The sequence below is a fragment of the Streptomyces sp. TRD_SC_5 genome (genome assembly GCF_056836825.1).
In genome coordinates, this window is sequence record NZ_JBWZZS010000001.1 from 6597116 (window position 1) to 6712458 (window position 115343).

Genomic DNA, 115343 nt, shown 5'->3' on the forward strand with positions numbered 1-115343 from the left:
CGGTCCCTCGGCGCCACCCGGGGCCAGATCCACACCCAGTTCCTCGCCGAGTCGCTGCTGCCATCCGGCTTGGCCGGCCTCTACCCGGCCGTCCGCGCCTCGCGCCTCTCCCCGACGGAGGCGCTCGCGACACCGTAGGCGGGTGTGGGCGGCGGGGGAGGAGGGCCGCCCCGCTCAGGCGGTGCGGTGGCGGCGGCCCGGGTCCTGGTCGTCGTCACGGTCCCGGTCCGGGTCGTGACCGGGCCGCGGGCGCGGTACGAGCGCCGGGGCGACGTTGCCGAGGACCGTGTCCCGGTCGACCACGACGCGGGCCACGTCGTCCCGGCTGGGCACCTCGTACATCACATTGAGCAGCAGCTCTTCGAGGATCGTGCGCGCCGCCCGGGCGCCGGTACGCCGCAGCAGCGCCTGGTCGGCGATCGCGCCGAGCGCGTCCTCGGTGAACTCCAGCTCCACGCCGTCGAGTTCGAACAGCCGCTGGTACTGCTGGACCAGCGCGTTGCGCGGCTCGGTCAGGATCCGTACCAACGCCGCCCGGTCGAGCGGCCGTACTGCCGACATCATCGGGAGCCGGCCGACGATCTCCGGGATCAGCCCGAACTTCAGCAGGTCCTGAGGCATGACACGGGCGAAGGAGCCCTGTTCGTCCCGGTCCTCCTGGCTCATCGGGGCCGTCGCACCGAACCCGATCCCCCGGTGGCCGACCCGTTGCTCGATGATCTGCTCCAGACCGGCGAAGGCTCCGCCGACGATGAAGAGCACGTTGCTCGTGTCGAAGGGGATGGACGCCTGCTGCGGATGCTTGCGGCCGCCCTGCGGAGGCACACTCGCGGTCGTGCCCTCCAGGATCTTCAGGAGCGCCTGCTGTACGCCTTCGCCGCTCACGTCCCGCGTGATCGACGGGTTCTCGCTCTTCCGGGCGATCTTGTCGATCTCATCGATGTAGATGATCCCGGTCTCGGCCTTCTTTACGTCGAAGTCTGCGGCCTGGAGCAGCTTTTGGAGGATGTTCTCGACGTCCTCGCCGACGTATCCGGCCTCCGTCAGAGCTGTCGCGTCCGCGATCGCGAACGGTACGTCGAGCATCCGGGCGAGGGTCTGGACGAGGTACGTCTTGCCGCAGCCGGTGGGGCCGAGCAACAGCACGTTGGACTTGCCGAGTTCGACCTCCTCCTCCTCCTGCCGGCCGGCCGCCGGGCCGATCCGCTTGTAGTGGTTGTAGACCGCCACCGCGAGCGCCTTCTTCGCGCCGTCCTGCCCGATGACGTACTCGTCGAGAAAGGCGTGGATCTCCCGGGGCGTCGGCAGCTTCTGCGGCCCGTCCCCACCCGGCCCGTCCGGTTCCTCCGCGATGAGTTCGTTGCACAGGCCGACGCATTCGTCGCAGATGCAGATGCCGCCGGGGCCCGCGATGAGCTTCTTGACCTGCTTCTGGCTCTTCCCGCAGAACGTGCACTTCAGCAGGTCGCCGCTGTCACCGATACGTCCCACTCGGAAAGGTCCTCACTACGCTTTGAATGTTCAAACCATATGACGTCACCATCTGGATGCCGAGGGTATCTTGAACCGACACGGACAGCAACGCGCAGGCAAGTGAGGACCATGGGCCGGCTCAGCAGGGCGGAGCTGCAGGAGCACAACCGCGCCAGGGTGCTCGCCGCGGCCAGGAACGAGTTCACCGAGCGCGGTTTTCCCGGCGCGAAAGTGGACGCCATCGCCGAGCGCGCCGGGCTGACGCGCGGCGCCGTGTACTCCAACTTCCCCGGCAAGCGGGCTCTGTACTTCGCCGTACTGGCCGACCTCGCGGAGCGCCGGCCCGAGCCGTCGCACTGTGAACCGGGCAGCACCGCCCCCGAGGCACTCGGCGCGCTCGCCCGTGCCTGGGTCGGCGAACTGCCGCTCGTCGGCGCCGACACCGGTGACCTGCACGGATCACCGCGCCTGGGCCGGCACCTGATGTCGGAGGTCCTCACCGAGGAGCGGATCCGGCGCCCGTTCGCGCAGCTGATGAAACTGGACGCGATCCTGCTCGGCCTAGCCTTGGAGGAGCTGCGGCCGCCCGGCGCGCCGCCCGCCCGCCTGGTGCGCATGGCGGAGGCCGTCCTCACGACACTGCACGGCGCGAGTCAGATGGCCGACGCGGCGCCCGGCTTCATCGAGCCCTTCAACGTGGTCAGCGCCTGCGAGCGGCTGGCAGGCCTCGACCTCCAGGACGCCTGGCCCCCGCCGCACCTGCCCTACATCCCGCGGGCACGCCCGGTCGACGAGCCGTGGTCCCCGCCGCCCGCGACGGACGCCGTACGCGGCGAGCCGGCCCGGCTGACGGCTGACGGCGTGGTGGCGGTCCTCGGACTCCACCGGCTGGAAGCCGCCGAGGAAGCGGTACGGGCCGCGCCCCCCGGCGCCACGGTCACCGCCGTCCTGGTCACCGGCGAACCTGCCGAGCTGCTCCCGCTGGCACGACTGGCCGTCGCCGGCCTCTGCGGCTGCCTGCGTCAGGCGTTCCCGCCGCCGGCGTGGCCGCGACTCCAGGTGGTGTACGACGCGTCGGGCGCCCTCGCGCGGGCGGCCGGCGTACCGGCCGTGAGCGACGGCACCGAGGCGGCGGTCCGCATCGAAGGAGGCCGCGTAGTCGCCCGAGCCGACGGCCGCGGCGCGTGCCACGCGGCGGCTGCGGCCGGCCGCACCGCGTCGGCACGTACCGCTCGCCCGGACGGGGGCCGCCACTCATGAGACAGCCCTCTTGACCCCAAGCGCGGTTGATGTTCAACAGTGATCCCTGAACCCGGCGAGCCAGCGCCGGTGGACCAGTTCAGGAGCGTATGACATGCACGCGATACGACTGCACGCTTTCGGCCCCGCCGGGAACCTCACCTACGAAGAGGTCCCCGGGCCCGTCCCGGCCGAGGGGGAGGTACGGATCGATGTGCGGGCGAGCGGAGTTCACCTGATCGAGACCACCCTCCGCCGCGGCATCGCCGTCGGCCCCCATGAGCCGCCGGACCTCCCTCTCACTCCCGGCGCGGAGGTGGCGGGCGTCGTGGGGGCGGTCGGCCCCGGCGTGAGCGTGGACTGGCTCGGCCGCCGGGTCGTGGCCCAACTGGAGCTGGGCGGAGGGTACGCCGAGCAGGCGATCGCCGCCGTCGACTCGCTGCACCGGATCCCGGACCAGCTGGACGCCGAGACCGCCGTAGCGATGATCACGACCGGTTCCACGGCCCAGGGTGTGCTCGCGGTCGCGCAACTGACGGCTCACGACGTGGTGTTGGTGATGTCGGCGGCCGGCGGGCTCGGCAGCCTGTTCGTGCAGGCGGCGCGTCACGCCGGCGCCCTTGTCGTGGGAGCGGCCGGAGGCCCGGCGAAGGTGGAGCATGTTCGTACGCTCGGCGCCGGCATCGCCGTCGATTACCGCGAAGCCGACTGGCCCGCCCACGTCCGAGAGGCGTTGGACGGCCGTGAGGTGAGCGTGGTTTTGGACGGCGTGGGAGGGCGGCTCGGACGCGAGGCCCTGGAACTGCTGGGTCCCGGCGGGCGGTTCCTGCTGCACGGCTGGGCCGCGGGGGAGCCGACCGAGATCACGACACGCGATCTGGTCGAGCGGCAGCTGACCGCGACCTGGGCGATCGGGCCGAACATGATCCCCGCCGGCGGCCCGCGCGAGCTGGCGGCGCGTGCGCTGGACGAGGCTGCGGCAGGCCGTCTTGTCCCCTCGATCACCCGCTTCCCGCTCGAGCGGGCCGCTGACGCGCACGCCGCCCTGGAGGCACGCGAGACCGAGGGGAAAGTGGTGCTGACGGCATGAGGCACGGCTACTCGGCCGCACGCGCTCCCGTCGCCAGATGCGTGGTGAACCACTCCTGCGCGAGGTCGGCCACCTTCTCCAGCGCCCCCGGTTCCTCGAAGAGGTGCGTGGCGCCCGGGACGACGTCCAGGCGGTTCTCGCAGCGGAGTTCCGCCTGGGCCTGCCGGTTGAGATCGAGCACCAGTGTGTCGCGGCCGCCCACGACGAGGAGGGTCGGTGCGCGTACGTCGCCGAGTCGCGGCCGGGCGAGGTCCGGCCGGCCGCCCCGTGAGACGACGGCGCCGACGTCCGCCTCCGCCGACGTACCGGCGGACGCGGCGGCCCGCAGCGCTGCCGCGGCTCCGGTGCTCGCCCCGAAGTAGCCGATCGGGACGGACTCGCGGCGGCGCAGCCAGCGGGTGGCGTCCCCGAGCCTCCCGGCCAGGGTCTCGATGTCGAAGACGTTCGCCCGGTGGGCTTCCTCCGCGGGCGTGAGCAGATCGAAGAGCAGCGTGCCCAGGCCCGCACGGTTCAACGCGGCCGCCACCGACCGGTTGCGCGGGCTGCGACGGCTGCTGCCGGAGCCGTGCGCGAACATCACGACGGCGGCGGCACCCCCGGGCACGGTGAGGTCCCCGGCGAGCCGGACACCACCGGCGTCCACCTCGACCTCCTGCTCGGCCGCCGGCCCCGCCCGTGCGGCGGCCTGCTCCAGCAGTGCGACCACTTCCTCGTCGGAGGTCTGCGTGAAGTTCTCGTACCACTCGCCGACCGCACGGAACATGTGCGGCACGGAGAGACACACGATGTCGTCCACCTGGCTGCTCAGCCGGGCGACGGCATCGGGCGCCGCCACCGGGGCGGCCAGCACCACACGAGCCGCGCCCTGCGCCCGTACGACCTGACACGCGGCCTCCGCCGTGGCTCCGGTCGCCATCCCGTCGTCGACCACGACGACGGTCCGCCCTTCGAGCGCCAGTCGCGGCCGGTCACCGCGGAACCGCAGCGCCCGCCGTTCGAGCTCCGCCTCCTCGGCGCGTTCGACCGCCGCGACATCGTCCGGCCCGACCCCGCTGCGGCGGACGATCTCATCGCTGATGACCCGCGCCCCGCCCTCGCCGATGGCCCCGAACCCCAGCTCCCGGTGGTACGGGACACCGAGTTTGCGTACGACGACCACATCGAGGGGGGCGCCGAGCGCCCGCGCCACCGCGAAGGCCACCGGGACCCCGCCCCGCGGCAGGCCGAGCACGACGGGCTTTTCCCTCTCGAGGTGCCGCAGGGCCACGGCGAGCCGCTGTCCCGCGTCGGCGCGATCGGTGAACAGCACAGTGGTTCACCCCCAACCCGGGGAGACAGAAACCACGTCCACACCTTCTTCGAAACAACCCCATTCGGGGTTGTCGCGCAACTCGGCGGCTTCCGGCAGTCGGAGTAGCCGGTGTACGGCAGACGGGTTCGGCCACGCCACCTGCGCCTTGGACCGCACCGGTTGCGGTTCGCGCTTCCCGGAGCCAGGATGTCCCTGACCCAATGGTGACTATCGCTCACTCTTCGTGTTCGGGGGTCGTTGCTGCAACGAGGTGAAGCATGTGAGCCTCGCGGTAAGGAGCCACGGCCATGACACTTCCCAGCGGCCGGTATTACGCGGTCGAACTGCACGTATCGGCGGAGCGCGTCTCGCAGATCCGGCGCATTCTTGCCGCACATCTGCGGCACTGGAATCTCGAGCTGCACATCCAGCCGGTGTGCAGGGGTGTCGAGGAACTTCTGACCAATGTCCACCGGCACGTCGGCAACGACAACTGGTGCGTGGTCGAACTGCGCTGGACCGGCAGGCATCTCACGGCTTCGGTGGCCGACAACGGCCCCCCGATGCCACGCCTCGCCTCCGCCGGCGGAGGCGGCCTCGCCGTTGTCGCCCGGCTGTGCGACAGCTGGGGGACCTGCGGCACTGCCGACGGCAAGGTCGTGTGGTTCACGCGGCGCGTGGAGGACGCGCGCAACAGCCCGCTGGTGCCGCACCCGCCCGTTCCGGGCGTGGGCGACGCCAAGGGGCAGCCGGAGCCCGCTCCGGCGCCCGCCGCGGCTCCGTCCCCCGCACCCGCACCCGTTCCCGTCGCGGTCCCCGCGCTCGTTTAGCCGGGCTCGGGGAAGTCGCCGGAGAGCGCGGCGGCCAGCCGTAGATGCGGTGCCGCCTCGCTGCCGCGGCCCTGCCGCTCCAGCGTGCGGCCCAGCATCAGCTGCCCGTAGTACTCGACCGGGCTGCGCTCCACGACGGAGCGCAGCTCGGTCTCCGCTTTGCCCAGCTGGGCGGAGTGGTAGTACGAGCGGGCGAGCAGCAGGCGCGGAGCGAGCTGCTCGGGGACCTCGTCCACCAGGCTGACGAGTACGCGGGCGGCTTTGTCGTACTCCTTCGCGTCGAAGAAGAGGTGCGCCCGCGCCCAGCGGTCGGCGGCCGTGCCGTGGCTGTAGTAGGCGTCGTTCGGATTCGTCCGCCCGGTCATCGTGACCCTCCCGTCGGCGGCCCCCGACACGGGGCCGTGCGGCAGCCTCAACAGGCGAGGGTGATTGAACATTCCACCACTGTTAATCGCTCGTGCGCTTGCTGCGACCGAGGCCGGGATGCAGGGGGCGGGGTGCTTCCCCCGGCGCGAGACGCTCCACCACTTCGGCCAGCTCGTGGCAGGCCATCTCGATCTTCAGGCGGATGTTCTGCTGCTCGGTGATGATCGCCGCCAGCAGCAGTGCTGTCAGCGCCGCCGAACCGTTGAGCGCCTGGAGGGTGAGCATGACCTCGAAGAGGCTGTGGTCCGCGAACGGCCCGATGCGCTCGGTCGCGGCCGAGATCGCCATGACGGACACGAACACCGCGCACGGCGTGCTCCCCGCCAGCCGGAAGCGCAGGGCAGCCCAGATGAGCAGCGGAAAGGCGAGGAAGAGCAAGGACATCGCACTTCTGGTGGCCAGCGGCACGACCACCGCGGCGGTGACCGTCAGTGCCGCCGCCTCCGCCCACCGGAAGGTGTCCCGCGGCAGCCGGGCCCGCCGAAGTACCACCAGCAACGGCGTCACCACGAGCACGCCCATGGCGTCCCCGGCCCACCACGCCGCCCACACGGGCCAGAACCCGCCGAGGGCCAGATTGCCGGTGAGGACCAGCACGCCGACGCCGACCGTGGCACTGATCAGCATCCCGCCCAGTGCCCCCAGGAACACGAGTGCCACCCCGTCCCGCAGCCGGTCCAGCTCTGCGTGATAGCCCACGCGGCGCAGCATCAGATACGCGCACACCGGGGCCAGCGTGTTGCCCGCCATGATCCCGAGCTCGGGAAGCCGGAACGAAGTGAGCGACAGCATGACGAGAAGGGTGCCGAGCGCGATCCCCGGCCAGATCCGCAGGCCCATGTGCAGCAGACAGCTGAGGGCGATACCGGTGGGCGGCCACAGGGGCGTGACCACCGAGCCCTCGACGGTCACCTGCTCCAGCAGACCGATCTGTCCGGCCGCGAAATAGGCGCCGGCCACGCCGAGAATCCGAAGAACGACTCCGGACACGCGTCGGATCTCCTCGGTGCGCATCACACCAGCCATCAGACTACGGCTCCCGCCGGACACCGGCCGTGACACGCCCCGCCGGGGCGCTCGGCTCACCCGGGCCGCTCCGCGGGCCTCGGCCCGTCGTACGTCAGGACGAGCACCGCGGCGTCGTCCGCGTGGCCGGTGGAGTCCGCCACCTTCATCACCTCGGCGGCCAGAGCGTCGGGATCGCCGCAGCAGCCCGCGGCGACCAGGTCGGCCACCTGCTCCAGCCCGGCCTCTATGGGGAACGACGGGCCCTCGACCACACCGTCGGTGACCAGGACGAAAGACCCCGGCTGCGTCAGCCGGCACCGGGAGACCGGGTACTCCTCGCCCAGCATCATGCCGAGCGGCAGTCCGCCCTCGTCCTCGGCGACGCCGCACCGGCCGTCGGCCAAGGCCCAGACAGCCGGTACATGGCCGGCGCGGGCACTCTCGAACTGCTGGGTGGCCGGATCGAAGCGTACGAAAGTGCAGGTCGCGAAGAGGCTGCTGTCCACCGAGAGCAGCAGCTCGTTGGCCCGGCGCAGTACCTCGCCGGGATCGGCGGCGGACACGGCGACCGCTCGCAGGCCGATCCTGACCTGCCCCATGAAAGCGGCCGCCTCGACGTCGTGCCCCTGCACGTCGCCGACGGAGAACGCGAGTGAACCGTCGGGGAGCGCGAACCCGTCGTACCAGTCACCGCCGATGTCCAGGCCGTGCCGGGCGGGGGAGTACCGGGCCGCGGTCCGCAGGCCGGGTACGGAGGGCAGCTCGGCCGGCAGCATCTCGCGCTGGAGCGCCTCGGCCAGCTCCACCCGGGCCTGCTGCAGCTCTGTGCCGGTACGGACTTGCGCCGTGAGCCGCCCGAGCCGGGTCAGCAGGTCATCGGCGCTCGTGGGACGACGCCGGGTCATGGACCGCTCCGAGATTCATGGGCTCATAAGCTCGCGAACCACTGCCGTAAGCCGCGCGCAGCGGCATGCCCCATCGTATTTCCGGGACGTGACTTCCGCTCAGCGAGGGCCGTAGCCGGAAGCCGGAAGCGACGCATCGCCCGGGTGGCCCAGTGAACGGTTCCCGCGGGCCCTGCGACGTGAACGAGTACTTTGACCGCATGAGCAATCTCGAGCGCCAGGCGGTGCCCTCCATCTGCGGCGGCCGCGGCTTCGTCGTGGCGGAGCCTGTACGTGAACTCCTCACCGCCCGCAAGGTCCAGCTCGGTGAGTCCACCCAGGTACGCCGACTGCTGCCGAACCTCGGCCGCCGCATGATCGGCGCGTGGTGCTTCGTCGACCACTACGGCCCCGACGACATCGCCGACGAGCCCGGCATGCAGGTGGCGCCGCACCCCCACTTCGGGCTGCAGACGGTCAGCTGGCTCCATGAGGGCGAGGTTCTGCACCGCGACAGCCTGGGCAGCCTCCGGACGATCCGGCCGCGTGAGCTGGGCCTGATGACCTCCGGCCGGGCGATCAGCCACTCCGAGGAAAGCCCGAAGCCGCACGCGCGCTTTCTGCACGGCGCCCAGCTGTGGGTCGCCCTGCCCGAGGGCCACCGCGACACCGAGCCGCACTTTCAGCACCACGCGGACCTCCCGGCCGTCACGGCGCCCGGTCTCACCGCCACGGTCGTCCTCGGCTCGCTCGACGGCGCCGCGTCGCCCGGTACGACGTACACGCCGATCGTCGGCGCCGACCTCGCTCTGACACGCGGCACCGAGACCCGCCTGCCGCTCGACCCGGACTTCGAGTACGCCGTCCTCTCCATGTCCGGCGAGGCGTATGTGGACGGCGTTCCCGTATTCCCCGGCTCGATGCTCTACCTCGGCTGCGGCCGCAGCGAACTGCCCCTGCGCGCCGAGTCCGACGCGGGCCTGATGCTCCTCGGCGGCGAGCCGTTCGAGGAGGAGCTGGTCATGTGGTGGAACTTCGTGGGCCGCTCCCACGAGGAGATCGAGCAGGCCCGCAGGGACTGGATGGAAGGCACCCGCTTCGGCGAGGTCCACGGCTACGCCGGCACCCGCCTGCCCGCTCCCGAACTCCCGCCGGTGGTCCTGAAACCGCGGGGACGAGTACGTTGACCTGGGGTTATGGGAATTGGTCTCTTGGTCGCGAGGCGGACGTTTCGTGCCTCTTGGCCTGTCATGCCGGGGGGACACTCGGGGTCTCGGAGTGATCGCCTGAGACGCAGGGCGGGAGGTGCAGGTGTTGGCACCTGTGACCAGGTCTCATCAGACTCTTGCTGACCTTACTGACGAGTAATCAGGTTGTGGGTTCGTCGGGGGGTGGGTGTGGGCTCGAGTACTTGAGGGGGCGGCGCGCCGCCTGCAACTCAAGCACAACGGCCGCGACGCGGAGTTCTTCGGCGGGCCGGGCCCGACAGCCCGTCAGGGTAACCCCGGTCCGTCAGGCGGCGGGACGAGATCACCGCGCAGCCGCCGGGCGCGCAGCACCAGCTCCATTTCGAAGCGGCGGTCCGGGTCGTCCATGTCCTCGCCCCACAACTCACGGAGCTGTCTCAGCCGGTAGCGCACGGTCTGCGGGTGGACTCCGAGCCGGGCGGCCACCTCCGGCGCGCCACCCCGCGTTTCCAGCCAGGCCAGCAGGGTCTCGGCGAGACGGTGGGCGTGCGCGGGGCCGCCGCTCTCGCCCAAATGGGCCAGCCGCCGCCGCGCCAGATCGTCGATCAACTCACCTGAGGGCAGCAGCACCAGGGCTTCGACGTGCTCGCCGCAGTGCAGGAGCCGCCCTTGCGGCAGCAGGCCCTGCTCGATCATCCCGACGGCGGCCTCGGCCCAGCGCAGCGACGTGGCGGCCTCCGCCAGGGGGACCGACGGGCCGATCGCGCCGGACCAATTGGCTGTCGCCCGGTGCAGCAACTCCGCGCGCCCGGGGGCGTCCGGGTCCGGCAACACCATGCGCGGCTGCTCGCCCTCCATGTCGAGCAGCACCTCGTCGCCCACGGCGGGGGCGACAGCCTCCTGGGCGGGGCGGAGCAGCACGGCCACCGCCACCCTTTCGGGCAGTTTCCAGCCGACGCCGGCCGCGCGGTCGGCGAGGAGGGCGGACGGATCCGTGCGGTGCTCGGCGAGCAGGAGCTCGACGAGTTGTCGTTGCAGGCGCAGCCGCTCCCCGGCCTGGCGGGCGACGGCCTCGGCGTAGCCGCGTACCGACTGCGCCACCATGACGTCGAGGTACTCGAACGCGGACTCGGCGAGTTCGTACATTGCTGCGGGCGGGATGTCGACCTGCTGGCCGATCTCCGCCATACGCCGCCAGGAAAGGCGCACGCCCAGCCGGTAGATCCCCTGCAAGGAGTCCAGGCTGCGCCCCTGCGTGACTTCGCCGCGCCCGAAGTCCTGGAACATCTCGGGAAGGACGCGCGGCCGGTCCGACCCCGTGGTCATCTGCTCCACGAAGAGCTCCAGCGCGTTCCGGATCGCAACCAGGGCCTTCGGTTCTCCGGACTCGTCGGCGATGAACGCCAGACCCGGATATTCCCGTCGGATCGCGGCGAGGATGTCCTGTGCAAGCTCGGGGACCTGTTCCAGGGCGCGGTCGGCGAAACGCCGAATCCGTTCTCGTGGCACGTCGTGCCACGCTGACGACGCTTCCACAGCACCGCTCCTGGATGTCCGTCCGCATGCCGCTCGATCGGTCGGCCTGGTCTTTACAACCTAGCCCGCGCTGGGGCTCGGCGTGCTGGACGTCCCGTTGGCGGGAGGGTCGGGGAACGTGACGAGCGGCACATTCTGCTGCTCGGGTGTGGCGTTGAGAGCGGCGACGATTCCGAAGGCGGCGCCTGTGGCCAGGACGGCGGAGGCAACGCAGGTCAGGAAGGCGGCGAGCAGTCTGGGCATGAGGGTGGTCGGCCTCTCTGTCGATGAGGTTGCTCACCCAGCGCGCCGGCCCGGTCCGGCGGGGTCAGTATGCGAGGCGCATTGACAGGTGGTCAAGCGCCGCCTAATTTCGCCGGTCATAGCGCTGTTACTCCCGGGTACGCCACTCCTCGGCCCGGACAGGCTGAAATCCGTGCGTGTGAACCCCTTCCCGCACAGTCCACGAATGCCCCGCACATTCCGCCCGCATTGGAGTACCCGCATGCGCCGTTCAACGTCGCCTTTGTCCCTGATACTGCTGGGGTTTGGTGTTTTTCTGCTCGTATTCACGCAGCTGCTCGTCTGGTACGTGGAGCCGCGCGCCAAGCGCACACCGACCGACGTGAACTCCACGACGGTCTTCAGTGGTGAGGGCAGTTATTTCGACACCGGGTCCGTCTCCACGGTGGACGGCCAGACGATAACGATCACCCGCCGGGTGCTGGGCGACGTCGTCGGCAGCGAGCGCAGTGGAAAAGCGATCTGGGACGTGTCGACACAGATCGACACCCCGAAGACGCTGCCGCTGGCCGACCCGCGGAGATCCCTGCAGTGGGCCACGGAACGCTGGGTCACCGACCGCCGGACGAACCTGCCGGTGCGCTGCTGCGAGGAGAAGCCCAGGTTCGAGGGCGCGGCCTACCTGAAGTTCCCGTTCGACGTCGAGAAGCGCGTTTACACCTGGTGGGACAGCACCCTGGGCGCCGCCGTGCCGCTGGAGTTCAAGGGCACCGCCAAGATCCACGGTCACCAGGGCTACGTCTTCCGAGGCACCGTCGCGGCCACTGCCACCGGCACCCGTCAGGTGCCCGGCGCGCTGGTGGGCCGCCCGCAGGGCCAGGTGCTCGCCGAGGAGTGGTACTCCAACGCGGGGATCGAGCTGACGGTGGACCAGCGCACGGGCCGGATCATGAACGCGGTGATCGCGCCGACAAAGACGCTGCGGGCCCCGGGTTCGAAGAAGGACGCGGTCACCCTGCTGTCCAGTAAGCGGCTGGAGTTCACCGAGGCGACCCGGCGCGAGCAAGTGACGCTGGCCTCCGACGACGGCAGTCGGCTGAAGCTGCTCGGCGAGACTGTGCCCGTTGTGGGCGGGATCGCGGGCGGTCTGCTTGCCGCCGCCGGCGTGGTGATGCTGATCCGTGGCCGTCGGCAGACGCACTCACAAGAGTGATAAAAACTGGCCGCCGATCAGCCCGAACTTATCACCCGCGTGCGTAGTCGAACGGATCACTCGAACGAACACTTGGGTTACCCCGCAGTAGGAAACGGGAGTCCGGTTTGAGCCAGGCTCCCACCAGAAGTCCGCCACTGACCCGGTGCTCATACGACCGCACCCGGTTGGCACCGTCACCGCAGTACCGGCAGTACTCGCACTCCGAGCCAGCCCAGCGCTTCATCCCCGGAAGCCCGGCAATCCCTCACCCGACTGCCCCCCGCAGCCGCCGAGTCGGAGCACCTCTATGCCCCAGCACGCGTCCGCTCTGGCCTCCGGCCAGGAGGACTCCCCAACTCAAGCCCGCACTGGCAGCCGAGCCACCGACTCGCTCGCCCTTGACCCGCACATCGCACCCGTCGCGGAACCTCTCCCGCGCCGGATCACCTTCCTCGCCCGACGTGACCTCGGCAACCAGGCCGCCGGCGGCTCCGAACTGCTCATCGACCGGATAGCCGGCGGTCTGACCGCCGACGGCCATGAGGTCACGCTCGTGTGTGGCGGCCCGGCCGCAGAACGCGACTACCGAGTGGTCTCCGCAGGCGGTGACGCAGGACACTTCCTGCGCGCCAGGAAGACCTTCGCCCGCGAGGTCGGCGACTGCGACCTGCTGGTCGAGGTGTGCAACGGCATGCCGTACCTGGCGCCTCTGTGGCACCGCGGACCGACGTTGTGCCTGGTCAACCACGTGCACACCGACCTTTGGCAGATGCGTTACCCGGGCCCTGCGGCCCGGCTCGGCCGCAGGCTGGAGCACTGGGCGCTGACAGGCACTCACCGCGACAACCTGATGGTGGCCGTCTCCGAGTCGACCGCCTCCGAGCTGCGTGGCATCGGCGTGGCCGCAGACCGCATCCGGATCGTCAACAACGGCGTCGAAGACCCCGGCGCGCTGCTGCCCGAAGCGAAGGAACCGCTGTTCCTGGCCGTCGGCCGGCTGGTGGAGTACAAGCGCATCGATCTGCTCCTGCGGCTGTGGGAGCGGGTACGTCCGGTCACCGGCGGTCGGCTCGTCATCGTCGGTGACGGTCCCGAACGGGAGCGGCTGGAAGCCATGGCCGGCCCCGGTGTGACGTTCGCCGGCCGGGTGTCGGAGGCCGAGAAGCACCGGCTGATGTGCGAGGCGTGGCTGCTGTTGCACCCCTCCCTCGTCGAGGGCTGGGGGCTGGTCGTCACCGAGGCCGCCGCCCGGGCCACTCCCGCAGTCGGTTTCGACATACCGGGCCTGTGCGACTCCATCGTGGACGGGGAGACCGGGGTGCTGGCCCGGGGCGAGAGTTCGTTCGCCGCAGCGTGGTGCACGCTGTCCCTCAGTGCCCACCGGCGCGAAGCCATGGGGCGTGCCGCCGCGCGTCGCGCCAAGCGCTTCCGCTGGAGATCGACGGTCCGTCAGTTCCAGGCTGTCGCCGCCGAGGCCGCGGCGCTCGCCTCCGCCCCGGGACGCGGGAGGTGAGCGGCCATTTTTGAGGTCACGACAAGCGCGTTCAAGGATCCGTCGCTGCGGCGATCGGCCACCCTCTTCCGGGCGTTCATGCGCGAACAGAGCGACCCCGAGCGGTGCTACACCCTGCTGGCCCGTGACTCGGTCGCGCAGGTGGCACGTCACATCGACCTGCCCGGCAAGATCGTCGTCGACATCGGCGGCGGCAGCGGCCACTTCACCGAGGAGTTCCGCCGCCGCGGCGCGCGGAGCTACCTCTTCGAGCCCGACCTGCGGGAGCTGAGCGCCCGAGGCCCGGTGACCGAGGACGCGGTGCTCGCCGACGGATACCTGCTGCCGCTCGCCGACGGCGCGGCGGACGTGTGCTTCTCGTCCAATGTGCTGGAGCACGTGGCGGACCCGCAGACCTTCATCAGCGAGATGGTGCGGGTCACCCGCCCCGGCGGACTGATCTACCTGTCGTTCACCAACTGGCTCTCCCCCTGGGGAGGTCACGAGACAGCACCGTGGCACTACCTCGGGGCCGACCGGGCCCGCGATCGCTACGAACGGCGCACCGGCCGCGAGGCCAAGCACACGCTCGGCGAGAACCTGTTCCCCGTCCATATCGGTCCCACCCTGCGGCACGTCCGCGGCCGTGACGACGTGCAGGTCGTCACGGCGCGGTCCCGTTACTGGCCATTCTTCGCGAGCACGATCACCCGGGTGCCGGGACTCCGCGAGATCGCCACCTGGAATCTGTTGCTGATTCTCAGGCGAAGCCCATGAGCAAGCGAAGCGAGGAACGGTCATGACCACTACGGTCCAGGCGCCCACTCGGGCGCCACAGCCCGGCCCGACGCCGTCCGAGGTGTCCGGGGCGCCGCGCGGACGACGCCTGCTGTTCGGCTTCTGGGCCGTCGTGCTGGTGTGCTTCCTCGCGGTGTCACCGGGGAAGATGACGTTCGAGACCAAGCTCGGTGTCGCCCTCGACCCCTGGCGCTTCCTCGGCGACCTCGGTTCGCTGTGGAACGGCAACATGGGCCTCGGCGGCATAGCCAACCAGTACATCGGCTACGCCTTCCCGGCGCTCCCTTACTACGCGTTCATGGACCTGCTGCACGTGCCGGTGTGGCTGGCCGAGCGGCTCTGGCTGTCGATCATCGTGACAGCCGCCTTCTGGGGTGCGCTCAGGCTCGCCGAACGGCTGCGCGTGGGCACGCCCGCGACCCGGCTGCTCGGTGCGGCGGTATACGCGCTGTGGCCCACCTTCACGATCGTCATCGGCTCGACCTCCGCCGCCGCGCTGCCCGGTGCCCTGCTGCCCTGGGTGCTGCTGCCGCTGACCTCCGCGGCGCTGAGCCCCCGTACGGCCGCCGCACGTTCGGCCATGCTCATCCCCTTCATGGGGGGCGTGAACGCCGCCTCGACGCTGGCCTCGCTGCTGCCCGTGGGTCTGTACCTGCTCAGCCGCCCCGCCGGCCGGCGTCGGCGCGCCCTGCTGGGCTGGTGGATACCGGGCGTCGTGCTGGCCACCGTGTGGTGGGTGGTGCCGCTGCTCCTGTTCGCCATCCACGGCGAGAACTTCATGCCGTACGTCGAGCAGGCCGACATCACCACCGCAACCATGTCCGCGACCGAGCTGCTGCGCGGCGCCGGCAACTGGGTGGCGTATCTCCACTTCGGTGAGGCGTGGCTGCCGGCCGGCTGGACCGTCGCGGCCTCCGTCATCGCCGTCCTCGGTTCGGCGTTCGCCGCGGCCCTGGGGCTGGCGGGCCTGGCCCGCCGGGACCTGCCGGAGCGCCGCTGGCTGCTGCTGACCGTCCTGGCCGTCGTCCTGATCACGCTGGCGGGGTACGGCGGCGCCTTCGGCGGTCCGTTCCACGGTGTCGTGCAGGACTGGTTGAACGGGTCGCTGAAGCCCTTCCGCAACATCTACAAGTTCCAGCCGGGACTGGCCCTCGCGCTCGCCCTCGGACTGGCCCACCTGACGGCTGTGCTCTCCGTGAGCAGAAGTCCTCGCGCACTTCCCGGTCGCCGCTGGGCGCCCGCGGTGGCGGCGGTGCTGGTACTGCCGGGCCTGGCCCTGCCGTACCTCAATGGCTCGATCCTGCAGCCCGGCGCCTTCACCAAGCTGCCCACCCACTGGGAGAAGGCAGCCGGCTGGCTCAAGGACAACGCCCCGGACAGCCGGGCCATGGTCGTACCGGCGACGGCGCACGGCATCTACACCTGGGGTTCCCCCATCGACCAGCCGTTTGACGTGCTGGCCGAAACACCCTGGGCACAGCGTGACTTCGTCCCCTTCGGTACACCCGGCTCACGCCGTGCGACGGACGCCGTCGAGCAGGCGCTGCTGTCCGGCACCGAGGTTCCGGGCCTTCAGGCGTACCTGGCAAGGGCCGGCATGCACGAAGTGGTCGTGCGTAACGACCTCGACCCCGACCAGATCGGCTATGTCCCGCCGCAGACGGTGAAACGGACCTTGGAATCGTCCGGCTACAGCAAGGTCGCCGGGTTCGGCCCGCTCGTGACCGGCGGGCGCATCGCCGCCGACACCCCGCTGCAGGTGCAGGGGCTGTATCCGCGGCTCCAGTCCGTGGAGATCTATCAGCCGCAGGACCGCGACAGGCGTCCCGACAGGGTCGGTGTGTCGGCCGCGGCCGACACGGCCGTGGTCAGTGGCGGACCCGAGGCGCTGCTCCAGCTTTCGGCCGATCCCTCGATGGCCGGCCGGCCGGCCGTACTGGCCGGGGACAGCCTTCCCAAGGGCGTCACCGCACCGGTGAAGGCCGTCGCGGACGGGCTGCGCCGAGCCGACACCCGGTTCGGCCTGGTCAACAACAACACCTCGTACACGTACACCCCGGACGAGCGCAATCACTCAGGCAGCCTGCAGAACCCGGGCGAGAAGCCCAGGCAGATCCTGCCGTCGGAGGGCACCGGTCACCAGACGACGGCCGACCTGCGCGGCGCGACGTCCGTGACGGCCTCCAGCAGCGGCAACTGGCTGTTCCACCTGCCGCAGTACGACCCGGTGAACGCCTTCGACGGCAACCCGGACACCGCGTGGGCCGAGGGCAGCCCGGGCAAGCCGGCCGGTCAGTGGCTCAAGGTGGACTTCTCCGGGCCGACCGACATCCCGGCCTCCATCCAGCTGACGCCCCTCCCGGGCGACAGCATGCGCGCCGCGCCCACGCGGGTGCGGATCGAGACCGACCGCGGTTCGGCCGAAAGCCCGCTGCAGACGAACGGGCAGCCGCAGACCGTCGAGGCGCCCGCCGGCGAGGCCTCCTGGATGAAGATCACCGTCCTTGCCGCGCAGCAGGCGCGGCCGGGCCTGTCCGGGGCCGGCTTCTCCGAGGTGTCGATCCCGGATGTGCAGGTGACGCGCATGCTGGCGCTGCCCGCCGACGCGAAGCGCACCGACGCGGCGGCGACCGTGTACTCCCTGCACCGCGGCACCGACGCGGGCGGCTTGTCGCCCGTATCGGCCGAGGTGGGACTGCACCGGCAGTTCAGCACCCAGGAAGCGGGCGAGTACAAGGTGTCGGCCCGAGCCGTCGCCGTGCCCGGCGGCCCGTTGGACGAACTGCTGGACCGTTCGGCTCCGGGATCGAAGAACCGGCTGACGGCCTCCGCGGACTCCACCAGCCGCAACGGCATGTCGCTCAGCGCCCGCAACCTGGTCGACGGTGATCTGACGACCGCCTGGATCGCGGGCGACCGGCCGGTCGTCCACCTGAGCTGGCCCAAGAAGGAGAAGGTCGACGAGATCGTCCTGGCGCCGGCGGGCGGGGTGTCCACCCGGCCCGAGCAGGTGCTGATCAGCTCGCCGCACGGCGCCGCGACGGCTGATGTGGACGAGAACGGGCGGGTGCGCTTCCCGGAGATCGAGACGAACCGGCTCGACATCACCGTCAGCAGGGTCGCCCCGCTCACCGTCCACAATCCGGTGGCGGACGCGCAGTTGCAGCTGCCGGTCGGGCTCAGTGAGGTCCATGTTCCCGCGCTGGCCGACCTGCGGGTACCGCGCCCGAAGCCGTCCGCGCGCTTCTCGCTGCGGTGCGGTGAGGGCCCGGACCTTGCCGTCGGCGGTGTCCTGCACAAGACGAAGGCTTCCGGAGCGGTACGGGACCTCACCGAGCGGCGTCCCGTCACCGTCGCACTCTGCGCAGGAGAGGAAAAGGACGGCACCCTGGACCTTCCGGCCGGAAAGCACGAGGTGGAGGCGGGTGACGCGGGTCCGCTGGCGATCACCGACGTCACGCTGGCCCAGGGCACCCCGCAGGAGATCGCGGGAGCGGCGGGCCGCGAGGCCACCGTCACCAGGTGGACCGACGACAGCCGGACCGTGTCGGTGTCGGCCGGCTCCGGCGAGGCCACGTACCTGCAGACCTACGAGAACGCCAACGACGGCTGGAAGGCCACCCTGGACGGCACGGAGCTGGAGTCGGTGCGGCTCGACGGCTGGCAGCAGGCCTGGGTGGTCCCGGCCGGGGCGTCCGGCACGGTGAACCTGGAGTTCGAGCCCTCCAAGCCGTACCGGGCCGCCCTGATCGGCGGTGTGATAGCGCTCGCCGCGCTGGCCGCACTGGCCTTCGTGGGCCGCAGGCGCAACGCCGGCGGAACCACCGGCCTGGACGAGGAGCTGCCCGAACCGGCGGCCCCCGGGATGCTGCTCGGGACGCTGGCGCTGACCGCCGTCGTCGCGGTGGCGGCGGGTCCGCTGGCCCTGGTGGTGCCCGTACTCGCCGTGGCGGCCCGGTTCCGGCCGGCCGTCCTGGTGCCGACCGCCGCGGTGGCGATGGCCGGAGCGGGCATCGCCGCGGCCGTCGGCGCCGGGGAGCCGGCCGCCGCCGGACAAGGCGCGTTCAGCGCCGTCGCCCAGGTACTGGCACTGGTGGCCCTGTCCGCCGCCTTGGTGACGGCGGTAAGCCCGGCGTCCGCAGCCGCCGGTCGGAAAAGCGACGACGGTGGCGAAGCGCCGGAAAGCGACGGCGGTGCCGATGCACCCGTCACCGGACCGGTGGTCACGGCCCGGCAGGGAAGCACGAGCGCCGGGGACCGGACTGAGCCGCTCCCTCGGCATCCAGGACTCGGTGGCCCGTCATGACCTCGTCGCGGACCGCCGCCGGGAGGGGGACCTCAACCCCTCCCGGCGGAGTCCGGATTCCCTTTCCGACCACCGACGAGGTGTCGCGGCACTGCCTCAGTGACGACGAGCCGGAGACCGTACACATCGAGGTCCATCTGCCCGGACGGCTGGACCCGGCACGGTTGCGGACCGCGTTCCGGCGGGCGCTGCTGATGCACCCCCGGGTGCTGATGCGTGAAGTGCCCGGCCGCCGGCACCGGCAGTCCTTCGCGTGGGAGCTGACCGGCGAACCGGACAGCGACCCGGTGAGCTTTGCGCGGCCGGGACCCGACGCGTTGGGCCGCGCCCGCGCGCGGGCCCTGACGGGATGCCCGTCACTGGCCCTGTCGCCGCCGATGCGCCTGGAAGTCATCGAGGTGGACGGGGGAACGGCCGCCGGTGAGCCGCCGGAGGCGGGCTTGCCGGGGGCGACCCGGACCGTGCTGCTGCTGACGATGCATCACACGGCCCTCGACGCGGGGTCCGGGCTGCGGGTGCTCGCCACGACCGCCGAACAGTACAGCGGCTCGGCCGCTCTCCCCGTCCCCGCGCCGGTTCGGCCGGCCCCCTCGGGGCCGGCCGCGACCGGCGGCACGGGCCGCGCGGTGTGCGCGCGGCCCGTGCGAGTCGCGCCCGACTCCCGCCCCGAGCCGGTGCGCGCCCGCGCCGCGGGCAACGGCATGCTGCAGGCGGAACTGCCCGTTCCGCTGCGTGTGGGTCGGTCCGGCGGGCTCGCGCCGTGGACCGTCAACGACCAACTGCTGGTCGCCGCGTCACTGATGGTGGGCCGCTGGAACGTCTCGCAGGGCCGGTCGGCCGGTCCAGTGCGGATCACCATGCCCGTCGACGACCGTCCGCGCGGCAGAGAGATGCCGATGGGGAACGGAACCCGGCTCCTCGAGGTGGCCATGACCTCCGAGGACCCGCGCGACCCGGACCTGCTGCTCGGTGAGCGGCCGGATCCGGCGGCCGTGGCCCGGTTGCTACGCACCACCGCTCGGCGTACTCGCGCGCTCAAGTCCGTCCACGGTGCGCCGCTGGGGCCAGGGACGAGCCTGTTGACCGCGCCGTTTCTGCCGGTCGGGATCCGGGGCACGCTCACCCGTGGCGCGCGGCGAGCGGCGGCGCCCTGGACATCGACGGTGCTGGTCACCAATATCGGGCGCATTCCGTACGCGCTGGACTTCGGTGACGCCGGCCGGGCGAACGCCGTGTGGTTCTCCGCACCGGCGCGGATGCCGCGCGGGCTGAGCGTGGCGGCGGCTTCCACCGGCGGGCGACTGCATGTGACGCTGCGCTGGTCGCGGGCGCTGCTCGGCGACGCGTCGGGCGCGTACCTGACCGGCTTGTTCGAGCAGGCGCTTTCGGCAACGTCACAGGTCACCCGGCCTGGATCGAACGCTGGGGGTTCTGGTCCGGAAGCCGACGTACCGGAGGCGGATGCCACCACTCCGGACGCCACGACTCCGCACGCAGAGGCGCCCGGGGCTCCGGGGAAGGCCCGCCGACCCGGCGGGCCGCACGACCGCGACGCGCGGTGTCCGGACCCGACACCGGGTGGAGCCCGCTCCGCCCGGCAGAACCATGCGAGGCCGTCATGACCCGCTCACTCCACTGCTCCGCCGCGATGAAATCGCCGGAGGCGGCGATACCTTCGCCGGCCAGGCCCGTTCCCGGGCTGCAGGATTTCTACGAGGACCCCACCGTCCCCGTCGCCTCTGGCGAGGCCCGTAGTCTGCGCCAGGCCCGGATGCTGGCCGATGTGCTCGGGCCCGCCGGGCCCGGCCGCCCGGCTGCGACCGTGCTCGACGTGGGCTGCGGCGACGGCTCGGCGGCCGCGACCGCCGCCCGCGAACTGAACGGGCACCGCATCGTGGGAGTCGACTGGTCGCAGGGCGCGCTGCGCCGGGCGGCGCCGCGCCTGAGCCATGTCGTCCGCGGCGAGTTGACCGGCGGTGGGCTGCCGTTCGCCTCCGGCAGCGCCGACGCCGTGCTCTTCAGCGAGGTCGTCGAGCACCTCGTCGACCCCGACAGCGCCCTCGACGAACTGCACCGAGTGCTGAGACCCGGGGGACATCTGATGCTCTCCACGCCCAACCTCGCCGCCTGGTACAACCGCGGGCTGCTGCTCGCCGGAGTCCAGCCGGTGTTCTCCGAGGTGAGTCTGCGCCACATCCACGGCAGGCCGGGCAGCCAGGTGGTCGGCCATCTGCGCCTGTACACGGCACGCGCGCTGCGCGAGTTCGTGGCGGCGTGCGGGTTCGAGGTGGTGAAGGTCGCCGGTGCGCCGTTCCACGGGGTGCCGCGCCCGCTCCGCCCGCTGGACCGCTTGGCCTGCCGGCTGCCGTCCCTCGCCTCCATCCTCCTGGTGCACGCGAGGAAGGTGTAGTCCGTGGTGTGGGGAGTGGCCGCCGCACTGGTGGCGAACGTTCTGTACAGCACCGGCTTCGTCCTGGAGAAGCGGGCTCTGGCCGGCATGCCGCCGCTGAGTGCCGCACAGCCGGGTCGGGCCCTGCTCCTGCTGGCCGGCAGGCCCTTGTGGATCTGCGGGGCCATGGCGCTCGCCCTGGGGTTCGCCGCCCAACTGGCCGTCTACCGCACACTGCCGATCGCCGCCGCCCAGGGTCTGTTCCTGTCCGGGCTGGTCCTCCTGCTGGTGCTCTCGTCGGTGGTGCTCGGTGAGCGCCCCTCCGGCCGTGAGCGGCGCGCGGTGGCCGTCATCGGGCTGGCCCTGGTCATGGTGGTGTCCTCGCTGTACGGGAGCAGCGAGGAGATCAGCCACAGCGCGCCCGCGGGCATCCTGCTGGCACTGTGCCTGCCGACACTCGCGGCCGGACTGCTCCTGTACGCGGCCGCGGAACGGCGAGCCCGCCGACGTCACCGGCAACCGACCACCGGAGTGGCCTACGCGGTGGCGGTCGGTCTCCTGTACGGGGTCAGCTCGCTCGCCATCAAGGGCATCTCCGGGCACCTGGGCACCTGGGACCTCCAAGGCTCCATACCGGCCCTGCTCGCCTCCCCCTACCCGTACCTTCTGCTGTTCACAGGGGTCAGCGGACTGGTGCTCTCGCAGACCGCCCTACAGCGCTGCCGGGCGTCACTGATCGTCCCGGTGTGCTCGACGGTGACCTGCGTGTTCACCATCGTCAGCGGCACGATCGCGTTCAGCGAGCCGCTGCCCGCGGACCCGCTGCGGCTGTTATTGCGCATCGGCGGCACCGCGTTGGCCCTTACGGTCCTGCTCACCCTGCCGCGACACGACGCGGCCACCCCACATCCGAAGGAACCCTGCCATGAAGCCTGACAACCCGCTGCTGAAGATCCTCGCCTGCCCGCTCGACAAGGGTCCGCTGATCCTCGACGAGACCGGGGGCGCTCTCTACAACCCGCGCCTGCACCGCCGCTACCCGATCATCGACGGCATCCCGCAACTGCTCCCTTCCTCCGGCGAGCCCGTCGTCGAGCCCGCCGTCGAGCAGGAACACAACGCACTGCCGGCCGGACTGCCCGACTCCGCCTGAACGCAGAAGTGAGCGTTCTGTGCCCACCCGCACGATTGACCGTTCATGCCCGAGGCCGGCAACAAGCGGCGCAAGGCCATCGACGCGTTGCCCAACCGGGCCTCAGCAGAGACCCCGGTCGCGTAGGGATACGCCGACGAACCCCTGACACGGGCGGGTGCAGGCCGAACTGTCGCAGCAGGATTGGGAGTGAGCAGCGCCCGCGAGGTCGGAAGGCAACCCAGAGCCGATCGGGGGTGTGGATCGTTCTGAGTCGATTTGATTGAGGAAGCTGCTTTCGATGGCAACGCCCGTGCAGAAAACGGACTTCATGCGCTTCTCGCGCCTACACTCGTACCACAGCGGTCTCGCCAATTAGCTCCGCCTCAATGGTGAATGGAGCCACTGGAGTGCCCAGGCGGCGACCGATGCTGACTCTTTGCTGCCCCCTGGGGGCGGTGTAGGGCTCTGACCTGTATAAACGCCCGGTGCGCAATATGTGGTTGAACTTTGTGGGCCGTTCCCAGCAGGAAATCGAAGTGGCCCGCAAGGACTGGATGGAGGGCACCCGCTTCGGCGAGGTGAAGGGCTACGACGGTGACCGCCTCCCCGCCCCCGAACTCCCGCCGGTCACCCTGAAACCTCGGGGCCGGGTGCGCTGACCTGCGGTTACGGGAATCGGTCTCGGCCTCGGAGTAATCGCGTCGCCGGAGTTCATCGCACCCGGACACAGCGACGACGACCGCCGCCGTGCCGCTCGGGTCTGCCCCGGGGCAGGTGGGTGATCGCCCGTCAAACTCCGTTGTCAGTGCCTCCCCATAGTGTGGAGACATCACTTGGGGAGCCTCGGAGAAGGAGCAGAAACATGTCCGCCAACAAGATCCAGCACAAGGTGAATCACGTCGCGCTGGTAGTGGACTGTTCGGGTTCCATGCATCAGCACCAGAGTCAACTCATCCGCGTCGTGGACGAGTTCGTGGCCGGCTTGAAGGCCGAATCGGACAGCCTCGGTCATGAGACCCGGATCAGCCTCTACTCCTTCGACCACACGGTGGAGAACCTGGTCTGGGACATGGACGTGAAGCATCTGCCGTCCATGCGAGGTCTGTACAAGGTCAACAATGGTGCTACGGCCCTCATCGAAGCGTCTCTGAAGTCCCTGGACGACCTGGGCCACATCTGGGAGGCGTACGGCGAACACAGCTTCCTCCAGATCGTGGTGACGGACGGCGAGGAGAACGCCTCCGGCGGCGACAGACGGCACGACGGCGACATGGCCATCCTCGGACCCTGGCTCGACAAGATCGCGGCGAAGATGGGTGCGCTTCCGGGCCACTGGACTTCCGCGATCCTCGTTCCGAACTCCCTGGCGAAGCGAACCGCCCAGAACTACGGTTTCCCGGCCGGAAACATCGCCATCTGGGATGCGGATTCCCAGGAGGGTGTGGAGGAGGCGATCGGTACCGTGCGCGCTGCCGCCACCAGCTTCCTCCGTGGCCGCGAGCAGGGCGTGCGCGGCACGAAGAACCTGTTCGCGGTCGGCCAGGACATATCGGTCGACGACGTGCGGGCGAACCTCGAACCGGTCCCGGCCGACAAGTACCGACTCCTGAAGGTCGACACGGAGGTCGAGATTCGACCCTTCGTCGATTCGCATCCGGGCGTGACGTACGAACGCGGGTCGTGTTACTACCAGCTGGGCACCCGGGTTCAGGTTCAGCCCGACAAGGAAGTGATCGTGGTCGAGAAGGACACTGACCGCGCATACACGGGCGACGCGGCACGCAGCCTTCTGTTCGGCACGGGTATCCGGGGGACCGTCTCCGTGAAGGCGGGGCGTAATCCCAAGTTGGAGGTATACGTGCAGAGTCGTTCGGTGAACAGAAAGCTCAAGCCGAAGACGCGTCTGCTCATCATGCTCTGAAATTCACGAGAAGGGCGTAGAGCGGGTGGTCCAGGACCAGTCGCGAAGGGCCGGCCAGTCGTGGACCTCACCCGATGCCGCTTCCGCGAGCACGGTCGCGCACGGCCTGGCCGCCGCCCCTGGCAGAGATCAAGGCAATCGCCGCGCTCGCAGCGGTAGGCAGTGGCGGGGACCACCAAGGGCGTGCAGATCATTAACTCGTCGATTTGGCCTTGGTTTGGGTGGGGTCGAAAGCGAGGAACGTAGCGATGTCGGCTGGTGTGCAAAAGCGGGCGGTGGAGGCGTTGATGTGGTGGCCGTGCGCTTCCAGGAGTGGGCGGACTTCCTGTTTCGCGCGGCTGATGGTCATAGCCGTGACGCCGAAGAGTTGGCCGAGGAGGTCCATGGTGGCGAGTTTACGCAGGTGGAGCACGGTGGCCAGGATTCGCTCGGCTGGCGTGAGCCTGGCTTTGGCGCCTGTACCGGGAGCGACCAGGCGCTCGTGACCGCGACGCGTGCGGAGCACTTGCTCGCGTTGAACCTCCAGCGCAGGCGCCAGCATGGCGATGAGTTTGCTGAGCTGTTGGCGGGTCATCCCGGTCAGTTCAGGGTCCTGCAGAGCACGCTGCGTGAGGCGAGGCGGTCTGCTCGCCGGGGCCTGGTCTGACGTGCTGTTGATCGCTGTCTCGTCCAGCGGGTGCTGGGGGTGGAGGGTGTAGTTCCAGTCACCGTGGAAGCGGTGCCGGGTGATCGGCAGGGCGGCGATCTCGTCGTCGCTGACCTGGATGCCGGTGGGGTAGGGGCTGGTGTCGAGCTCGGCGTGCACCCTCAGGCCGGTCTTGGTGGTGGTCGCCGCGATGCTCTGGACAATGACTTCGTGGCTGGTCAGGGGCCTGCCGCGCCAGTTCATGGTGATGTGGGAGAAAAGCCGGTGCTCGATCCGGTTCCACTTCGATGTGCCAGGAGGCAGGTGGCAGACGGTGATCGCCAGACCGGCCTCAGCAGCGAACCGGGCGAGTTCGGTCTTCCAGGTGCGGGTGCGATACCCGTTGGAGCCGCCGGCGTCGGCGGTGATCAGCAGTCGGTCGGCGGTTGGGTAGGTGGCCTGTCCGGCTCCGTTCCACCAGCGGCGGATGGATTCGACGGCGAACGCGGCGGTGTCGTGGTCGGTGCCCACGTTGACCCAGCCGGTGTTCGCGGCGACGTCGTAGATGCCGTAGGGCACCGCTCTGCCCAGCTCGCGGTCGGGGAAGTCGTGGGAGTCGACTCGCACCGGCTCGCCTCTGGGCTCCCATTCCCGACCGTTGTTCTTGAAGGGGCCGACCAGTTCCTTCTTCTTCGTGTCCACGCTGATCACCGGAGCCCCGCCGTCTTGGTGGTCGCGGGCCTGTTCGTTGAGGTAGTGGAACTGTGCGTCCCGGTCAGGGTGCTGCTTGCCTTCCAGTGTCTTGGCGTTGCTCTGCAGGCTGAAGCCCTCTTCGCGCAGGAGATCGCCCACCGTGTCCGCGCAGATCCTGTGTCCTTGGCGGGTCAACTCCCCAGCCAGCTTGCGGGTGGATTTGGTGGTCCAGCGCAGCGGGGACATGGGATCGCCGCGGACATCGGGCTCGACCAGCGTGAGGAGTGCCTCCCGAACCACGGGGTTTTGGTCGACGACGCGTTTGCGACCAGCGCCGGGCCGGCGGATGCGTCCCAACAGTTCCTGGCCCGAGTCGAGTTCCCGCACTCCGACAGAGACGGTGGCTTCGCGGACACCGGCGGCACGGGCGACGGCTCTGATCCCGCCGTGGCCAAGGGACTGGGCCTCCGCCCCTATCAACAGGCGGCGCTGCCGTTCATCGAGGTGCGGCAGAATCGCCTCGAACTTGGCGGCCAGCACCGCCCGTTGCTCTTCCAACCCGCTCACGCCAGACCAACGAACCACCGAGCGGAAAGCCACGGGTTAATGATCTGCACGCCCCAACTGATCGTTTCAGAATGAGTGCTCGACGACCCATTGGGTCCTGGGCTGTGCCCTTGCGGGCGATCTTCGGTGTGATGCCGCGGGCCCGGAGAAGGCGGCGCTGCTTGTCGTAGTCGTAGCCGCGGTCGGCGAACAGCCGGCCCGGCCGATGCCTCGGCCGCCCGCGCGTCCCGCGGCCGGCAGCCGGGGCCCTCTGCAGGACAAGCCGTCGAAGGATGAGAGCGCGGCCCGCGAAAAACAGTGAGCAGACCGGCAGTTGCCTGCCGCATCTTCGCTCTCAGCCGGGCTCCGGCTCATGTTCGGCCCCCTTGCGCGTGTGGGTGGCCGCCTTGGTGTGGATGTACAGGTCCTGCCGGCCCGGAGAGGCTTCACGGCGTGGCGGCAGGGGCAATTCTTGATGAGCCAGCCTTGCGACGCCACGTCGAAACTCCCGTCACATGGCTCCGGTCCGACCGCACGCGGCTGCAAGAGTCCAGCAAGAACCGTCTCCTGCGGCGTTTTGCCGGTCTGGAGGCTGAGTGCCCAGCCGTTCCGATTGATGCTCTGCGCTAGCCTCATGTGATGGCCCAGGAAGAAGATGCTCCGCTGGTCGTAGTGATGGGTGTGTCTGGCTCTGGCAAGACGACGGTAGGTCAGTCCCTGGCGCAGTCCTTGGACGTCCCGTTCGCAGAAGCTGACGATTTTCACCCGCCCGAGAACGTAGCCAAGATGCGGGCCGGGATCGCTCTGGACGACGAAGACCGGCGCCCATGGCTCGACGTCATCGCCGCGTGGCTGCTCGAGCACGGCCCAGGAGGCGGGGTGATCACCTGCTCGGCACTGAAACGGCGCTACCGCGACCGTCTGGTGTCGGCAGCGCCGCGTGTGCGCTTCATCCACCTGCACGGCTCGGCGGAGCTCATCGCCGAACGCGTGGCTGCGCGTCGAGGGCACTTCATGCCGGTCTCCCTGCTCCAATCGCAGCTGAACACCCTGGAGCCGCTGGCCGCCGATGAACGAGGGGCGCTCGTGCCCATCAGCGGTACGGTCGAAGAGACGACTCGACTCGTACTCGCTGCTGTGCGAGAGCGGTAGACGTTATGGCGACTCGCACGTCGACCAGCACTGCCCCTGTCGGCGGCATCAGCGCGGCGCCCGCCATGCGGCTGCGCCCGTCTGCGACTCAGGTGGCAGGGCCAAACGTCCGCCGATAGGCGTCGGCGCTTTCGTTTCGCTCAATTGTCGCGAGGTTGCCGGAGGATCAGCCAGGCGAGGAGGGGGACCAGTCCGATGTATTCCAGCCAGGCGAAGAAGACGGACAGTCCTTCCGTCGTCATGACAGGCCTTCCGTCGGTGAAGGACGGACGGTGAGCCGTCGGCGGTCGAAGGAGAGGACGTGCTTCCACGGGACTTGTTGGGTGCTGCGAGCAGGTACGGTCCCTTGACGTCTCCCTGTGCGTAGCCCAGGCGGTAGGCGAAGGCGGATGGTCCGACGACAAGGGTCTCGATGTGCAGTGCTATGCAGCTTCACGTCAGCACGGACGCAATTCTGCCGGGGGCCCGTCACTGCGGGATCCCTCGGCGGGCGGCTCAGTCATCGTCGAGCACAACGTTCCTCCGACGAGGTTTCAGCTTCAGTACTGGGCATCCGGCACCGAGTGAACAAGGATGGCTGCGGAGACCGATGACAACTTTCCCGTCCGGGCCTGAGCCTCAGTTTTGGGCCGGAGCCGGGACGATTCCCACGGGACACTGCGCCGTGTACAGCACGTCCCGCGCTGCTGCGGTCAGTCGCCACTTCATCGCGTCGTCAGATCCTGTCCCGGCCGGGGGAGCGGCTGCGCCTGCGGTCCAACCGGTCGATGACCGGCGTGGCCATCGTTCCGTGCAGCATCACCGAGGTCAGTACGGTGAACGCCACCACCGCCCAGACCTCCCGTGCCATGCCGCTGAAGGTGCCCTGGCCGAAGGCGTAGGCCACGTAGAACAACGAGCCGATCCCACGGATACCGAACAGTGAGGTGACGGCCCTCTCAAGAGGACCGGCCGCCCCCTTGAGCTGGCCGAGCCATCCGGTAACCGGCCGGATCACCAGCAGGAGCAGAAGGCCGACGGTCGCGCCTTGCCAGGTCAGATCGGACAGAGCCCCGGCGGCGATGTAGCCGCCGAGCAGAAACAGCACGACCGCGGTGAGTAGTCGCTCGATCTGCTCCGTGAACTCGTGCAGCACCTTGTGATAGCCGTGGCTCCGTTCAGCGGCGCGGATCGTGCACGCGGTGACGAAGACCGCCAGGAAGCCGTACCCGTGGGCAAGTTCCGCCATGCCGTACGCCAGGAATGTGGCACCGAGTGCCACGAAGCCCTCCATATGCTCAGAGAGTCGCAGTGTCGATGTCCTCGCGCGGAAGAACATCCATCCCAGCAGTCGGCCGACGATGACGCCGATGAGGAGCCCAACGGCGCACTTGCCCACCACATCCGTCAGCAGCCAGGGGCCGATCCAGTCCGCCGACCAGCCGGCTCCGGCCGCGGCGGCCAGTGCCACGGCCGCGTAGACGACCGGGAAGGCGAGACCGTCGTTGAGCCCTGCCTCGCTCGTCAGCGAGAACCGCACCTCGTCCTCGTCGTGCTCGGAATCGGTCGGCTCACCAACCCTGACCTCCGCGGCCAGTACCGGATCGGTCGGTGCGAGTACGGCGCCCAGCAGCATGGCCACCGCCGGGGGCCAGTCGAGCAACAGCCATCCGAGCAGGGTGACGGCGACGACGGTCAGCGGCATGGTGATGCCCAGCAGCCGCCAGGTGCCGGACCACGTCCGGCGCCCGAATGGCCGGTTGATGGCGAGCCCGGCGCCCATCAGGGAGACGATCACGCATGCCTCGGTGATGTGCTCCGCCCACAGCCGGTCCGTCACGGGATCCACTGCAGGCAGGGGTACCGGCAGGAGGTGGACCACCACACCCGCCGCGAGAAAGGCCATCGGCATGGAGAACGGTCGCTTGGAGACCAACCTGGGCAGAACGGCTGCCCCCAAGGCCCCGAGCCCCAGACACATGTACACCAGGTCCGAAAGCGTCACTCATATCACCCATGCCTCAGCGGTTGCTTCCGGCACCTACCTACCCACGCACCGCACACCATGCCTGCGCATGTGGAACGGGAGCCGCACGCCACACCGACCGAGCCGCAGGCGTCAGGCCGGTGATGCGAGGATTGGTTCCGTTACCGACGCGCGGCTCGAAGGCGGCGCGGGCTCTGGCTCCGGCGTCCCACCTGGGGCTACGGATCAGGCAGACCGCGAGGCCGTCGGCAAGATCGAGGGCCGGACCGCTACGTCTGCACGACAGGAGACCGCTTTTTATCCGAAAAGGGTAAAATAGTCCTAAAAGTCGGTGGTCGCCTGGGGGCCTAGTCCAGAACAGCCGACTCGTTACGCAGCCGCTCTTCTCACAGGCGCGTGCTGTCAGGCTTGGGCGGCCCGGAACAACCGTCCAGCCATTCCGCAGCGGCACCGGTCGGGAGGCGCACGCAATGGATCCATGGCTGATCTGGTTGATCGTCGCAGCGGTATTGGCCGTGGCGGAGATTTTCACTCTCACTGCTGCCCTCGGAATGCTCGGCGTTGCCGCCTTGGTGACGTCGGGTTCCGCCGCGCTCGGACTCGCGTTGCCTTTGCAGTTCTTGGTGTTCACCGTCGTCGCCACCGTCAGCGTGCTCTTCGTACGTCCCATTGCGCTGCGCCGCATGCTTCAGCCCCAGGTGGAGCGATTCGGAATAGACGCTCTGGTCGGCAGGGCAGCCTATGTGGTCTCCGAGGTGACGGGCCTGGAGGGAAGGGTTCGCATCGGCGGCGAGGAATGGACGGCCCGCGCCTATGACGAGACGTTGGTGATTCCTCCCGGAACGACCGTCGATGTCATGGAGATCAGCGGCACCACCGCACTCGTCTACCCCCGGGAGTGAGCCATGGAAGCCTCGGCGTTCCTTGTCGCCGGACTGCTCGTCGCGCTCTTCGCAGTCTTCACCGTGGTGCGGGCGGTACGCATCGTGCCCCAAGCGCGGGCTCGCAATGTCGAAAGACTCGGGCGCTACCACCGCACATTGAAGCCCGGCCTCAACGTCGTGATCCCGTACATCGACCGTGTCCATCCGGTGATCGACCTGCGGGAACAGGTGGTCTCCTTCAGACCGCAACCGGTCATCACCGAGGACAACCTCGTCGTCGAGATCGACACCGTCCTGTACTTCCAGGTCACCGATCCACGAGCCGCCTTCTACGAGATCGCGAATTTCCTCCAGGCAGTCGAGCAGCTCACCGTCACCACCTTGCGCAACGTTGTGGGATCCATGGACCTGGAAAAAACCCTCACCTCGCGCGACACCATCAACAACCAGCTCCGTGGCGTGCTGGACGAGGCCACGGGCAAGTGGGGGCTGAGAGTCAACCGAGTAGAGATCAAGGCCATCGACCCCCCGCAGTCCATCAAAGACGCGATGCAGAAGCAGATGCGGGCCGAGCGGGACAAGCGGGCCGCGATTCTCGGGGCCGAGGGACAGCGCCAATCACAAATACTCACCGCTGAAGGCGACAAGCAGTCTGCTGTCCTTCGCGCGGAGGGCAACCGCACCGCGGAGATCCTCAAGGCCGAGGGCCAGTCCCGTGCCATCGACGAGGTGTTCCAGGCGGTTCACCGCAACGACCCCGACCCCAAGCTGCTCGCCTACCAGTATCTGCAGATGCTGCCCCAACTCGCCCAGGGCTCGGGCAGCACATTCTGGGTGATCCCCAGCGAGGTCACCTCCGCCCTTCAGGGCGTGTCCCGCGCCTTCAGCGAGGTCCTGCCCCAGTCGTCGGCCACCCGCGAGAGCCCCTCGGACGACAGGGCCGCCCAGGCAGCCAGCGACGCGGCGCAGGCGGCAGAAGCCGCTGCCGAGGCCCTCGCCGACGCAGCCAAAGCCGATGGCGTCACCCCCAGCAGGCCTCCCGCCCCGCCCGTCGCCGGCGCTGGATGAGGACGACCTGACGACCCGCTCGAACCTCGCCCTTTCACTTGGCGTTCCCTTGTACGTCTTCAGTGCCGGCGGTCGGTCGGGCCGGCCGGTCGTTGTCGTCGTCGGCAGAAGGGATACCGGCGAGATCGTCGACGTCGAAGATGCGGGCAATGGGTACGTCGGTGCTGCTGTGGGCAATGATCGAGAAGGCGATGCAGACGGCGATAAGGGTGAAGGCTTCTTCGCCGTGAGGGATGCCGGCCTGTAGTACCAGCAGTCCTTACACCACCGAGGCAAAGCCCTTGGGCCCGAACCACGCGGCGACCAGCCTCTCGCGGCGATCGAAGCGTGTGCCGATCAGCGAGAGCAGCAAGGATCCAGGCCGGATCAGCACGATGGCGAGGATGACCACGATGTAGCCGCCGATCGGCAGGTCACCGAAGAGCTGCGGTGTCAGGAGTGCTCCGAAGACCAGTAGCGCGGCGAACTTGGCCAGCTCCGAGAGGGCTTCGCCGAGCGGTTCGAAGGCGGTCTTGGCCTCCGACGACACCGCGGTGAGGACGGCACCGGCGGAAGGTTCCGTCGACCTCCAGCAGTACTGTTTTCCCGCCGATGCCGGAACCGATCGGTGTGGCGGCGTCCACGAGCTCATGCGGTCTGCGATCACTGCATAGCGTCGGCGATGTGGAAACGGCACCGTGGGCGGTCGGACGAGACTGCCGCCTACCACCCGTGTGAGCACCCCGAGAAGCGGTCACACCAGACATTTGATCTGCGGTTTCAGGTTGGCGGAGGCTCACTGCGGTGCTCCGTGCGAGCGGGAGACCGGCGGCTGGCCCGGCCTCTCCTTCGGCGCGAATATGCGGCGTCTGCGGTGCAGCGCAAGGCGTCCTGCGATCACTATGCCCAGCGCGGTCAGGAACAGTACCGCGGCGATCGCCACTGACACGGTGAAGGTTTCGCCTGCCCGGTGCTTCTCGTAGGCGGCGAAGCTCGCAGTGCCCGCTACCGCGGTGAGCAAGCCGGCCAGGCTCCACATGGCTTCAGGGTTCACGGTCCGGCGTATGTCGCTTGCGATGGCCGCCAACTCTGCCGGGTGCGGGTGGGCGTACCCAGTCCAGTGGGGCGGCGGGCCGTGGGGCAGCCGACGCATCACCAGCACGCGGGCGCTGCCGCCAGAACCTTTGAGGCAGTAGAGGTCGTATCCGTGTTGGCGCCCATGCCAGACGACCTGCTCGATGGTCATGCCCGTTCCGTCCCAGCGGACCTGTACCTCGGATTTGCCGTCAAAGGCATGCATCACATCGGCCTGGCGCCGCTGACGCAGCGCCCTGCCGGTCTGGTCCCGGATGGCGGAGACGATCAGATAGCCAACGAACATGAAGACGGCCAATGCGGCCAGCATCTGCAAAATCGTGCTCAAGAAGTTGTCCACCTTCGCTTTCCCGCGCGTTCTTCGGCAGCTGCGGCGTCCCTCTCCGAGCCGCTGTGCTCTCTTGGACGTAGTCCTGCCAGCATGCGGTTGCCGTCGCGGACGCCCCTGGGGCGCGTGAGCAGCCTGGGGAATTACACAATCTTCCACAGCTGTCTGCCGTTTTGCTTGTCTTCCGTGCGACAAAGCGGTGTCGTGCGCCACCTGCCGTGCGGAGGCGGGGTGAGAGACAAGGACGGCGCTGGTAACGGTCGTTACTACGGCAGCGACTCCGCAACTCGTGGTCGGGGCAGGTCCGCAGTGTGGAGGCTCGCTCGTCCAGTCGGCCTCCGACCTCGGTGGCTTCGGTGACTGCGGCGATCGTCTCCTTTTCTGCGGTGAGCTGCTCGACCTGCGCGTGGTAGCCGGTGAAGGCGTCGTCGCGGTGGAGGAAAGCGACGGTCCGCTGTGCGGCGGAGGTGACGTCGTGCCGGAGAAGTTGTGCACTCGTACGGGGAGCGCTGAACGCCCTCGACCTGGCCGCTTGTACGAACCTGGACGGCCCCGTACTGCATGCCGCCGATCTCCTGGTCCCCGGCCCTCGCTCGCGACCGGCAAGCCATGGCCGACCTCGTACAGAGCACGCTTGGGCCGCTCCAGCGGACACACGGGGGAGCACAGCCGCTGAGGCTGCCCGGTGTCTGTCGCTCAGCGCACGGGTGATGACCTCCCGCCTCGACCCGATTCACGAGCTGACGGGCGCTGACCCCGGTGGCCCGTCCACCGCTGCACACTCCAGATCGGGGCTTCGTCCTCGCACGAGTGATCTGTCTTGCGCATGTGTTCGCTACTGCGAGTAGGATCACTTCGTTCGTTCACAGGCAGGCGCTGTTCCGCGCCAGCGTCCGCTTCTGGGGGCGGCGTGCAGACGGCCGGCTTCGGCGAGATACGCGTAGACGACCCCGCCTCCCTCAATCGTGCAGGCAACGGCGCCCTGGAACTGGGCTCCGTACTGCACTCCAGGGCTCGTATCGGCGACGACGACGTCATGATCGCCGCATCCGTCGCTGTGGGCAGCGAATTCTGGTCGGGCCAGCTGGGCGACGCCATCAAGCAGACGATGGAGTTGTGGGACGCACAGGTCGCTGCCCTCAGCCAGACCTGCCGCGACATCCACGCCAAGTGCACCACCACAGCAAACAACTACACGAGAACAGAGTCGGCGAACGCTGCCTCGATGGGTTCTGCTCAGCGCTCGCTTTCCGACTTCAACTGACGGAGCTCTTCTCATGGTCACCTTCACTGAGCTCTATCACCTTGACGCCGGCAGCCTGAAGAACACCTCACTGTCACATGGCGCCGCGGACTGCCGAAAACCGTCTCGTCGACCTGGTCCTTCAAAGAGCAGACCTCTGGGCTCATCGAAACGTGGGCTGTTGCAAGGGGCATGGGCCGTGACGAAGACGTGGTGGACACCCTGCAGGAAGACGCGCTGAACGATGCCTCCACGAGCGCCGACGAGACGCAAGAGGCGATGGGGTGCACGCGAGCACCCAACGAGCGGGGCTGTTCGTGAACGTGCGTCCCGGCGCCGACCGCGCTCCCGCTCTTCGTCGCCGTGATGGGCAGGCCGGTTGATCTGCTGCCGCCTGCCCGCGTGAGATGTGAACAACGGCCTTCTCCGAACGGGCGACAACCCCGGCGAACAGGCGGGAGGGAAGATCGTGATTCGCTCGGCTCGCCTCAGCGCCAGGAACTACTGTCGCGGGCATGGTCGAACACGATGCCCTCAGTGCCACCCGCGAGGCTTACGACGCTGCTGCCCCCACCTATGCGCAGCTGTTCCGCGACACGCTGCGTGACCTTCCCCTGGACCGCGCGATCTTGGGTGCGTTCGCCGAGATCGTACGTGCGAGTGGGGACGGTCAGGTCGCGGACCTGGGGTGTGGGCCTGGTCATATCACCGCTTATCTGGACGAGTTGGGGCTGGCGGCGTTTGGTGTTGATGCCTCTCCTGCGATGATCAAGCTGGCTCGACAGGCCTGTCCGGGCCTGCGGTTCGACGTGGGCTCGATGGCCGCGTTGAACATCGCTGACGGCGTGCTGGGCGGCGTACTCTCACGTTGGTCCATCATCCACACTCCGCCGCGGGAACTCCCCGTCATCCTGGCGGAGTTCCATCGTGTGCTGGCACCCGGCGGCCACCTTCTGATCGGCTTTTCGGCAAGCGATGATCCGTCTCACCCGACGCAGGTCTTCGATCACACAGTCGCGCCGGCCTATCGGTGGTGGCCTGATCACCTCGCCGCGATGCTGCGCAAGTCCGGGTTGGCCGAGGTGGCCCGGATGGTTCGCGAGCCTCGGCCCACCGACCGGCGGCAGTTCCAGGAGGTTCAACTGCTCGCCCGGAAAGCCTAGGCAAGGGCTGCGGGAATTCACCCGCTACGACGTACACGCTGTCCGAGAGCGCCGCGCGCTCCCGTCACGCGGGGCGTGGTCGACTCAGTGGTGGTCCGGGGCCGGAATCACGGCAACGGGGCAATAAGCCGTGTGCAGGGCTTCGGCGCTCACCGATCCGAGGAGCAGCCTGCGCAAGCCGGTGCGGCCGCGGGAGCCGACGACCAGCAGGGAGGCGTTGCGCGAGGCTTCGGCCAGAAGTGTCGCGGGGCGGGTGTGCTCGATGCGCAGATCGGCCTGTACCGCGGGGTACAGGGCACGCCGCCGGGAGATCTCCTTTTCGAGAAATTCCCGGGCACCGCGGTCCATGGCCGCGAAGTCCGGCGGCACCATACCGATCGGGCCGGTGGGGACCATCCCGGGGTTGTAGGCACCATGGACCAACTCCAGACCAGCCCCGCGCAGGTCAGCCTCCATGTACGCGAAGTCCAACGCATCAAGAGAGACCTCGTCCGTGTCCACGCCGACCACGACGCGATTCTCCTGGGGCTCCTCTCCGGTCACCCCGGGACGGACCACGACCACGGGGCACTCGGCGTGTGTGGCGACCTGCCAGCTGACCGAGCCGAGGGGCAGCCGTGCGAAGCCGCCGCTGCCGCGATGGCCGATCACGATCATCTCGGCATCCTTGGAGCGTTCGATCAGTGCCTGCGGGGCATGCCCAAAGGCAAGCTCGCCCGCGCAAGTGACCTCGGGGAAATCGGCCCCTACGAGCTCCTCGTACCGCCGCACGAGGTTCGCCGCAGCCTTCGCGGCGGAGCCGCTTTCCTCATCGTCCGCGTGCGAGCCGCCGGGAAGGGGCAGCTGAACAGCGTGAACAACGCGCAGGGGGCGTCGGCGGCGGGCAGCCTGGCCGGCTGCGAAATGCACCATGTAATCCTGGCCGGGCCCGTCATCGACTCCCACGATGATCGGCCTGCCCTGGGTCGGTACGGCGTCACTCATGTTTGCTCCTGCCGGTGTCGCTCCGATGACGTGCCTCTGCGTCGGGGCGGGTACCCGGACCCGGCGAGCCGAGACATGAACTGCTACGACCGCCACGCAGCGACAGTTGCCGTGGCCCTCTGCGACCAGGCGTCGTTCTGCAGCACGACGTCCCGGTTGACGGGCGGCGAACAGGGTGCGACGACGCGAGACAGTACCCCCGGACGGCGGAACGTTGCATAGCGCAAATGTGTGTCGCGCCCAGGACGCCGTCGGCTTGAGGCAGCTGTGGATGGCAAAGCCCACCACTCGCTCCAATGCCTGGAGGCCCCTCATGAAGCGCCGCAGCAGCCTGAAAGGACGTAGGGCATGGGTGGGCGGTGTAGCAGGGCTGGGCTTGCCGCGCTCAACGCGCCCGCCGTGGTGGGCTTCGCGCAGCAGCGGTATCACGCGTACGAGATCAATACGCCGGAGTACAAGGCGAAGCGCGGGCACTGGGAAGTGGCCCCATGCCGTCCGTGCTGCTGCCGCCCGCGCAGGACCAGAAGGTCATGGTCCTCGGCGGCGGAGGTGTCGGCGAGTCGCCGAAGGCCACGTCCCGTACATCCCTCATCGATCTGGATGACGCGCTGCCCGCGTTCGAGCCCGGCCCTCGTCTGCCCCGGCCGACGCGGTACCTGAACAGTGTGATCATGCAGGACGACACGGCCTTCACCACCGGAGGCAGCCGCGACTACCGCGGTCGTGGTCAGAGCGACATCCTGGCGGCCCAGTTCTACGATTCCAGAAAGGACAAGTTCATCCCGGCGGCGGCTCCCACGGTGGGGCGCAATTACCACACCGAGGCGCTGCTTCTGCCGGACGGCCGCGTGGCAGTTTTCGGTTCCGACCCTCTTTTCGCCGACAAGGCCCGGCGCTGGTACCCGCCGGATGGCACATGCTCTTCGTCACCGACGAACACGGCACCCCGTCCCAGGCCACCTGGGTCCACGTCACCTGACCGACATGCCGGGGACCTCCGCCTCCCGCCAGGGCATTTGCCGATACGAACGACCCACTACCGCGGAGCCGTATGCGACCAGCCCACCGGATACAGGTGTCCGTCCCCGGCCGCCACGGCCGGTTCTCCCCCCGCCTCGGTGAACGCGGTCAGCGCGCCGATGAGGGAGGAGCGCTGTTCGGGGGCGAGCCGCTCGACGATCGACGCGATCTCCTGTCGGCGCCTGGCGGTGACCTCATCGACGAGCCTGCGCCCCTCACGGGTCAACTGCAGGACGGTCTCACGCCGGTTGTCGGGGTTGGTCTGACGGTCGGCAAGGCCGGCCGCGATCAGTCGGTCGATCATGCGCATGGCGGTCGAAGGATTGACACCGAGGCGGTTGGCCAGCACCACCAGCTTGGCCGAGCCGTGGGTGGACAGCACCACCAGCAGGCGGAACTGAGGCAGCGTTACGCGGTCCTCGATGGCAGCCAGCGAGCGTGCGGATACGGCGACGAGCAGCCGGGACGCCGTCAGTACCGCATGGGTAACCGCGTCGACGTCGTCCAAGCTTTGCGGGCGCTGCGCATTCTCGGCCATTTCTCATTCTTATCGTGCTCAGGCCGTTCTCGGGCCCCTACCCCTTGCTCCGTGACGACCGAGTCCGGGTCACAGCGCGTGGTGGCGGAGGAGGAGCATGGCCGCGTCGTCGTGGAGCGGCCCTTCGACGTGCTTGACCAAGTCGCTGCGCATCGCTTCTAGAGCCTTGTCGGGGCCGGGATCTTTGAGCAGGGAGGTTCGTTCGTCGAGGGGGTAGAACTGGTTGGCGTGGTTTCGCGCCTCTGTGACGCCGTCGGTGTACAGCAGCAGTTGGTCTCCGGGTGTGAAGTCGGCTTCGTAGGGTTGTGGTCCTTCGCTGCTGTGGATGCCGAGGCCGAGGGGGAGTGCGTAGGCGGGTGGTTCGACGAAGCGCGGTGCTGTGCCGTCGGTGCGTACGAACAGGGGTGCGGGGTGGTTGAAGTTGAGCAGTGTCACGCTGCGGTCGTCGCTGATCTCGGCCAGCACGGCGGTGACGAACTTCTCGCCCTGCAGTTCCCGCTCGGTGACCCGCTGGACCCGTGCGCCGACACTTCGCAGGTCCGCCTCGTCGTGCGCGGCTTCGCGGAAGGTGCCCAGCACGAGGGCCGCTGTCTCTACCGCCTCCAGTCCTTTGCCCTGCACATCGCCCACGATCACCCGGACGCGGCCCGGTGTGGCGACGACTGCGTAGAGGTCTCCGCCGATGCGGCCTCGGTGACCGCTGAGGTGTACGAGACGGCCACGCGCAGATGGCCGGCGCTGCGTGGCACCGGCCGCAGCAGGACGCGTTGCGCGACTTCCGCGATCGAGCGGACGCTTGTCAGTTCTGCTTCCCGTCGCTGTCGCATGGCAGCGGCCAGTAGTCCGGCGGCTGTTACCCCGGCCACCGACGCGAGTGCGGTGTAGCCGCGCCGCCCGTCGAACAGCCCGTCGTACATCCCGAGCGCCGCACACACGACCAGTGCGAGTCCACCGATCAGCGCCGTACGCCGCCAGCCGCCGACCAGTCCGGCGAAAGCGGGGCCCGAGAGACACCAGAGGAAGGAAACCCACCGAGGGGCCCGCGACGACGTCGATCACGGTGACGACCGCCATGACGGCGTACGGCAGAACGGACAGCACGGCAACGCGCTCCGGCATCTTCTCGGCCAAGACGGTCTCCTGGGGTATGACGAGCGGTGGCGCGGCTTCGGTTCGGCAGCCCGGGACCGCACCGCAGAGGAGAACAGCCGGTGAATCGGCTGAACACCGTACGCCGTTCTGTCGATCGGGCCCTTCCACGCTCTCCTCCGTGTTCATCCCGTCCGCCAACGCGCCTGCTCGCCGTGCGCGTGATGAGGCGTCAGCCGGTAGGAGCGCACGACCGCGACCCCCAGGGGCGGCCCGAAGACGCACGACGGACTTCGTCACCGGGCGGGCACCCAAGCAGCCTGCTCGTCTCTTCGCGCCCTTCCTCAGGTTGGGTGAATGCCCCGCTCAGCCCTGGCTGACCGGGCGGATCTCCACCGCCAGATCACTCAGCCGGAGACTGTGCGCGCCCTGGACGCTGATCTCGGTCAACAGGGTCGCGTGAGGGGCCAGGGGGCCGCCGCTGTCGACGACACCCTGATAGAGGCTCACTTGCTGCCCGTACGGGCTTGCATGGACCTGAATGGGCGCCTGAACGACGCGGGGCGTATCGGACGGGTTGGTGAGGATGACGGGAAGAGTGACCATGTCCCCTTCCCGCAGCGGCGCATACACCGTCGCACTTCCGTCCGTCGAGGCCGCGACCTGTGTGCCGAGCCGCTTCCTCTCCTCCGTAGTGACGGTGCCCGTGATGAGCCCCACGGTGGGGTCGGATGCGGACGGTTGCGGCGGGAAACCACGCGCAAGATCCTCGTTGGCGCTTGTCGCCAGCGACACTCCGCCGAACACGGCAGTACCGACGACCACCACCCCTACTGCCACGGCGCCCAGGATGCGCCCCGCGCTCGGCATCACCCGGCCATTTGCGCGTTGGCCGCAGTCACCGCGCTGCTGTTACGCGTACGGGTGCCGTTCAGCTTGACCTGGTGCTCGGCGATCTGCGCCTTCTGGATCTTCGACTCCTCGGCGAACCAGACCGCGACCAGATCTGTCTTCTCCTTGCAGTCGATCTCCGCCAGCGCGACGGCGATCTCCTCCTGCGATGCCGCCCCGCCTTCCGCGTGCGGCGCGATCTCCGTCGCCTCGAACGGGGTGGCAGCTGTGTAGCCTTCGGTCTTCATGCACCGCGACCAGTCGGCCAGGGCCTGCTTCACGGCCGGGTTTTGCAGGGACTCGGTAAAGCTGTTTCCGTTCAGTTCGGAGACGAACACCAGGTCCTCGGACGTGGGCTGCTTCAGCTTGTCCTTCGCCCACCCGGAGCAGCCTCCCTTGTGGATCTCCTTGCCCTTGTAGGACTCGGGGGCGGGTTCGGCGGCCAGAGCCGCACCGGGCGCGGTCGGTGCGCTGGGCCTGGAGTGCCCGGTCAGCACCTGAACCTGTACGTCGGTCAGCTCGGGCATCTTCTGCCGCGCCTGGTCGGTCAGCGCCTCGGGCAGGCCGTAGCCGTACTGGGCAGCGGCCTGTCGGTCGGTGAGCCCGTATCGGCGCTCCATGTTCGCATCGTTGTCGTTCGGCGGCGGAGTCGTACCGGCGAGCGGCAGTTCTATGGAGAAGCCGTAATCGGCCATGCACTTCTCTTGGAGCTTCCGCGACGCCTGGTCCAGGGTCACGGTGTCCTGGTAGGTCTGCATGTAGGCCTCCAGCGGCAGAGTCAGGCCCTTGGCCAGGCCCCGCTCGGGAGTCGCCTCGGGCCAGTTCTCCTTGTCCACCATCGGCTTGTTCTCCGCCACCGGCGTGGTACCGGCAGTGTCGGTCGCGGTGCCTGCGCCGCATCCGGTGATCAAGGCGGTTGCCGCTGCCACGGCCGCAGCAGCGGCAGTGCGCTTGTTCCAGTTCATGGTGATGTTTCCTGTCTGCGATAGCGATAGCGATAGCGGTGGCGGTGGCGACAGCGGTGGCTCAGGCGAAGTGCTGCGATGCGTTCTCGTTCTTGAGTGCCGAGATCAGGTTGGTGAGATTGCAGTCGCCGTAGGGCTCGCGGTGGGCGAAATACTGTGAGGTGCCGCTGTAGCCCGAGTTGTAGTACACGCGGTAGTTGTCGGTTCCGGAGCAGTTCTCCACCGAGGCCGCGTTGTTCTTCATGTACTGCCACGCGCCGTTGCCGTTGCCGTTGAAGACGTAGCGGTACGTCGTCAGGGTCGAACCCTGGTATTGGCTGGTCCCGTAGTAGTCGTGCACGTTCCCGTAGAACGAGGACCAACTGGTGACGTACCTGCCGTCCTTGATGGCGTACTCCTTGGAGTTGTACAGCAGCCAGAGGTCGCCTGAGGAGCAGTTGATCCAGGGAACGGAGCAGTTGCTCGTGACCTTGTACTCGGCGGCGTGAGCCGGCGTGGCGGTGGCCAGCAGCCCGGCGCCTGCGGCGATCGCGATGACGGCGGCGCTCATCTTGGCGCGCGCCGACGTGTTCTTCATACTGCGCATATCCTTCTCCAATGGTGCGATCACGTTCTGATCGGGATTCGTGTGCGCCACAAGGGCTGTTGCAGCCCCTCAGTCACGTGCCGTTTGCCGCCGGCGCCGAGGCGAGCGTGCGGATGGCCGGCAGGTCGGCGTACAGGTTGTTGCCGGGGCATTCGGTCGGGTAGCCGTCGCGGTGGCCGGAGATCCGGTTCAGGGTGACCTTCTGGCCCTTGGTGTACTTGCCGTTGTCGGCGGCCGCGGTGAGGACGACAGTGCCGGCGGCGTCGTATCCGTACAGTCCGAGCTTCCAGGCGGCGACGGAGCCGACTGCCTCCTGCACGGCGGGCGTGGAGATGGCGTCGTTGTAGTTGCCGAGGACGGCGACGCCGGAGGTGTCGGTGTTGAAGCCGTAGGTCTGCGCCCCGAGGACGGGCTTGTCGATGCCGCCGGCGCGGCCCTCGAAGACTGTGCCGCACTTGTCGACGAGGAAGTGGTAGCCGATGTCGTTCCAGCCCTGGCCCTGGACGTGGTACAGGAAGATCGCGCGGATGATGTCCGGGGACTGGTCGCAGGTGTAGTCGTTGGTGCCGGCCGTGTGGTGGGCGAACACCACCTTGGTGTCGGTCGTGTACGTCGGCGGGTCCTTCACCAGCGACTCGTCGGCATTCCAGCCGGAGCGAGGGGTGACAGCGGGCTGCGGGGCCGTGCTCACCGCGGCAGAGGCCGCGGTCGCCCCGGCCCTGTCCGGTTCCACCAGCTCCACGCGCAGCCCGTCCGGCAGCCGCGACCTGTCGCCGTGCTGCCCGGTCACCCGGACCTGTACGCCGTCGGACGGCCCGGTCCACAGCGGCTGGGTACCGGCGCGCACTCCCGCGTCATCGCTGTCGGGCCCCACCTCGGGTGTCCGTACGTCGAGGTCGAGTTCACGCCAGTGGGACCAGGCGCCGGTGACGCTGTCCCGGGTGCGGACCTGGGCGGTGCCGCCGAGCTGGGCGTGGGGGTCGGTCCAGGTGACGCCGAGCATGCTGAACGGCGTGGTGCGGCGGGCGGACAGCGCCCGCTGTGCGGGGTCGGTGCCGCGCAGGGCGATGCTGTGCACTCCGTCCGCGGCTGAGTTCTCCGGGATCGAGCGTTCAGCTGCCGGTGCTGGGGCGGTGAGGCCGACGGTCGCGATAACGACCATGGTTGCCACGGCAGTTCTCACCGCACGACGGAAAAGGCGCGGTATCACTGGGCTCCTTCAAGAGCTTCGGGGGTGGGTGGTTCAGCACTGCATGTGGCGCGGCCGAACTGGCCGGAAGCGGTGGAGCGTTGGACGTGATTGCCGCGGACGGCGAGGGTGCAGCTGGCTTGGCCGCCCTTCTCGCCGAGGGTGACACTGACGATCGGAGGCTTGCCCGGGGGCACGTGCACCGTCTTCTTCCAGGGCAGTCGGGCGTTCTTGGTGACGTCCGCCTTGTCGCTTTCGCCGGTCCCGAGGTAGGAGATGTCGGCGGTGCCCTCGCCGAGTACTTCGTACGTCACCTCGGCGGTGGGTGCGGAGCGGGGCTCAATCTTCTCCTCGGAGTTGAGGACGCCGTAGCCGACGAGAGAACCGCAGGCGAGCAGCAGTGCGAGGCCAATCGCGATGCCTCGCCGGTCATGTCTCTCGGAGTCCGCCTTGGGCGCCGAAGGCTCGGGTTCTGGACTTTCGTCGGGGCTTTCGGCGTTCTCGGGCATGCCCGTGGCGGTCATGGAGGTCCTCCGGTGAATGCGCTGAATTCGAAACCGGGCGGTTTTATACACCATGACGTCGTCGCCGGGCGAGTGAGTGGACGAATGGGGGCGTAACCTCTCCGGCTTTCACGTGCGACCAGCCCGAAATGTCTGCACAGTTGACAGGCCGTTATCTCTACGGCCAATAATCCCGCCCGCCAGGCCGAGTCGAGTTGGAACGGAAGCGTTTCTGGCCGGCCGCATCAGCGTGCCCGCTTTCCCGTGCGCGGGATGGGGGGACAACGAAAGGGATGGGCTTGAAAGTGAGATACGGGAGATTCGTCTCCTGCCTCGCGGTGTCCGCGTTGGCGAGCACCATGTTGCCACAAGTTGCTTATGCCGCAGAGGTTTCGGAAGGCGGCGACAAGGGGATTGTTGATAGCTTCAAGGGCTGGTTCTCGGACGACGGGGAAGAGGCCGAGACCCAGACCGAGGGACCGACTACCGGCGGAACTCCGGCGCTGCCGAGCCGGGAAAAGCTGCCGAAGGGCAAGGCGGCCGGGAAGGCGAAGCGTGTCGCGGAGCTGAAGGGCAGTCGTACGGCGAACGCCCGTTACTGGAAGCTGTCCGACGGCCGGGTGCAGGCCGAGGTGTCGGCGACACCGACGGCGTACCGGTCGGGTAAGTCGTGGAAGGACATCGACCCGACGGTCACCCCGACCGGTGGCGGTGACTTCGAGTTCACCAACTCATCCAACACCACACGCAGTTGGTTCGGCGCCGACGCGGACCGGCTGTTGCGCTTCGAGGCGGGCGACGATCACGTCGTGACCCTGGGCCTGAAGGGTGCGGGGAAGCTCGCCCCGGTGGCCAGGGGCAACACGGTGACCTACAAGGACGCAGTACCGGGCGCGGACCTGTCGTACGAGGTCGGTCCGGGCCGGGTGAAGGAGAACATCGTCCTGGACAGCCGGCCTTCCGGGCCGGTGTCGTTCACGTTCACGCTCGACGCCGGTGGGCTGACGCCGAAGGCAGGCAAGGGCGGGTCGGTCTCGTTCTTCGGCGAGGGCGCGGATCCCGTCCTGGTGATCCCAGCGGCATTCATGACGGACGCGAAGAAGGACGCCGCCTCCGCGTACGGGACGGGCTACAGCTCGGCGGTCGAGCAGAAGCTCACCAAGGCGGGCAAGGGCTGGAAGCTGACCGTCACTCCGGACGCGAAGTGGCTGGAGGCGCCGGAGCGGCAGTACCCGGTCACGATCGATCCGACCATCGCCATCGCTCCGACGCCGGCCACAGCGCAGGACGTGATGATCTCATCGGACGGTCCGGGTTCGAATTACAACGACAACTGGCGTCTGTCGGTGGGCAACACCTCCACGGGTGCGTCCCGTGCGCTGCTGAAGTTCCCGCTGACCGGCGTCCCTGCCGGAACCAAGCTGGACTCGGCCGATCTGAAGCTGTACTTCGACCAGACGCACACCGCGGGTGACACCGAGGTACAGCTGGAGGCGCACCGGGCCACGCAGGCGTGGTCCGAGGAACAGGCGACGTGGAACAGCGCCAACACGTTCACCGGTGAGCTGTCGGGTACGGCGGTCGTGGTGGACGACGGCGACGCCGGACGGACGGCCGCGGTCGGCGCCTGGCCGGCGTCCGGGAACACGGCGTACACGCAGCACGCGGTGAACCAGGACTACCTGTACAACAAGGACTCGGCCGCGGGTGACACGTACACCTGGCAGCCGAACCTTCCCGAGGACGGCACGTACCAGGTCGACGCACACTACGTCCCGGCCTCGGACCGTGCGACGAGCGCCCCGTACACCGTCACCTACGACGGCGGGTCGAAGGCGTACACGGTCAACCAGCAGGCCGGTTCGGCCGGGGTGTGGAAGACGCTGGGCTCCCACCCGTTCAAGGCGGGCACGCTGGGCAAGACCGTCCTCGGTGACGGTCCGGCGTCGACGACCACGTCGGTGATCGCCGACGCGGTCCGGTTCACCAAGGGCGGAGTGGTCACCAAGAAGCCGGGCGAGCTGAACACCTGGCATTCGTTCCCGGTGACCAAGACCGTCCAGTCCTGGATCGACGGCGCCCACTCCAACAACGGATTCGTGATCAAGGCCGGCGACGAGAGCGCGACCGGTCCCAAGGGCGGCCCGCGTTACGAGGGCAGCGAGTTCGGGTACGGCGGCGAGGCGGCCAACTACCCCCGCCTGGTGCTGACCTTCGGCCGCCAGGGCGTGGACCTCGCGGCGCCGACCACGATCCACGACACGGGCGCGGAGCTGGACTGGGCCGCGTACGACGATCCATCGACCGCAACGGGTGACGACCTGGTCGAGTACCAGGTGCACCGCTCCATCAACCAGACCTTCACCCCCTCCGCCGCCACCCTCGTCTCCCCGGTCGCGCCGGGCACGACGGCGTTCACCGACACCACGGCGGTGCCGACGAAGGCGGACGACCCCGATCCGTTCGGGCGCGCGTACTACTACATGGTCTCGGTGAAGACGAAGGACGGGCAGGTCGTCGGGGCGCCGACGCAGCTGGTGCGGCTGCCGAAGGCGGGCCGGACCACGAAGGTGCTCACCGCCACGCAGGACACCACCCTGTCCTCGGCGCGGACCACGCTCACGCACGACACGATCGACGACGGCGGTCCGAAGAACTGGCTGAGCGTCGGCAACAACTCCGCCACCTACGGCGACACCCGCGGACTGCTGAAATTTCCGGCCCTCGGCATCCCCGCCACGGCCCGGGTCCTGGACGCGAAGGTCCGGCTGTGGAGCACGCAGACCGCACAGGACACCGTCGGCGCGATCTACGAGCTGCGCCCGCTGACGCGTGACTTCGACGAGGCCACCGCGACCTGGGTCAAGGCGAACGCGACCACGAACTGGACGGCGGCGGGCGGCGACTTCGGTCCCGTGGCGGCCGACACCGGGGCCAAGACCAACGACCCGGCCCGCCACGACTGGAGCATCACCTCGCTCGCGCAGTCCTGGGTGACCACCCCGTCCTCCCAGAAGGGCGTGGTCGTCAAGATGGCCGACGAGGCCGCCCAGCAGGAACGGACCCTGTTCCTCTCCTCCGAGGGCGCCGAGTCCCGTCTCCACCCGAAGATCGTGGTCACCTACATCGACTCCACGACCGAGTCGACGTACTACGCCCCGCAGACACCGGCGCGGATGACTCCGAACACCACCTACACCCGCGACTTCACCCTCACCAACACCACCACGTCGACGTGGACCGCTGCCGACCAGGTTCTCAGCTACAAGTGGGCCCTGCCGGACGGCACCGACGTCACCAACGGCGGCAACCAGATCCAGACGGCGCTGCCGGGCAACGTGGCGCCCGGTGACTCCGTCACCCTCCAGGCGCAGGTGAAGACCCCGATCAACGCCGCCTCGGGCAACAAGCGCACCGACTATGTCCTGACCTGGGACGTGTACAACAAGACGGCGGGTACGTGGGCCTCGGGCACCACGGGCACACCCGGCCTGAAGCAGAACGTCGCCGTCGAGGACCCGACCTCCAACCAGCTCGGCATGGAGAAGTTCTACTCCTACACGGGCAAGAACACCGGCGCCGGCTCGACCGTCATGAACAACACGGCGGCGGGCAACAGTGTCTGGTCGTACAACGCGTTCAGCAACCCGGGACGCGGACTGAACACGTTCGCCCGGTTCTCGTACAACACCCTCGACACCTCCGACACGGTCCTCGGCCACGGGTGGTCCGCGCAGGTCTCCGGACCGACGCGGCTCGGCGCGCCCCTGGACTTCCACCCGAACCCGAACCCGACCGAGATCAAGCTCCCGGACGGCGACGGCACGACCCACGTCTTCAGGAAGCAGCCGGACGGCACCTGGAAGGCCCCGGCGGGTGTGCACTACAAGCTGGCCGTGAAGCCGGGGCTGGACTGCACCCCGCTGAAGGACCCGATCCCGGACGCGTGGACGATGACCCGTCCCGACGGCACCCGGTTCCTGTTCGGCTGCGACGGCTACATGACCTCGGTCGTCGACAAGAACGGCAACGCCCAGACGTACACGTACGAGGAGCGCAAGTCCAACAACAAGCCGACCAAGTTCCTCAAGTACACCACCGACCCGGCCGGCCGTCAGTCGCTCACGATCGAGTACTACACCAAGGCCGACACCAGCAGCCCGAAGATCATTGACCACGTCAAGTCGATGACCGACATCGCGGGCCGCAAGCTGACCTTCGAGTACTCCGACAAGGGACTGCTCACCAAGCTGACGGACGGCGCCGGCTCGACCCAGCCCAAGGTGTTCGCCTTCGAGTACGACGCCACCCAGGGCAACAAGAACGTCAAGCTCGTCAAGGCCACCGACCCGCGCGGCAACGCCACGAGCCTGGCCTACTACTACCCGAAGGAGGGCGACGACCCGAAGTACCACTGGTGGACACAGACGATCACCGACCGTCTGCAGGGTGCCACCGGCTTCGCGTACAAGCCGGACACCGGCAACCCGAAATTCACGGCCACCAAGGTCACCGACGCGGAGAACCACGCCACCGACCATGTGACGGACGACTTCGGACGTCCGGTCCAGAGCACCAACGCCAAGTCCGAGACCACCAAGTTGGCCTGGGACGCGGACAACAACGTCACCTACCTCGAAGAGGCCAACGGGGCCAGGACCGCGTACTGCTACGACCCGAAGACCGGTTACCCGCTCTGGCAGCGTGACGCCGAACACAACAAGGCCGGTGTTCCCGCCGCCGGTGACTGCGCCCCCGGCGCCGCCCCGGCCGACGCCGCCGTCTACACGTACAAGCAGCGCCTCGACGGCTTCTCCGCGGACATCGAGACGAAGACCTCGCCCGAGGGCCGCCGCTGGCGGTTCGGATACGACGACTTCGGCAACCTGACCACGGTGACCGACCCGAAGGGCGTCGCGACCACCAGCGTGCCGGACGACTACACGTCGCGGTACGAGTACGACGGCCACGGTCAGCTGACCAGGGCCGTCGACGCCAACGGCAACCCGACGAAGAACGACGGCTTCGGCCCGACCGGCTTCCCCGCAACGATCACGGACGCGCTGGACAAGCCGACCTCGTTCGTCTACGACGAACGCGGCAAGGTCCTCCAGGTGACGGACGCGCTGGGCAAGAAGACCACCCAGGCGTATGACGTCTACGGCCGTACGTTGGCGCGGACCGTCCCCAAGAAGCAGGACCAGGGCGAACTCATCACCACGCCCGCCCCGGTCTACGACGCCAACGACAACATCGTCACGTCGACGGCGCCGAACGGAGCCGTGTCCACCGCCGTCTACGACGCGGTCGACCAGGTCATGTCGGCCACGGCGCCGAAGGACACCACCACCTCGGACGAGCGCCGGACCCGCTACACGTACGACAAGGCCGGCAACCTCACCGGAACCACCGAACCCAAGGGAACGCTCACCACGGGCGACCCGTCCGACTACCGCACCACCCGCACGTACGACGCCGTCAACCAGCTGACGTCCGTCGTCAACGCGGCCGGGCACAAGCTGTCCTACGCCTACGACAACGTCGGCAACCTCGTCACGGTCGTCGACCCGAAGAAGAACGCGACCGCCGACACCACCGACTTCACCACCAAGACCGCCTACGACCTGAACCACCGGGTCACGACGGTCACCGACGCGGCCGGCAAGACCACCGAGCGGTCCTACGACAAGGACTCCCTGGTCGTCTCCACGACGGACGCCGAGAACAACACCACGACCGTCGCCCACGACGAACGCGGGAAGAAGAAGGAGGTCAAGGTCCCTTACGAGGGGACCACGTTCCGCACCACACGGTACGAGTACGACCAGGCCGGCAACACCACCAAGTTGATCAGCCCGCGTGGTACGGACACCGCCGCCGCTGACGACTTCACCGCGGAGACCACTTACGACGCGCTGAACCGGGCGAAGCGGCAGATCCAGCCGTACGACCCGGCGGACGCCCGGTACAACAAGAAGGTCTGGACCGAGACGACGTACGACGAGGTCGGCCGGGTGAAGACCGTGTCGGCGCCGCCGTCCGAGGGACAGACGGTCCGCAACGACACCACGTACGCGTACTTCGACAACGGCTGGGTCGAGTCGTCCACCGACCCGTGGGCCATCGTCACCGGCTACGACTACAACGAGCTGGGCAAGCAGACCACGCGCACCCTCACCTCGGCGGGCGGCTCCTCGAACCGCACCATGACGTGGTCGTACTTCCCCGACGGCAAGCTCAAGTCCCGGTCGGACGACGGCGTGCCCGTCGGCAGCGCGGTGGTGCTCGTCGACAACTCCGACACGCAGAACACCGACGCGACCGGCACTTGGACGAAGGACAGCGCCACCGGCCAGCACGGCTACGACCACCAGGCGCACGCCGCCGGCTCCGGCACGGACGCCTTCACCTGGTCGCTGAACATCCCGAAGGACGGCACGTACACCGCGTACGTGAAGTACCCGAAGGTCACCGGCGCGGCCACGACCGCGAAGTACACGCTCACGCACGCCGACGGCACCACGGACAAGGCGATCGACCAGAACACCGGGGACGGCACCTGGGTCCCGCTCGGCTCGTACGCCTTCACCCAGAGCGGCACCGCGAAGCTCCAGCTGTTCCAGAACAGCGGCGGCGCGGTCGTCGCAGACGGCGTCAAGCTCGTCCGGAACACCTCCGGCGACACCGACACCGAGAAGAACGACTTCACGTACGGCTACGACGCCAACGCCAACCTGACGTCGATCGACGACACCTCACCCGGTGCCCGGGTCGACACCTACGCGGTCGCCTACTCGGGTCTCAACCAGGTCCAGAAGGTCAGCGAGTCGGTGGCCGGGCAGGAGAAGAAGGCCACCTCCTTCACCTACGACCGCAACGGCCTGCCGGAGACGGTCACGCACCCCGACCAGTTCTCCCGGTACACCTACGACCTGCGCGATCTCGTCGCGTCGGTGTCGGTCGGCACGTCCGCGACCGACAGTTCCCCGAAGGTCAGCTCGTACACGTACACCGCCCGTACCCAGAAGCTGAAGGAGACCAAGGCCAACGGAAACACCGTCGGCCACACCTACTTCCTCGACGGATCCGAAAAGGCGCGGACCGAGAAGAAGGCGAACGGCACGCTCGTCTCCGAGCACACCCTGAGCTACGACGCCAACGGCAACCCGGCACAGGACACCGGCCGGAAGATGAGCGCGGACGCGGCGTCGACGTACATCGACGTCACCGCCGCCTACACCTACGACCCCGCGGACCGCATCGCGAAGGTCACCAAGACCGGCGCGTACGCGTCCACCGAGGCGTATGTCCACGACGACAACGCCAACGTCGTCGCGCAGACGGTCAAGGGGGTGTCGTCCACCTTCAACTACGACCGCAACCGGCTCCTGTCGGCGACGGTCTCCGGCGCGGTGGCGAGCTACAACTACGACGCCTTCGGCCGGCTGGAGACGGTCACCGGCGGCGGCAAGGTCGTGGAGCGCAACACCTACGACGGCTTCGACCACGTGGTCGAGACGTCCAGGCTCACCAGCGGCGGCGGCCAGTCGGTCACGCAGTACGCCTTCGACCCGTTCGACCGGACGACCACCAAGACCGGCGGCGGCAAGACCACCACGTTCAACTACCTCGGCCTGTCGGCCGAAGTGCTGAGCGAGGAGGTCGCGGGCGCGGTCACGGCCTCGTACCAGTACTCGCCGTGGGGCGAGCGGCTCTCCCAGCTCAAGAACCCCGGAGCCACCGAGGAACTGGGCGTGTACGGCTACAACCCGCGCGGCGATGTGGAGACCGTCACCACGACGGCCGGTGACGCCTCGGCAACCTACGGGTACACGGGCTACGGCAAGGACGAGGCGGGCGAGTTCACCGGTCGCGACAAGCCCGACCCGGACGACCCGGCCAAGGACGCTTTCAACCCGTACCGTTACAACGCCAAGCGGTGGGACGTCTCCTCGGGCACGTACGACATGGGCTTCCGCGACTACAGTCCGGAGCTCAACCGCTTCACCACCCGGGACACGTACAACGGCGCCCTCGCCGACATGCGGCTCGGCGCCGACCCGGTGACCGGCAACCGCTACGCCTTCACCGGCGGCAACCCGGTCAGCCGGGTGGAGCTCGACGGCCACGAGCCGGACTGCTTCGGCTACAACAGCTTCACCTGCCCCCGGATGGACCACGGGAGCGAGACGCCGTCCGGTCCGGGCGAATGGGGCAACTCCTGGCAGCTGGGTACCGACGACACACCGTCCACGGACACGGAGGAGGTGGCGGAGGAGGCCCCGGCGCCGGCGCCCAAGCCCATCCCGGTGTGGGAGAACTTCGTCGGCGGCGTGACCCACACGCTGCTGACCGGCTTCACCCAGGGCGGCAGCGACGGTGGCAGCACCGGTATCTGCGCGGGAATCGGCGGAGCGATGTACGTCGGCTACGCGGAACAAGGCTGCTTCATGGTCGTCCAGACCAGCAACGGCGACTACGACATGGGCTTCACCGAGAGCCATGGTCCGGCCGTCGGCACCGGCGCGTCCGCCAGCCTCGACGTCGTGTGGAGCAACGCCGACAGCTTCAACCAGCTCGCCGGCGCGGGCGTGGGAGGCGACGTGGCGGTCGGCCCGCTGCTGGGTGTGCACGGCCTGTACGGCCGGGCGGTGAACGCACAGGACGAGTTCTCGTTGCCGAGCGACTGGAGCAATCCGTGGGTGGTCAACAGCGACGGTGATCCCGTATACACCGTCGGCGGTGGCGTCACCCTGGTGACCGGCTTCGACGGGGGCGCGGGCACCAGCTTCACGACGACCTACGGAGAGAGCGGATGGTGACATGATTCCAGCCGTCCGGGGTGCGGGTGCGGGTGCGGGTCAGCCCGGCACCCGCCCCCGGGCGGCCCCCTTCCGCAAGGTACCGAACGACGAATGGAGCTGCATGTCCGACAACGGGGCGTTCCTGTGGGGCCCGGCGAACTTCTCCGGACAGCCGCCGGCCCGGCTGGTGGTGGAGGGCGTCGTCGTGGGCCTCGTGACCGCTGGTCTGGTCGCGGGCGCCGCGGTGACGGGTGCGCTGACCGGCTTCGACACGGTGGGCACTGTGGTCGGTGTCGTCGTGGGCCTGGCCACCGCCTGCTATCTCTTCTCGACGAACGCGGGGCGTGCCCTCGTCGCCGCGGTCGCCCTGCTCGGCGGGGCCCTCGCCTGGTGGATACCGGGCCCGACCGCGCAAGCCGTCCTCGCGGCGCGCGGCGAGAGCCGTACGGTGGTGGTGACCGAGGTCCACGTCCACCGCTACGAGGGACGGGACTACGTCAAGAACTCCTGCTCGGTAAGCCTCCCTGACGGCACCCCGGTCCAGACCGAGGCCTGGCGCACCTGCGTCGCCACCGCGCGCCCGGGGCAGCACCTCACGATGGTCTTCGACCCGGAGGACGCCGTACCGCCGACCGACCGTATCCTTCCTGCCACCGCCACCGAGGCCCTCGCGGGGCCGGCGGCGGCGACGCTGGCCCTCGCGGCGCTGTGCTGCGTCGCGGTGATCCGATCCCAGCCGTGACCACTGGGGCTTGCGTACGACTTTGACCTGACAGCCGCTTGGCTCCCACGGGAGAAGGGAACGAAGCATGCAGAGGAAACCCCCCGGCCATCGGGGACGGACGGCGGGACTCTGCCTGACGCCGCTGCTGCTGGCGGGCTGCGTCGGAGGGACGGGGCACACGGACACATCCCCGCAGAGCAGCACGAGCGCGGAGCGGCCGGCCGGGGAACAACCGGCCGGGGAACGGACGGTGGAGAAGGCGTTCGACCTGCTGCGTGACACGGACTCGATGCGGCTGTCGTTCACGATCCGGGCGCCCCGGGGCAGTGCCATGATCTCCGTGCACGCTGATCGGGACGGCAACTGCACGGGCACTTTCGACCTGGGCCGCACCCAGCGCGGGGACATCATCAGGGTCGCCGGCGAAGGCGTGTCCTATGTCCGCTACACCGACGTCGCACTCGCGGAGATACGCGCGGAGGCCGCCCGTCGCGGTCCCGAAGCCGCGGCACAGGCCGACGAGCGCACGGCGCAGGCCCGGGGCAAATACCTCAAGCTCTCCTCGGTCAGCCCCGTCGTGAAGGACCAATGCGACCTGGACAAGGCCCTGTCGAAGGCACCCCGGGACGGTGTCGGTGTCCAGCAGCAGCCCGTTGTCGAGCGCGACGGCGAGCGGGTCGTCCCGCTGCGCGGCCCCGAGGGGGACGAGGGCCTGACCATGTACGTGGCCGCCGAGGGCGAGCCGTACATCCGGTTCATGGAGGGCTTGGTGCGAGGCGCGGAGATGAGGCTCGCGTTCTCCCGGTTCGACGAGCCGTCGAGCGCGTCGGCGCCCCCGGCGGACCAGGTCCTCGACACGGGTACGGGCGGCGAGGGACCGCTCGGCATCTGAGCAGGCCCAGGCCGCCACGAATCATCCGGGCGTGGCGCACGGGAGTCCGGGACGTCTGATCAGAGACGACATCCCGCCTGCACACGGCTCGCTCATCCGGCCAAGGCGAGCGGGGAGGACAGGGAGCCCCAGAACGAGCACTGGTGGTCTGTGGCGAACGCGGTGGACGCCGCGTCGCCTTTGGGATTGAGCGTGAGTACCGTGTGGTCCTTGCCGGTGGGCGGCCACGGGATCTGGTCGCTTACCGACGGGGACCCGTAGCGCGCGAATGCGGCCCAGTAGCGCTTCATACGGTTCGCCAGCGTGATCTGCACCGGAGTCAGCGGTCTGTCGCCCATGGTGAAGTCGTGCAGATAGGCCAGTTCGGCACTGTGGGCGTTCGACTCGTCGAGTCCGGGCACCTGAGCCCCGTACAGCGTGGGGGAGTCGGGATCGTCGAACTCGTAGGCATAGGTGGGTACCTGGCCGGCGAAGATCTGGGTGGACCGGTAAGTGTGGCAGGCGAACGTCGAATCGGTGAGCACGGCCGAGTACGCCAGGTACGGCGAGGCGTGGTCCGAGAGCGGGTAGCGTTCCAGGACCTGGCCGGCCGCTGCTCCGTAGCTCGACTTGATCTGGGCGGTGTACTCCTGCGCAGTCAGATACGGCTGGGTCAGCGCGACGAACATCCTCGCCTCGGCCCTGGTGCTGCCGATCAGGATCGGTACTTTGTTCCAGTTCCCGGTTGCGATCGCCTGGGAGGGCTGGACAGGCAGCAGACGGTCGCCGACGGCGGGCCCGGACGTGGGGAGAGCGCGTGCGGCCCCCACGAGATCGGATCCGCGCGCGGCACGCAGGCATGCGGCAATTGCCTCTGCATCGTGGCATCCTGCCTGTGCCGCGAAGGCGTGGCCCTCTTTCTCCGCCCGCGCTCGATCGGGGGCTTGCAGCAGCGTGCACGGTCCGCTCTGCAAGATGGCCCGGGCGAACAAGCCGGTCGTACGTGGCGAGGCGAGCATGGCGCACACCGACCCGCTGCCCGCGGATTGCCCGGAGATGGTGATGTTGGCGGGATTCCCACCGAACGCCGTGATGTTCTTCCGGGTCCATTTGAGTGCCGCGATCTGGTCCATCAGCCCCCAGGACCCCGAGCGCAGCGCGTTGTCGTTGGTCAGCTCGGGCAGACTCAGGTAACCGAGCTGTCCCAAGCGGTAGTTGATCGTGACGACAATGCTGTTCGTCGACTCGGCCATGGTGCGACCGCCGAACTGAGTTCCGGTGCCTTGGCTGTACGCTCCGCCGTGCATCCAGAAGACAACCGGAAGCCTCGCCCCAGCACGGGCGTTCCGTGGGCGGTACACATCGAGGTAGAGGCAGTCCTCGTCGGCCGCCTGAGGATCGCGCAGCCCGAAAGGCGAGAACTGCAGACATGCAGGTGCCTGGCGAGTGGCGCTGCGGACCTCGTCCCATCGCTGAGGAGCCACAGGCGGGCGGAACCGCAAGTTCCCCACAGGGGGAGCCGCATAGGGCACGCCCAGGAACTCCTGTGCCTGGCCCCGCATTTGACCCCGTAGAGCACCCTGACTGATCACGACCAGCGGAGTGGTCTGCGAAGTGTCGGACGGGGCCGCGGAAGCCGGCGTCACCGGCATGAACAGCGCCACGAGAGCAAGTAACCAGGCGACGCCCGTGTATGGCCGCGTGAGGGAAAGCCTTCTCATTCTTCCTCCTGGAACGGGTTCGATCGCCGGCGCATCCGCCGGCTGGTGAGCGGGCTGTCGACGCGCACCGCCGAAGAACCCAGGGGCGGAGCACCTGAGTACTCCGCCCGCATTCACTGGGTGTGCGCCTCGGCTCGTGTGCCCGCGATACGCAGAGAAGCCGGGCCGGCGCTACGGGCGGAGCCCGAGAAGGAGAGTGCTGGTCAGGGCGAAGTCCGCGGGCCCGGTGTTCCAGTTGGCGGACATCGGGCTGACGGCGATCTTGTCGGCGCTCACGGCCTCGACGTCACCGCCCTTGGCGGCCGGCTGCGGGGCGAACTTCACATCCACCTTCCACGTGCCGTCGCCGGAGTCGGTGAAGTCCGGCTTCAGGGGCGCCTGCGGGTCCTGGAACGTTGTGGCGACCCCGGCCGCGGTCCCGGTGCCGTCCGCGCCGACGACCGGATGGTTGATGTTCAGGCCGACGCCCTTGGGCAGCAGCCGCCCGGACTTGGCCCGGGCCTGCAGCCGGTCGATGAGCTTGACCGTGAAGTCGACCGTCGGGCGCATGGCGTTCACGGTGGCGACCGCGTCGGGAACGCCGAAGCCGCCGGTACTCAGCGCGATGGCGGGTACGCCGGCCTCGAGGGCGGCGACAGCGCCGCCGACCGTACCGGAGTGATTCGCGAGGCCGGCGACGTTCGGGCCGAAGTTGGTCCCGGAGACCACCAAGTCGGGGGCCTGGTCTTCGAACACCTCGGAGATGCCGAAGAGCACCGAGTCGCCGGGTGTGCCGTCCACGGCCCACACCTTCGGCTCGGGGTGCTCGACCGTGATGCTGGGGCCGCTGAGTACCTTCGTCCCCGTGCCGCTCTGGTTGGTCAGTGGCGCGACGATGGTGACGTCATGTCCGGCAGCGCTCAGGCGCTGGAACGCCGCACGGATGCCAGGGGCGTTGTAGCCGTCGTCATTGGTGAGCAGGATGCGCAGCGGGCCCGTGGGCGCGCTCTGCGGCGAGGCGGCCGCCGGCGCCGTTCCGGCAAGAGCGGGCGTACACAGCAGCAGTGCGGCCAGCGGCAGAACTCGCTTGCGTCTCACGATGTACTCCTTCGAGGAGTGAGGGAGATTTATGGGACCGGCGGGCGCTCGACCCTCGACGAGTGCCCGCCGGAGTCGCGGGGCCGGGCCGCGCTCAACGAGGGCGCGGCCCGGGGGGCGTTCAGCGCACGCTGCGGATCGGGAGGATCGCCAGCGCGCCGAGCAGGGACAGAGCTCCGCCCACCAGGAACAGCCCGGTGTAGCCGCCCAGGAGGGTGACGACCGCGGAGGCGACGAAGGGGGCGATGATCTGCGGTCCGGCATTGGCGATGTTGAGTACGCCCATGTCACGGGCGGCGTCCTCGGCACTGGGCAGGACGAGCGTCACCACAGCGGTGTCGACGGCCATGAAGCAGCCGAAGGCCAGGCCGTTGAGCGCGCTGAAGACGAGCATTCCGGTCCAGGTGGGACTGATGACAGGGATCACCGTGACCAGACCGGCGAGTGCGGCCGACGCGCCGACGAACACCTTGCGCCGGTTCAGGCGGTCCGAAAGCAGGCCGCTGGCCACCGTGGAGACCGCCATGGCGACCATCGACACCGGGGTGAGGATCGCCATGGCCGCGGCCGGCTGCATGCCGCCCGGGAGCGCGATGTGGTCGTCCAGGATGTAGAGCTGGTAACCGATCACGGAGAAGTAGCCGAGCACCATCAGGGCCCGACCGATGAACGCCCACCGGAAGTCGTGATGGGACAGGGCCGAAAGGAACGCGGCGAGCCGCTCGCGTCGCGGCACGGCCGGCGCGGGTGCCGAGCGTGGAACGTCGCGGAAGAAGCTCGTCAGCAGGACGGCCGCACCGGCGACCATGGCGCCGAACACGAGATAGCCGGTCCGCAGATGACCTGAGGTCTGGGAAGCGATGAGTACGCCGACGGTCCCTCCGATCGGGAGTGCCAAGCCCACCAGGGCCGATGCGGTTCCGCGCCGGGACGGGGGTATCCGGTCGGGCACCACCGCGGTGACCGCTGCCTGGTAGACGTTCATGGTCGCCTGGACCAGGCACCAGCCGATGCCGACCAGCACCGCCGTCTGGGCGGTGCTGAGGAAGGCCAGAGCGGCGAGCGAGGCGAGGGCGCCGCCGAGAATCCACGGGTTGCGGCGGCCGGTCCGGTCGGACAACGCGCCGGCGATCGGATTGAACGCGGTCGCGAAGACCGCGCTGATCCCGCCCACCAGGCCCAGAATGGCGACCTTGTTCGCCGGGTCGATGGCTGCGATCTGCAGAGGCAGCAGCACGGAGCCGACACCCATGTACACGGCCAGCATGGACGCGTTGGCCACCAGGAGCAGCAGCATCAGTCCGCGCTGCCGGGGCACCTTGGGCGCCGCGTGGGCGCGCGGTTCGATCAGTTCGTTCGTGGTCATGACGGCCGCCGATGTGTACACGCCGTACTACGGCTGATGGGGACGGACATGTCGACTCCTCGGGGAGGGAGCAGAGAGAGGGGGAGGGGCCGCTGCAGCGGGAGGCGCTCGGCGGAGGAACCCTGAAAACGCCGTGGTTACACGTGTTAGCCGCGGTGTCCACTGTTTAGCACTCGCTCCCGGTACTCCGCTAGGCCTGGCACCGAGGAACTGAGGGCGGGAGTCCGGGAGGACGAGTCGAACAGAAGCGTGTGTAGGCCGCATCCAACGCTCGGACCAGGGGATCTGGCCTCCCGGCCGCTGCGCGGTCACCGCTTTGGCGTGGTTCGGTCTGGCTGAAAAATATATTGCCCTTGTGGCGGCGGCAGGATCGGCGCAATACTCCCGGGTGTCGCCGCGCTACTGCCCGTACTGGAGCCGGTGATGTGAGCCCCGGGCGCGCCTCGCCACTGCGCCGACCTCAAGTGGCCCCAGTGATGGCCCCGTGTGTGGCCACTCCCTTGCACTGTCCCGGGTGGCGCGCGGGATTTCGCCCCTTGCCATGCTCCCCGCGCTTCAAGCGCGGGGAGGTGACCGTGAAAGGCGTCTCGTGCTGAACTCGTCCCCGCCAAGCGACCCGCCCCCAAGACACCGCAAGCCTCCTGGGCGCCAGGTTCCGGCCGCCCCGCCTCGGGGCGCGCTTGTAGCCGGAACGGTACTTCTGCTGGGAGTCCTGGCGATCGGCCTCACCTTCCGAGGTGGAGGAGCGTCGCCAATTCAGAATCTCGACGATCGCTGGGCTCGGTGGGCTCGGGGCCCTCGAAGCGAGGCGGCGACGGATTTCGCCGACATCCTCGATCGCCTGGGCGGCCCCTTGGGGCTGATCTTCCCCCTCGTGTTGGTGGGGTGCCTCTGTGTCTACGGTCGGTGGAGGTCGGGACTGTTTGTGTTTGCCGCCTGCGTGGTCGCGAACGTGCTTGTCGTCCTGCCTCTCAAGTCGGTTGTTGACCGGCCGAGGCCGCCACAGCCTCTGGTCCTGGTCAACGACGGTTCGTACCCCTCTGGCCAGGTGTTTACTGCTGTGGCTCTCGTGATGGTGGTCGCCGTGGTGCTTTCCCGCGCGGATGTACGACGCTGGTGGTGGGCATTCGGGGGCGTGTACGTCGCCGCCATGATGTGGAGCCGCGTTTGGCTGCACGCTCAGTGGCTCAGCGACACGGTCGCCGGAGCCGTGGCCGGCATCGGTACCTGCCTGCTGTTGTGGCGGGCCTTCGCGCCCCTGCTGGAACGCGAGGCAGTGCGTGCCGCCGCCAATCGGTTGTGGTAGGCGCTCACTCGGGTCGGCATGTCGGGTATCCCAATATATTGACGACCGTCAAAAATAGGACACACTTGTACTGGTGCCGCTGCCTCTGCGTCGCGAGGCCGGCTTCCACGACGAGTGAGGAAGAGAAGTTCATGGCTATCTCTGAAGGCCGGATTCCGCCCGTTGTCGACCTACAGGCGGGGCGGCTGCAAGGTGCCGTCGACCGCGGGGTCGCCGTCTTCAAAGGGGTGCCGTACGCCGCACCCCCGGCCGGAGCTCTCAGATGGCGCCCGGCGCAGCCGCACCCGGGCTGGAGCGGTACCCGGGACGCCACCGCTTGCGGTCCGAGCGCGCCGCAGATGTTCATGGAGGGCGGCGACCCCGTGATGGGTGGTCACGGGTCGCCGCCGTTCGACGACGACTGCCTGACTCTGAACGTATGGACACCCGCTGCGGACGACGGCCGCCGTCCGGTGCTCGTCTGGATTCACGGCGGAGGCTTCGTATCGGGCTCGGGTTCGCTGCCCAACTACTCGGGGGAGGCCTTCGCTCGCGACGGCGACCTCGTCGTGGTGAGCATCAACTACCGGCTCGGGCCGCTGGGATACCTGTACTTCGATGGCGAGGGGGAAGGCCCCGAGCCTGGGAACTTCTGGCTCACTGACCAGATGGCGGCGCTGCGGTGGGTGCGGGACAACATCGAGCGCTTCGGTGGGGACCCGGCGGCCATCACGGTGGCCGGCCAGTCGGGTGGGGCGATCTCGACCGCCGCACTGGCGGGCCACCCCGAATCGCAGGGCCTGTTCCAGCGCGTCATTCTGCAGAGCCCGCCCCTGGGGCTGGATATCCCAACGCCGGCCGAGTACCGGAAGCGAACAGACGCCTATCTGGAGATCGCAGGCGCCAAGAACGCCACTGAGTTGCGAGAGCTGCCCTGGCCCAAGCTGATCGATGCGGCCGGCGGGCTGTTCGCGCGCACCATGCGCTGGGGCTATTGGCCCACCCCGTTCCTTCCCGTACGCGATGGAGTGACGCTGCTCGAGCACCCCGCCGACACCCTGCTCAATGGCGCGGCCGCCGATCTCGACGTGATGATCGGGTGGACCCGGGAAGAGGCCAACTTCGCCTTCGCCCTGGACAAGGGGTACGACGCGGCGACGCGAGACCAGGTGATCGCCAGGATCGCGGAGACCTTCGGTGAGGACGACGCCGCCGAGGTGTACGACGCCTACGCGCGGACCCGCCCCGGCTCCCGCCCGGTTGACGTGCTGATGGATCTGATTACGGACGAGCTGTTCCGGGTGCCCTGCTTGGAGCTGGCCGAGGCCCGGGCGGGGATGGGGAGGCCGGTGTGGGCCTACCAGTTCGACCTGCCGACGCCGGCGCACGGCGGCAGGCTCGCCGCGGCGCACTGTCTGGAACTGCCCTTCGTTTTCGGCAACTTCGACGACTGGGCGCACGCCCCATTCCTTGACGGGCTGGATCCCGCGGTCCGTGACGGGCTGGCCCAGAGCATGCACGAGTCGTGGATCGCCTTTATCCGCACCGGAAACCCCAACCACCAAGGCCTGCCGCTCTGGCAGCGATACGACGCGGATTCGCGGCAAACCATGCGCTTCGACTCGGTGGTGACTGCCGTCGGAGACCTGGCCGGGCACTCGCGCCTTCTGCACGGCAGGCTGCACGAGCGACCCTAAAACTGTGCGTGCGACATCTCGCGCGTACATCAACCCATGGACCGAGGTGGTCACACGTGTAACCTGGCAAGGTGGTCACCGCGTGGGGGCGGCGGCCACCTCAGGTCCCGGGCGCTGGGGGAGCGCCTGGGACCAGTTTGCTCGGGGGAGCCGGCCGACGCTCGCCGAGATCGGGTTCGGCTTCAACAAGAGGGGGCTTCGACGCCGGAGCCGACCAGCTGGGCGGCGTCGCGCCGCTCGCGGCCGGTCGGAGTGAACGCCGCCGGCAACCCCGGGGGACTCCGCTGCGGCGGGGGCATTCGCCTGCTCGCCGCCGGGCAGTGCTGCCCGCCGCCGCGACAGTAACGCGTGTAACCTGGGAAGGAAGCGGTCGGTCGGACCGAGGGGAGCGAAGAAGGACGGTCATGGCCCAAGACGCACGTACCCAAGCCTCGATCACCAGCGCGGCGTAGCGCGTCTGGCTGGGGTGTCCCGCGCCACCGTGTCCTTCGTACTCAACGACACTCAAGGGCACCGGGTCAGCGAGAGCACCGGGCCGAGTGCCGAGCGAGGCACTGGTGACCGCCTGTGCCCCCGGGACGGAGGCTCGCCCGCGACCGACGGCGGCAGTTGAGCCGACAAGGTCCCTGGCGACCGCCCCGGGCGTCTCTTTTGCAGTAATCCCTCGTTGGGCCCAGTGGGCATCGAGCGATGCCGCGAACGGAGAGCCCCTTGCGAATGACCGATATCCACCGTTGCGACGTCCGGCCCGGCAGGCTCGTGGAGTGGACACTGCATCCGTCGACCGTCGAGGCGGCGGCCGGTTTGCCGGAGGATCCCCGGCCGCCCGCCTATGTCCAGGAGTCACACATCCGAACGTCGCGTTCCGTACGCGAGGACGGCTTGTTCGTGCCGACCTGGAGCGGCGCGGCGTTCGACATCCCCGGGCCGGTGGACACTGAGGCCCTCCAGGAGGCGCTGCGGACCTGGACTCTTCGGCACGAGACACTGCGCAGCGGATTCCGCTGGATCGGCGACGAGATGCGGCGGTTCACGCTGGACGCCGACGCCGTCGCGCTGCACCGCGAGGACGTCGGCGACTTCGGCGACGCGACGACGCTGATCCGGTACCTGGAGGACCGTTTCGACGTCGCGGCGGACGCACTGAGCTGGCCGAACTTCATCTACGCAGCGGTCCTCAGGGAGGACGGCGCGAGCATCTACATGGCGTTCGACCACAGCAACGTCGACGCGTACTCGATCTACCGCATCCCCGCCGAGATCCACGAACTGTACGAGGCCGCCCTCCAGGGCCGCACCGTGGAGACGCCACCGGTCGCCAGCTACGTCGACTTCTGCGCGATCGAGCGGACGAACGCCGACCAGGTCGACGACACGCACACGATCGTCGCCCGCTGGCGTGAGTTCGTCGCCGCATGCGACGGCACGCTGCCGCCCTTCCCCGTCGACCTCGGTCTCGAACCCGAAGGGCCGCTGCCGACCCAGAAGATCATGCGCGAAATGCTCGTGGACGACGCCGAAGCGGCGGCCTTCGAGGCGTACTGCCGCCCGTACGGCGGAAGCCTGGTCGGAATCCTCGCCGCTACGGCCCTCATCGTCCACGAGATCGGCGGGCAGCAGGTGTACCGCACCGTCGTGCCCTTCCACACCAGGGCGAAGTCCCAGTGGATGGACTCGGTGGGCTGGTACGTGGGCGGCGCCCCGATCGAGGTCCCCGTCGCGCGGGCGCCGGATTTCGACAGCGCGCTGGAGATGGTCCGCGACGAACTGCGCAAGAACAGGCGGCTGTCCCGGATTCCCATCGCCCGCGTGCTGGGTCTGCTGGGCCACGACTTCCGGCCCACGTCTCCGGACCTGTACTCCATCGTCTCGTTCGTCGACACACGCGGCATTCCGGGATCGGATCGCTGGCAGGACATGAAGGCGCACGGGCTGATCCGGGTCTCGTACGGCGACCAGGTGTGCGCGTGGGTCGCCCGGTTCCACGACGGCCTGCAGCTCGGCTGCCGCTACCCGGACACGGCTGTCGCCCACAAGAACATGCGGCGGTACGTCGACGAGCTGCGCGGACTCATCGTCTCGGTGTCGCGGAACGCGGCCGTGCCCGCCTAGAACCAGGGCCCCTGGCCGGGCGAGGCAGGGGCCCCTCAACGTGCTTCCGCGGGGGGGACGGATCGTGCGAGGAGGTCGCGCGGAGCGGCCGGTTCGGCCTCACGGTTTTCCGCGGCCACGAGCAGGACTTCAGAGGCCACTTGTCCGCTGGATCCTGCTCGATGGCGGGAGGTCAGACGGGTTTCAGCTGCGTGCGCAGGAGACAGAACTCGTTGCCCTCGGGGTCGGCCAGGACGTGCCAGCTCTCTTCTCCGGTCTGGCCGATGTCGACAGGCACGGCGCCCAGTGCGAGCAACCTGGCCAGCTCGGCGTCCTGGTCGCGGTCGGTGGCGTTGACATCGATGTGCAGCGGGAGCTTCCCGACCCGGGGGTCGCGGCCCGCATTGAAGACGAGGGTTGGCTGTGCGCCGCCGATTCCGTCGCCGGGCGGGCCGATTTCGATGCTGCCGTCACCTTCTGGGGCCAGCTCGGCGTAGCCGAGGACATCGCACCAGAATGCGGCCAGTCGGTCAGGGTCTTCCGCGTCGATGACAAGTTCGCTGATTCGGCATGCCATGCAGCGAGAATAGGTGCGCCGGCCAGGCCCTGGCCACATCCGAGCGGCACGATCCCCTGCTACCCGTCCAATGACCCGGACGAAGCCACCTTGCCCACGTGCAACTTCACCGCCCGACGGGGTTGCTCGGACGACGGTGCGCCGGCTCCGTAACCAGGCAGATCACCGGTCGTTTGCTCAGGCTGTGACCTACCTGTTCCGCCACGACGTGGCACTGGAGCCTGATCCGTTCATGACCTCCCTCCAGCGGGACGAGCCCGTCGCGCGCGTCGAGATGCCCTACGGCACCGGCCCGTGCTGGCTGGTGACCCGGTATGCCGATGTACAGGTGGTCACCTCCGACCGTCGGTTCAGCCGGGCCGCGCTGGTCGGCAGGGACTTCCCCCGCATCACCCCGGCTCCGATCGCCCAGAGCGAGGCGATCAACCTGATGGACCCGCCGGTGCTGGGCCGGATCCGCCGCGTGGTCACGCACGCTTTCGGCCCCCGCCAGGTGGACCGGCTGCGCCCCTGGGTGCGGTCCGTGGTGGACGCGTCGGTGGCGGCGATGGCGGCCGAGGGGCCGGGAGCCGACGTGGTCTCGCACCTGTCGGACCGGCTACCGCTGGAGACCATCTGCGAACTCCTCGGCATCCCGAAACAGGACCGGCCCCGGCTACGCCGGTGGGCGATGGCGATGATGGCCATGACCCCCGAGGCCCGGGACGCAGCCGCCACCGCCAAACGGGGGCTGCGCTCCTACTTCGACGCCCTCGCTGTCCGCCGACGCGAGGAGCCGGGAGAGGACCTGCTCAGCGCCCTCGCGACGGCCCGGATCGGCGACGAGACACTCACGGACGCCGAACTTGCCGTCATGGCCATGCTGCTGATGGTCACCGGCCACGACACCACGACGTACGACATCTCCAACATGGTGTTCACCCTCCTCACCCACCCAGCACAGTTCGCCCAGCTCCAGGCCCGGCCGGAGCTGCTGGACCAGGCGATCGAGGAGCTGCTGCGGTACATCCCCTTCCGCCAGGGCGCCGGCATCCCGCGCGTCGCGCTCGAGGACGTGGAACTCGGCGGGGTGACCATCCGCGCCGGTGACACCGTCCACGTCTCGTACCTCACGGCCAACCGCGACGAGGCCGTCTACGAACGCTGCGACGACATCGACTTCGAACGCCCCGCGCCCCCCGCGCACATGGCCTTCGGCTACGGCATGCACCACTGCCTGGGCTCCCATCTGGCCCGCCTGATGCTGCGCACCTCCATCGGCACCCTGCTGGCCCGGTTTCCCACCCTGCGCCTCGCCGTCCCGGCCGAGGAGGTGCGCTGGAACACGCAGTCGATCTGGCGCTATCCGCTGACGCTGCCGGTCGCGTGGTGACCTCGACGGCGCCCCTGTGCCGCCCGGAGACTGCCGTCCCCGAACATGTCGTCACTGTCGAGGAGACCCTGCCTGGCCCCTCGGCAATGGCCAAGATCAAGTCGCTGGCTGTCGCTCCGTCGTGCCCGGCAGGCGGCTCGGGCATCGGCTTGGTGGGGACTGGACACCGAGATCCATCCGGCGTTAACTTAGGTAAGCCTAACTTAACCTGGAGGGATGGCTCGGATGGATACGGACGCGTGCGTGGCCCGACCGACCAACGGCGAGCAAGTCCGCACCGTGGTGGCCGCCGCGGGATCGCTCATGGTGGTCACGGACAGACACTCCGGCGAGTTGGCCGGCCTGCACACCCTGGACGACAGGGGACGGCTGCTGCTGCGGGTGCCGGACGATTGCGCATTGGCCGCCGAGGTCGCCCTCGCGCCACGCGGGATCGTGGCCGCAGTACTGAAGTTCACCGACATCGCACCAATCGCGGTACGCGACCGAGTGCGCGCCCGCGTGACGTTCACCGGTTGGTTCGCTCCGGTCGATGGGAACCCCCAGGAACCCGGCGTCGAACTGCGTTTGGACTTCGCGCACGCCGAACTCGAAACGGCGGGAGGAACGGCAACCGTCGGCCTCGACGAACTCACCCTTGCCTGCGCCGATCCCCTGGCCGTTTATGAGGCCGACATGCTCACCCACCTTGTCGACGGCCACAGCGACGTCGTGGCTCTGCTCACTCGCCTCGTGGACCCGCGGCTCGTGCAGGGAGTACGGGGTGTCCTCCCGGTGGCACTGGACCGGTACGGGTTGACGCTGCGGCTCGAGCACACCAACGCGCACCACGACGTACGGCTGTCCTTCCCCGCTCCACTGAGTGATGCCGCAGAGGCCGGCGGCCGGATCCAGGCACTGCTCGCTGCCGCACGTGCCTGCTGCGGTCGGCACGGGTCGCCGAGCCGACCGTGATCACATCGCGTCCTGGAGGGCCGGAGCCGACTGGCGCAACGAGGGATCAGGTGGCGGCGATCATCCGTGCCGCACCCTTGGCAGCAGCCCTGTACACACCACCCGATCCCGCTCTGACCGGAGTGGAGTGCCAAGCCGACGGCGTGCCATTGGCGCACGCGCTTGCTCCCGGTCATTTGTGGGTGGTGACGTAGCCCCCCGTGGAGTGGAAGTAGCAAAAAGTCGCCGCCGCGCGGATCGGGCTGTCCACGCGGCGGCGATCACCGGTCGGCCCCGGGGCCATGGCGGGGGCGCCGGCGGACTGGTTGGCCGAACGTAGCTCCAACGTGCGGCACTTCACGCGTCCGCCGGCCTTGAGGAGCTCCGACAGATCGACGTTGATGTAGCGGGCGGTGCGCAGGTGCCTGAAGTCGTGGTCGCGCAGCCAGGTCGAAGTAGGTGGGCCTGCACATGAGATAGTGCCGCGGCCGGGCTGTACGGACTGCGCGCATGGGTGTCGGTCCCCTGATCGTCAAGGACGGCTGGTGAGGTAACCGCCCATCGAGGTGAAGTAGTCGGTCGCCGGCATTTCCTCGCCGTCCTCGGTGCGTACGCGCGTGATGGCCAGGCCGTGGTTGCGGCCCGTGCGGGCGTCGGCTCCGGCGACGATCACCACGCCGTCGCCCTCGCGGTAGAAGACGCGGCCGGGGGTGCCGCCGTAGCGGCCTTCGGACACGACTGCCGCCAGGATCTCGAGGCGCTTGCCCTTGTGGTAGGTGAACGCGCTCGGATACGGGGCGGACTGGGCGCGCACGAGGCGCCCGAGGTCCTCGGCCGGCCAGTTCCAGTCGATGCGGATGTCCTCGGCGGACCGCTTGTGGAAGAAGCTCGCCTTCGACCGGTCCTGCTTGGTGAATTCGGTCTCGCCGGACGCGATGCGGCCGAGTGCGCCGACCGTGACCGGGGCGATGAGGTCGACGGTCTTGTGGAAGAGGTCTGTGGCCGTGTCCGTCGGTTCGACCGCCACCGCGCGCTGAACCACGATGTCGCCGGCGTCGAGCTCACCGTCCATCATGTGCGCGGTGACGCCCACTTCACGCTCGCCGTTGATCAGCGCCCAGATCAACGGGGAGAAGCCCGCGTACTTGGGCAGCAGCGAGTCGTGCACGTTCAGCGTGCCGTGGCGGGGGAGGTCGAAGATGCGCGGAGGAATCCACGTCCGCCAGTTGTTCGCCACGATGATGTCCGGGGCGGCCTCCTTGAGGGCCACGAACAGCTCCTCGTCGTCCGGCCGGTTGCGGATCAGCACGGGCACACCGTGCTCCTCGGCGAGGTCGGCGACCGAGTCGCTCCAGATCTTCTCGTACGCGTGCTCGCTCTTGGGGTGCGTCACGACCATCACCACGTCGTGCTCGGAATCCAGGAGAGCTTGCAGGGTGCGGTGCCCCCAGGACTGATAACCGAACATGACGACCCGCATGGGGTTCCTCCTCGGAGCAGCAACGGACGAGGCGCCAAGTAAAGCAAGGCTTACCTAAGGATGCAACGGGCGTAATTTCGGGCCGCGTTGACATTCGCGCCTCGCCCGCCTGTCCGTTTTGCCCTATCGACACGTCCGCGAGATGAGGTTAGCTTTGCCTAAGTTCCGCTCGGTCGCCGCTCAGTTGGCGTGCCCTGCTCTCGTTCCCTCAACGCCTGACAAGCGGCTGCCCCGCACGATGGGAGTGACATGTCACAGGCTCTTCCTGGCGACGCACCACCGACCCACGACCTCATAGGAATTGGCTTCGGGCCGTCCAATGTGGCCATGGCGATAGCGCTCAGCGAGCACAACGCACGCGTCGGCAGGCAGGGGGCCGTCACTGCTCACTTCTTCGAGCGGCAACCGGCCTTTGGCTGGCACCGCGGCATGCTCATCGACGACGCGACCATGCAGGTCTCCTTTCTCAAGGACCTGGTGACGCTGCGAAACCCGTCGAGTGAGTACAGCTTCCTGTGCTACCTCCAGAGCAAGGGCCGGCTGGTCGACTTTGTCAACGGCAAGAGTCTTTTCCCGCTGCGGGTGGAGTTCCACGAGTACTTCGAGTGGGCAGCGGCCCAGGTGGACGACATGGTGTCGTACGGGCACGAGGTCGTCGCCGTACGGCCTGTCGTGCGTGACGGAGTGGTGGAGTACGTCGATGTGACGGCCCGTTCCGGGTCCGAGTTGGTGGTCCACCGGGCACGCAACCTTGTGATCGGTACGGGGCTGCGGCCGCAGATGCCGGAGGGCGTCGACCGGACGGACCGGATCTGGCACAACTCCGACCTGCTGGCACGGGTGGACGGCCTGGCTGACGCCGAGCCGTCCCGCTTCATCGTGGTCGGGGCCGGCCAGAGCGCCGCCGAGAACGTGGCCTTCCTGCACCGTCGCTTCCCTGAGGCCGAGGTGTGCGCCGTCTTTTCCCGCTACGGCTACAGCCCCGCCGACGACAGCAGCTTCGCCAACCGGATCTTCGATCCCGCAGCGGTCGACGATTACTTCACGGCTCCTGACGAGATCAAGCGCAAGCTGATGAACTACCACGGCAACACCAACTACGCCGTGGTGGACATCGACCTGATCGATGACCTGTACCGCCAGGCGTACCAGGAGAAGGTGCTGGGCACCGAGCGTCTGCGGTTCCTCAATGTCTCCCAGCTCACGGACGTCGTCGAGAGCCCGGACAAGGTCCGTACGACGGTGGAGTCGTTGGTCACCGGAGAGAAGACCCCCCTGGACGCCGATGTGGTGGTCTACGCCACCGGCTACCGGTCCGCCGACGCCCTCGGGCTCCTCGGCGAGATCGGCGAGCGGTGCCACCGTGACGACGAGGGGCGTGTCCGCGTCGAGCGTGACTACCGCGTCGCCACCGACCCCGAACTGCGGTGCGGAATCTACCTGCAGGGCGGCACCGAGCACACGCACGGCATCACGTCCTCCCTGCTGTCGAACACCGCGATCAGGGTCGGCGAGATCCTTGACTCGATCGTGGACCGGAGCCGGCAGCCCACTGCCGGTCTGCCCCGTAACGCCGCCGACGAGATCAGCACGCCCCTCTAGGGACACCGCCTGGTTCAGCCTCCGCCGCACCAACGCGCCTGCCCGGTGGCCGTCTCCCGCTGGGTGGGCGTGCGTACGCACTGCAAAAGAGAAGCCCCGTGAAAGGAAACACCGTGTCCACTGGTACCCGCCCCGCGCTGACGAGGATCGTCGGAAACGTCCCCCGCGTGGCAATCGCCGCTGTCGCCGCGCTCGCCCTGACCGCTTGCGGGGGCGGGGCCGAGAAGACGGAGTCCAAGTCGTCCGGGGAGGGGAGCGCGAAGTCCGCTGCTTTCCCGGTCACGGTGGAGCACAAGTACGGCAGTACGTCGATCGAGGCGGAGCCGAAGACGGTCGTCACTCTCGGTCTTTCGGATCAGGACGCGGTGCTGGCGCTCGGTGTGAAGCCGGTCGGTTCGGTGGACTGGTTCAAGGAGAAGCCGTACGGCAAGTGGCCGTGGGCCAAGGAGCTGTGGGGTTCCGAGAAGCCGCAGATCGTGGGCGAGCGTGACGAGTACAACATGGAGAAGATCGCGGCCCTCAAGCCGGACCTGATCGTCGCTCAGTACTCCGGCATGAAGAAGGAGCAGTACGAAACGCTCTCCAAGATCGCCAAGGTGGTCGCCCAGCCCAAGGGCCACGAGGACTACCAGGCGCCGTGGCAGGTCATGACCAAGCAGATCGGCAAGGCGCTGGGCAAGGACGCCGAGACGGAGAAGCTGATCGCCGGCATCGACGCCCGCTTCGAGGCCGTCCGCGACGAGCACCCCGAGTGGAAGGGCAGGACGGTCACCGTCGGCGAGCCCTACGAGCCGGGCAAGTTCTCCGCGTTCTCGCCCAAGGACCCGAAGGTCATCTTCCTCAGCGAGATGGGCTTCACCACCTCCGAGGCGTACCGCAAGGCGCTGGGCAAGGAGAACATCGCCGACCTCAGCTCGGAGCGTCTCGACGTCATGGAGGCCGACCGCACGGTGTGGCTGGGCACCCCTGAGACGGAGAAGGCCATGAAGGCCGACCCGCTCTACAAGAAGACCGAGGTCCACCAGGAGAAGCGGGATCTGTTCCTGCCGTACGACAGCCCGGACATCGGCGCCGCGCTGTCCTTCAACACCGTGCTGAGCATCCCGTACGCCGTCGACCAGGTCGTGCCGATGCTTGAGGCCATCAAGTAATCAGGAGTCGCGCCTGTCCGGCAGCCGTCCCCGCCGGGCAGGCGTGGCGCGCGCACGCGATCCCGTACGCCATCGACGAGACCGTGCCGCTGCGGACGGCCGATGGCCGACGGCCGAGTAGCGACCTTTCAATGACGTGACGTACCCCAGGGAAGGGCCCTTCGACGATGTTTGACGCCGAGTCGGACCGGACATCCGCTGCCGGGATACCCGTCACCGGTGGGCAATCCGGCATCTGGCTTGCCCAGCAGATCGAGCCGGACAGCTCGGCCTACAACGTCTCGTTCCTCCTCGATCTGCGCGGCGGCGTCGACCTTGCCCGCCTGACCGTCTCCGTGCGGCAGGCGGTCGAAGAGGCGGAGTGCCTGCATGTGCGGGTGAGCCCCGAGGGCGCGGAGCCGCGCCAGATACCCACGCGGTTCGCCGTCGACGTTCCCACCATCGACCTGCGGGACGAGCCGGACCCGGAAAGCGCTGCCGCGCAGTGGACGGAAGCCGACCGTGACCGGCCGGCCGACCTCGAGCGCGGCCCGCTGTTCGCCCATGCCCTGCTCCGGCTCGCCGACGACCGCGTCCTCTGGTACCAGCGCTACCACCACATCGTCATCGACGGCACAGGCATCGCCCTCATCACCCACCGGGCCGGTGAGCTCTACACCTCCGGTGCGGCGACCGGTGACACCGACTGGGCGCTGTCCCGGCTGGTGGGCTCCGACCGGACCTACCGGGAGTCGGAGCGATACCAGGCGGATCGCGCGTACTGGCTGAGCCGGCTTGCCGACCGGCCGGAGCCCGTACGCCTCGTCGAGCGCGCGTCGGCGCCGATGACGCGGCGCCTGCGGCGCATGACGGAGCTGTCGTCGCAGGACACCGCCCGGCTGCGGGAGGCCGCGGCAGGCGCGGGTGTCCGCCTTTCCCGTCTGCTGGTGGCTGCCGTGGCCGCCTACCTGCACCGGGTCACCGGCGAGCAGGACCTGGTGCTCGGCCTGCCGGTGACGACCCGGCAGGACGCCGAGTCGAGGGACGTCCCCGGCATGGTGTCCAACGTGCTCCCGCTGCGTGTGGCGGTCCACGGGGGCATGACCGGCTCCGAGCTCGTGGGGACGGTGCGACGCTCGATCGCGGAGTCGGTCGAGCACGGCGGCTACCGCGCCGAGGACTTGGCGAGGGACCTGGGGCTGGTCGACGGCGTACCGGAACTCGTCGGTCCCACGGTCAACATCCTGCCTGGTGGGGAAGCGCTGCGCTTCGGCGACCACGAGGCCGACCTCAAGCCCGGCTGGCTCGGCCCGGTCAGCGATCTGGCGGTCACCGTCGACGAGTCCCGCGCGGGCAGGAGCCTACGTATCCACTTCGACGCGGACGCGGCGGTGTGCGACCAGCGGACGCTGAACGACCACGAGCGCCGTTTCCTCATGCTGCTGGACGCCCTCGTCGAGGGGATGGACCGCCCCATCGGTCACATCGAGCTGACCTCCGGCGCGGAGCGGGCGCAGCTGCTCGACGTGTTCGGAGCCGCACCGTGCGAGGTTCCCGAACTGTCCTGGCCCGCCGCGTTCGAACGGCAGGTACGCCGCTCGCCGGACTCCGTCGCGCTCGTGTGCGAGGGCCTGGAGCTGTCGTACGTCGAGCTCAACGCGGCAGCGAACCGGCTGGCCCGCCTGCTGATCGTGCGGGGTGTGCGCGACGAGGACGTCGTCGCCGTGGCCGTGCCGCGCTCGCCCGAGCTGGTGGTCTCCCTGCTGGCGGTGATGAAGGCGGGGGCGGCGTACCTGCCGCTGGACGCCGACCACCCCCAGGACCGGATCGCCTACATGCTGTCCGACGCCGGCGCGCGGACCGTCGTCACCACGCGCGAGCTGGCCGGTGCACTGCCGACCGCGTCCGGCGTTGGACACCTTCTGCTCGACGAACCGTCCGTGGTCGCCGAGTCCGCCGCGCTGGACGGTTCGGACCCCGGGCTGGCGATCACCCTGGACCAGGCCGCGTACGTCATCTACACCTCGGGCTCCACCGGCCGCCCCAAGGGCGTCGTGGTCTCGCACGACGGGGTAGGCAGCCTGATCGCCACAGCAACCGAGAGGATCGGCATCGACGCGGACAGCCGCGTCGTGCAGTTCGCCTCGGTCGGCTTCGATGTGACGGTCTGGGACCTGATCATGTCGCTGTGCGTCGGCGGCCGGATCATCGTCGTCCCCACCGAGCGCCGGGTCGCCGGGCCTGCCCTGACGGATTACATCGAGGAGCACCTGGCCACGCACATGATCCTGCCGCCGTCGCTGGTCTCGGCGCTGCCGCAGGACTGTGAGCTGCCCGACGGGGCGGTGCTCGTGGTCGGCACCGAGTCGGTGCCGAGCGAGCTGATCGCCCGCTGGGGCGGGCGGCTGCGCGTTGTCGTCGCCTACGGACTGACCGAGGCCACGGTCAACTCCACGCTGTGGCTCGCCGTGCCGGACTGGCAGGGGCCCGCGCCCATCGGCGTACCCGACCCCAACACCCGTGCGTACGTGCTCGATTCGGCGCTGCGTCCCGTTCCTGTGGGAGTCGAGGGTGAGCTGTACGTCGGTGGACGCGGCCTGGCCCGCGGCTACCTGGGCCGGCACGGTCTGACCTCGGAGCGGTTCGTCGCCGACCCGTTCGGGCCGTCGGGTGCGCGGATGTACCGCACCGGCGACCGGGTGCGCTGGAGTGCCGACGGCAACCTGGAGTTCCTCGGCCGCGCGGACGGCCAGCTCAAGATCCGTGGTCACCGGATCGAACCGGGCGAGATCGAGAGCGCGTTCATGGCGTGCCCGGGCATCGCCCAGGCCGCAGTCCTTGTACGGGAGGACCACCGGGGTGTGAAGCGCCTCGTGGCCTACCTGGTGGGTGGCGGGCGCGCGGATGCCGACGCTTCCGTTTCGGCGGCGCGGGTGCAGGTGGCGGAGGCGCTGCCGGACTACATGGTGCCCTCGGCACTCGTCGTACTCGACGGGCCTCTTCCGCTGACGCCCAACGGAAAGCTCGACACCCGGGCGCTGCCCGAGCCGCAGTGGACCGCGATGACCGGTGACGCCGAGCCGACGACGCCGGCCGAGGCGGCTCTGGCCAAGCTGTTCGCCGAGCTCCTCGACCTTCCGTCGGTGGGCGTCCACGACAGCTTCTTCGAACTCGGCGGCGACAGCATCGTCGCCATCCAGCTCGTCACGCGCGCCCGTGCCGACGGGCTGGCGATCAGCCCGCGCGACGTGTTCCGCCACCGCACGGTGGCGGCGCTCGCACGCGTCACTGACGGTGCGGACGCGCCGTCGGGCGAATCCGGTGCGACGTTCGCACCGTTCTCCCTGGTTGCGCTGACCGACGCCGAGCGTGCCGAGTTCGATTCCGCCGTCCCGGATCTCCTCGACGTCGTACCGGCCACTCCACTGCAGGAGGGCTTCTTCTTCCACGCCGCTGTCGACGAGGGCGGGTCGGACGGCTATGCCGTGCAGGACACCCTCGAACTCGCCGGTGACGTGGACGCCGAGGCACTGTGTGCGGCCACGCAGCGGCTGCTCGACCGCCATCCGCTGCTGCGCGCCGCCTTCCGGCAGCGTCCGGACGACGGTCGGATCGTGCAGCTCATCGGGGAGCGGGTCGAACTGCCGTGGCGCTTCGCCGATCTGTCGGGACGCGATGGGGCGGAGCAGTCCACGACCGCTGACGAGATCACGGCGCAGGAGCGGGCCGAGGGATTCGACCTCGGAGCACCGCCGCTGATGCGTGCCGCGCTGATCCGGCTCGGCGAGCAGCGGTCCCTGCTCGTGCTGACGATGCATCACATCGTCGTGGACGGCTGGTCGGTCTCGCTCATCAAGCGCGAACTGCTGGATGGCTACCGACTCGGTGCGGCGGTCGAACCGTCGGTGCCGGTCAAGTCCGTCGCGACCTACAGGTCGTACGCCGGGTGGCTCGCCGGCCGCGACCGGGAGCCGGCGCTGAGCGCGTGGCGCGAGGCGATGGCGGGGCTCGACGTTCCGGCCAGGCTGCCCGTACGCGTGGGGGAGGTGGGTCCTTCCGAGACGGGCAAGATCATCCTTGAGCTGTCCGCGCAGGACACGACGGCGCTCACGGCGCGGGCCAGGCAGCTCGGGCTGACCCTGAGCGCTGTCGTGCAGGGCGGGTTCGGCCTGGTGCTCGGTGATGTGACCGGTTCCCACGACCTGGTCTTCGGGAGCACCGTCTCCGGCAGGCAAGCGGCCGTCGAGGGCGTCGAAGCACTGGTCGGTCTGCTGATCAACACCGTGCCTGCCCGGCTGCGGTGGCGTCCGGAGCAGCCGCTCGCCGAGGTCCTGGCGGGTTTCCAGGACGATCAGGCCGACCTGCTGGACCACCAGCACCTCGGACTCGCCGAGATCCAGCGAGCCGTCGGCCGGGGCGAACTGTTCGACGCGCTGGTCGTGGTGGAGAATCTGCCCGACGCGGGCGAGCCGACCGATCCGGCAGGACAGGTCCGTATCGTCGGATCGCACATCCGCGACGCGGTGCACTACCCGCTGGCGCTCACCGTGCTCCCCGGCGAGCGACTGGAGCTGCGGCTCGAACACGATCCCTCTCGGCTGGGCGCCGCAGCCGCCGAGCGGTTCGCCGCCTGCCTGCGGGCGCTGTTCGACCAGGTGATCGCCGACCCCCGGCTTCCGGTCGCGCAGCTGACCACGCAGACGGCCGACGAGCTGCGGAGCACCCTCGACCGCCTCACCGGGCCGGACCACGCTCTGCCCGTCGGCACGGTGCACGGAGCGTTCGCCGAGCAGGTACGTCGTACCCCTGACGCGGCCGCTCTGATCCAGGACGGCGAGCGGACGACGTACGCCGAGCTTGAGCAGCGGGCCGAGGCGCTGGCGCACCGGCTGCTGGCCCATGGCGTGAGCCCCGAGTCCATCGTGGCCGTGGCTGTTCCCCGGTCCGCCGAGACGCTCGTCGCTCTGCTCGGTGTGCTGAAGGCGGGGGCGGCCTACCTGCCGGTCGACGTCGACTATCCGGCCGACCGGGTTCGTTACATGCTCGCCGACTCCGGGGCACGAACGGTCGTCGCCACCGAGGAGTCCTGGGGGCATCTGCCCGAACTGGCGGACGTGACGCGGGTCTTCGTCGGCGAGGGACACGCTACGGAGGCTGTCCCGGCCGTACTCGTCCATCCGGACAGCGCCGCGTACCTGATGTACACCTCGGGGTCGACCGGCCGGCCCAAGGGCGTTGTGGTGACGCACCGAGCGGTCGTCGGCCAGCTGGCCTGGACGGCCGAGCAGTTCGGGTTCGGCCCCGGCGAGCGGGTGCTGCACCAGTACTCCACCAGCTTCGACCCGTCCGTGCAGGAGATCTTCGCCCCGCTGCTGACCGGTGGGACCGTCGTCATCGCCGAGCCGGGCGGTCACCGCGATCCGGCGTATCTCGCCGAGCTCATCCGCGACGAGCGGGTCACCAACGTCGATCTGGTGCCTTCGCTGTACGGCGCGCTGCTCGCCGAGGAAGACGCCGGTCAGTGGTGGACGAGTCTGCGCAGGGCGTTCAGCGGGGGAGAGGCACTGCCGGCTCCGCTCGCGCGGCGCTGGCGGGAGCGCACCGGGGTGCCGCTCTTCAACGTCTACGGGCCGACCGAGGCCGTCATCCAGGTCACCAGCTGGGAGGCGGGCTCCGAACCGGCTGAAGCGGGCACCGTACCCATCGGGCGTCCGGTGTGGAACACCCGGCTCTACGTGCTCGACCGGTACCTCCGCCCCGTTGCCGAGGGGGAGTCCGGCGAGCTCTACATCGCGGGCGCGCAGTTGGCCCGCGGTTACCACGGACGCACCGCACTGAGCGCGGAGCGCTTCGTCGCCGATCCGTACGGCGGGCCCGGGGAGCGGATGTACCGCACCGGAGACATGGTCCAGTTCAGTGAAGACGGTGTGCTCACCTACCTCGGGCGCACCGACCACCAAGTCAAGATCAGGGGAAACCGGGTGGAACTCGGTGAAATCGAAGCGCGGCTGCGAGATGAGCCGGCTGTCGGCGATGTGGTGGTCGTGGCCCGTGACGACGACCGTGGAGTCAAGCAGCTGGTGGCCTACCTGGTCCCCGCTGCCGGAGCGGCCCTGGATGTCGCGGCCGTACGGAACGCGTTGAGCGGTTCGCTTCCCGCGCCGATGGTGCCCAGCCACTTCGTGGAGCTCGACGCGCTGCCGTTGACGCCGGGCGGGAAGATCGACCACAAGGCGCTGGCCGCCCCGCAGGTCCGGAGCAGGCGGCAGGGACGTACGGCGCGCGAGGGCCGCGAGCGGCAGCTCTGCGCGATCTTCGCCGACGTGCTCGGGATCGACAAGGTCGACGCGGACGAGGACTTCTTCGTACTCGGCGGAGACAGCATCCTGTCCATGTCGGTCTCCAGCCGCGCCCGCAAGGCTGGCCTGTCGATCAGCCCCCGTGACGTGTTCGAGCACCGCATGCCGGCCGCGCTGGCGGTCACCGTCGTCGGCACCCAGGACGCCGGGGATGCCGCACCGGCGGTCGTCGCCGACTCCGACGGCGTGGGCGACGTACCGCTGCTGCCCATCGTCCACCAGCTCCGCGAGGACGGCGGAACGGTCAGCCGTTTCAACCTGTCCATGCTGCTTCAGGCTCCCGCCGCCGCGGACGCCGCCGCGCTGGCGCGGGTCCTGCAAGCGGTCCTGGACCACCACGACGGTCTGCGGCTCACGCTCTCCCGGATGTATCTCGGACCGGCGATTCCCGCGCTGTGGTCGGCTCAGACGCTTGCCGTGGGGTCGGTGGACGCCGCCGTGCTGCTGCGACGCGTCGACGTACGCGACCTCGACGACGTCGGACTCCGTACGGTGATCGCCGAGGAGTCCGACGGTGCGGCTTCCCGGCTCGATCCTGACAGCGGCGTCATGCTGCAGGCGGTCTGGTTCGACGCGGGCGGCGAGCGGCCGGGCCGACTGCTGCTCGTCGTCCACCACCTGGCGATCGACGGCGTGTCCTGGCGCGTGCTGCTCGGTGACCTCGCCGCCGCGTGGGACGCCGTTGCGCAGGGGGAGCGGCCTGGTCTGGAGCCGGTGCCCACGTCGCTGCGGCGGTTCGCACGGGACGTCGCCGAGCAGGCGACCTCACAGCAGCGGCAGGCCGAACTGCCGTACTGGGCCAAGGCCCTGGCGCCCGGGGCCGAACTGGTCGCCGGTGCCACGCGTACCGGAACGGTCGGTTCGGCGCGGGAACACGTTGTGTCGCTTTCCGCCGAGGACACGCAGGCGCTGCTGACGGCGGTGCCCGCCACGGCCGGAGCCGATGTCACCGAGGTGCTGCTCACCGCGCTGCGGATCGCCGTGTCGCGCTGGCGCGGAGGGCGGGACGCCGCGTCGCTGGACGGCGACCTGCTGGTGGATCTCGAACGGCACGGACGCGACGGCACCGATATGGACCTGTCGCGCACCGTGGGCTGGTTCACCAGCCTGCATCCCGTACGGCTCCCCGCCGCCGACGGCGCCCTCGACGTACTCAAGCTCGTCAAGGAGTCCGTGCGGTCGGCGCCGGACTCCGGCGCGGGCTACGGCATGCTGCGCTACCTCAACCCGCAGCTGGCCCCGGTCTTCGCCCAGCTGTCCAGCGCCCAGGTGCTGTTCAACTACTTCGGCCGTCTCCCCGCCGAGCAGACGCACGACTGGGCGCCCGCCGTCGAGGCCGACGCCCTGTCCGTGGAACCCGACGCCGACCTGGCCATGCCGTACCCGCTCCAGGTCAACGCGGTGTGCGCCGACACCCCGCACGGCCCCGAGCTGCGCGCCACCTGGACCTGGCCGGCGGGCGACACGCTGACCGAGGAGGACGTACGGGCGCTCGGCCGCGAGTGGGCTGCGGCACTGCGTGAACTCGTCGCGCAGGCGACGCGGTCCGGCCCGCAGGGGCGGTCTCTCACGCCGTCGGACGTGCCGCTGGTCCAGCTCGATCAGGCCGGCATCGACCTGATCGAGCGCGTCAGCCCAGTGCCCGTCGCCGACATCTGGCCGCTTTCCCCGCTGCAGGAAGGCATCCACTTCCACGCCAGCTACGACACGTCCGCGCTCGACGTCTACACCGCGCAGGACAACTTCACTTTCGACCACCGCCTCGACGCCGATCGACTCCGAGCCGCCTGCGCGACGCTGCTGCGCAGGCACCCGAGCCTGTGCGCCGGCATCACCAGTGACGGCCTGCCCAGGCCGGTGCAGTTCGTCTGCTCCGCAGCAGAGCTGCCGGTGCCGCTGACCGAGGTGGATCTGACCGGCCTGAGCGAGCAGCAGCGGCAGGCACGCCTCGACGAGATCGCCGAGGCAGGCCGTCGGGAGCGGTTCGACCTGGCCGCGCCCCCGTTGTTCCGGCTCAAGCTGATCCGGCTCACCGAGAACACCGACCGTCTGATGCTCAGTCACCACCTGGTGGCCTGGGACGGCTGGTCGCAGTCCGTGTTCCTCGACGAGCTGCTCGATCTGTACGCCGCTGCGGGCGACGACACCGCGCTGCCCGTACCCGGCAGCTACCGCGACTACCTGAGCTGGCTCGCCGGGCAAGACTTCGACGCGGCCCGCGAGACGTGGCGCCACGCCCTGGCCGGACTCGACGAGCCCACGCTCGTGGCGCGGAACCGAGGGGACGAGCCGACGATCCCGCGGCGCCGTACTTTCGAACTGTCCCCGGCAGTCAGTGACCGACTGCGGGCGTCAGCTCGTGAGCACGGACTGACGATCAACGCTGTGCTGTCCGCCGCGTGGGCGCTCGTACTGTCCGCGACCGTGGGCCGCCACGATGTGGTGTTCGGCACCACGGTCGCCGGACGACCGGCGGACGTGTCCGGAGTCGACACGGCGATCGGCATGTTCCTCAACACGGTGCCCCTGCGGGTCACGCTCGACCCCGACGAGCCGGTCGCGGACCTGCTGCGCCGTATGCAGTCCGAGCGGGTCGAGCTGATGGGCCACGAGTACCTGGGCCTGGCCGAGCTGCAGCGGGCGGGCGGCCACACCACCCTTTTCGACACCCTGTACGTACTCCAGAACTTCGCCGACGAAGGCGCGTTCAATCAGCTGACCGCGCGGCACGGCATCACCGGTGTGGGCAGCGTGGACGCCACCCACTACCCCATGACCCTGATCGTCAACCCGGCCGAGGTCGTCCGGGCGAAGCTGGAGTACCGCCCGGACCTGGTCGACGACGAGCAGGCCGCGGCCACACTGGAGCGCTTCGGCACGCTGGTGGAACGGCTGATCGGCGACCTGTCGGCGCGCGTCGGCGCTCTGGACCTGCTGCTGCCCGGCGAGCGCGCCGAGATGCTCTCCGAGTGGGCGTCCAGCGTCAACCCGGTGCCGAACGAGACCGTCGCGGACATGCTCGCGGCTCAGGTCGCCCGCACGCCGGACGCGGTGGCGCTGGTGTTCGGAGAGACGGCCCTCACGTACGCGGAGCTGGACGCGCAGATCAACCGGCTCGCCCGGCTGCTGCTCGCTCGTGGCGCGGGACCGGAGAAGGTCGTCGCCCTCGCCCTGCCGCGTTCCATCGAGATGGTCGTGGCGCTGTTCGCGGTGCTGCGCACCGGCGCCGCCTACCTGCCGCTCGACCTCGACCACCCGGCCGACCGGCTGCGCCTGATGGTCGAGGACACCGGGCCGCTGTGCCTGCTGTCCACGACGGCGGTCGCCCCGACGCTGCGGGGCGAGACGGGAGCCGTAGCCCCCGAACTCCTGCTGGACGACCCGTCCGTGGCCGCCGAACTCGCCGGCCTGCCGTCCGGGGAGGTAACCGACGCCGAGCGGCCCGCGTTCGCGCACGGGGTGGAGAACCGGCTGGAGTACCCGGCCTACGTCATCTACACCTCCGGCTCGACCGGCAAGCCGAAGGGCGTCGTCACCCCGTACCGCGGTCTGACGAACATGCAGCTCAACCACCAGAAGGAGATCTTCGACCCGGCCATCACCTCGGCGGGCGGCCGACGGCTGCGCATCGCGCACACCGTCTCCTTCGCCTTCGACATGTCCTGGGAGGAGCTGCTCTGGCTCGTCGAAGGACATGAGGTGCACGTCTGCGACGAGGAGCTGCGCCGCGACGCCGAAGCCCTCGTGGCGTACTGCGACGAGCACCGCGTCGACGTGGTCAATGTGACGCCGACGTACGCCCAGCTGCTCATCGAGGAGGGCCTGCTCGACCACGACGGGGCTGCCCGCAAGCACCGGCCGGCACTCGTGCTGCTCGGCGGCGAGGCCGTGTCCGACACGGTGTGGACGCGACTGCGCCGTACCGAGGGCACGTACGGGTACAACCTGTACGGGCCGACCGAGTACACGATCAACACGCTCGGCGGGTCCACCACGGACAGCCCGACCCCGACCGTCGGCATGCCCATCCGCAACACCCGCGCCTACGTGCTCGACGCGATGCTGCGCCCGGTCCCGCCGGGCTGCCCCGGTGAGTTGTACATCGCCGGAACCGGCCTCGCCCGTGGCTACCACGACCGGCCCGGACTGACGGCGGAACGATTCGTCGCAGACCCGTTCGGTGCTCCCGGGGAGCGGATGTACCGCACGGGCGACCTCGTCCGGCAGCGCCCGGACGGGCTCATCGACTTCCTCGGCCGTACGGACGACCAGGTCAAAATCCGGGGATACCGGATCGAACTGGGCGAGATATCCTCCGTCTTGGCCGCCCACCCCGAGGTCGCGCACGCCGCGGTCGTCGTGGCGGAAGCGGCCGGGACGAAGCGCCTGGTCGGTTACGTCGTGCCCGAGGAAGGTGCAGCACCGGACGACGCGCTGCTCCAGCGGTTGCGCGAGCACCTGAAGGCCGGTCTGCCCGACTACATGGTCCCGGCCGCATTGGTCACTGTGGAGACCCTGCCGCTGACCGTCAACGGAAAGCTCGACATCAAGGCCCTGCCCGCACCGGACTTCGCCGGGCCCAGCACCAGCCGCCCGCCCCGGTCGCCGCAGGAGGAGACGCTCTGCGCGCTCTTCGCCGAAGTGCTCGGACTCGCCGCAGGCAGCGTAGGAATCGACAGCAACTTCTTCGACCTCGGCGGCCACTCGCTCCTGGCCACCCGCCTGATCAGCCGCGCGCGTACCGCGCTGAAGGCCGAGCTGGCGATCCGGGACCTCTTCGAGGCGCCGACCGTCGCCGAGCTGGTGGAGCGCGCGACCGGATCACAGGCCACCGAGCGCCCGGCGCTGACGGCCGGTGAGCGGCCCGCCGAGCTGCCGCTGTCGCACGCCCAGCAGCGGCTGTGGGTCATCCAGCAGATCGAGTGCACCTCGGCCGCGTACAACTTCCCGCTGGTCATGCGGCTGCGCGGCACGCTCGACGTGGACGCGTGGCGGGCGGCGCTGGCTGATGTGACGGCACGTCACGAGGCGCTGCGTACGTTGTTCGCCGAGCGCGACGGCCAGGCGTTCCAGCGTGTGCTGCCCGCCGAGCAGGCGCACCCGGTGGTGGAGTGTGTCCGCGCCGGTGAGGACGAGGTGAGCGGCATCGTCGACGCCGCCATCAACCGCCCGTTCGATCTTGCCGCCGAACTGCCCCTGCGGGTGACCATCATCGAGGTCGCGCCGGACGACCACGTCGTCGTTCTTCTTCTGCACCACATCACCACCGACGAGTGGTCGGACCGCCCCTTCCTGCGTGACCTGGCCACCGCCTACGCCGCCCGCCGGTCCGGCTCGGCGCCCGAGTGGGAGCCGCTGCCCGTCCAGTACGCCGACTACGCGCTGTGGCAGCAGCGGCTGCTCGGTGACCCGGCCGACGCGCAGAGCCTGGCCGCACGGCAGCTGGAGTACTGGCGTACGACGCTGGAGGGTGCCCCGGAGGAGATCGAGCTGCCGGCCGACCGGCTGCGGCCCGCACGGCCGGCCTTCACCGGAGCCGAGCTCGACATCGACTTCGACACCCCGGCCTACCAGGGGCTCAAGCGGCTGTCCCGCGAGAGCGGCGCCAGCATGTTCATGGTGGCGCACGCGGCCGTCGCCGCGCTGCTCCACCGGATGGGCGCCGGTACGGACATCGCCCTCGGCTCGCCCATCGCCGGGCGGAGTGACGAGGCGCTCGACGAACTGGTCGGTTTCTTCGTGAACACGCTCGTCCTGCGGACCGACCTGAGCGGCGACCCGAGCTTCACCGAACTGCTGGCGCGGGTCCGCGACACCGATCTGGCCGCGTTCTCCCATGCGGACGTGCCGTTCGAGTCCGTCGTCGAGAAGCTCAACCCGACGCGCTCGCTCGCCCGCAACCCGCTGTTCCAGGTGATGGTCGGCTACCACAACCGCACCGGCGACGAGCTGGAACTGCCCGGGCTCGGTGTGGAGTACGTGCCGTACCGGATCAAGTCGGCGAAGTTCGACCTTGTGTTCAGCTTCACCGAGCAGGTCGGCGCCGACGGGAACGACGGCGCGCTCAGCTGCCGACTGGAGTTCGCCACCGAGCTGTTCGACCAGGAGACCGCCGAGCGGCTCGGCGACCGCCTGCGGCGGCTGGTCTCGGCGCTGGTCGCCGAACCGGAGGCCCCGGTCTCGGCGGGGCCTGTACTCGCCGCCGACGAGCGGCAGATGGTTCTGGAGGGCTTCAACGCCACCGAGCGGGTGGTCGACGAGTCCTCGCTGCCGGCCCTGTTCGCCCAGCGGCTCGCCGAGCGGCCCGACGCGGTCGCCGTCGTAGAGCGGTCCAGGTCGCTGAGCTACGCCCAGCTGAACGCCCGGTCCAACCGGATCGCGCACCTGCTGGCCGCACGTGGTGTGGGTGCCGAGAGCGTGGTCGGCGTGGCCGTGCCCCGCTCGGTCGACATGATCGCGACGGTCCTCGCCGCCCTCAAGCTCGGGGCCGCGTTCCTGCCGCTCGACCTGGTCCACCCCGTCGACCGGCTCACGTACATGATCGAGGACTCCGGCGCCGCCCTCGTCGTCGGCACCGAGCCGGTGGCCGGGAAGATCCCCGAAGTGGCGGGCGCACCTGTGGTGCTGCTCGACGCTCCGGAGGTCGCGGCAGAACTCGACCGGCTGCCCGAGTCGGAGGTGGACGGTCTGCCGGTGAGCCTGGACCAGGCCGCCTACGTGATCTACACCTCCGGTTCGACCGGCCGGCCCAAGGGCGTGGTCGTCTCGCACGACGGCATCTCCAGCCTCGTCGCCACCGCCGTCGACCGGATGGGCCTGGAGCGCGACAGCAGGGTGCTGCAGTTCGCGTCGATCGGCTTCGACGTCTTCGCCTTCGAACTGTCGATGGCGCTGTGCCACGGCGGCCGCCTCGTGCTCATATCCGACGAGACACGCGTCGCCGCACCCGCGCTGACCGACTTCCTGGCGGACCAGCGGATCACCCACATGATCCTGCCGCCGTCCCTGGTGTCGGCGCTGCCGGCGGGATGTGAGCTGCCCGAAGGATCGACCATCCTGGTCGGCACGGAGACCGTACCGCCGGACCTGTTCGAGCGCTTCGGCGCCACGGCCAACCTGATCTGTGCGTACGGTCTGACCGAGGCGACGGTGAACTCCACGCTCTGGCCCGCACGCGAGGCCGGCGGACGGCCCACCGGGCGCGTGCCGATCGGCCGGCCCGACCCCAACACGGTCTGCTACGTACTGGACGCCAACCTGAGCCCGGTCCCGCCGGGCGTGGTCGGCGAGCTGTACGTCGCCGGTCGCGGACTCGCCCGCGGTTACCTCGGCAAGTCCGCGCTGACCTCCGAGCGATTCGTCGCCGACCCGTTCGGCCCGCCCGGCAGCCGGATGTACCGCACCGGTGACCGCGCCCGCTGGCGCACCGACGGCAACATCGACTTCCTCGGCCGGGTCGACACCCAGGTGAAGATCCGCGGATTCCGCATCGAGCTGGGCGAGATCGAGGCGGCGCTCGCCGACCACCCGGCGGTCAGCCAGGCCGCCGTGGTGCCCGACCGCGAGGGCGACATCGTGCGGCTGGTGGGCTACGCCGTCCCGGAGCGCGGCGATCTGGACATCGACCCGCAGGCGCTTCGTACACACGTAGCCGGGCTGCTGCCCGAGTACATGGTGCCCGCGCTCGTGGTGCCGCTGGACGGCCCGCTGCCGCTGACCCCCAACGGCAAGCTGGACCGGAAGGCGCTGCCCGTGCCGGACTGGTCCGGGATGACCGGTGACGCGCGCCCCGCCACCGAGACGCAGATCCGGCTGGCGGAGCTGTTCGGCGAGATCCTGAAGCTGGAAGATGTCGGCATCCACGACAACTTCTTCGCGCTGGGCGGCCATTCGATGGCCTCGATGCGGCTGCTCGGCCGGATCCGCTCCGAATTCGGGGTCGAGCTGAGCATCCGGGACGTCTTCGACGCGCTGACCGTCGCCGGAATCGCCGCCAAGCTCGACGGAGCGTCGGCCGCCCGGCCTCTGCTTCGCCCGGTCGAGCACCGCGCGGAGGATGCGCCGCTGCCGGTCGCGCCCGTACAGCGGTGGCAGTGGTCGTCGTACCGACGGAACGCCGGTTTCGACCACGCACTCGTGCTGCGCTCACCCGGGGGGCTGGACGCCGACACGCTGTCAGCGGCACTGGGAGATGTGGTGGCGCGGCACGAGCCGCTGCGTACGGTCTTCACCGAGCGGGACGGAGAGGTGTACCAGCAGGCCGCGCAGCACCCGGCACTGGAGCGGGAGGAGTGCGCCGATGTGGACGCACGGCTCGCCGAACTGGCCGCGCAGGCGCCGACGCTGTCGCTGGAACCGCCTCTGCGGGCCCGGCTGCTCACGGCGGGGGACGGCACCCAGGCGTTGCTGCTGACCATGCACTACCTCGCGGTGGACGAGTGGTCGGTGGTGCCTCTGTTCCGCGACCTGACCACGGCGTACGAGGATCGGACGCACGGCCGGGAGCCCGGGTGGGAGCCCCTGCCGGTCACGTACGCCGACTACACCCACTGGGCGCACGAGGTGCTCGGCGATCCCGCCGACCCCGCCAGCCTGGGCGGGCGACAGCTCGCGTACTGGCAGCAGACGCTGAAGGACCTGCCGCAGGAACTGGCGCTGCCGACGGAGCGGCCGCGTCCCGCCGCACCCGGCCTTCTCGGCCACGGCGGTGACTACGTCGGATTCGTCCTCGACGAGCAGCTCCACGCCGACGTGGACAAGCTCGCCCGGGCAACCGGCACCAGCATGTTCATGGTCCTGCACTCGGCGCTGTCGGCACTGCTCACCGCCCACGGTGCGGGCACCGACCTGCCGATCGGCACCATGGTCGCCGGCCGCACCGACGACCAGCTGGCCGATCTGGTCGGCTGCTTCTTCAACACGGTCGTACTGCGTACCGACACCGCGGGCGACCCGACCTTCGCTGAGCTGCTGACCCGCGTGCGGGAGACGACGCTCGGCGCGCTGGACCGGCAGGACGTTCCGTTCGACGAGGTCGTACGGGCGACGGGCCTGCCCCCGGAAGGGCCGCAGGTCATGGTGGTCCACCACGAGCAGGCGGACCTCGAGGAGTTGGAGGGCGGCATGGGCTCGTTCCACGCCGTGCCCACCGGATCGGTGAAGGCGGAGCTGACGCTCAGCTTCTACGAGCCGCGCGGCGACGGGCCGGTGCACTGCGAGCTGATCTACGCGACCGAGCTGCTCGGCAGGGCCAAGGCGGGGCAGCTCGCCGACGAACTTCAGGTGCTGCTGCGGAACGTGGCAGCCGACCCGGAACAGCCGCTCTCGGAGCTGTTCACCGTAAAGTCCAAGAGGAGTGAGAACGCATGACCACCAACCCGTTCGAGGACCCGCAGGGCCGCTTCCTGGTCCTGGCCAATGATGAGAACCAGCACTCGATGTGGCCGTCCTTCGCCGAGGTGCCGGCGGGGTGGCGGGTCGTGTTCGGTGAGGACACGCGGGAGGCGTGCCTTGCGTATGTGGAGGCGAACTGGACCGATCTGCGGCCCACTAGCCTGATCGCGCAGCAGGGCTGACCGACGCTGCCTTCCCGAACTGGGGCGCCGCCCCAGACCCGCTGCTCAAACGCCGGAGGGGCTGGATGGTGCGGCCGAATCCAGCCCGTCCGGCGTTTGAGGACACGCGCGAAGCGCGTCCGGGTCTGGGGCTTGCCCCAGTTCGGGAAGGGGCGGGGTGGGGAACAAGCTCGCCGCAGGCGCTAACGTGTAGGCCCGCCGGGGTAGCCGGCGGTCCTACGCAAACCTGGTGCGGCGCCGCTCAGGCCTCCGCCGGCTGCCGCCGCGTGTCCGACCACGCCGCCCACAGCGCCGCATAGCGCCCACCCGCCGCCACCAACTCCGCGTGCGTACCCGTCTCGACGACCCTTCCCTGATCGAGTACGACAACCCGGTCCGCGGTCGCGGCCTGCGGCAGCCGGTGGGCCACCATCAGGCCCGTACGCCCCTCCAGCGCCTGAAGCGCAGCCGTCTCCAGGACACGCGCGCCCGCGCTGCCGGCGTCCGCCGTGGCCTCGTCCAGGATCGCGACCGGCGGGTCGGCGAGGACGAGGCGGGCCAGGGCCAGATGCTGGGCCTGGGTCACCGTCAGCCGGTGTCCGCCCTCGCCGACCACCGTCTCCAGCCCGTCGGACAGCGTCTCCACCCAGTCCAGCGCACTGAGCTTGGCGAGCGCGGCCCGCAGCTCCTCGTCGGTGGACTCCGGCCGGGCGAGCCGCAGATCCTCGGACAGCGGCCCGGCGAACACGTGGACTTCCTGGCTGATCAGCGTCACCGCCCGCCGCATGCCGGCGGGTCCGAGCTCCTGGGTATCCACACCACCCAGGGTGATGACACCCTCGGACGGCTCGTGGATGCCGGCGATCAGCTTCGCCAGCGTGGTCTTGCCGGCCCCGCTCGCGCCGACCAGCGCCACCCGCTCCCCGCTGCGCACCTCCAGGTCCACCTCGCGCAGTACGGGATGCCCGGATGCGTACTCATGGCTGAGCGCGGAGACCTTGACGGAACCGTCCACCGGTACGGAGGACCGGTCCGGCTCCCGCTCCCCGGGCAGATTCGACACGCCGACCAGCCGCGCCAGGCTGGCACCGGCGGACTGCGCCTCGTCGATGAGGAAGAGCGCGGCGTTCACGGGATTGAACAGGCTGTGGAAGTACAGCGCCGCCGCAGTCGCCGTGCCGATGCTCACGGACCCATTGCCGACCAGGAAGAATCCGGTGACGAGGACCGAAGTCAGACCCACGAACTCGGCGAGGTTGAGCCTCGAGAAGAACCCGGAAACGAGCCGGATGGCGCGCAGCGCGAGGCTGACGGATTCCTGCGACCGCTGTTCCAGCAGCTCCGCGTGCCGGTCGTTCAGCCGGAACGCGCGCACGGTCCGGACGCCGCCGAAGCTGTCGAGAAGCTGGTGCTGCAGGGCGCCGGTCGCGACCCCGTGCTGGGCGTACAGGGGTGTGGCGCGCGGCATGTACCACCGCACGGTGAGGACATGGATCGGCATGGCCACCAGGACGGCGAGAAGGAAGCGCCAGTCCAGCAAGGTGAGGCCGACGAGCGTCAGAGCGATGGTGAGGAGGGCACCGGCGAACTCGGGCAGCGCCTGGCGTACCGCCTTGGCTATCCGGGTCACGTCGCCGGTCACCCGGGAGGTCAGATCGCCCGAGCCGGCCTGTTCCACGCGTTCGAGCGGAAGTCGCAGCGCACGCTCGATGAACCGCTCCCGCAGGCTCGCGAGTACGGTCTCGCCGAGCCGGGCGACGAGCGACGTGCCGATCGCGGTCGCGACGCCCCGGGCCACCGCCACCGCGAGGAGGAGGACCATCGGCAGCGTCAGCGCCCCGGCGCCCCGGTGCTCGACGACCAGGTCGACGATGCGACCGAGCAGCGGGGCGGTCAGCAGACCGATGCCCGTTCCGACGACCAGCACGGTCACCGCGGACACCGTCAGCAACCGGTGACGGCGGAGCAACGTGCCGACGACGGCGAGAGTTTGGGCGCCGGTGGCGATCGGAAGGAGTTCGCGTTCCGGCGCGCTGGTTCCGCTCATCCCAGTCTCCTTGCGTGGATACCCCGTGCTTTAGCTCGGGGAGGAAAGGCATCCTTGGCCCGGATCCGCGAAGCGGCGGGGCTTCGGTGCGTATCTGTTCTGGCTGTCCGTGTCTTATTAACGGGCCAGGTGGTTAGTGGGATGTGAAGACCGAGCTGGTGAAGCGGGCGTTCAAGTTCCGCTTCCGCCCCACGAACGAGCAGGCAGCGGAGCTGTCGCGCACGTTCGGGTGTGTCCGCAAGGTCTACAACCTGGCGCTGGATGCCCGCACGGTGGCGTGGTTCCAGCGTCAGGAGCGGGTGAACTACAACGCCACCTCTGCGATGCTGACGCAGTGGAAGAAGACCGAAGAGCTGGCCTTTCTCTGCGAGGTGTCGTCGGTGCCGTTGCAGCAGACGCTGCGGCATCTGCAAGGCGCGTTCTCGAACTTCTTCGAGGGCCGGGCGAAATACCCCCGGTTCAAGTCGAAGAAGAAAACCCGGAAGTCGGCCGAGTACACCAAGTCGGCGTTCAAGTATCGCGACGGTGTGCTGACGCTCGCGAAGATGAGGAACCCACTCGCGATCGTGTGGTCCCGGCCTCTGCCCGACGGGGCGGAGCCGTCCACGGTGACCGTTTCTCAGGACAGTGCGGGCCGCTGGTTCGTGTCCATGCTCTGCGAAGACGCATCGGTCAAGCCCCTGCCCGTCCTGGACACCGCCGTCGGCATCGACGCGGGGATCACCAGCCTCGTGACGCTCTCCACCGGGGAGAAGGTCACCAACCCGCGGCATGAACGCCGGGACCGCGCACGCCTGGCCAAGGCCCAGCGGGCCCTGGCGAAGAAGGAGAAGGGCTCCCGCAACCGGGACAAAGCACGCATCACAGTCGCCAAGATCCACGCCCGGATCGCCGACCGGCGCCGGGATTTCCTGCATCAGCTGACCACTCGACTCGTTCGTGAAAACCAAACGATCGTGATCGAGGACCTGACCGTACGCAACATGGTCAAGAACAAAAGTCTGGCCCGCGCCATCTCGGACGCGGCCTGGACCGACCTGCGCTCCATGCTGGAGTACAAGTGCACCTGGTACGGAAGGAACCTGGTCACCGTCGACCGCTGGTTCCCCTCCACCAAGCTCTGCTCCGCATGCGGCACGATCCGAGAGGAACTGCCGTTGAACGTCCGTGAGTGGACGTGCGTGTGCGGTGTGACGCATGACCGTGATGTGAACGCGGCATGCAACATTCTGGCCGCCGGACTGGCGGTTACAGCCTGTGGAGCGGGTGTAAGACCTCAACGGGAGTCCTCCCGGACGGGGCAACTTGCTGCGAAGCAGGAAACCCTCACTGCGAAGTGAGGAATCCCCTCGTTCACGAGGGGGAGGATGTCAACGTCCGTCCTTCGTCGTTCGCGCGTTCTGTGTAGCCGGACGTCACGTCAGTACCACCGAGCGGTACGCCGCATCTGTGGCGACAAGCTCCGGATGGCGGCCGTCAGCGGTCACGGCGCCGTCGCCGAGCACCACTACGCGATCGGTCACGGCGAGCAGAGCGGGGCTGGTGGTGACCAGGATCGTGGTGCGGCCACGGCGGAGTTCCCTCAGGCGGGCGGCGATCCGGGACTCGGTGACCGTGTCGACAGCGGTGGTCGGGTCGTGGACGACCAGCACCGGGTGATCCGCTGCGAGCGCCCGGGCCAGCGCGACCCGCTGCCGCTGCCCGCCGGACAGCGACCGTCCGCGCTCGGTGAGCATGGTGTCCACACCCTGGGGCAGAGCACGTGCGACATCGTCCGCCGCCGAGGCTGTCAGCGCCGGCTCAACGTCCGCCGTACCGCTGTCCGTTCCGGCCAGTACGTTGTCGAGCAGGCTGCTCTCGAACAGGGCGGCGTCGTGATGTGCGACCAGGATCGCACGGCGTACGCCGTCGGGGTCGAGCCCGGCCAGAGATACGCCGTCGAGCTCGATCGTCCCTTCGGCGGGGTCGATTTCCCTGCCCAGGCACAGCAGCAGGTCGGCCGCCGCAGCCGGGTCCTTGGCGACGACGCCGACCAGACTTCCGGCGCCGATGTCGAGGTCGACCCCGCGCAGCGCGCCGTGCGTGACGCCGCGCAGCCGGAGCCGTCCGGCGACCTGATCGGGCAGCGCGGCCGATCCCGCCGGCACGGAGGGGGACGAGGCCAGTACCGCCGCGATCCGGTCGGCGGACGCGCGGCCCTGGGCGAATTCGCCGTTGACGTACGTGAGGAGCTGGAACGGCCCCAGCAGGAACTGTGCGAGTCCGACCGCCGCCACCAGTTCGCCGATGCTGATCGCTCCGCGCATCGCCAGATGCGCGCCGACCAGCCCGATGACGGCGATGAAGATCCCGGTCAGGGCGAGGATCGCGCCGTCGTGCCAGGCGCGGCTCCGGGCGGCCCGCAGCGCGGCCGCCAACGAGTCCTGACTGGTCCGCCGGTACCGGGACACGGCGGCCTGTTCGGCGCCGATGCCCTTGAGTACCCGCAGTCCCGCGACCAGGTCGGCGGCGACGCCGGAGGCGTGTGCGGCGCGCTCCTGTTCGACCTCGCTGCGCCGTTCAAGGGGCTGGCTGATCCGGTGACCGAGCCACAGCAGGGGCGGGATGCCGAGCAGTACGAGCAGCCCGAGCGGCACCGAGATCCGGAGCAGTACCACCGCGCTGATGACCAGTCCGGCGAACGCCGATATCCCGTAGGCCAGTGCGGCCGTGACCGCACCCACCCGGCCGGCGTCGCCGGTGGCGATGGCGGTCAGCTCGCCCGGGAGCCGGCCCGCGTCCGCGCCGCCGCTCGGGTTGAGCACCCTGGCGCCGAGATCGAGCCGCAGCTGGTGCGCGGCCCGTTCGCCGGCCCCGTCGGTGATCCTCGCAGAGGTGCGGTAGCACGTGGACAGGACGAAGAAGAGTGCGGCGAGTACCAGCAGCCGGCGCAGCAGGGCGCCGGAGGAACCGGTCGCGACCGCTTCGTCGATGATCAGGCCGATGACGACGGGGACCATCGCCTCACAACCCTGGTGGGCCATGCCGAGGAGGGATGCCCCGGCGACGTGGCGACGCTGGCCCCTGATCGCCCTCCGGAGGACATGGCCCCCCGTCGGTCCTCCATCGAGCATGCGGTACCTCCGCGAAGACGGCCGGATAGTTAGGTAAGGCTACTCTAATAAGTGTCCGGGCCAAGGGGGTCTCGTCGGCCTTGCGCCGCGCCGTACTGGCGGACTGTGCCTGCTCGTTGACCGTGCGGAGCGGTTCGGTTAGCCTCACCTAAGTCAGTGTGTCTTGTGTGCACGTGGCATCTCTTCGAGTGATGCGCACTCTGCCGCCGGGGGGTAGCACTTGTTGTCGGTCGAGGCCCAGGCGGCATCCGGGAGCGTTGCCGACGGCCCACCCGTGCCCCGGAATCGCCGGGCCGCAGCAACGGCACTGCGCGGCCTGGGACTCCTCGTGGCCCTCGGCGCGCTGATCCTGATCGCCTTGCTCGGTGTGTGGCTGGGCACCAGAGACATCCCGTTCGCCTCGACGTGGAACGTCCTGTGGCACAACGACGGGTCGGACACCGCGGTCATCATCCACGACTACCGGATCCCCAGGACCCTGCTCGGCCTCCTGGTGGGCATCGCGCTGGGACTCTCGGGCGCTCTCATGCAGGCGCTGACCCGCAATCCGCTGGCCGACCCCGGGCTGCTCGGGGTGAGCCTGGGTGCCTCGACCGGTGTGGTCGTGGCCATCGCGTTCCTTGGTGTGGGATCGGCCCTCGGCTATGTGTGGTTCGCCTTCCTCGGTGCGGCGATCGCATCGGTCGTGGTCTACGTGCTCGGCTCGTCCGGCCGGACACTTGCGACCCCGGACCGGCTGGTTGTCGCGGGTGCGGCGGTCACAGCGGTGCTGTTCGCCTTCAACTCGGCCGTATTGCTGCTCAATCCGAGGGCGTTCGACCAGTTCCGGTTCTGGACGGTGGGTGCGCTCGCCGGCCGGAGCTTCGACATCGTGTACGTCACCCTGCCCTTCGTCGTGGTGGGCCTCGTGATCGCCCTCGGGCTCGCCCCGTCCCTGAACGCGCTCGCCATGGGCGACCAGTTGGGACGCGCGCTGGGCGTCAACATCGGCCGGACCCGCGTACTCGGCGTCGTCGCGGTGATGCTGCTGTGCGGTGCCGCCACCGCCGCGGCGGGGCCGATCAGCTTCGTCGGCCTCGCGGTGCCGCACGTGGCCCGCCTCCTGGTCGGCCCCGACCAGCGGTGGGTGCTGGCGTACTCGATGGTGCTCGCGCCGATCCTGCTGATCGGCGCCGACATCGTCGGCCGCGTCCTGGGTGCTCCCGGAGAGCTCCAAGTCGGCATCATCACCGCGTTTCTCGGTGCACCGCTGTTCATCGCGCTGTGCCGCCGTCGAAAGCTGGCCATGCTGTGAGCACTGTGCGGGAGGCCGAGACCTCCGCCACCGAAGCGACCCGTACGACCGGATCCGTGGACGGCCCGTACCCCCATGTGGTCAGCGGTCGGGTCATCCGTACCCGGAACGGGCATCTCTCTCTGCGAGTTCAGGGCCGCGCGGTTGCTGTGACGGCGGTGCTGCTCGTCGTGCTCACGACGGTCATGGGAATCGCCCTCACCACCGGGGACTTCGAGCTGTCGATCGCGGAGGTGCTTCAGGCCCTGGCCGGCAAGGGTTCGGGAGGCGCGGACTTCATCGTCAACACTCTGCGCATGCCACGACTGCTCACCGCGCTGTGTGTCGGAGCGGCGCTGGCGGTCAGTGGGGCGATCCTGCAGAGCCTGACCGGCAACTCGCTCGGCAGCCCGGACATCATCGGCTTCACGAGCGGGTCGGCGACCGGAGCGCTGCTGGTCATCGTCGTGTTCCACGGAAGCATGACCCAGATCGCGTTCGGGGCACTGCTCGGCGGGCTGGCCACGGCCGCCGCGATCTACCTGCTCGTCTTCAGCGGCGGCCTGCAGGGATTCAGGCTCGTCGTCATCGGGATCGGCGTGAGCGCCCTGCTGCTCGCCGTCAACTCCTACCTCATCACCCGGGCGAGCTGGCAGGAGGCGCTGGAGGCCCAGGCGTGGCTGATCGGCAGCCTGGGCAACAGGGGCTGGGACCACGCGCTCGCGATCGTCATCGCCGTCGCGATCCTGCTTCCGCTCGCTTTCGCCCTCGCCCGCAGACTGTCCATGGTGGAAATGGGTGACGACACGGCGAAGGCACTCGGCGTCGACGTGGCGCGCAGCCGGCTGGTCCTGCTCGGCATCAGCGTCGCGCTGGCCGCGTTCGCCACGGCGGTGACCGGTCCCATCTGGTTCATCGCGCTGGCGGCCCCGCAGCTCGCCCGGAGGCTGACCCGCTCGTCCGGCCCCGCACTCGTCCCGGCCGCCCTGATGGGCGCCGTACTGCTGGCCGGGAGCGATCTCGCGGTCCAGCGGATCTTCTCACCCGCTCTCCTCCCGGTGGGTACGGCGACCGGCACCATCGGTGGGTTGTACCTCATCTGGCTGCTGGTCACAGAATCGCGAAAGAGCCGCGCATGACAGGAACGATGCCCCCGACGGCCCGGCTGCGCGCCGAGGACCTGACGCTCTCCTACGATCAGCGGACCGTGGCCACCTCCCTCGGCGTCGTCATCCCCGACCACTCCTTCACGGTGATCGTCGGACCGAACGCCTGCGGCAAGTCCACCCTGCTCAAGGCGCTGGCCCGCATGCTCAGGCCCAAGGCGGGAGAGGTCTATCTCGACGGGGCCGCCATCTCGTCGTACCGCTCCCGCGAAGTCGCGCGCAGGCTCGGCCTGCTCCCGCAGTCGTCGACCGCGCCCGGCGGCATCACCGTGGGAGACCTGGTGGCCCGCGGCCGCTATCCGCACCAGCGGATGCTCAAGCAGTGGTCCGCGGAGGACGAGTCCGCCGTGGCCGAGGCGATGCGCCAGACCGGCGTACTCGAACTCGCCGACCGGCCTGTCGACGACCTCTCCGGCGGTCAGCGGCAACGCGTGTGGCTGTCCATGGTGCTGGCGCAGCAGACGTCCATCCTGCTGCTGGACGAACCAACCACCTTCCTGGACATCGCACACCAGGTCGAGGTGCTGAACCTGTGCGCCGATCTGCATGAGCGCAAGGGCCACACCATCGTCGCGGTGCTGCACGACCTCAACCAGGCATGCCGCTATGCCAGCCACCTGGTGGTGATGAGGGCCGGCGGCACGGTCGCCGCCGAAGGCGACCCGTCGACGGTCATGACCGCCGAGCTGATCGAGGACGTGTTCGGCCTGCCCTGCAGGATCATCGACGACCCCGAAACCGGCACGCCGCTGATGGTGCCCACGGCCCGCAAGCGCCCTGCCATGGCAGGCGACGCCCTGGCGGAAACCTCATAGGGACGGGACTGACTGCCCATGCTCTGTACGCGGCTGACGAACGCCCACATCATCACCATGGACCCGGACCACCCCGTCGCCCACGACCTGGGCATCTGGCGCGGCCGGATCGTGGGCCTGGACGACGCCGTGACCTCACTGCCCGCCCGCGAGGTGATCGACCTCCAGGGGGCGACCGTGCTGCCCGGGTTCATCGACAGCCATGTTCACCTGGCATGGACGGGGCTGAAGGCGATCACCCCGAGCGTCACACCCTGCGAGCGGATCGAAGACGTACTCGCGGTCGTGGAACAGGCCGTCTCCCGGAAGACCTCCCCCGGCGCCTGGGTGGACATCGCCGGGTACGACCAGCGGGCCCTCGGACGCCATCTGACCGCTGCCGAGCTCGACCGGGTCAGCTACGGGCGCAAGGTGTTCCTGATGCACGACTCCGGACACGCCTGCGTGGTCAACAGCGCCGTCCTGGACCTGCTGCCCGCTCATGTCGCCCACGAGGACGGCTACCTCGCCGAGAGCGCCATGGGCGCCGCACGGCAGCTTCGACCGCCCTACTCCCAGGACGAGTTGGCGGACGCGATCGCGCACGCCGGGCGAATCTGTCTCTCGGAGGGAGTGACGGCCTGCGCCGAGGCGGGCATCGGTGGCGCTCTGTTCGGCCACAGCCCGGCCGAGCTGGGCGCCTATCAGCTGGTACGGGAGCAGGGCCGGCTGCCGCTGCGGGTGCAGCTCATGGTCGCCGCGGACACGCTGCATCCGGTCGGCTCGCACGAAGGCGACGGAATACCCCGCGGCCTCGACCTCGGCCTGCGCACCGGGTTCGGCGACGACTGGCTCTCTGTAGGCGCGCTCAAGCTGTGGACCGACGGCGGCATGATGGCCCGTACCGCCGCACTGAGCAGCCCGTACCACGGCATGGAACACGCCGGGGAGCTGCAGGGCGATCCACAACTCCTCGCGGACACCATCGTCGACGGCCATCTCGCCGGGTGGCAGCTCGCTGTCCACGCCATCGGCGACCGCGCCGCCGACGTCACCCTGGACGCCCTGGAACGGGCACAGAACATCCGGCCGCGCCCGGACGCGAGGCACCGCATCGAACACGCCGGCCTGATCAGACCCGACCAGCTCTCCCGCTTCGCGCGGCTCGGCGCGATCGCGGTGGTCCAGCCGAACTTCCTGCGCTGCTTCGGCGACGACTACGCGTCGATCATGGGCGAGGAGAGGGCCCCCTGGCTGTACCGGGGCAAGGGATTCCTGGACCACGGCATCACGCTCGTGGGCAGCTCGGATCGTCCCGTCACGGACGGATCGCCGCTGCGGGCCATTCAGTTCATGGTCGAGCGTGCCTCCGCGTCGGGCCGGGTCATCGGCCCGGACGAGGGCATCACGGTCGACGAGGCCCTGCGCTCGTACACCGTAGGTGGAGCCTTCGCCTGCCGCTGGGACGACAGCGCCGGCACCCTCACCCCCGGCAAACGCGCCGATCTGGTCGTGCTGGGAGACGACCCCCGGCGAGTCAGTACGTCGCGCATCGGTGACATCGAAGTGGTCGCGACGTTCGTCGACGGCCGTGAGAGCGAAAAGGCGGCGCCATGAGTACGAAGCTGGAAGGCATCGAGCGTTACGCGCACCTGTGGCGGGCATCCTCGTACCCGCATCAGTGGGTCATTTGGAACACCGCTGCGGAGACCATGGTGTTCGACAGGCAGATCAACTGTCCTGTGGACATCGACGGGGAGGCGACCCTGCGCGAGGTCCTGCGCAGAATGCGCGAGGCCGGGGTACCGGAGAGCGACGACTATCCGGGCCGCCCTTGCAACGCGTAGGACGATTCCCGCCGGCCCGCCCGGCCGTGGCGGACGTGCCCCTGCACTTCTCCCTTTCAGACGTCGACCGCCGGAAAGCCGCACGCCGAGGCTGAAAGAGTGGAGAGAGAATGAAGACCAGGACTTACAGGGATGCCTGGGGCATTCCGCATCTCCGCGCGTCCGACGCTCTGCGACTGGCCTTCGGCCAAGGTGAAAACGCCGCGCTGGACCGGGCCTGGCAGATAGAAGTGGAGCGGCACCGCTCCCAGGGCACCACCGCCTCGTTCCTCGGCGCGGACGCCCTGCCCTGGGACCGATTCGCCCGTCGAGCCAGGCTCGACGACACCGCCCGGCGCTGCTTCGACAGCCTCGACGAGGAGACCGCGGCATGGGTGTCGTCGTACGTCGACGGGGTGAACGCGGGCCTGGAGCGAGGCGCGGCGGCCACTCCCGAATTCGCGGCCACCGGCCTTGTGCCGCAGCCCTGGCAGCGGTGGACGCCCCTCGGCATTTGGCTCGCCCACCACATCCTCTTCGCGGGTTTTCCGACCAAGCTGTGGCGTGAGGAGGTCGCCCGGCAGCTCGGCGACGAGGCCATCGAACTGTTTGCCACGGATGATCCGGGTACCGCGGGTTCGAACGGCTGGATGGTCTCGGGCGAACGTACTGCGAGTGGCGCGCCGCTCATCGCGGGCGACCCCCACCGTTTCATCCAGGACCCCGGTTTCTACCAGCAGATACATCTGTCCTGCCCGGAGTTCGACGTCGTCGGCTTTGCCGTCCCCGGCGTCCCCGGTATCGCCCACTTCGGCCACACCGGAACCGTGGCCTGGGCCATCACCAACGCCATGTCCGACTACCACGATCTGTACAACGAACGGCTGCGCCGTGCGGACAGCGGCATCGAGGCGCTGGGGCCCGAGGGATGGCGGCCGGCCCTCCACCACCGGGAGGTCATCCACGTCGCGGGAGGCCAACCGGTCGAGATCGATGTGATCGAGACGGAGCGAGGACCGGTCGTCATCGACGGCCTTGAAGATCTGCCCGGCCCGGAGTCGGAACCCACCGAGGTGCCCGGATGGATAAGTCTGCGTTATCCACCGCGCGTTACAGCGGATCTCGGTTTCGATGCGATTCCCGCACTGCTGCGTGCCCACACGGTCGCCGACGTGGACCGAGCCCTCGGCCGCTGGATCGAGCCCGTCAACGTCGTGCACGCAGCCGACTCGTCCGGAGGGTTGCTGCACCGGGTGGCCGGATATGTGCCCGTACGCCACCGAGACAACTGGCTGCGCATCGTGCCCGCCTGGCGACAGGGCCACGACTGGCACGGGCGCCACGACGCGCCGCGCGCCGAGGCCGACGGCGTCGCCGTGATGGCGAACGCCCGGGGCCTGGCCGCCCCTCTCGGTGTGGAGTTCGCGCCGCCGCACCGCGCCGACCGTATCGACGCCCTGCTTCGGGAGTCGCGGGACTGGACGGCCCAAGGCGTGACGGCCATCCACATGGACACGTACCTCGCGGCAGCGGGGCCGCTGCTGGAACAGGTGGCGCGACTCGACGCACTCGGCCTGGGCGCCGAGCGGTTGCGGGCACGTCTGTTGTCCTGGGACCGCCATATGGGAGGCGACAGCATTGCCGCGGCGGACTACGCGCGCCTGCGTTCGGCCGTCAGCCGCCGGATCGCGGCCGCCCCGCAGCTGAAGAGCCTTGCCGCGCCCCTGCCGTATCCCGCGGTGTTCGAGCCTTGGCTGACTCTCACCTCGAAGGTCGCCTTCGCGCTGGAAAACCTGCTGACCACCGATCAGCTGCCCGGCCTTGACGTGCCGGGAATCGTGCGGGCCGCCATGGAGGAGGTTGCCGACGCGGAACCCGTGCCATGGGGCCGGCTCCACCGCCTCGCCCCCGGCCGGGCCCTCCCCGCCGTCGAGGACGAGCGGTGGCCCGGGCTGGGGGGCGACCACGACTGCGTACTGGCCACCTCGAGCACGCCCGGCGTCACCGACCTCAGCGCACGCGGCCCGTCCGCCCGGTACGTCTGGGATCTCGCTCGCCGTGAGAACAGCCTCTGGATCGTCCCTCTGGGCGCCCGTGGAATCCCGGGAGACGAACACCATCGCGACCAGCTGCCCCTGTGGCTTCGCGGCGAACTCGTCCCCGTCATCACCGATTTCGCTCGGCTCACCGAAGAGGGCGGCGGCCGGTGACCCCGGTGCCAGCGCTCAATTCGCGGCCTGGGGCGCGATCTCCTTGATCAGGCCCTCGACGAGGATCTTGATCTCGTCGCGGATCGGGCGTACGGCCTCGACGCCCTGGCCGGCCGGGTCCTCGAGCTGCCAGTCGAGGTAGCGCTTGCCGGGGAAGACGGGGCAGGTGTCGCCGCAGCCCATCGTGATGCAGACGTCGGACTCCTTGACGGCGTCGACGGTGAGGATCTTCGGGGTCTCGGCGGAGATGTCGATGCCCACCTCGCGCATGGCCTCGATGGCGGCCGGGTTCAGCGCCTTGCCGGGGCTGGATCCCGCCGAGCGGACCTCGACGCGGTCTCCGGCCAGGTGGCTGAGCCAGGCGGCGGCCATCTGGGAGCGGCCGGCGTTGTGGACACAGACGAACAGCACAGAGGGCTTCTCGGACATCAGGAGGTCTCTCTTGTCTCACGACGGAATCAGGGGCAAGTGACATCAGCACCCGGTGGCGTCAGTGGCCACTGATGTGACAGTATCAGCCCATGATGACGTCAGTCGACACTGAACTGATCCGGGTTCTGGCCGATCCGCTCAGGCTCCGGATCGTGACCCTGCTCGCCCACGAGACGCTCTGCACCACGCACCTGGTCGAGGAGACCGGCGCCAGGCAGACGAACCTCTCCAACCACCTGCGCGTGCTGCGCGAGGCCGGGGTGGTGGAGACGGAGCCGTGCGGGCGCTTCACGTACTACAAGCTCCGGCCCGACGTCATCGAAGCCGTGGCGAACTCCTTCAGCGATCTCGCCGCCGCTGCCCGAACCACCCAAGCCGCCGACACGAAGAGGGCCTGTCCGTGACCAGCACCGAACCGACCACCACCCCACGCGTAGAACCTGGCGGTGACTCGGTCGTCGCGAAACTCTCCACACTGGACCGCTTCCTGGCCGTGTGGATTCTTCTTGCCATGGCGCTGGGACTGGGCCTGGGCCGTCTGATCCCCGGCCTGAACGACGCCCTCGCGAAGGTCGAGATCGGCGGCATCTCGCTGCCCATCGCAGTCGGCCTGCTGATCATGATGTACCCGGTCCTGGCGAAGGTCCGCTACGACAAGCTCGACGCGGTCACCGGCGACAAGAAGCTCATGATCTCGTCGCTGGTCGTCAACTGGATCGCCGGCCCGGCGATCATGTTCGCGCTGGCCTGGATCTTCCTCCCCGACCTGCCCGAGTACCGCACCGGCCTGATCATCGTCGGCCTGGCCCGCTGCATCGCCATGGTCATCATCTGGAACGACCTGGCCTGCGGCGACCGCGAGGCCGCAGCCGTCCTGGTCGCCCTCAACTCGGTCTTCCAGGTCATCGCCTTCGGCCTGCTCGGCTGGCTCTACCTCGACCTGCTGCCCGGCTGGCTCGGCCTCGGCGATGGCGAGCACCTCGACATCTCCATGTGGAAGATCGCGCTGAACGTCGTCATCTTCCTCGGCGTCCCACTGCTGGCCGGCTTCCTGACCCGCCGCTTCGGCGAGAAGAAGATGGGCACGGAGAAGTACGAGAACACCTTCCTGCCGAAGATCGGCCCCTGGGCGCTGTACGGCCTGCTCTTCACGATCGTCATCCTCTTCGCACTCCAGGGGAAGACCATCACCTCGCAGCCGCTCGACGTGGCCCGCATCGCGCTGCCGCTGCTCGTGTACTTCGCCCTGATGTGGTTCGGCACGTTCCTGCTCGGCAGGTCCATCGGTCTGAACTACGACCGCACCGCGACCCTCGCCTTCACGGCTGCCGGCAACAACTTCGAGCTGGCCATCGCGGTCGCCATCGCCACCTTCGGCGTCACGTCCGGCCAGGCGCTGTCCGGTGTCGTCGGCCCGCTGATCGAGGTCCCGGTCCTGGTGGCGCTCGTGTACGTGTCCCTGGCCTGGCGCAAGAAGTTCGCGCCCACGGCCATCACCACCACCCGGTAGGGAGCACACATGCAGTGCCTCGACTGCCGTACGGAGCGCAACGACACGCAATCCGTCGGCGTATGCCAAGGCTGTGGTGCGGGTGCACGTGAGAGCCACGCACGCATCACGAGCCGCACGGTCTGCCACGAAGCACCGCAGGAGCAGCCCGCCCGGTCGGAGGCACTGAGCGCGGCAGCGTTGACGCTGTGACCGCGACGACGGCCGATGTAGTGGTGATCGGCGGCGGCCAAGCAGGGCTCGCCGCCGGTTACCACCTTCGCCGCCTCGGCCTGGACTTCGTCATCCTCGACGCCCAGGCCGGGGCGGGCGGCGCCTGGCAGCGCGCCTGGGACTCGCTGCACCTGTTCTCCCCGGCGGCGTACTCCTCACTGCCCGGCCGCCCCATGCCGGTACAGCCCGGCGAGCGCTACCCCGACGCGTCCCATGTCGTCGACTACCTCAGCGCGTACGAGCAGCGCTACGAGCTGCCGGTCCACCGGCCCGTACGCGTCGCAGGTGTCCACCGCGATGCTCACCTCCTGCGCGTGGAAACCGACTCCGGAATTTGGCACGCCCGCGCGGTGATCAGCGCGACCGGCACCTGGTGGCGCCCCTTCCTGCCCGCCGTACCGGGCCGGGACGCCTTCCGTGGCCGTCAACTTCACACGGTCGAGTACCGAAGCCCGGCAGACTTCGCAGGCCAACGCGTCGTCGTGGTCGGCGGAGGCAACTCCGGCGCCCAGATCGCCGCTGATCTCGCGTACGACACCGAACTGACCTGGGTCACCCAGCGCCCGGCCCGCTTCCTCGCCGACGACATCGACGGCCGCGCCCTCTTCGACGCGGCCACCGCCCGCCGCCGCGCACTCGACGCAGGCACGACAGACACCGGCGGCGTCGCGTCTCTCGGGGACATCGTCGCGGTGCCGCCGGTGCGCGAGGCCCGGGACGCGGGACTCCTCAAGGCGCAGCCGATGTGCACCCGCCTCACCGCGGAGGGCATCGAATGGGCCGACGGTACGAGCGCTGAAGCCGACGCGGTCATCTGGTGCACCGGCTTCCGCCCGGCTCTCTCCCACCTCGCCCCGCTCGCACTGCGTGGCTCACGAGGCCACATCCCGACGACCGGCACCCGTGCTGTCGACGAGCCCCGCCTCCACCTGCTCGGCTACGGCGACTGGACCGGCCCCGCCTCCGCCACCCTCATCGGCGTCGGCCGCCCCGCGCGCGACGCGACCCACGAGATCGCCGAACTCCTGGGCGTCACGCCGACTACAGGCCCCCGCCCTGCCGCGCGCCGTAAGAGGGGTTTCTAGGAGGCATCACACGATCCGAGAGCTACGGCGCTCCAGGAGCAGGACGTCACGCCAAACGCCGTGATGTCGGCCGATGCGTTCTCGGGTGCCGATCACGCGGAAGCCGACCCGCGCGTGGAGGGCGAGGCTCGCCGTGTTCTCGGGGAAGATGCCGGACTGGATCGTCCAGATGCCGGCAGCTTCGGTCGAATCGATGAGGGCATCGAGGAGGGCACGGGCTACGCCCCTGCCGCGTGCGTTCGGATGCACGTACACCGAAATGTCGGCGACTCCGGCGTACGCGCAGCGGTCGGAGACTTTGGACGCGGCGACCCAGCCCAGCACCTTTCCGTCATTCGGGTCCTTGGCGACGAAGCGGTGCTCGGGCAGCTTGGCGGCGTCGAACTCGGTCCAGGCCGGAGCCTGGCTCTCGAAGGTGGCGTTCCCTTCGTCGATGCCCAACCGGTAGATGGCGAGGACCTGTTCGGCGTGCGCGACAGTCAGCGGCACGATCTTCGGCGCGTCAGCAGGCATGGTCCGGCTCCTGACCCAGGATCGCGCGGACCGCGGCCGGGAAGCACTCAAGGCAGGCGGCGTTGACCGTGTAACGCGTTGAGGTGCCCTGCCGCTCGGGGAGGACGAAGCGGACCTCGGCAAGGATCTTCAGATGGTGCGACACCGTCGACTGCCCGATGGGCAGCCGCTCGACGATCTCCCCGACCGCCATCGGCCGCTGCTCGGCGGACAGCAGGTTCAGTACGCGTACACGCATCGGGTCGGCGAGCGCCTTGAACCAGTCGGCGTAGGTGACGGCGTCTTCGTGGCTCAGCGGCGCAGGGCCGCGCACAGTTTCATTCATCGACAATCGACGATAGTCGATTGATTGAAGGGGCGAAAGGCCCCCGGGTCGACCGTGTTGGCGCTCGCGGCCCAGTTGTGCGTGCGGGGGCGCGGACCACCATCAAATTCGACACTCGTCTATGTTGACAACTGTCAATGTAAGTGTGAGGCTTCGATGCATAGACAGGCGTCGAATCAGGGAGTTCTTGCCATGGCTTCACTTGTCCGGACCGCTGCCTACCGCCCCCGTGCGGAGCTCCCGGTCTCCCTGTCCGGCCGCACTCCCTGATCCGAACCGACACCCCGCCTCCCGCCCAGCCCGTCATCAAGGAGAAAACAGTCATGAGCGAGCAGAAGCTTCCGGTCGTCGTGATCGGCGCCGGTCCGGTCGGCCTGGCAGCCGCCGCCCACCTGGTCGAGCGCGGCATCGAGCCCCTGGTCCTGGAGGCCGGAGCCGACGCGGGCAGCGCCGTCCGTGAGTGGTCGCACGTCCGGCTGTTCTCGACCTGGTCCGAGGTCGTCGACCCGGCCGCCGAAAAGCTGCTCGCCCCGACCGGCTGGACCGCGCCCGATGGTGCGACGTACCCCTCGGGCGGTGACTGGGCCACGGACTACCTCCAGCCGCTTGCCGACGTCCTGGGCGACAAGGTCCGCTTCGGTGCTCGCGTCACCGGTGTATCGCGGCTGGGCCGCGACCGGGTCGTGGACGCCGACCGTGAGCAGCAGCCCTTCACCCTCCACATCCTCAACGCCGACGGCTCCGAGGAGCGGATCACCGCCCGCGCCGTCATTGACGCCTCCGGTACTTGGTCCACGCCCAGCCCGATCGGTGGTGACGGCCTGCCCGCCCTTGGCGAGCGTTCGGCCTCCGACCGGATCTCCTACCGCGTGCCCGACCTCAAGGACGCGGCTGTACGGGCCCGTTACGCCGGCAAGCGCACTGCCGTGATCGGCTCCGGAGCCTCCGCGTTCACGGCTCTCGCCTACCTGGCCGACCTCGCCAAGGACGCGCCCGGAACGCATGCGGTGTGGGTTCTGCGGCGTGGGATCGGCGGCTCCACGTTCGGCGGCGGCGAAGCCGACCAGCTTCCCGCACGCGGCGCACTGGGCCTCGCGGCCAAGGCCGCCGTGGAGGACGGGTACGCCTCGGCTGCCACCGGCTTCCGTACCAGCGTCGTCGAGCAGGCCGGCGACCAGCTGGTGCTCGTGGCCGAGGGCGGCCACCGGCTCGACCCGGTCGACGAGGTCATCGTCCTCACCGGCTTCCGCCCCGACCTGTCCTTCGTCTCCGAACTTCGCCTCGGCCTCGACGAGCGACTCCAGGCCCCGACGGAGCTTGCCCCGCTGATCGACCCCAACCAGCACTCCTGCGGAACGGTCTACCCGCACGGCGTGAAAGAGCTGTCCCACCCGGAGCAGGGCGTCTACCTGGTCGGCATGAAGAGCTACGGCCGCGCCCCGACGTTCCTCGCCATGACCGGATACGAGCAGGTCCGCTCCATCGCGGCCGCCCTCGCCGGAGACCAGGAGGCAGCGGAGCGCGTCGAACTGACACTTCCGGAGACCGGAGTCTGCGGCGGCGCGGGCCTCTTCGACGAGCCCGACGCGGCCGAGTCCGAGGGTGGCGGCGGCTGTTGCGCCGCTCCCACCACTGTCCAGATCGGCGCAGGAGCCCCCGCAACTTCCGGCGGCTGCTGAGCCCTCACCCACCCACCCATCTAGCAGGAGGCACGCCATGTCCCGCGTACAACTCGCCCTCCGCGTCCCCGACCTTGCCGCGTCCATCGCCTTCTACACCAAGCTCTTCGCCACAGAGCCCGCCAAGCTCCGCGACGGTTACGCCAACTTCGCCATCGCAGAGCCCCCGCTCAAGCTCGTCCTCATCGAAGGGAGCGCGGGAGAGGACACCCGTATGGACCACCTCGGCGTCGAGGTGGAAACGACCGAAGCCGTGCATGCCGCCACCACCCGGCTGAGCGATGCCGGCCTGGCCACGGCAGAGGAGAGCGACACCACCTGTTGCTACGCCCTCCAGGACAAGGTCTGGGTCCATGGCCCCGGCCAGGAACCCTGGGAGGTGTACGTCGTCAAGGGCGACGCCGACGCCCTGGCCAAACAGGAAAGCAGCACCTGCTGCGCCACCCCGGCCGCCGCCGACACCGGCGCGGGCGAACCTGTCGCCGCCAGTGGCTGCTGCTGACCTGACAATGACCGACCTCCACACCAGCGAGGCCGCGACCGGAGCAGGGGACCGGTCGCGGCCTCGCGGCGTCCTTCCCGCGCTGTGCGCCACCCAGATCACGGGCTGGGGCATCCTCTACTACGCCTTCCCCGTCCTGCTCCCACGCCTCACCGCGGACACCGGCTGGTCAATGGGCGCCGCGACCGCCGCGTTCTCCGCCGCCCTGCTGGTCTCCGCCGTCGCCGGGATACCGGTCGGCCGCATCCTCGACCGCCGTGGACCGCGCGCCGTGATGACCATCGGCTCCCTGCTCGCAGTCACAGCCGTCCTGGCCATCGCGGCGGCTCCAAACCTCTACGTATTCACCGCCGCCTGGCTCCTGGCCGGCTTCGCCATGGCCGCCACCTTCTACCAGCCCGCGTTCGCCGCCCTCACCCGCTGGTGGGGCCCCGACCGGGTGCGCGCCCTGACGATCGTCACCCTCGCCGGCGGCCTCGCCAGCACAGTCTTCGCGCCCCTGACGGCCACGCTGGCCGACCACTTCGGCTGGCGCACGACCTATGCCGTACTCGCCGCGATCCTTGCCGCCGTCACCATTCCGGCCCACGCCCTGGCCCTGCGGGCGCCCTGGCCGCCCGCCCCGCAGGCCAAACCCGCAGCCACCCGCACACCCATCGCCCGAAGCCGCTCCTTCCTGCTTCTCATACTCGCCTTCACCCTCTCCGGCTTCGCCCTGTCCGCAGTGGTCTTTGGACTGGTCCCACTGCTGACCGAACGCGGCGCCGACCCGACAACCGCTGCATGGGCGCTGGGACTTGGCGGAGCAGGCCAGACCCTGGGCCGTACGCTGTACGCCACCCTCGCCCACCGCACCGGCGTCACCGCCCGCACCGCGATCCTGATCGCCGCCGGCGGAGCCACCACGGCGGCACTCGCCCTCGTACCAGGACCGATCCCGCTGCTGATCGCGCTCGCTGTGCTGGCCGGAGTCGTACGAGGCAACCTCACCCTGCTCCAGGCCACCGCCGTCGCCGACCGATGGGGGACAGCTGCCTACGGCCGTCTGTCCGGGCTCCTCTCCGCCCCCGCAACGGTGGCCGGAGCCCTCGCCCCCTGGGCCGGAGCCGCGCTGGCCGGCCCCCTGGGCGGCTACAGCAATCTCTTCCTCGCGCTTGCCGCCGGCTCCACGCTGGCCGCTCTTCTGGCCACCATGTCGCAAGGCCGCACTTCTCACCGCTGAACGGCGCCAACGTACAACGGTGCCGGAGCAGTCAGCCGCCCATGCCCCAGGGCATGTGGCGGGAGGTGCCCGGTGACATGAATCGCCTCCGGCTGTTGGGCCGGAGGCGATTCATGCGGGAGCGCGGGTAGGGGCCGCCGGTGTGGGTCAGGCCGTGCCGATGGCGTTCATCATCGCCGCTGCGACGCGGTCAGCGGCGATGTGGTGACCCTTGGCGTTGGGGTGCACGAAGGCCGTCTGGTCGGGAAAGCCGGCGAAGATGCCCTCGACCCACTTGTCGGCGTCGCAGACGCTGTGGCCCTGGGAGGAGTCGTAGAGGTCGACGAAGCTCGTGGCGTTGTGCGCTCCGGCCGACTGCCCGATGACCTTGTTGAGGGGTTCCAGGACGTCCTCGCGCAGCCAGTCCAAGTCGCCCCGGGTGATGGAGGCGAACTGTTCCCAGTCGCCGGACCGGCACTTGGAGGTCTCTTTGGGGATGACCGCGGGGTAGCCGACGGCCAGGACTTGGGCCTGCGGGGCCCGTTCATGGAGCGTGGTGAGCATCTCGTCGTAGTCGTCGCTCACCTTGGCCAGCCTGCCGGGGATGTCGTCGGCGAGGGCGTCCCTGCACGGGGCGCCCACGCCGCCGCTGCCGTCTCCGAGTTGCAGGCAGGTGACGAGGATTTCGGCGAACCCGAGGGTGTTGCCTCCCGCACCGACGGTGATCACATCGGTACCAGGGCCCACAGCCTCGGACTGGGGAGGCACTGCCGGGAACGGATACTCCGGGTCCTCGGAGAAGGGCGGCAGGTGACGGCCGATCGGGTCCTGGGCCGTGAAGGTGACGTTCTCGATCGTGGCGGCGCCGCAACTGACGTTCGTCAGCTCGACGAGCGAGCCGAGGTCGCGCTCGATGACCTGCGGATAGGACTGGTCGGTGCGCTCGCAGCCGTCACGGGGAACTTCGAAGGTCTCGCCCGCGGCCGGGATGACCCCGGCGGTGTAGGAGTCACCGAGGGCGACCCATTCGTAGGTCGCCGCGGCGGCGGCGGGCTGTGCACCGGTGAGTTGCGCGGGAGTGAGGGCACCGGCGGCGAGAGCGACGGCTGAGCCCAGCACGGCCAGACGAGTGCGACAGCTTGCCACGAATCCTCCATGGACGGGGTGTTGTCGGTGCTTTGACCGTAGAGGATCAATTACACACAGCGACAGATCCAATGCGGACAGTTGTTGCGGATGGCGAGGGGCAGGCTCAAGGGGATCGGGCTCGGCGTGCCGACCGCTCATGTTCGTTACGTCACGGTCCCGGAGCGATATTTGCGCGCTGCAGGCAGGTTTTTGACCCGCTCGGATGGCCCCTACCTGGCGCTTGCCTCTCGGCAACTGTCCTGTTTTCGATCACGGATGACTCGTCCACCTCCCTCCCACCGGACCAGCCGTGATCACCTCCTCTGCTGTGCCGGACGGTCCCGTCGGACTCAGACTGGAAGAGGCGAGAGGGAGTACGTCATGGATCACATGGACCACACCGCTCATAACGCCGGCACATCCGGCTCCCCGCACACGGAACAGGAGCACGTCGGGCACGGTCACGCCGACCATGGTCATGGCGGGCCCATGGGTGCCGGTGGCGCTTCCTGGGGTACTGCGGCGAAGGCCACGGCTCACTGCCTGACCGGGTGCGCGATCGGCGAGATCCTGGGCATGGCCATCGGCACCGCCCTGCTCTGGGGCAACGTCCCCACCATGGCGCTGGCGATCGCTCTGGCGTTCCTGTTCGGCTACTCCTTCACGATGTACGCGGTGCGCAAGGCGGGCCTCGGTCTCAAGGCCGCCATCCGCGTCGCCCTGGCTGCCGACACCGTGTCCATCGCCGTGATGGAACTGGTGGACAACTTGATCATCGCCCTCACTCCCGGCGCCTTGGACGCCCACCTGTCGGACGGGCTGTTCTGGGGCGCGCTCCTGGGCGGCTTCGCCGTCGCGTTCGTCATCACCACGCCGCTGAACAAGTGGATGATCGGCCGAGGCAAGGGCCACGCGGTGGTTCACGCCTACCACTGACCCGACCACTGCGGCTGCGCCGACGGCAGCCTGCCCCGCATTCGGGCCGTTCCCCCGGATGCGGTCCCTTGGCGTTTACGCCGAGCACCGGCGTGTACCGCCTGCTCGGACGCCTGTCTGTCCGAGGAAATGGTGGTCGAGCTGACCAAGCGCATCCGCACCGACGCCGACTGCGCCGACATCTGCACCGCCACCGCCGCTGTTCTCTCGCGCCACACCGGTTACGACGCCAACATCACCCGCGCGATGCTCACCGCGCGAAGCGAAGGCCTTTCCGATCTGACGCATGTCGCTCGGAAGGGCCTTCCTTGTTGCGCTTGATGCCGGTCAGGCGGGGCAGTTGGCAGCCGTGCTTCACCTGCACTGTTGCGGCTCAATGTGCCTTGTGCAGCCGGGTGTTCGTGTCGTGTTTGCGACGGGCGCGGTGGGGAGCTGCCCGAACGAGCCGTTAGGATCACGGCATGGTCACGGCTTGGTCGTCTCCCCGCATGTCGTGGGCCCGCTCGTCAGCGGGTCCGCTGCGCATGCTGTGGGTGGCCGTCGTGCTGTTCGCCTTCGTGTACGCGCATGGAGTGAGCACCGAAGGCGTCAGCGGCCATCTCGACGCAAGCGCGGCCGCGACCGCAGTGGCTGCCATTCATGACCATGCCGGCGGGAACGTTCCGGTGGATCACCCCGGCGGTGGGGAGCACGGCCCGTCCCATTCGGTTCAGGAGTGCGTGCCCGGCCAGCCCCAGCAGACGCCGGCTCTGGACGCCCCCGGCCTCTGTGCCCTCGTCGAGCAAGATCCGTACGGCTTGCCGCGTCCTGTTCTGGTCGCGTTCGGTGACGTGGCGTCGGCCAAGCAATTGCCGAGCACGTCGATAAGAGCCACAGTTCTGCAGATCTAGGATCCGGCGACGCTTCGCCGGCCCTCGACGCCCTTCCCCCTGTTCATGACTCCGGGACAGCCAATTGCGGCTGCGGGCGCGATGCGGCCGGTCATCGCCGCAACGAGCCTCCCCCGAGCGCCCCACGGCGCATTGCGAGGCAGGTTCCTGCGGCGGTGCTCTGACACTGCCCGCCCCGCCCGCCGTTTGCTGCGCCTTCTGGCGTACGACGGCCGTCTGCGGAGGAACTGTGCTTTCGCCGTCCCGCATTCACCCACGCTTCGCCGCTTCACCTGTGCAGCGCCGGCTGTTCGCCCTCCTCTTGAGTGGCTTGCTGTTGCTCGTGCTCGACTGTGCTCAGCTCCTGCACGAGTCCGGTGACGTTCACGGCGCAGTCCGTACGCTCTCCGGCGCTCAACCCGGCGCCCACAACATGCCGCACGCTGTGACACCTGCCGACTCGTCCTGCTCGCCGACCGGTTCGGGCACCGAGCCGGCCGGACGGCAGCAGGTCCGTACGCCGGTACACGCTGCGGCTGTGTTCGCGGCGATACCGGCGCGCACGACGGCACCTGGCGGGGGTGTGCGGCCCGCGTCCGGGGAGGCCCGGAGAACAACGTCCGGACGCTGCATGCTGTGCGCCCTGTGCCGGTGGCGGACGTAGGCCGTGCCCTTCGAGCCGCAGCCTGCCGCGGCCGCCGCTCTCCTGACCTGAGACAGGGCCCCGGCTCGGTCCGGTCCGGGAAGGGCGGCGTGCGAGAGATCAGCACCCGACGCGCCATTCACAGAATGATGAGAGCCGACTGATGCACTCTCCGAACACCACCCCCCTCGCCAAGCCGGGCCACGCCGCCTTGTCCGGCCTGGTCGGCAACACGCCCCTGCTGCACGTCAGCGAGCCCTTCGCTCCTGCCGGACGGGGCTTCTGGGCGAAGCTGGAAGGCTTCAACCCCGGCGGCATAAAGGACCGTCCCGGCCTTCACATGGTCGAACGCGCTCGCGCCCGAGGAGACCTGAAGCCCGGCGCCCGGATCATCGAGTCCACCAGCGGCACCCTGGGCCTCGGCCTGGCCCTGGCAGGAATGGTCTACGGCCACCCGGTCACCCTGGTCACCGACCCGGGCCTGGAGATGTCCATGACCCGCCTGCTGACCGCGTACGGTGCGCAGGTCAACGTCGTCTCCGAACCCCACGCCGCAGGCGGCTGGCAACAGGCCCGCCGCGACCGCGTCACCCAACTGATGCGGCAGCACCCCGATTCCTGGTGCCCGGACCAGTACAACAACCCCGACAACACCACCGCCTACACCCCACTCGCCCTGGAACTCGCCACCGAACTGGGCCACATCGACGTGCTGGTGTGCAGCGTCGGCACCGGCGGCCACTCGGCAGGCGTCTCCCGCGTCCTGCAGCAGCTCTACCCCGATCTGAAGCTCGTGGGCGTGGACACCGTCGGCTCCACCATCTTCGGCCAGCCCGCCCGCCCCCGTCTCATGCGCGGGCTCGGATCGAGCATCTATCCGCGCAACGTCGCCTACGACAACTTCTCCGAGGTCCACTGGGTCGCCCCCGCCGAAGCGGTGTGGGCCTGCCGACGACTGGCCGCCTCGCACTACACCACCGGCGGGTGGAGCGTCGGCGCGGTCGCCCTGGTTGCCGGATGGCTCGCCCGTACCCTGCCCGAGGACACCCGCATCGCGGCGGTCTTCCCCGACGGGCCGCAGCGCTACCTCGGCACGGTGTACGACGACGACTACTGCGCCGCCCACGGTTTGCTCGACTTCCCGCCCGCGCCCGAACCGGAGGTGCTCGGGCGCCTGGACGAGAAGGAAGTCACCCGCTGGACCCGGTGTACGAGCGTGGTCGACCCGCTCGTCCTCGCCCGGAGCACGGACGAGACCGACGGGGAGGAGGGCCGGTGAAGAGCACCCTCGCGCAGGTCCGTACCTACGAGCGCAGCGTCCAGCTGTTGATGGTCAACCAGTTCACCATCAACCTCGGCTTCTACATGCTGATGCCGTACCTGGCCACGCACCTGGCCGGGCCTCTCGGGCTGGCCGGCTGGCTCGTCGGCCTGATTCTCGGTGTGCGCAACTTCAGCCAGCAGGGCATGTTCCTGGTCGGCGGAACCCTGGCCGACCGGCTCGGCTACAAGCCCATGATCATCGCGGGCATGGTGCTGCGCGTCGTCGGCTTCGCGACCCTCGGGCTCGTCGACTCGGTCCCCGCGCTGATCGCCGCCTCCGCGGCGACGGGCCTGGCCGGCGCCCTGTTCAACCCGGCCACCCGGGCCTACCTCGCCGCGGATGCGGGGGAGCGGCGGGTGGAGGCGTTCGCGCTGTTCAACGTCTTCTACCAGGCGGGCATCCTGCTCGGACCCCTGGTCGGCATGGTGCTGACGGGAATCGACTTCCGCCTCACCTGCCTGACCGCGGCCGGCATCTTCGCGGTCCTGAGCATCGTGCAGATCCGGGCCCTGCCGGCGCGCCGGGCCGACGACGCGAAAGTCCGGGCCGACGGCCGCCGGGAGAGCGTCCTGGCGCAGTGGCGGAGCATCCTGGCCAACCGGCCGTTCCTGCTGTTCTCCCTGGCCATGATCGGCTCGTACGTGATGTCCTTCCAGGTCTATCTCGCGCTGCCGCTGGAGGTGCGACGCCTGGGCGGCGAAGGCGAGTTCGGCACGGCGGCGGTAGCGGTGCTCTTCGCCGTGTCGGGCCTCAGCACGATCCTGGGCCAGGCCAGAGTGACGGCGTGGTGCAAGGCCCGCATGGAACCGGGGCTGGCCCTCGTCCGGGGCCTGCTGACCATGGGAGTGGCGTTCGTACCGCTGTTGCTGGCAACGGCCGTACCGGTTCCGGACGGCGGGATCGGACTGTGGCTGCTCGCGGCAGTGCCGCCCGCGCTCTCCGCGCTTCTGCTGGCCCTCGGCACGATGATCGCCTACCCGTTCGAGATGGACACCATCGTCCGTCTCTCCGGTAACCGCCTCGTCGCCACGCACTACGGCCTCTACAACACCATCTGCGGCGTCGGCATCACCGTGGGCAACCTCCTCACCGGCGCCGCACTGGATGCGGCTCGCGATGCCGGGGTGTCCGCGCTGCCATGGATCGTCCTGCTCCTGCTGGGCCTCGCCTGCGCTGCGGCGCTGTTCGGGCTCGACCGCACCGGCCGCCTCGCAGCTCCGGTACCCGTCGGCCGGCCCGAACCCGCCACGGCCTGACGCGCCGGTCCGAGTGCCAGGGAGGGCGGCCACCACCCGCCCTCCCTGGCAGGGTTGCCGGTCGTCAAGGTGCCCGGGCCGTGACACCCGGCCGGCCGGTAAGTCAGGCCATGGCTCGGCCGGCTGCGGCGATCAGTTCGTCTGTCGCTGCGATGGCGGCCTCGCGACGGGAGGCGAGGTCGGGGCGGCTGGTGGAGTCGCGCAGGTCGAATGCGGCCAGGGCAGCCTGACGAGCCGGCTCGGCAAGGGACCGCTCGAGGACAGAGACCGCGACCAGTGGGCCGGTTACGGCCGAGCGCGTGGCGTGGGAAGCTGTGCGGGCTGCCTCGACGGCTTCCCCGGTCGCGCCGTCCAGGCGCAGGACTTCGCGATGCCACATGGCCCGCCGATGGTCGCCCAGGGCGGCCACCAGTTCGCCCAGGGCCCTGCGCAGCGCTTCCGCCTTCTGGTCGGCGCGAGCAGCACTCTGAGCGATCCGCGCACTCTTGATCTGAAGCAGCCCGGTGAGCGCGCCGCCGAGCAGTGTGCCGGCCACGGCAATGATGCTGGGCCACATCGTGAAGTCCTCCTGGGGCAGCAGTAAACCTGGCAGGCGTGACCCCAGCCGGCTCCCGGTGTCGTTGGTGAGACGTCCTGCAGAAACTTTTGGTTGCCGGTCCAAAACCACCGTCCCGAGGCCTGGGGCTGCGTGATGCCGGTGCCAGGTGAGGTACTGGTGATCGATACACCTAGGCTGCCCCCCAGCACCGGCCCCGACCCAGGAGCGCACATCATGTCCGACCCCGCCCAGAAGCACCCGTATCCCGACGCCCTTCGTCCGGACGCATCGCCTGCGCCGCACGCACTGCTCGCTCCGCTGATCGGGTTCCTGGGCACCTGGGCCGGCCGGGGCCGCGGTGAGTACCCGACGCTCGCCGAGGAGTTCACGTACGCGCAGGAGGTCACCTTCAGTCACGACGGGCGCCCCTTCCTCCACTACGAGGCGCGCGCCTGGCTGCTCGACACCGACGGCACCCCGCTGCGGCCGTCGGCTCGGGAGAGCGGCTGGTGGCGGCTGCGGCCCGAGGGATGCGTGGAGGCATTGATCACCCAGCCCACCGGCATCGCGGAGATCTCGGTCGGCTGTGCCGACGACGGCACGGTCGACCTCACCACCCACCAGGTGGCCCTCGCTCCCACCGCCAAGGAGGTCAATGCCACCCGCCGCCGCTACACCCTGACCGACGAGGACACGCTCAACTTCGTCCACGACCTCGCGGCGGTCGGCCAGCCGCTGCAACATCACCTTTCGGCACAGCTTCGACGCGTAAGCAGCGACTAGGCGGCGCCACTTGCGCCACAGCTTCTCGAGCGCTTCCGCTGTGGCTCTCGGCCTCGCTCTGGCTGAACCCCGAATCCATCCACCGCACTGTTTGGTGCTTGCTCCAAGGGGCCTGGCATCTGCCATGGAGCTTCGGACCAAACATTGCAAATGCGGCTCCAGGCGCCCTATCTTGGCGCGTATGCAGTCCTACACAATCGGACAGGCGGCGCGTCTGCTCGGCGTCAGCCCTGATACCGCGCGCCGCTGGGCAGATGCCGGCCGCGTCGTGACCCACCGCGACGAGGGCGGGCGTCGCCTCATCGACGGACGCGCCCTGGCGGCGTTCTCCATTGAGGTCGGTCAAGGCGGCACGGGCGAGGAAGAGGCCCCGTACACCTCCGCCCGCAATGCCTTTCCAGGCATCGTCACCGCCGTGAAGCTCGGCGACGTCGCCGCTCAGGTGGAGATCCAGGCCGGTCCGCACCGGATCGTCTCGCTCCTCACCCGGGAGGCCGCCGAGGAGCTGGGGCTGGAGGTCGGCATGCAGGCCACCGCCCGCGTCAAGTCGACCAGCGTGCACATCGACCGCACCTGAACCCCTTGTTCAACAAGCGGCGTCGCCCGTCCTCGGCGCGGCTCACCACCATCCGCGCCGGACGGCGCCCGCCGGCCGTGTTTTCAAGGAGCCCCACCGTCATGTCCCTCGCCCTCGCGTTCACCGGACGCCGCGTCGCCGCCGCGTTCGTGACCACCGCGCTCCTCGTCCCTGTCGCTGCCTGCGGCAGCGGCAACGACAACAAGAAGGACGCCGGAGCCGAGACCGGCGAGTCCGCGACCGGCGCTCCGGAGGCGGCGGACCTGACCGTGCTGGCCGCCGCCTCGCTGACGGATGTGTTCAAGACGGCGGGCGGCGCCTACGAGAAGGCCCACCCGGGGACGAAGATCACCTTCTCCTTCGCCGGCTCACAGGAACTGGCCGCACAGGTCAAGCAGGGCGCCCCCGCCGACGCCCTGGTCACCGCCGACACCAAGACCATGGACGCGCTGAAGGGCGACACCGGCGCCCCGGCGGTCATCGCCAAGAACCGCCTGGTCATCGCCACCGGCGAGGGTAACCCGCAGAAGATCGACGGGCTGAAGGATCTCGCGGATGCCAAGCTCAAGGTGGTACTGGCCGCCCCCGAGGTCCCGGTCGGCCGCTACAGCCAGAAGATCCTGGACGCTCAGAAGATCACCGTGAAGTCCGTCTCGCAGGAGCCGAACGTCCGCGCCGTACTCAGCAAGGTCGAACTGGGCGAGGCCGACGCAGGTCTAGTCTACAAGACCGACGCCGCCACGGCGACCGACAAGGTCGACGCGATCGAGATCCCCGACACGCAGAACGCGATCGCCGAATACCCGGCCGCGACGCTGAAGACCTCCAAGAACTCGGCCGCGGCCGAAGCGTTCGTGAAGTGGCTGTCCTCGGCCGAGGCCAGGAAGATCTTCCGGGACGCGGACTTCCAGCAGCCGTAACCTCATTGCGCGCGGGTCGCCCCACTCCGGGGAACGGGCAGCCCGCGTCCGTACAACGGCCCCAGGGACCTGAAGATGCAACGTCTCCGCAGCCGGGCAACCGGCCCACGCACCCCCGTCGTCCTCGCGCTGCCCGCGCTCCTCGCCGTGGCATTTCTGCTGCTCCCGCTCATCGGAATCCTGGCCCGCACCCAGTGGACGGACCTGGTGGACCACCTGAGCAGTCCGGGAACCACCGAGGCGCTGAAGCTGTCGCTCATCGTCTCGTTCTGGGCGCTGGGCCTGTCACTGCTGCTCGGCGTACCGCTCGCCTGGCTGCTCGCCCGCGTCTCCTTCCGCGGCAAGGCGTTCGTACGTTCCCTCGTCCTGCTGCCGATGGTGCTGCCGCCCACCGTCGGCGGAGTGGCTCTCCTCCTCGCCTTCGGCAGACGCGGAATCCTGGGCCCCTTGCTGGAAGACACCTTCGGCATCACCCTGCCGTTCCACACCTCCGGTGCGGCTCTCGCGGCGACGTTCGTCGCCATGCCGTTCCTCGTCATCAGCCTCGAAGGAGCCCTCAGCGGGCTACGGCCCCGCTACGAGGAGACCGCGGCCTCCCTGGGAGCGTCACCGGTACGCGTCTTCTTCACCGTGACCCTGCCGATGGTCGCCCCGGGCCTCATCGCCGGAGCCGCGCTCACCTGGGCGCGCGCCCTCGGCGAGTTCGGCGCGACGATCACCTTCGCCGGCAACCTCCCCGGCACCACACAGACCCTGCCCCTGCAGGTGTACTTGCTCCTCCAGGACCAGCCGGAGGCCGCGACCTCGGTCTCCCTGCTGCTGCTGGCCATCGCCATGGTCGTCCTCATCGCCCTGCGCGGCCGATGGACCGGCACACCGACCGATCGTCACTCGTACGAGCCCAAGAG

Annotated in this window: 82 protein-coding genes and 10 pseudogenes (2 of these 92 running past the window's edge); 59 read left to right on the forward strand and 33 right to left on the reverse strand. The window is 69.3% G+C overall.

All coding sequences use genetic code 11. The annotated features are described in order from the left end of the window. Nucleotides 1-138 (forward strand): annotated as a pseudogene (locus AC1P0E_RS30185) (ABC transporter permease); its annotated part reaches 48 nt to the left of the window's first position; the annotation flags it as partial. 36 nt (nucleotides 139-174) lie between these two features. Here AC1P0E_RS30185 and clpX read toward each other — a convergent pair. Further along, a complete protein-coding gene (gene clpX, locus AC1P0E_RS30190) occupies nucleotides 175-1491 on the reverse strand; it encodes an ATP-dependent Clp protease ATP-binding subunit ClpX (RefSeq protein WP_482745270.1) in 1317 nt (438 codons plus the stop codon). A 111-nt stretch (nucleotides 1492-1602) separates the two neighbouring features. Here clpX and AC1P0E_RS30195 point away from each other — a divergent pair, with 111 nt between their 5' ends. Both AC1P0E_RS30195 and AC1P0E_RS30200 read left to right on the forward strand, forming a co-directional pair. Continuing rightward, complete coding sequence (locus tag AC1P0E_RS30195) at nucleotides 1603-2733, forward strand: TetR/AcrR family transcriptional regulator (protein ID WP_482745271.1); 1131 nt, start codon at nucleotides 1603-1605, stop codon at nucleotides 2731-2733. A 94-nt stretch (nucleotides 2734-2827) separates the two neighbouring features. Beyond that, entirely contained in the window at nucleotides 2828-3802 is a 975-nt protein-coding gene (locus AC1P0E_RS30200; protein ID WP_482745272.1) for a zinc-binding dehydrogenase, read from the forward strand. Between the two features lie 7 nt (nucleotides 3803-3809). On the opposite strand, the gene AC1P0E_RS30205 is transcribed toward AC1P0E_RS30200, so the two are convergent. Next, the gene (locus AC1P0E_RS30205) at nucleotides 3810-5111 is read right to left on the reverse strand and encodes an alpha/beta family hydrolase (protein WP_482745273.1); all 1302 of its coding nucleotides are present in this window, start codon (nucleotides 5109-5111) and stop codon (nucleotides 3810-3812) included. A gap of 290 nt (nucleotides 5112-5401) precedes the next feature. Here AC1P0E_RS30205 and AC1P0E_RS30210 point away from each other — a divergent pair, with 290 nt between their 5' ends. Then, the gene (locus AC1P0E_RS30210) at nucleotides 5402-5923 is read left to right on the forward strand and encodes an ATP-binding protein (RefSeq protein WP_482745274.1); all 522 of its coding nucleotides are present in this window, start codon (nucleotides 5402-5404) and stop codon (nucleotides 5921-5923) included. Here the strand turns inward: AC1P0E_RS30210 and AC1P0E_RS30215 are convergent. From AC1P0E_RS30215 to AC1P0E_RS30225, 3 genes are all read right to left on the reverse strand, one after another. Continuing rightward, nucleotides 5920-6288, reverse strand: a complete 369-nt coding sequence (locus AC1P0E_RS30215; protein ID WP_482745956.1) for a tetratricopeptide repeat protein — start codon at nucleotides 6286-6288, stop codon at nucleotides 5920-5922. The genes AC1P0E_RS30210 and AC1P0E_RS30215 overlap by 4 nt on opposite strands. Before the next feature lie 82 nt (nucleotides 6289-6370). After that, a complete protein-coding gene (locus AC1P0E_RS30220; protein WP_482745957.1) occupies nucleotides 6371-7366 on the reverse strand; it encodes an MASE1 domain-containing protein in 996 nt (331 codons plus the stop codon). A 65-nt stretch (nucleotides 7367-7431) separates the two neighbouring features. After that, nucleotides 7432-8262, reverse strand: a complete 831-nt coding sequence (locus tag AC1P0E_RS30225) for a PP2C family protein-serine/threonine phosphatase (protein WP_482745275.1) — start codon at nucleotides 8260-8262, stop codon at nucleotides 7432-7434. Between the two features lie 200 nt (nucleotides 8263-8462). On the opposite strand from AC1P0E_RS30225, the gene AC1P0E_RS30230 reads away from it, so the two are divergent. Then, nucleotides 8463-9428 carry a pirin family protein gene (locus AC1P0E_RS30230; RefSeq protein ID WP_482745276.1) on the forward strand — a complete coding sequence of 322 codons (966 nt, stop codon included), beginning with the start codon at nucleotides 8463-8465 and terminating at the stop codon, nucleotides 9426-9428. A 306-nt stretch (nucleotides 9429-9734) separates the two neighbouring features. On the opposite strand, the gene AC1P0E_RS30235 is transcribed toward AC1P0E_RS30230, so the two are convergent. Both AC1P0E_RS30235 and AC1P0E_RS30240 read right to left on the reverse strand, forming a co-directional pair. Next, a complete protein-coding gene (locus AC1P0E_RS30235; RefSeq protein WP_482745277.1) occupies nucleotides 9735-10937 on the reverse strand; it encodes a PucR family transcriptional regulator in 1203 nt (400 codons plus the stop codon). Between the two features lie 87 nt (nucleotides 10938-11024). Beyond that, nucleotides 11025-11207, reverse strand: coding sequence for a hypothetical protein (locus AC1P0E_RS30240; RefSeq protein WP_215131826.1), 183 nt, complete (start codon nucleotides 11205-11207; stop codon nucleotides 11025-11027). Between the two features lie 241 nt (nucleotides 11208-11448). Here AC1P0E_RS30240 and pgfA point away from each other — a divergent pair, with 241 nt between their 5' ends. The 10 genes and pseudogenes from pgfA (at nucleotide 11449) to AC1P0E_RS30290 (ending at nucleotide 24422) form a co-directional block, all read left to right on the forward strand. Further along, the gene (gene pgfA, locus AC1P0E_RS30245; protein ID WP_482745278.1) at nucleotides 11449-12399 is read left to right on the forward strand and encodes a cell envelope lipid trafficking protein PgfA; all 951 of its coding nucleotides are present in this window, start codon (nucleotides 11449-11451) and stop codon (nucleotides 12397-12399) included. 289 nt (nucleotides 12400-12688) lie between these two features. Continuing rightward, on the forward strand, nucleotides 12689-13894 hold the full coding sequence (locus AC1P0E_RS30250) for a glycosyltransferase family 4 protein (RefSeq protein WP_482745279.1): 1206 nt from the start codon (nucleotides 12689-12691) through the stop codon (nucleotides 13892-13894). A gap of 78 nt (nucleotides 13895-13972) precedes the next feature. Continuing rightward, nucleotides 13973-14650, forward strand: coding sequence for a class I SAM-dependent methyltransferase (locus AC1P0E_RS30255; protein WP_482745280.1), 678 nt, complete (start codon nucleotides 13973-13975; stop codon nucleotides 14648-14650). Nucleotides 14651-14672: 22 nt separating this feature from the next. Continuing rightward, nucleotides 14673-18977, forward strand: coding sequence for an alpha-(1->3)-arabinofuranosyltransferase domain-containing protein (locus AC1P0E_RS30260; protein ID WP_482745281.1), 4305 nt, complete (start codon nucleotides 14673-14675; stop codon nucleotides 18975-18977). Then, complete coding sequence (locus AC1P0E_RS30265; protein ID WP_482745282.1) at nucleotides 18974-20599, forward strand: condensation protein; 1626 nt, start codon at nucleotides 18974-18976, stop codon at nucleotides 20597-20599. The genes AC1P0E_RS30260 and AC1P0E_RS30265 overlap by 4 nt, the downstream gene beginning before the upstream one ends. Nucleotides 20600-20625: 26 nt before the next feature. Continuing rightward, nucleotides 20626-21387 carry a class I SAM-dependent methyltransferase gene (locus tag AC1P0E_RS30270; RefSeq protein WP_482745958.1) on the forward strand — a complete coding sequence of 254 codons (762 nt, stop codon included), beginning with the start codon at nucleotides 20626-20628 and terminating at the stop codon, nucleotides 21385-21387. 3 nt (nucleotides 21388-21390) lie between these two features. Further along, nucleotides 21391-22302, forward strand: a complete 912-nt coding sequence (locus tag AC1P0E_RS30275; RefSeq protein WP_482745283.1) for a DMT family transporter — start codon at nucleotides 21391-21393, stop codon at nucleotides 22300-22302. Continuing rightward, nucleotides 22292-22519: a Trm112 family protein gene (locus AC1P0E_RS30280; protein WP_482745284.1), complete on the forward strand. Its 228-nt coding sequence runs from the start codon at nucleotides 22292-22294 to the stop codon at nucleotides 22517-22519. The genes AC1P0E_RS30275 and AC1P0E_RS30280 overlap by 11 nt, the downstream gene beginning before the upstream one ends. A 476-nt stretch (nucleotides 22520-22995) precedes the next feature. Then, nucleotides 22996-23160: pseudogene (locus AC1P0E_RS30285) on the forward strand (pirin family protein); the annotation flags it as partial. A 203-nt stretch (nucleotides 23161-23363) separates the two neighbouring features. Then, the gene (locus tag AC1P0E_RS30290; protein ID WP_482745285.1) at nucleotides 23364-24422 is read left to right on the forward strand and encodes a vWA domain-containing protein; all 1059 of its coding nucleotides are present in this window, start codon (nucleotides 23364-23366) and stop codon (nucleotides 24420-24422) included. Between the two features lie 193 nt (nucleotides 24423-24615). On the opposite strand, the gene AC1P0E_RS30295 is transcribed toward AC1P0E_RS30290, so the two are convergent. Both AC1P0E_RS30295 and AC1P0E_RS30300 read right to left on the reverse strand, forming a co-directional pair. Continuing rightward, nucleotides 24616-26307, reverse strand: a complete 1692-nt coding sequence (locus AC1P0E_RS30295; RefSeq protein ID WP_482745959.1) for an ISAzo13 family transposase — start codon at nucleotides 26305-26307, stop codon at nucleotides 24616-24618. 58 nt (nucleotides 26308-26365) lie between these two features. Continuing rightward, nucleotides 26366-26539 (reverse strand): annotated as a pseudogene (locus tag AC1P0E_RS30300) (IS5/IS1182 family transposase); the annotation flags it as partial. Between the two features lie 386 nt (nucleotides 26540-26925). Here AC1P0E_RS30300 and AC1P0E_RS30305 point away from each other — a divergent pair. Further along, nucleotides 26926-27438, forward strand: coding sequence for a gluconokinase (locus AC1P0E_RS30305; protein WP_482745286.1), 513 nt, complete (start codon nucleotides 26926-26928; stop codon nucleotides 27436-27438). Between the two features lie 715 nt (nucleotides 27439-28153). On the opposite strand, the gene AC1P0E_RS30310 is transcribed toward AC1P0E_RS30305, so the two are convergent. Next, entirely contained in the window at nucleotides 28154-29422 is a 1269-nt protein-coding gene (locus AC1P0E_RS30310; protein ID WP_482745287.1) for a cation:proton antiporter, read from the reverse strand. A gap of 452 nt (nucleotides 29423-29874) precedes the next feature. Here AC1P0E_RS30310 and AC1P0E_RS30315 point away from each other — a divergent pair, with 452 nt between their 5' ends. Together AC1P0E_RS30315 and AC1P0E_RS30320 are read left to right on the forward strand one after the other, a co-directional pair. Continuing rightward, the gene (locus AC1P0E_RS30315) at nucleotides 29875-30306 is read left to right on the forward strand and encodes an NfeD family protein (RefSeq protein WP_482745288.1); all 432 of its coding nucleotides are present in this window, start codon (nucleotides 29875-29877) and stop codon (nucleotides 30304-30306) included. A 3-nt stretch (nucleotides 30307-30309) separates the two neighbouring features. After that, on the forward strand, nucleotides 30310-31356 hold the full coding sequence (locus tag AC1P0E_RS30320; protein WP_482745289.1) for an SPFH domain-containing protein: 1047 nt from the start codon (nucleotides 30310-30312) through the stop codon (nucleotides 31354-31356). 34 nt (nucleotides 31357-31390) lie between these two features. Here the strand turns inward: AC1P0E_RS30320 and AC1P0E_RS30325 are convergent. The 3 genes and pseudogenes from AC1P0E_RS30325 to AC1P0E_RS30335 form a co-directional block, all read right to left on the reverse strand. Beyond that, nucleotides 31391-31909: pseudogene (locus AC1P0E_RS30325) on the reverse strand (cation:proton antiporter domain-containing protein); the annotation flags it as partial. A gap of 1 nt (nucleotide 31910) precedes the next feature. Then, nucleotides 31911-32102: pseudogene (locus AC1P0E_RS30330) on the reverse strand (hypothetical protein); the annotation flags it as partial. Nucleotides 32103-32131: 29 nt separating this feature from the next. Beyond that, nucleotides 32132-32758, reverse strand: a complete 627-nt coding sequence (locus AC1P0E_RS30335) for a hypothetical protein (RefSeq protein ID WP_482745290.1) — start codon at nucleotides 32756-32758, stop codon at nucleotides 32132-32134. Nucleotides 32759-33235: 477 nt separating this feature from the next. On the opposite strand from AC1P0E_RS30335, the pseudogene AC1P0E_RS30340 reads away from it, so the two are divergent. The 3 genes and pseudogenes from AC1P0E_RS30340 to AC1P0E_RS30350 form a co-directional block, all read left to right on the forward strand. Beyond that, a pseudogene (locus tag AC1P0E_RS30340) lies at nucleotides 33236-33572 on the forward strand (CdaR family protein); the annotation flags it as partial. A 96-nt stretch (nucleotides 33573-33668) separates the two neighbouring features. Continuing rightward, the gene (locus tag AC1P0E_RS30345) at nucleotides 33669-34022 is read left to right on the forward strand and encodes a hypothetical protein (protein ID WP_482745291.1); all 354 of its coding nucleotides are present in this window, start codon (nucleotides 33669-33671) and stop codon (nucleotides 34020-34022) included. Nucleotides 34023-34516: 494 nt separating this feature from the next. Then, nucleotides 34517-35164: a class I SAM-dependent methyltransferase gene (locus AC1P0E_RS30350; protein ID WP_482745292.1), complete on the forward strand. Its 648-nt coding sequence runs from the start codon at nucleotides 34517-34519 to the stop codon at nucleotides 35162-35164. Between the two features lie 84 nt (nucleotides 35165-35248). Here the strand turns inward: AC1P0E_RS30350 and AC1P0E_RS30355 are convergent, their stop codons facing one another. Beyond that, the gene (locus AC1P0E_RS30355; RefSeq protein WP_482745293.1) at nucleotides 35249-36148 is read right to left on the reverse strand and encodes a universal stress protein; all 900 of its coding nucleotides are present in this window, start codon (nucleotides 36146-36148) and stop codon (nucleotides 35249-35251) included. A 494-nt stretch (nucleotides 36149-36642) separates the two neighbouring features. Here AC1P0E_RS30355 and AC1P0E_RS30360 point away from each other — a divergent pair. Together AC1P0E_RS30360 and AC1P0E_RS30365 are read left to right on the forward strand one after the other, a co-directional pair. Then, nucleotides 36643-37035: pseudogene (locus AC1P0E_RS30360) on the forward strand (radical copper oxidase GlxA); the annotation flags it as partial. Nucleotides 37036-37064: 29 nt separating this feature from the next. Beyond that, entirely contained in the window at nucleotides 37065-37127 is a 63-nt protein-coding gene (locus tag AC1P0E_RS30365) for a hypothetical protein (RefSeq protein ID WP_482745960.1), read from the forward strand. 57 nt (nucleotides 37128-37184) lie between these two features. Here AC1P0E_RS30365 and AC1P0E_RS30370 read toward each other — a convergent pair whose 3' ends face one another. From AC1P0E_RS30370 to AC1P0E_RS30400, 7 genes and pseudogenes are all read right to left on the reverse strand, one after another. Continuing rightward, the gene (locus AC1P0E_RS30370) at nucleotides 37185-37706 is read right to left on the reverse strand and encodes a MarR family winged helix-turn-helix transcriptional regulator (RefSeq protein WP_482745294.1); all 522 of its coding nucleotides are present in this window, start codon (nucleotides 37704-37706) and stop codon (nucleotides 37185-37187) included. A 69-nt stretch (nucleotides 37707-37775) separates the two neighbouring features. Next, a pseudogene (locus AC1P0E_RS30375) lies at nucleotides 37776-38825 on the reverse strand (PP2C family protein-serine/threonine phosphatase). Between the two features lie 336 nt (nucleotides 38826-39161). Then, nucleotides 39162-39635, reverse strand: coding sequence for a hypothetical protein (locus tag AC1P0E_RS30380; protein ID WP_482745295.1), 474 nt, complete (start codon nucleotides 39633-39635; stop codon nucleotides 39162-39164). 29 nt (nucleotides 39636-39664) lie between these two features. Continuing rightward, nucleotides 39665-40651 carry a hypothetical protein gene (locus AC1P0E_RS30385; protein ID WP_482745296.1) on the reverse strand — a complete coding sequence of 329 codons (987 nt, stop codon included), beginning with the start codon at nucleotides 40649-40651 and terminating at the stop codon, nucleotides 39665-39667. 61 nt (nucleotides 40652-40712) lie between these two features. After that, nucleotides 40713-41237: a hypothetical protein gene (locus AC1P0E_RS30390; protein WP_482745297.1), complete on the reverse strand. Its 525-nt coding sequence runs from the start codon at nucleotides 41235-41237 to the stop codon at nucleotides 40713-40715. A 73-nt stretch (nucleotides 41238-41310) separates the two neighbouring features. Beyond that, nucleotides 41311-42399, reverse strand: a complete 1089-nt coding sequence (locus AC1P0E_RS30395) for a peptidoglycan recognition protein family protein (protein ID WP_482745298.1) — start codon at nucleotides 42397-42399, stop codon at nucleotides 41311-41313. Nucleotides 42400-42443: 44 nt separating this feature from the next. After that, entirely contained in the window at nucleotides 42444-42950 is a 507-nt protein-coding gene (locus tag AC1P0E_RS30400) for a hypothetical protein (RefSeq protein WP_482745299.1), read from the reverse strand. Nucleotides 42951-43288: 338 nt separating this feature from the next. Here AC1P0E_RS30400 and AC1P0E_RS30405 point away from each other — a divergent pair, with 338 nt between their 5' ends. The 3 genes from AC1P0E_RS30405 (at nucleotide 43289) to AC1P0E_RS30415 (ending at nucleotide 53349) form a co-directional block, all read left to right on the forward strand. After that, nucleotides 43289-51751, forward strand: a complete 8463-nt coding sequence (locus AC1P0E_RS30405; protein WP_482745300.1) for a golvesin C-terminal-like domain-containing protein — start codon at nucleotides 43289-43291, stop codon at nucleotides 51749-51751. A gap of 103 nt (nucleotides 51752-51854) precedes the next feature. Further along, nucleotides 51855-52475: a hypothetical protein gene (locus AC1P0E_RS30410; protein ID WP_482745301.1), complete on the forward strand. Its 621-nt coding sequence runs from the start codon at nucleotides 51855-51857 to the stop codon at nucleotides 52473-52475. A gap of 67 nt (nucleotides 52476-52542) precedes the next feature. Next, complete coding sequence (locus AC1P0E_RS30415) at nucleotides 52543-53349, forward strand: hypothetical protein (RefSeq protein ID WP_482745302.1); 807 nt, start codon at nucleotides 52543-52545, stop codon at nucleotides 53347-53349. 92 nt (nucleotides 53350-53441) lie between these two features. Here the strand turns inward: AC1P0E_RS30415 and AC1P0E_RS30420 are convergent, their stop codons facing one another. From AC1P0E_RS30420 to AC1P0E_RS30430, 3 genes are all read right to left on the reverse strand, one after another. After that, nucleotides 53442-55049 carry a carboxylesterase/lipase family protein gene (locus AC1P0E_RS30420; protein WP_482745303.1) on the reverse strand — a complete coding sequence of 536 codons (1608 nt, stop codon included), beginning with the start codon at nucleotides 55047-55049 and terminating at the stop codon, nucleotides 53442-53444. 171 nt (nucleotides 55050-55220) lie between these two features. Beyond that, nucleotides 55221-56126 carry a 5'/3'-nucleotidase SurE gene (gene surE / locus AC1P0E_RS30425; RefSeq protein WP_482745304.1) on the reverse strand — a complete coding sequence of 302 codons (906 nt, stop codon included), beginning with the start codon at nucleotides 56124-56126 and terminating at the stop codon, nucleotides 55221-55223. A 121-nt stretch (nucleotides 56127-56247) separates the two neighbouring features. After that, nucleotides 56248-57492 (reverse strand): MFS transporter, encoded by a 1245-nt coding sequence (locus tag AC1P0E_RS30430; protein ID WP_482745305.1) that lies wholly within the window; start codon nucleotides 57490-57492, stop codon nucleotides 56248-56250. Nucleotides 57493-58033: 541 nt separating this feature from the next. Here AC1P0E_RS30430 and AC1P0E_RS30435 point away from each other — a divergent pair. From AC1P0E_RS30435 to AC1P0E_RS30450, 4 genes and pseudogenes are all read left to right on the forward strand, one after another. Next, on the forward strand, nucleotides 58034-58798 hold the full coding sequence (locus AC1P0E_RS30435; RefSeq protein WP_482745961.1) for a phosphatase PAP2 family protein: 765 nt from the start codon (nucleotides 58034-58036) through the stop codon (nucleotides 58796-58798). Between the two features lie 131 nt (nucleotides 58799-58929). After that, on the forward strand, nucleotides 58930-60474 hold the full coding sequence (locus AC1P0E_RS30440; protein ID WP_482745306.1) for a carboxylesterase/lipase family protein: 1545 nt from the start codon (nucleotides 58930-58932) through the stop codon (nucleotides 60472-60474). A 355-nt stretch (nucleotides 60475-60829) separates the two neighbouring features. Continuing rightward, nucleotides 60830-61006: pseudogene (locus AC1P0E_RS30445) on the forward strand (LacI family DNA-binding transcriptional regulator); the annotation flags it as partial. A 185-nt stretch (nucleotides 61007-61191) separates the two neighbouring features. After that, entirely contained in the window at nucleotides 61192-62586 is a 1395-nt protein-coding gene (locus tag AC1P0E_RS30450) for a condensation domain-containing protein (protein WP_482745307.1), read from the forward strand. 172 nt (nucleotides 62587-62758) lie between these two features. Here AC1P0E_RS30450 and AC1P0E_RS30455 read toward each other — a convergent pair whose 3' ends face one another. Next, nucleotides 62759-63142, reverse strand: a complete 384-nt coding sequence (locus AC1P0E_RS30455) for a VOC family protein (protein ID WP_482745308.1) — start codon at nucleotides 63140-63142, stop codon at nucleotides 62759-62761. A gap of 184 nt (nucleotides 63143-63326) precedes the next feature. On the opposite strand from AC1P0E_RS30455, the gene AC1P0E_RS30460 reads away from it, so the two are divergent. Together AC1P0E_RS30460 and AC1P0E_RS30465 are read left to right on the forward strand one after the other, a co-directional pair. Further along, nucleotides 63327-64514 carry a cytochrome P450 gene (locus tag AC1P0E_RS30460; RefSeq protein ID WP_482745309.1) on the forward strand — a complete coding sequence of 396 codons (1188 nt, stop codon included), beginning with the start codon at nucleotides 63327-63329 and terminating at the stop codon, nucleotides 64512-64514. Nucleotides 64515-64730: 216 nt separating this feature from the next. After that, on the forward strand, nucleotides 64731-65468 hold the full coding sequence (locus AC1P0E_RS30465; RefSeq protein WP_482745310.1) for a DUF2470 domain-containing protein: 738 nt from the start codon (nucleotides 64731-64733) through the stop codon (nucleotides 65466-65468). A 511-nt stretch (nucleotides 65469-65979) separates the two neighbouring features. On the opposite strand, the gene AC1P0E_RS30470 is transcribed toward AC1P0E_RS30465, so the two are convergent. Further along, entirely contained in the window at nucleotides 65980-66927 is a 948-nt protein-coding gene (locus AC1P0E_RS30470) for a methionyl-tRNA formyltransferase (protein WP_482745311.1), read from the reverse strand. A 249-nt stretch (nucleotides 66928-67176) separates the two neighbouring features. Between AC1P0E_RS30470 and AC1P0E_RS30475 the strand changes: the two genes are divergently transcribed. From AC1P0E_RS30475 to AC1P0E_RS30490, 4 genes are all read left to right on the forward strand, one after another. Further along, nucleotides 67177-68529: a lysine N(6)-hydroxylase/L-ornithine N(5)-oxygenase family protein gene (locus AC1P0E_RS30475; RefSeq protein ID WP_482745312.1), complete on the forward strand. Its 1353-nt coding sequence runs from the start codon at nucleotides 67177-67179 to the stop codon at nucleotides 68527-68529. A gap of 113 nt (nucleotides 68530-68642) precedes the next feature. After that, on the forward strand, nucleotides 68643-69680 hold the full coding sequence (locus AC1P0E_RS30480) for an iron-siderophore ABC transporter substrate-binding protein (RefSeq protein ID WP_482745313.1): 1038 nt from the start codon (nucleotides 68643-68645) through the stop codon (nucleotides 69678-69680). A gap of 167 nt (nucleotides 69681-69847) precedes the next feature. Further along, the gene (locus tag AC1P0E_RS30485) at nucleotides 69848-85387 is read left to right on the forward strand and encodes an amino acid adenylation domain-containing protein (protein ID WP_482745314.1); all 15540 of its coding nucleotides are present in this window, start codon (nucleotides 69848-69850) and stop codon (nucleotides 85385-85387) included. After that, a complete protein-coding gene (locus AC1P0E_RS30490) occupies nucleotides 85384-85593 on the forward strand; it encodes an MbtH family protein (RefSeq protein WP_482745315.1) in 210 nt (69 codons plus the stop codon). The genes AC1P0E_RS30485 and AC1P0E_RS30490 overlap by 4 nt, the downstream gene beginning before the upstream one ends. 241 nt (nucleotides 85594-85834) lie before the next feature. Here AC1P0E_RS30490 and AC1P0E_RS30495 read toward each other — a convergent pair whose 3' ends face one another. Then, entirely contained in the window at nucleotides 85835-87619 is a 1785-nt protein-coding gene (locus AC1P0E_RS30495) for an ABC transporter ATP-binding protein (protein ID WP_482745316.1), read from the reverse strand. A gap of 143 nt (nucleotides 87620-87762) precedes the next feature. On the opposite strand from AC1P0E_RS30495, the gene AC1P0E_RS30500 reads away from it, so the two are divergent. Beyond that, nucleotides 87763-88959 carry an RNA-guided endonuclease InsQ/TnpB family protein gene (locus AC1P0E_RS30500; protein ID WP_482745317.1) on the forward strand — a complete coding sequence of 399 codons (1197 nt, stop codon included), beginning with the start codon at nucleotides 87763-87765 and terminating at the stop codon, nucleotides 88957-88959. 75 nt (nucleotides 88960-89034) lie between these two features. On the opposite strand, the gene AC1P0E_RS30505 is transcribed toward AC1P0E_RS30500, so the two are convergent. Further along, the gene (locus AC1P0E_RS30505) at nucleotides 89035-90732 is read right to left on the reverse strand and encodes an ABC transporter ATP-binding protein (protein ID WP_482745318.1); all 1698 of its coding nucleotides are present in this window, start codon (nucleotides 90730-90732) and stop codon (nucleotides 89035-89037) included. A 223-nt stretch (nucleotides 90733-90955) separates the two neighbouring features. On the opposite strand from AC1P0E_RS30505, the gene AC1P0E_RS30510 reads away from it, so the two are divergent. The 6 genes from AC1P0E_RS30510 (at nucleotide 90956) to AC1P0E_RS30535 (ending at nucleotide 98001) form a co-directional block, all read left to right on the forward strand. Then, a complete protein-coding gene (locus tag AC1P0E_RS30510; protein ID WP_482745962.1) occupies nucleotides 90956-92026 on the forward strand; it encodes a FecCD family ABC transporter permease in 1071 nt (356 codons plus the stop codon). Next, nucleotides 92023-93144: a FecCD family ABC transporter permease gene (locus tag AC1P0E_RS30515; RefSeq protein WP_482745319.1), complete on the forward strand. Its 1122-nt coding sequence runs from the start codon at nucleotides 92023-92025 to the stop codon at nucleotides 93142-93144. Before AC1P0E_RS30510 ends, AC1P0E_RS30515 begins: the two co-directional genes overlap by 4 nt. After that, complete coding sequence (locus tag AC1P0E_RS30520; RefSeq protein WP_482745320.1) at nucleotides 93141-93986, forward strand: ABC transporter ATP-binding protein; 846 nt, start codon at nucleotides 93141-93143, stop codon at nucleotides 93984-93986. Before AC1P0E_RS30515 ends, AC1P0E_RS30520 begins: the two co-directional genes overlap by 4 nt. An 18-nt stretch (nucleotides 93987-94004) precedes the next feature. Then, nucleotides 94005-95582, forward strand: coding sequence for an amidohydrolase (locus tag AC1P0E_RS30525; protein ID WP_482745321.1), 1578 nt, complete (start codon nucleotides 94005-94007; stop codon nucleotides 95580-95582). Then, nucleotides 95579-95812, forward strand: coding sequence for a hypothetical protein (locus AC1P0E_RS30530; RefSeq protein WP_482745322.1), 234 nt, complete (start codon nucleotides 95579-95581; stop codon nucleotides 95810-95812). The genes AC1P0E_RS30525 and AC1P0E_RS30530 overlap by 4 nt, the downstream gene beginning before the upstream one ends. A gap of 110 nt (nucleotides 95813-95922) precedes the next feature. Next, nucleotides 95923-98001 carry a penicillin acylase family protein gene (locus tag AC1P0E_RS30535; RefSeq protein ID WP_482745323.1) on the forward strand — a complete coding sequence of 693 codons (2079 nt, stop codon included), beginning with the start codon at nucleotides 95923-95925 and terminating at the stop codon, nucleotides 97999-98001. A gap of 15 nt (nucleotides 98002-98016) precedes the next feature. Here the strand turns inward: AC1P0E_RS30535 and AC1P0E_RS30540 are convergent, their stop codons facing one another. Further along, complete coding sequence (locus AC1P0E_RS30540) at nucleotides 98017-98430, reverse strand: arsenate reductase ArsC (RefSeq protein WP_482745324.1); 414 nt, start codon at nucleotides 98428-98430, stop codon at nucleotides 98017-98019. 92 nt (nucleotides 98431-98522) lie between these two features. Between AC1P0E_RS30540 and AC1P0E_RS30545 the strand changes: the two genes are divergently transcribed. Genes AC1P0E_RS30545 through AC1P0E_RS30560 form a run of 4 tightly spaced genes read left to right on the forward strand, consistent with a single transcriptional unit; the run spans nucleotide 98523 to nucleotide 101241 of the window. Continuing rightward, the gene (locus tag AC1P0E_RS30545) at nucleotides 98523-98837 is read left to right on the forward strand and encodes an ArsR/SmtB family transcription factor (protein ID WP_482745325.1); all 315 of its coding nucleotides are present in this window, start codon (nucleotides 98523-98525) and stop codon (nucleotides 98835-98837) included. Beyond that, nucleotides 98834-99943 carry an ACR3 family arsenite efflux transporter gene (arsB, locus tag AC1P0E_RS30550; protein ID WP_482745326.1) on the forward strand — a complete coding sequence of 370 codons (1110 nt, stop codon included), beginning with the start codon at nucleotides 98834-98836 and terminating at the stop codon, nucleotides 99941-99943. The genes AC1P0E_RS30545 and arsB overlap by 4 nt, the downstream gene beginning before the upstream one ends. A 9-nt stretch (nucleotides 99944-99952) precedes the next feature. Next, nucleotides 99953-100135, forward strand: coding sequence for a DUF2180 family protein (locus tag AC1P0E_RS30555; RefSeq protein WP_482745327.1), 183 nt, complete (start codon nucleotides 99953-99955; stop codon nucleotides 100133-100135). Continuing rightward, on the forward strand, nucleotides 100132-101241 hold the full coding sequence (locus AC1P0E_RS30560; RefSeq protein WP_482745328.1) for an ArsO family NAD(P)H-dependent flavin-containing monooxygenase: 1110 nt from the start codon (nucleotides 100132-100134) through the stop codon (nucleotides 101239-101241). Before AC1P0E_RS30555 ends, AC1P0E_RS30560 begins: the two co-directional genes overlap by 4 nt. Nucleotides 101242-101247: 6 nt before the next feature. Here the strand turns inward: AC1P0E_RS30560 and AC1P0E_RS30565 are convergent, their stop codons facing one another. Next, nucleotides 101248-101754, reverse strand: coding sequence for a GNAT family N-acetyltransferase (locus AC1P0E_RS30565; RefSeq protein ID WP_482745329.1), 507 nt, complete (start codon nucleotides 101752-101754; stop codon nucleotides 101248-101250). Further along, a complete protein-coding gene (locus tag AC1P0E_RS30570; RefSeq protein ID WP_482745330.1) occupies nucleotides 101744-102079 on the reverse strand; it encodes an ArsR/SmtB family transcription factor in 336 nt (111 codons plus the stop codon). The genes AC1P0E_RS30565 and AC1P0E_RS30570 overlap by 11 nt, the downstream gene beginning before the upstream one ends. A gap of 323 nt (nucleotides 102080-102402) precedes the next feature. On the opposite strand from AC1P0E_RS30570, the gene AC1P0E_RS30575 reads away from it, so the two are divergent. From AC1P0E_RS30575 to AC1P0E_RS30585, 3 genes are read left to right on the forward strand one after another with little or no spacing between them, the layout of a single operon-like run. Continuing rightward, entirely contained in the window at nucleotides 102403-103758 is a 1356-nt protein-coding gene (locus AC1P0E_RS30575) for an NAD(P)-binding domain-containing protein (RefSeq protein WP_482745331.1), read from the forward strand. A gap of 37 nt (nucleotides 103759-103795) precedes the next feature. Then, a complete protein-coding gene (locus AC1P0E_RS30580) occupies nucleotides 103796-104260 on the forward strand; it encodes an ArsI/CadI family heavy metal resistance metalloenzyme (protein WP_482745332.1) in 465 nt (154 codons plus the stop codon). A gap of 7 nt (nucleotides 104261-104267) precedes the next feature. Then, nucleotides 104268-105482: an MFS transporter gene (locus AC1P0E_RS30585; RefSeq protein ID WP_482745963.1), complete on the forward strand. Its 1215-nt coding sequence runs from the start codon at nucleotides 104268-104270 to the stop codon at nucleotides 105480-105482. A gap of 147 nt (nucleotides 105483-105629) precedes the next feature. On the opposite strand, the gene AC1P0E_RS30590 is transcribed toward AC1P0E_RS30585, so the two are convergent. Then, on the reverse strand, nucleotides 105630-106607 hold the full coding sequence (locus AC1P0E_RS30590) for an SGNH/GDSL hydrolase family protein (protein ID WP_482745333.1): 978 nt from the start codon (nucleotides 106605-106607) through the stop codon (nucleotides 105630-105632). A 372-nt stretch (nucleotides 106608-106979) separates the two neighbouring features. On the opposite strand from AC1P0E_RS30590, the gene AC1P0E_RS30595 reads away from it, so the two are divergent. The 5 genes and pseudogenes from AC1P0E_RS30595 to AC1P0E_RS30615 all read left to right on the forward strand — a co-directional run bounded on the left by AC1P0E_RS30595 (nucleotide 106980) and on the right by AC1P0E_RS30615 (nucleotide 111617). Next, on the forward strand, nucleotides 106980-107525 hold the full coding sequence (locus AC1P0E_RS30595; RefSeq protein WP_482745964.1) for a DUF4396 domain-containing protein: 546 nt from the start codon (nucleotides 106980-106982) through the stop codon (nucleotides 107523-107525). An 84-nt stretch (nucleotides 107526-107609) separates the two neighbouring features. Further along, nucleotides 107610-107783, forward strand: a pseudogene (locus tag AC1P0E_RS30600) (four-helix bundle copper-binding protein); the annotation flags it as partial. Between the two features lie 203 nt (nucleotides 107784-107986). After that, nucleotides 107987-108415: a hypothetical protein gene (locus AC1P0E_RS30605; RefSeq protein ID WP_482745334.1), complete on the forward strand. Its 429-nt coding sequence runs from the start codon at nucleotides 107987-107989 to the stop codon at nucleotides 108413-108415. 785 nt (nucleotides 108416-109200) lie between these two features. Next, nucleotides 109201-110316: a PLP-dependent cysteine synthase family protein gene (locus tag AC1P0E_RS30610; protein WP_482745335.1), complete on the forward strand. Its 1116-nt coding sequence runs from the start codon at nucleotides 109201-109203 to the stop codon at nucleotides 110314-110316. Next, nucleotides 110313-111617, forward strand: a complete 1305-nt coding sequence (locus tag AC1P0E_RS30615) for an MFS transporter (protein ID WP_482745336.1) — start codon at nucleotides 110313-110315, stop codon at nucleotides 111615-111617. Before AC1P0E_RS30610 ends, AC1P0E_RS30615 begins: the two co-directional genes overlap by 4 nt. Before the next feature lie 103 nt (nucleotides 111618-111720). On the opposite strand, the gene AC1P0E_RS30620 is transcribed toward AC1P0E_RS30615, so the two are convergent. After that, nucleotides 111721-112152 (reverse strand): protein kilB, encoded by a 432-nt coding sequence (locus AC1P0E_RS30620; protein ID WP_482745337.1) that lies wholly within the window; start codon nucleotides 112150-112152, stop codon nucleotides 111721-111723. A gap of 237 nt (nucleotides 112153-112389) precedes the next feature. Between AC1P0E_RS30620 and AC1P0E_RS30625 the strand changes: the two genes are divergently transcribed. The 4 genes from AC1P0E_RS30625 to AC1P0E_RS30640 form a co-directional block, all read left to right on the forward strand. Beyond that, a complete protein-coding gene (locus tag AC1P0E_RS30625; RefSeq protein WP_482745338.1) occupies nucleotides 112390-112938 on the forward strand; it encodes a nitrobindin family protein in 549 nt (182 codons plus the stop codon). 181 nt (nucleotides 112939-113119) lie between these two features. Further along, entirely contained in the window at nucleotides 113120-113515 is a 396-nt protein-coding gene (locus AC1P0E_RS30630; protein ID WP_482745339.1) for a TOBE domain-containing protein, read from the forward strand. 101 nt (nucleotides 113516-113616) lie between these two features. Continuing rightward, complete coding sequence (gene modA / locus AC1P0E_RS30635) at nucleotides 113617-114435, forward strand: molybdate ABC transporter substrate-binding protein (RefSeq protein WP_482745340.1); 819 nt, start codon at nucleotides 113617-113619, stop codon at nucleotides 114433-114435. A gap of 75 nt (nucleotides 114436-114510) precedes the next feature. Further along, nucleotides 114511-115343: the start of an ABC transporter permease gene (locus AC1P0E_RS30640; RefSeq protein ID WP_482745341.1), read on the forward strand. It continues 1105 nt past the right edge of the window; only the first 833 of its 1938 coding nucleotides appear in the window; it begins with the start codon at nucleotides 114511-114513; its stop codon lies beyond the right edge, outside the window.

Coding starts and splice junctions, on each gene's coding strand:
- AC1P0E_RS30200 (WP_482745272.1), top strand. CDS start 2,828: ATGCACGCGATACGACTGCACGCTTTCGGCCCCGCCGGGAACCTCACC.
- AC1P0E_RS30420 (WP_482745303.1), bottom strand. CDS start 55,049: ATGAGAAGGCTTTCCCTCACGCGGCCATACACGGGCGTCGCCTGGTTA.
- AC1P0E_RS30475 (WP_482745312.1), top strand. CDS start 67,177: ATGTCACAGGCTCTTCCTGGCGACGCACCACCGACCCACGACCTCATA.
- AC1P0E_RS30555 (WP_482745327.1), top strand. CDS start 99,953: ATGCAGTGCCTCGACTGCCGTACGGAGCGCAACGACACGCAATCCGTC.
- AC1P0E_RS30385 (WP_482745296.1), bottom strand. CDS start 40,651: ATGAACTGGAACAAGCGCACTGCCGCTGCTGCGGCCGTGGCAGCGGCA.
- AC1P0E_RS30525 (WP_482745321.1), top strand. CDS start 94,005: ATGCTCTGTACGCGGCTGACGAACGCCCACATCATCACCATGGACCCG.
- AC1P0E_RS30630 (WP_482745339.1), top strand. CDS start 113,120: ATGCAGTCCTACACAATCGGACAGGCGGCGCGTCTGCTCGGCGTCAGC.
- AC1P0E_RS30320 (WP_482745289.1), top strand. CDS start 30,310: ATGGAAGCCTCGGCGTTCCTTGTCGCCGGACTGCTCGTCGCGCTCTTC.
- AC1P0E_RS30255 (WP_482745280.1), top strand. CDS start 13,973: ATGCGCGAACAGAGCGACCCCGAGCGGTGCTACACCCTGCTGGCCCGT.
- AC1P0E_RS30305 (WP_482745286.1), top strand. CDS start 26,926: ATGGCCCAGGAAGAAGATGCTCCGCTGGTCGTAGTGATGGGTGTGTCT.
- AC1P0E_RS30265 (WP_482745282.1), top strand. CDS start 18,974: ATGACCTCGTCGCGGACCGCCGCCGGGAGGGGGACCTCAACCCCTCCC.
- AC1P0E_RS30260 (WP_482745281.1), top strand. CDS start 14,673: ATGACCACTACGGTCCAGGCGCCCACTCGGGCGCCACAGCCCGGCCCG.
- AC1P0E_RS30430 (WP_482745305.1), bottom strand. CDS start 57,492: ATGACCACGAACGAACTGATCGAACCGCGCGCCCACGCGGCGCCCAAG.
- AC1P0E_RS30545 (WP_482745325.1), top strand. CDS start 98,523: ATGATGACGTCAGTCGACACTGAACTGATCCGGGTTCTGGCCGATCCG.
- AC1P0E_RS30280 (WP_482745284.1), top strand. CDS start 22,292: ATGAAGCCTGACAACCCGCTGCTGAAGATCCTCGCCTGCCCGCTCGAC.
- AC1P0E_RS30390 (WP_482745297.1), bottom strand. CDS start 41,237: ATGCGCAGTATGAAGAACACGTCGGCGCGCGCCAAGATGAGCGCCGCC.
- AC1P0E_RS30455 (WP_482745308.1), bottom strand. CDS start 63,142: ATGGCATGCCGAATCAGCGAACTTGTCATCGACGCGGAAGACCCTGAC.
- AC1P0E_RS30595 (WP_482745964.1), top strand. CDS start 106,980: ATGGACCACACCGCTCATAACGCCGGCACATCCGGCTCCCCGCACACG.
- AC1P0E_RS30575 (WP_482745331.1), top strand. CDS start 102,403: ATGAGCGAGCAGAAGCTTCCGGTCGTCGTGATCGGCGCCGGTCCGGTC.
- AC1P0E_RS30580 (WP_482745332.1), top strand. CDS start 103,796: ATGTCCCGCGTACAACTCGCCCTCCGCGTCCCCGACCTTGCCGCGTCC.
- AC1P0E_RS30370 (WP_482745294.1), bottom strand. CDS start 37,706: ATGGCCGAGAATGCGCAGCGCCCGCAAAGCTTGGACGACGTCGACGCG.
- AC1P0E_RS30315 (WP_482745288.1), top strand. CDS start 29,875: ATGGATCCATGGCTGATCTGGTTGATCGTCGCAGCGGTATTGGCCGTG.
- AC1P0E_RS30490 (WP_482745315.1), top strand. CDS start 85,384: ATGACCACCAACCCGTTCGAGGACCCGCAGGGCCGCTTCCTGGTCCTG.
- AC1P0E_RS30625 (WP_482745338.1), top strand. CDS start 112,390: ATGTCCGACCCCGCCCAGAAGCACCCGTATCCCGACGCCCTTCGTCCG.
- AC1P0E_RS30520 (WP_482745320.1), top strand. CDS start 93,141: ATGACAGGAACGATGCCCCCGACGGCCCGGCTGCGCGCCGAGGACCTG.
- AC1P0E_RS30565 (WP_482745329.1), bottom strand. CDS start 101,754: ATGCCTGCTGACGCGCCGAAGATCGTGCCGCTGACTGTCGCGCACGCC.
- AC1P0E_RS30505 (WP_482745318.1), bottom strand. CDS start 90,732: ATGCTCGATGGAGGACCGACGGGGGGCCATGTCCTCCGGAGGGCGATC.
- AC1P0E_RS30465 (WP_482745310.1), top strand. CDS start 64,731: ATGGCTCGGATGGATACGGACGCGTGCGTGGCCCGACCGACCAACGGC.
- AC1P0E_RS30485 (WP_482745314.1), top strand. CDS start 69,848: ATGTTTGACGCCGAGTCGGACCGGACATCCGCTGCCGGGATACCCGTC.
- AC1P0E_RS30395 (WP_482745298.1), bottom strand. CDS start 42,399: ATGGTCGTTATCGCGACCGTCGGCCTCACCGCCCCAGCACCGGCAGCT.
- AC1P0E_RS30400 (WP_482745299.1), bottom strand. CDS start 42,950: ATGACCGCCACGGGCATGCCCGAGAACGCCGAAAGCCCCGACGAAAGT.
- AC1P0E_RS30250 (WP_482745279.1), top strand. CDS start 12,689: ATGCCCCAGCACGCGTCCGCTCTGGCCTCCGGCCAGGAGGACTCCCCA.
- modA (WP_482745340.1), top strand. CDS start 113,617: ATGTCCCTCGCCCTCGCGTTCACCGGACGCCGCGTCGCCGCCGCGTTC.
- AC1P0E_RS30470 (WP_482745311.1), bottom strand. CDS start 66,927: ATGCGGGTCGTCATGTTCGGTTATCAGTCCTGGGGGCACCGCACCCTG.
- AC1P0E_RS30290 (WP_482745285.1), top strand. CDS start 23,364: ATGTCCGCCAACAAGATCCAGCACAAGGTGAATCACGTCGCGCTGGTA.
- AC1P0E_RS30355 (WP_482745293.1), bottom strand. CDS start 36,148: ATGAGTGACGCCGTACCGACCCAGGGCAGGCCGATCATCGTGGGAGTC.
- AC1P0E_RS30495 (WP_482745316.1), bottom strand. CDS start 87,619: ATGAGCGGAACCAGCGCGCCGGAACGCGAACTCCTTCCGATCGCCACC.
- AC1P0E_RS30440 (WP_482745306.1), top strand. CDS start 58,930: ATGGCTATCTCTGAAGGCCGGATTCCGCCCGTTGTCGACCTACAGGCG.
- AC1P0E_RS30240 (WP_215131826.1), bottom strand. CDS start 11,207: ATGCCCAGACTGCTCGCCGCCTTCCTGACCTGCGTTGCCTCCGCCGTC.
- AC1P0E_RS30605 (WP_482745334.1), top strand. CDS start 107,987: ATGGTCACGGCTTGGTCGTCTCCCCGCATGTCGTGGGCCCGCTCGTCA.
- AC1P0E_RS30410 (WP_482745301.1), top strand. CDS start 51,855: ATGTCCGACAACGGGGCGTTCCTGTGGGGCCCGGCGAACTTCTCCGGA.
- AC1P0E_RS30535 (WP_482745323.1), top strand. CDS start 95,923: ATGAAGACCAGGACTTACAGGGATGCCTGGGGCATTCCGCATCTCCGC.
- AC1P0E_RS30450 (WP_482745307.1), top strand. CDS start 61,192: ATGACCGATATCCACCGTTGCGACGTCCGGCCCGGCAGGCTCGTGGAG.
- AC1P0E_RS30405 (WP_482745300.1), top strand. CDS start 43,289: ATGTTGCCACAAGTTGCTTATGCCGCAGAGGTTTCGGAAGGCGGCGAC.
- AC1P0E_RS30230 (WP_482745276.1), top strand. CDS start 8,463: ATGAGCAATCTCGAGCGCCAGGCGGTGCCCTCCATCTGCGGCGGCCGC.
- AC1P0E_RS30270 (WP_482745958.1), top strand. CDS start 20,626: ATGAAATCGCCGGAGGCGGCGATACCTTCGCCGGCCAGGCCCGTTCCC.
- AC1P0E_RS30415 (WP_482745302.1), top strand. CDS start 52,543: ATGCAGAGGAAACCCCCCGGCCATCGGGGACGGACGGCGGGACTCTGC.
- AC1P0E_RS30540 (WP_482745324.1), bottom strand. CDS start 98,430: ATGTCCGAGAAGCCCTCTGTGCTGTTCGTCTGTGTCCACAACGCCGGC.
- AC1P0E_RS30210 (WP_482745274.1), top strand. CDS start 5,402: ATGACACTTCCCAGCGGCCGGTATTACGCGGTCGAACTGCACGTATCG.
- AC1P0E_RS30435 (WP_482745961.1), top strand. CDS start 58,034: ATGCTCCCCGCGCTTCAAGCGCGGGGAGGTGACCGTGAAAGGCGTCTC.
- AC1P0E_RS30215 (WP_482745956.1), bottom strand. CDS start 6,288: ATGACCGGGCGGACGAATCCGAACGACGCCTACTACAGCCACGGCACG.
- pgfA (WP_482745278.1), top strand. CDS start 11,449: ATGCGCCGTTCAACGTCGCCTTTGTCCCTGATACTGCTGGGGTTTGGT.
- AC1P0E_RS30610 (WP_482745335.1), top strand. CDS start 109,201: ATGCACTCTCCGAACACCACCCCCCTCGCCAAGCCGGGCCACGCCGCC.
- AC1P0E_RS30585 (WP_482745963.1), top strand. CDS start 104,268: ATGACCGACCTCCACACCAGCGAGGCCGCGACCGGAGCAGGGGACCGG.
- AC1P0E_RS30225 (WP_482745275.1), bottom strand. CDS start 8,262: ATGACCCGGCGTCGTCCCACGAGCGCCGATGACCTGCTGACCCGGCTC.
- AC1P0E_RS30195 (WP_482745271.1), top strand. CDS start 1,603: ATGGGCCGGCTCAGCAGGGCGGAGCTGCAGGAGCACAACCGCGCCAGG.
- AC1P0E_RS30350 (WP_482745292.1), top strand. CDS start 34,517: ATGGTCGAACACGATGCCCTCAGTGCCACCCGCGAGGCTTACGACGCT.
- AC1P0E_RS30570 (WP_482745330.1), bottom strand. CDS start 102,079: ATGAATGAAACTGTGCGCGGCCCTGCGCCGCTGAGCCACGAAGACGCC.
- AC1P0E_RS30530 (WP_482745322.1), top strand. CDS start 95,579: ATGAGTACGAAGCTGGAAGGCATCGAGCGTTACGCGCACCTGTGGCGG.